This is a genomic window from Lacrimispora algidixylanolytica (assembly GCF_003609635.1).
Lineage (GTDB): Bacteria > Bacillota > Clostridia > Lachnospirales > Lachnospiraceae > Lacrimispora > Lacrimispora algidixylanolytica.
This window is the reverse complement of the sequence record NZ_MCIA01000003.1, coordinates 57672-173014: the sequence shown is the minus strand read 5'-3', so window position 1 is coordinate 173014 and position 115343 is coordinate 57672. Positions and strand designations below refer to the sequence as shown.

Sequence of the window (115343 nt, the reverse complement as noted above, 5' to 3'; positions counted from 1 at the left end):
CTGTATGATTGGGATGATGTTTAGAATGATCAGACCTGCCATGGTAGGCAAAAGAAACAACCACCCCCATAGAAATTCACTTCTCTCCCGTCTGGATCCTTTTATTTTAATGTTCATGAAGCCCCTCCCATCTTTGTTAAAAAGGGGAGGCAATTCCGATTGCCTCCCCTGCATTCCCTATTCGCTTGCAAGCATGGAATTCATTTCTTTCTCAATATCCTTACATACTTCCTCTGTGGTCTTGTTTCCGTTCCAGGCATCGATCAGCTTATCATGGATCATATTGGTCCATACCATGGTTGATTTTGAATATGGACGGATTACAATGTCCTCTTTCATATCAAGATATGCTTTTAAATTAAATGCTGGATAAGCTTTCACCCAGTTATCTGTGGTTCCTTCGTAAGCAGATATTACCACTCCAAGGTCAGACTGTTTTTGCTGCGCTTCCTTAGAACCCATGTATTCAATCAGCTTCCAAGCTTCTTCAGGCATGGAGGTATTGGCAGATGCCGCCCAACCAAGACCATTATAGATAGAAATTCGTTTGCCTGATGCGGCATCCTTTGGAAGAACTGCAATGTCACAATTTGCTTTTACATAATCGTTGTTACAAAGCTCTGGAAGCATCCAAGAACCCTGTGTAATCATCGCTACTTTACCAGCCTCAAACAAAGCCTCATCTGCATTCTCTGCAACAACCTCATATGGAGGTGCGTAACCTTTTTTCATTAAATCCGTAAGGAACGTAAGTCCCTTGATGGTTCCTTCCTGACCAAAACCTGAGGACTTTTTATCATCACTGATAACATAGCCGCCCATATCATAAACAATATTACACCAACCAGCCTGATCATTGGTTGGTTTCACCGTAAATCCATACTGGCTTCCATCAGACTTTGTCAACTTCTTTGCTGCATCTGCAAAGGTATCCCAGGTCCAGGTTGCATCGGGATAAGAGATTCCAGCTTCATCAAACATGGTCTTGTTGTACCACAGAGCAATGGTATCAATGTCTTTTGGTACTGCAAGCTGCTTTTTCCCTTCCCACTTATAAATATCTACAATCTCCTTGGGGAACTTATCCATCTCAAGGGTCTTGCTGTCTTTAATTTTATCGGTTAAATCAAGAAGCATATCATACTGAGCATACTTTGAGATCTCGTTGGAATGCATCCAGAACACATCAGGTAAAGATCCGCCTGTGGCTCCTGCCTCCAGCATGGTCCAGTACTGCTCCCATGGGGTGATTTGAATCTGAGTCTTAATTCCGGTGGCCTTTGTAAAATCACTCATGATTTCTGTTAGTCCAGGTTCCTGATTCTTATCCCAGATGGCAACTGTCAGTGTCTTACCACCTCCAGCATTCTCAGCCGCTTTGGTGGTCTCTTCTGCCTGCTTTGTCTCTTCTTTGCCTGCCGTAGTCGTTTCTTTTCCTGCTTGCTGACTGGAGCAACCCACAAGTGCTGTAGCAGCAATTGCAATCGCTGCTGCTGTAAATCCCCATTTACGTTTCATTTTGCTACCTCCCTGTTTTAACCATTTTATATGTTTTTCAATTCTATTTCCATGGTTTTTTGTGCATTTTTCTTCTGTGTGTAGTCATTATAATATAGAAGTTGCATAAATCATATAGATTTTTGTTATGGGATTATGGCATTTTGTTATATCAACCACCTTAATTTAATATTCCTCTCCGGTATTGTAAGGGGGACAACCCCTCTGCCTGCTGAAAACATCTGCAAAATACGGACGCATCGTGAAACCCGCAGGAGAGGCCAGTTTCTGTCATGGTAAGTTCCGTATCCTCTAACAGCCTTTTTGCCTCCATAATTCGGTAAGCGGTTAGATACTGCTTGGGAGATATTTTTTTATACTTTATAAAAAGCTTATATAGATAAGTCCTGTCAATCCCCACGTGTTTTGCCACATCCTCAATCTGGATGGAGTAGCTGAAGTTATGATGTATGTATGCCTCTGCCTTCGATACATAGCTGGCCTCAAACGCCCCTTCCTCCTTCTTTAAAGGAAGCATGGAAAATAAAAGATAGAGATACCCTGTCATAGCATCTTGTCTGTCCCCGCCAGACAAAAATACATCCACCAGCTTAGATAAACAGTTCTTCCACTCCTCTTCTTCCTTAAATTGATACACATACCCTCTCTCTTCCTGCCTGTGTTCCCGAAGAAGACGTTCTGCCTCCACCCCGGCAAAGGATACCCAGGAGTATTCCCAAGGGTCCTCGGGGTCTGCCTCATAAAAGGTGATTTCCTGAGGCTTTATTAAAAACCCATCCCCTTCCTTTAAAGCGTACTCTACATTTCCTGCCCGGTAGATTCCCTTGCCCTTAAGAACCACGTGCAAAAGATAATGAGTCCTGATGGCAGGACCAAAAAAATGGCCAGGAGCACAGGACTCATGACCACAAAAATAGATGGTAAGTCCTCTTGCTGTCTGATTCATAAAAAAGCACCTCCATGCAACAAATTAACAAAGATATGAAACAATCTTCCTATCTTTTTACCTATGTCAATTATACAATAGCATCATCAGGGTAGCAACGAAAAACAAGGAGGAAATGAAATGATAAAGATCACGTTTATGGGCGCAGGAAGCACCATTTTCGCTCGAAATGTTCTGGGTGACTGCATGTGCACCCCAGTGCTTCAAGATGCAAAAATCGCCCTTTATGACATTGACTCGGAGCGCCTCTCCGATTCAGAGCTGATTCTAAATGCAATCAACAAAAACATCAACCAGGGCCGGTCTGAGATCACCACCTATCTGGGAATTGAGAACAGGAAAGAGGCTCTAAGGGATGCTACGTTTGTCGTAAACGCCATTCAGGTAGGAGGGTACGATCCCTGTACCATCATTGACTTCGATGTCCCGAAGAAATACGGTCTGAAACAGACCATTGCCGATACACTGGGAATTGGGGGGATTATGAGAGGATTAAGAACCATTCCAGTCCTGGAAGAGTTTGCAAGAGACATGGAAGAAGTTTGCCCCAATGCCTATTTTTTAAATTACACCAATCCAATGGCAATATTAACAGGCTATCTACAACGTTATTCCTCCATTAAGACCATTGGCTTGTGTCACAGTGTTCAGGTATGTTCCGAGACCTTATTAAAAGGGCTTGATATGGAGGATCAGCTTGAAGGCCGTACCGAGTTAATTGCAGGAATCAATCACATGGCTTGGCTGTTAAAAATCAAGGACCGGGATGGCAATGACCTTTATCCAAAGATTCGGGAACGAGCGCTCGAAAAAAACAGACGGGAAAAGCATAAAGATATGGTGCGTTATGAATACATACAACATCTGGGCTACTACTGCACCGAATCCAGTGAACATAATGCAGAATACAATCCCCTGTTTATCAAATCAAACTATCCAGATATGATTGAAGAATTCCAGATCCCCCTAGACGAATATCCAAGGCGCTGCATCAAACAAATTAAGGGTTGGGAGGATGAAAAAGCTTCTATAATAAATAAGGGAGAGATTACTCACACCCGTTCCCTTGAATACGCTTCCTATATTATGGAAGCAATCGTAACCAATGTTCCTTACAAAATCGGAGCAAGTGTGTTAAACCACGGTCTAATTGAGAATCTTCCCGCCGATGCTTGTGTCGAGGTTCCCTGTCTCGTAGATGGAAGTGGAATCACCCCTTGTCTGGTGGGTCGCATTCCCACCCAGCTTGCAGCCATGAACATGACGAATATCAATCCCCAACTTCTAACCATAGAGGCAGCCCACGACAGGGATATCTCTAAGATCTACCAAGCAGCCATGCTGGATCCTCATACCAGCGCTGAGCTTAATATAAAGGACATTCGGGCAATGGTTGATGAGCTTATCGATGCTCATGGAGATTATATGAAAATGTACCGTTAAGGACTTTTCATCGTAAAAAATATTTGCATGTCATAATGCCTTCCTGTATAATAGACCCATCAGATACTCGTTTTGACACGCTGTCTGAAGGGTCTTTTTCTATAGGGAGGTGGAATTTCATTCATGGATAAACAAACCACGTACAATAATGTAGCTGGCTTCCGCTGTCTAAGAAACATTCAAAGGCAGACCAATGATTTATATCTTGTTCACTGCGGTATCCAGAAGTGTCCACCTGGCTACACCTACGATCATAAGATACCAAACGAGTATCATCTTCATTTTGTGCTGCAAGGTACTGGTGCTCTCATTATCGGTGATAAGAAGTACGATCTAAAGACCGACGACATCTTTTTAATTCCCAAGGGGATTCCGATCCGCTATCATGCCAACTATGAAAATCCATGGCAATACATGTGGATCACCTTTGACGGGGAGATGGCAAAGGCTTATTTAAGCTATGCCGGCTTATCCGAAGAAACTCCAACCATTCACTCCCAGATCCCAAGTCAGGTTTATCTTCCTCTCATTCAGAAGATTCTGGATCTTAACCAACTTACCTTTTTCAATGAGATCCGGCGGGTGGGATATTTATATGAGATACTCTCCTCTCTCATCGAGATGCAGAGCTCTCTTAAAACTAGCCGCAAAAAGCAGTACGATTATTCCATCGACACCTATGTGGACTATGCGCTGCAATACATAAAGCTCCATTATGAACACATTACGGTACAAGACATTGCGGATTACATTGGAATCAATCGTTCTTATTTAACATCTATTTTTAAAAAACAGCTTCAAGTTTCACCAAAAGAATACCTTATGAGATTTAAGCTTAATATCGCCGCAAAGCAGCTTACTGATACAACCATGTCCATTCAAGAGATTGCCACCGGAATCGGATACGACAATCCCCTTACCTTTTCAAAGATCTTCAAACAAGAATATGGAAACAGCCCGAGACATTACCGGGAAGAGAAAAGAGATGAAAATCATTCGATGCATGTAGATCGGCACACAGAATAAGAGGAGGATAAGTCAGTGAAAATTTCGGTCATTTTAGGACACCCTTACAAAGACAGCTTCAATGCAGCTATTGCAGAAACAGTTGTTACTACATTAAAAGACAACGGACATATGGTTATGTTTCACGATTTAGCACAAGAGAATTTCGATCCAGTAATACCTGCCAGCGAACTGGCTGACGATAGCACGGAAGATCTTCTGGTTCTTACTCACCAAAAAGAGATTAAAACCGCAGATGGCATCATTATTGTTCATCCTAACTGGTGGGGACAGCCTCCTGCGATCTTAAAGGGATGGGTTGACAGAATATTAAGAGAAAACATAGCTTACACCTTCCCAGAGGGAGATGATGGAGGCGGACTTCCTATCGGCCTCTTAAAAGCTAAGACAGGTCTTGTATTTAATACTTCGAACACTCCAAAAGACAGAGAAGACATTGTATTTGGGGATCCGCTGCATCGCATTTGGAAAGATTGTATCTTTGATTTCTGTGGTGTAAAGGAATTTGACAGAACCATGTTTCGTATTATCGCTGGCAGTACCAGTGATGAGAGAAAACAATGGCTGGAGGAAGTTCATAGAATGGTGAATCAATACTTTCCTTTAAAAGAATAGACGGTATTAGTAATTCCAGCAAAAAAATAAGGAGGCAGATCACAACGACCTGCCTCCTTACCTATATTTATCTGTCTGCCAGCACTTCATTAATCTGGGAAACTAAAACGTCACAGTCTAATCCATGAACCATACATGCTTCCTCTAATGATTCACCCTGAGAGGATGGGCAGCCAAGGCAATGCATTCCTGCACGCATTAAAATCGGTGCTACACAATCATCAACCTGAAGCAAGTTACCGATTACCATATTTTTATCGATCTGCATCTCGTATACCTCCTTTTTAAAATGTACATATTGTCTTTATAATATAATACTTTTTCTTATATTAATCAAGATAAAGTTGGTTTTTATCAAGTTATAGAAATTTTTCTCAATAAGACGGTTGCGCTTGACATTGTATACAGTATTCATATATAATGTATTCATACAAGGATTATATGAAATATAATCAAATATAATCGTTGACGGCACTTATCTATTGACATTACTAATAAAGAATTTTGGAGGTACAACAATGAGACCAGAATGGAAAGCCTTTAATGGCGGCGCTTGGGAACGTGAAGTAAACGTCCGGGACTTTATCCAGAAGAACTATACCCCTTACGACGGTGACGACTCTTTCCTTGTTGGAGCGACCGACGCAACGAAAGAGCTTTGGAAACAGGTACTTGAATTATCTAAGAAAGAAAGAGAAGCTGGCGGCGTTCTTGATATGGACACTAAAGTAGTCTCTTCCCTTATTTCTCACGGACCTGGATACTTGAATAAAGATTTAGAGACAATCGTAGGATTTCAGACAGAGAAGCCATTTAAGCGTTCCTTACAGCCTTACGGCGGAATTCGTATGGCAGAGAAGGCTTGTGCAGATAATGGTTACACCCTTGATCCAGAAGTAAAAGAATTTTTCTTAGCACATAGAAAGACACACAACGCAGGTGTTTTTGATGGTTATACACAGGAAATGCGTGATTGCCGTTCCAGCCATATCATTACTGGTCTTCCAGATGCTTACGGCCGTGGCCGTATCATCGGTGACTACCGCCGTGTTGCTCTTTACGGAATTGATTTCCTGATTCTTGATAAAGAAGATCAGAAAGACACGACAAGCACTGTTATGTACGCTGATGTAATCCGCGACCGTGAGGAATTATCCGAGCAGATCCGCGCACTGAAAGATTTAAAGAAGCTTGGCCAGATTTATGGCTGTGATCTTTCCAGACCTGCTGCTAACGTACAGGAAGCAATCCAGTGGACCTATTTATCCTATTTGGCTGCTGTTAAAGATCAAAATGGTGCTGCTATGTCCTTAGGACGTACATCTACCTTTATCGATGTATATGCTCAGAGAGACTTAGAAGCAGGTACCTTTACAGAAGAACAGATCCAGGAATTTGTAGATCACTTCGTTATGAAGCTTCGTCTTGTAAAATTTGCACGTACTCCAGAATACAACGAGTTATTCTCTGGAGATCCTACCTGGGTAACAGAATCCATCGCTGGTGTTGGTATTGACGGACGTCACCTTGTTACAAAGTCTTCCTTCCGTTACCTTCACACATTAAGCACGTTAGGAACCGCTCCAGAGCCAAACTTAACTGTACTCTGGTCTACAAGACTTCCAGAAGGCTTCAAACGCTTCTGTGCTAAGTCTTCTATCGAGTCCTCAGCCATTCAGTATGAAAACGATGACCTGATGAGAGTTACTCACGGTGATGACTATGCCATCGCTTGTTGTGTATCTTCCATGAGAGTTGGTAAAGAGATGCAGTTCTTCGGCGCTCGTGCTAACCTTGCAAAATGTCTTTTATACTCTATCAACGGTGGTGTGGATGAGATTTCTAAAAAGCAGATCGGACCTAAATACCGTCCAATCACTTCTGAATATTTAGAATATGATGAAGTATTAGAATCCTACAAGCAGATGATGAAGTGGCTTGCTTCTGTTTATGTAAACACTTTAAACATCATTCACTACATGCATGACAAATACAGCTATGAGCGCATTCAGATGGCTCTTCATGATAGAGAAGTAACCCGTTGGTTCGCAACAGGTATCGCTGGACTTTCCGTAGTAGCTGACTCCCTTTCTGCTATCAAGTATGCAAAGGTTAAGGCTATCCGCGACGAGAATGGTATTGTTACTGATTATGAAGTTGAAGGTGATTTCCCTAAATTCGGCAACAACGATGACCGTGTTGACTTAATCGCTCACGATCTGGTTCACACATTTATGACCTATATTAAGGAAAACCACACTTACAGAAATGGTATTGCTACAACCTCTATCTTGACAATTACCTCAAACGTAGTATATGGTAAGAACACAGGAGCAACTCCTGATGGACGTAAGAAAGGTGACGCATTTGCACCAGGCGCTAATCCAATGCACCACAGAGATACTCATGGCGCTGTTGCTTCCCTTGCATCCGTTGCAAAGCTTCCATTTAAGGATGCTCAGGATGGTATCTCAAATACCTTCTCCATCATACCAGGTGCTCTTGGTAAGGAAGACCAGATTTTCTCAGGTGATTTAGAGGTAGATTTGGAACTGGAACTTAGCGAAGACCAGAAATAAGGAGTGACTGCTATGGCAGATCCGAAAGACAAACAAATTGATGATATCGTCTCCATGCTTGATGAATTCATGGGTGGAAACGGTGGACACATGAACATCCGTGTTGCCGAGAACGGTACCATAAGCGCCGATAAGACATTGGCAAAAACAATGAATATTACTAGCTCCTCAGACTGTGCAGAAGGCGATATGGCATGTAAAGTGCCAACTCTCTTCTCCGGTCTAGACCAGGAAGACTAACAACACACAATTTAACAACCACATAAGGAGGATAAACACTATGACAAATATCAGCACATCCCAAATTGACAATCTTGTAAATTTATTAGATGGCTATGTAGCAGAAGGCGGTCATCATTTAAACGTTAATGTATTCACTCGTGAAACACTTTTAGACGCTCAGAATCATCCGGAAAATTATCCACAGCTTACTGTTCGTGTTTCCGGTTATGCAGTAAACTTTATCAAACTGACAAAAGATCAGCAGGATGAAGTTATCTCCCGTACATTCCACGACAATATGTAATTCATAGTAAAGAAGGCGAATCAATCATGACAGGAAGTATCCATTCCATTGAAAGCTTCGGTACCGTTGACGGACCAGGCGTACGCATGGTAGTTTTTTTACAAGGTTGCCCTATGCGTTGTCAGTACTGCCACAATCCGGATACCTGGAAGATGGCAGGCGGTACAGAGATGACAGTCGAAGAAATTTTAAAACAGTATGAGTCGTCCCAGAACTTTTACCGGGGCGGCGGCCTAACGGCCACCGGTGGAGAACCGATGATGCAGCTTGAGTTTGTTACAGAACTTTTTGAAGCGGCAAGAGAGAAAGACATTCATACCTGCTTGGATACCTCAGGGGTAACCTTCCGAAGGGATGACAAAGCATTTCTTTCTAAAGTTGAACGGCTTTTAAAATCTACTAGTCTTGTCATGCTTGATCTCAAACACATTGATGACGAAAAGCATAAGCCATTAACCGGACATTCCAATAACAACATTCTGGATTTTGCCCGGTACTTAGATGAGTTAGAGGTTCCCGTTTGGGTTCGGCACGTAGTTGTGCCGGGACTTACGGACCATGAACCTGATCTATATCGGCTGGGACGCTTTATCGGAGAACTGAAAAACGTCAAAGCACTGGACGTTCTCCCTTATCATGACATGGGCAAAGTGAAGTATGAAAGCCTTGGGATGGAATATCCTCTAAAGGATGTTCCCCCCATGTCAAAGGAAGGTGCCGTTGCCGCTAAGAAAATCATCTTAAAGGGCATCAAAGACGCCAGATTAGACAAAGCTAACCGTCCTTGCTCCTAAAATTATACATGAAATGCATAGTTTGCTACTTGATTAATTTTTATTAATAGTATAAAATAATAAAAAATGTATAGAATATATGGAGGTAATTTATTATGGCACGTGTTATTAGTGAAGCTTGTGTTAGTTGCGGAACATGCGAAGGCGAATGCCCAGTAAGCGCTATCAGCCAGGGTGATTCTCTGTTTGTTATTGATGCTGATTCTTGTATCGATTGTGGCGCTTGTGAAGGTGTATGCCCAACTGGAGCTATTTCCGAAGCTTAATTTATGAATACATAAATGCCTCTTCCGAAAGGAAGGGGCATTTTGTTATTTCATTGGTCTCCTTCTATGGTGAGAGAAAGGATGTTTCTTATATGAGAAAGCCCCTGATTGGTCTGACTCCTTATCACGACACAGATAACCATGATATTAAGATGCGCCCTACCTATTTAAGAGCTTTAACGGCCGCAGGAGCCATTCCTGTCGTACTGCCCTTAGAATGCCTTAAAGATGATTTAAAACAGCTTGTAGATGAACTTGACGGCTTCCTGTTTGCTGGAGGTCCAGATGTCCATCCTTTTTTATTTGGAGAGGAAACTAAAGAAGGATGCGGGAATGTTTCTAATGAACGAGATCAGATGGAACTAACACTGCTTCCCATGATATTAGCTTTAGAAAAACCGATTCTTGGAATCTGCAGGGGAATCCAGATTTTAAACATCGGGCTTGGAGGTAATATCTGGCAGGATATCCCTTCCCAGGTAAAGAGGGAGTTTCCCATTGCCCATACGCAACCCTTTTATTACGACATGCCTAGCCATACCGTCACCTTAAAGGAAGGAAGCCTACTCTCCAAGGTAACAGGAGAAACGGTGCTTAAAGTAAACAGCATGCACCATCAGGCAGTAAAGGACGTAGCACCTGGTCTTATTGCAACAGCCTATTCCCCTGACCAACTGGTGGAAGCCATAGAAATGCCTGGTTATCCCTTCTTTTTGGGGGTTCAATGGCATCCGGAATATTTATGGAAAAAAGATAATGCAGCTTTTGGAATCTTTCAGACGTTTGTAAATGCTTGTAGAAAATAAGAATAATATAGAAAAATCCGCAGTCTCACTTTCAGTGGCAGCTGCGGATTTTTGCCTTAACAGGAGTCCCTGTTATTTATCTGAAAGTAGTGTGGTATTACAGTTTTTTACCGTTTCTTCCGAACTTTTTATTGCGGTTGAAAAACGGAATTTTGGAAGCTGCTGCTTCTGCACGGCCTTTGTTGTCTTTTTGATAAATTCTTAAAAGCTCGTCCAATTGCTTGTAACGCTCTTCTTCTTTTTCTTCCTTTAAATTCATGAGATACTGCATTTCCTTAATGACCTTATCATTGACCAGACAGCTCACATCCTGGCTTAGCTGTTCATTATTGACTTCTAATGCTCGTCCTATAATGTGGTTCATGATTTCCTGGAACTGCTCCATCTTTTCTTGTGCGATGGAAACTGGCGCTGTATTATGTATATCCAGGATTGTCCCGCTCTCTTGACCATATAAGCTTCCCTCTTTTAATTCCTGAGTGATCTGGCCATCCAATAAATCATCGGGGATGATGGGATCTTCGCTTCCTTCAATGACCTTATCAAGCGCTGTTTTGATGGCTTTTAACTGGTATCCCTTTTCTTTCAAGTCTTTGATCTGCCTGAACAAACGGATGTGCGATTCGGTGTAATACCGGTGCCCCATCTCATTTCTGGGAATGTCTAATTGTAGCTCGTCCTCCCAGTATCGAAGGACATGGGATTCCACATCGACTTTCCTCGATGCATCCGATATTAAGTAATGTATCTCAGCCATAGCTATATCCTCTCCTTTGGTTCATTAAGTTTAATAACCTTACTATTTATATCATATGCGGGTTTGATACAAATTATGAATGAGAAATAAAAATTTTTTCAGGATGTTGGAAAGTATTTTCAATGAAGACTTAGATTAGAATCGTCTAAAGATTGGCCATGAACTGGCATCAGACATACAGGAATTTCAGCTTTCTTTGCTTGTTTACACTCAGTACATATAACCATCACAATGGGGACATATTAATTTATTATACTTATTGTCTATTTGAAAATTGATCTACCGATACAAAGACAGGAGAATTTGAACATGGCAAGAACAGAGAAAGTCTCAAAAAATGATGGGACTAAAAATGGTAAAAAACGAAACTTATTATTAAAAATAATTGCAGGGATACTTGTTGCATTCATCTTATTTCTTGGCATTACGTATGTTGTGAACGGAATCTGCAATGGGATTGAGAAAAAGAAGATAAAGCCTTACGGTCAGCATGTTGTTGTGGATGGGAAAAACATGAATGTGTCCATACAAGGGAATGGAGAGCAGACCATCGTCCTTCTCCCTGGACAAGGAACCCCTTCGCCTGTACTTGACTTTAAGTTATTAATTGATGAATTGACACCTGATTACAAAGTCGTGGCAATCGAGCCTTTGGGTTATGGATTAAGTGATCGAACCGAGAAGGAAAGAACAACAGAGAATATCGTCAGTGAAATCCACGAAGCCGTACAGCAATTGGGGCTTGACCGTTACATTCTAATGGGACATTCCATTGCAGGTCTTTATGGGGCGACCTATATAAAGAATTATCCTGATGAAGTTACTGCTTTTATAGGCATTGATAGCAGTGTTCCAAACCAGCCTGGCATGGACGCCAAATTGCCTTTAAGTACTATGGAATTCTTTCAAAAATCCGGTTTGATGAGATTGATGAAGAAGGTTTCAGTTGACTCCAATGGGTCCCTTGCATATGATGACCAAACCAAAGAACAGATGAATCTAATCTCCAATCAAGTCTCAAGCAATCCGACCTTGATTGATGAGTTGAAACACCTGGGATCGAACTTTAAAAATGCAGAAAATCTCACTTATCCCAGCGATTTTCCACTGTTACTTTTCGTTCAATCCAATAATGAACAAAATCCTAATTGGATTCCAGTGCACGAAGAGCAGGTAAAGCAATCCTCCATCGGAAAAATGATCCCCATGGAAGGGTCCCATTATCTTCATCATACAAAGTACAAAGAAATAGCTGAGGCGTTTAAAGAATATATGAAGGAAATTGGGAAACCGGCAATTTCTTAAGGTTATTTTCTAACAATTTCTATCTTTTTAGTAGCTCATTCGCGGCATGGGTTTCCGCCAGGTGGATGGGTTACTATAATGAGATAGATGTGAAATCAATAACTTAATCCGTTTCCTCTTTTAATTATATTGATTTGTTACCAACATTATAATTATCTTCTTTATAAGATTTTAGCACATCCAAGAAAGAGTCTGACTTGTCAGACTCTGGCGCTGACGCGCTGTCACTTTAGTGACATCTTCCTCTTAAGCGTCATGTGCATCCTGCACGGAGTGCTTTTTATTTTATAGGGGAGTTCGTAGAACTTTCCTATAAAATAAAAAAGCTTCCGGCAGAGTCGGAAGCTTTTAACACGACTTAGAGAGAGCATTTTTTGCGTGTCTCACTTTTATATTCTTTCACGGTTACCTTCTCATATTTTTTAAATACCTTACTAAAATAGCTGCTTTCATTATATCCAAGTCGAAAGGCTACATCGGCAATGCTGTCCTCGGTAAAATAAAAATAACCTTTTGCCAGATGTATCTTTTTCATATGAATATACTCTGTGACACTTACATTAAGCTGCTCACGGAAAATACGGCTTAGATATCCCTGGCTAATGGCACAGTTTTCTGTAATCGTGTTAAGAGTTATATCTTCTTTGATATGATTTTCTATATAAAGAAATATATTTTCCAACAGGGAATAACGGTTCATGCTGTTTTGCTGAAACAGATAATCCATCACTCTAAAAAGCCAGAGTTCCGATGTCTTCCTTTCAAGAATAAGTGCTTCATTAATAGGAAATAGCTCTCCAATCTGCATATTCTCATCGTAGACCATTCTGGTATCCAAAAGATTCTGTCCGATATAGGTAAATAGTTTAATCAGTCTTACGAAATCCCCTCCTGCCATCTCATAAATACCGTCAATAATCCCGGAAAGACTTTTGTAAAATTCCCCAAAATCTTTTTGCCTCAGAAGCATTGCAAGTGCCTCATGATGATTCATAACGGTATCTTCATGATTGGTCTTGTAGTTCTCTAGTATCTTTTTTACGTGGCCCCATGTAACGGGTTTCTCCAAAACATCTTTTACTTCATCTCTTGCCATACTCCTGACAAAAACATGAGTTGAAAAGGCGGAAAGCATATAAATGGTGATCTCCGGATTCGACTGATGAATGATCCTGCTGGCTTCCAGTCCTGTCATACCGGGCATCATCATATCCATAAATACAATGTCTATGGAACCTTCTTTGCATGCTCTTACTGCGCTCTCTCCATCGCCTACTACCTGGACTATTTGGAATGATTCTTCTCGGGATATTAAAATCTTTAAGGCTTCCTGCATTAAAATATCATCATCTGCAATCAGAACCCTATACATGATTATTCCGTCCTTTCTTCATAATGTCCGGGCCAGATCAGAACGCTTTTACACCCCTTATTCCTAGTGCCCTCTGATATAATTTTATACTCTTCACCAAAAAGCCTTCTCATCTTATCCCTGGCATAATCTTTCCCCAAGCTAATATAATACCCTTCGTGCTTGTCCTTAAATGCCTCATATTTGGCTTCTAATTCCACTTCTGAAAGACTGGGGCCATCGTCGCTGATCTCAAGGGCTAAGTTGTTATTCCTTATGGAGCCGCCTATGGAAATCTTCCCTCCCTGTTTTTTTAATGCGATTCCATTATACAGAGCATCTTGAACAAATGGCAGTAAAATACCGGAAGGCATCTTTCTCATATGCATCTCTCTTGGCACCTGAATGGAATAATTAAGCCGGTCTCCCAGCTTCTTTTTTTGAATCAGCAAATAATTTTCTGCATAATCCAGTTCTTTTGATATAGGGACAAAGGTTCCCTTGTCCATACATTTATATTTGGTATATTCAATAAAAGAACCCAGAAATTCCTGAAATTGTTCTTTATCTTCTATAATAGATAAATTCATGAGGGAAGTCATCACATCCATAGTCTCACAGGGATTGAAATTCATCTTTAGTTCCTGCAACTCCATGTTCTTTTTCGTAATTTCTTTGACTAGAAGCTGATTGGATCCCTGAATTCCTTTTAAGCGCTTCTTTAATGCATCTTCATGAATATGTTTGCTGACTTCATTTTCACTTAGCTGATTGATTACAAGGAAAACCAAATTGGCTATATCCAGAAACTTCTCATAGGGAAAAACAGGAATTTCCTTTCGAAACTCCTCACATTTTTCTCTTACCTCTTTTGATTGGTCCGAACGCATAACAGAAGCCAGGCGGCTTACAGATTCAGGGGCATCCACACACTGGACCTGTCCCCCGATAAAGCCTCCTAGATAGTGCCCTCTGACAATGATGGGGATTGCCATCTCTAAAAGTCCGCAGGGGCAAAAATATACATTGGCCTTTTTTGTTACAGCTGCTTGTATAGAGCCAAAGGCATCAGAAGATTTACAACCTTCTATGGCCTCTTTGCTATTTCGAACCTGATTGCAGAAACCGGAAAAAAACGTTGCATCCGTAATTGGCTCCCCTCTAAAATCCACCGTAACAAATGCTACGCCGGTTGCTTTTGAAAGACTCTTTTGGATATTCTCCAGTTTTTCCTTTCCAAACAAGTGGATAATATCTAGTTTTGTCATGTTGCCGTCTTCATCCATACTGAAATAGTCATCTGTTGAATCTGACTGCATCTCGGCTAAATGAAGCAGTTCTTGATAATCTTCCATCTCTGTGACCTCTCTTTGCTGCTAAGTTATGTTTGTCATCTTCTTGTAAATGATTTATTTCTATATCAGGATAACATAAGAAGACCGGGCTGTCATATAAAACAGCTCGGTCTTATGATATTTTTATCCTTTACTGCCACTCTCCCTGACATCGTAAATATCCAACAGAATTTTCTGTATCCCGGGACCTGCGATTTTAGTAGGAGTGGTGGCAAAACAGGCATCCATAAGAGCATTATCTACCATATTTTTAAGTTGATTTTCATATTCCATTCGGTCAATTCCCAGTTCCATAACAGAAGACGGCATATTCATGCAGCGCATGAGAGCTGTAATCAGTCCTTTGATTGCTTTTACGGCAACCCTGGAATCTTCCTTTGCTTCTGCCAACTGTACTTTTATAGCAAGTGCGGCATACTTATTCATAATCTCCTGGCTTGTACAATTATATTCTATCACATGATTTAACAAAATAGCATTTGCCAGACCATGGGGGATGTGAAAGGTTCCGCCAAGCTGATGGGCTATGCTGTGATTTACACCAAGGCCAGCCGTATTAAATGCGATTCCTGCAAGGGTAGAGGCTTCCTGCATCCTGGTCCTAGCTTTTAAATCATTTCCATCCTTGTAGCAACCCAGCAGAGATTTTAATAAAAGCTCGATTGACTTTTCTGCCATGGCATCAGAGAAAACGTTAGCACCTGTGGCAACATAAGCCTCTAATGCGTGGGTCAGCACATCCATTCCGGTATTAGCAGTAACGACCTGAGGGACTGACAAGGTCAGTGAGGGATCTAAGATAGCTACATCAGGAAGGATTTCATCCGACGAAATCAGATGCTTACTCTTGTTATCAGGATCTGTTATGACAGAAGCTGAAGTAACCTCAGATCCGGTTCCGCTGGTTGTTGGAACTGCAACAAAGAGGGGCTTTTTAACCAGTTCTTTTATCATAGAAAAATAAATGATTCCTTTTGCGGTATCAATGGCAGATCCGCCTCCAAAACCAATGACAATATCCGGTTTTACCTGATACATCATACAAAGTCCCGATCCTACCACCTGGATGGTGGGATCAGGGATTGCTTTGTCAAATAATTCTACAACATTGCTGGAACAAAGAATGTCTGTTAAATACGTAACAGCTCCATTCTCTGAAAGAAACTTATCGCAAACGATCAAAATCCGCTTATTTTTTATGTCTTTTAAATACTCTCTTGCTTGCTTGCCTTCCTGTATCCTGGTTTTCATGTATACATTTGACATATGCGTTTCTCCTTCTTATTCCATGGATATAAGCCAAACCGCTTTACCTTATGCTGAATGCATCGGCGAGAACGCATTTCCGTTTTCTGCAGAAAGATCTCGCTGAGGTAAGGCCTTCTCCGGTAGGTCCTGCAATGGTGAATGTGGTATGGCCTTCTCCGCCTGCACCGATTCCTGCAAACGATGGGGCATTCTTTACAAAGATTGTTGTTTCTAATACCTTTGCCATCTTGCTTAATTTCTCTACGTTCTGAGAGTGCATGATTGCTGTATGGCGGTTTCCCTGCTCTGCTTCATAAGCATATTCAATTGCAGTATCTACGTCAGAAACACGTACAATTGGAAGAATGGGCATCATCATTTCTTCCTGGACAAACAAATCATCCTTTGGTACTTCCATGATAATCACACGAACGGAATCTGGTACCTTCACACCAAACTTATCCATGATATAGACTGCGCTCTTTCCAACGAAAGAAGTCTTTGGACCACCTTTTTCTGTCGTTACAAGAGCTTTTAATTCCTCGATCTGCTGTTTACCTGTCATCAGATAAGCACCATTATCCTTCATATACTGGATGAGGTGATCACAGATGGAGTCTACTGCAAATACTTCTTTCTCTGCAATACAAGGAACGTTATTGTCAAAGCTGCAGCCATCAACAATATCTTTTGCTGCTTTTTTAATATCTGCGGTTTCATCAACAACCACAGGAGGATTCCCTGCGCCTGCTCCGATGGCTTTCTTTCCAGAGGAGAGAACTTTCTTTACGATAGAAGGACCACCGGTAGCAACTAAAAGGCGAACTTTGGGATTGCTTATCATTTTTTCCGTGTTCTCTAAAGATGGCTCTTCTACCATAGCAATCAGGTTAGAAGGAGCACCAGCTTCTATTAAAGCTTTGTTTAACATCTTAACAAGAAGTCTGGAGACCTTTTTTGCTCTTGGATGAGGACTGAAAAGAACTGTGTTTCCACCAGCAATCATGGAAATGGAGTTATTGATAATGGTCTCCGTTGGATTGGTGGTTGGAGTGATGGCTCCAATGACTCCAAAAGGACAATACTCAATCAGAGTAAGACCGTTATCCCCTGTGACTGCCTCGGAAATCAGATCTTCTGTTCCAGGAGTCTTTTCCGCTGCCAGACGGTTTTTAATAAGCTTATGCTCATAACAACCAATCTCTGTCTCTTCCACTGCCAGTTTTGAAATCAGTTCTAAGTTTTCTTTGTTTAAGACCGTTTTTCGGATTACGTCCACATATTTCTGACGGTCAGCCATGCCGGTATAAAGAAGTTTTTTCTGTGCCTTTTCAGACGCTTCTATTGCTTCATCTATTGTTGAGAAAAGACCGTAACCTTCTTTCCTTTGCTCTGTTACATTCACAATCTGTTCTGACTGAATCTCACGTAAAACCTGTTCTACCATTTGTTCAATTGCTTTTAAATCCATATCCAAGCGTCTCTACCTTCTTTCCCTTATTGTGAGTCTGTTTTAGAAATCCTTATCGCTCTTTTCTGATGATTACATGATCCCCGTTGCTTAAGGAAAAGGCATTGGCTTCATCCACGTCTACGTGCATTTCCAAGGCAAACTGATCCGATACACGAACCAGAACCTCTCCTAATACACCACGCCTTTCGCCAAATGTCTCTACTTCTACCATATCTTTGTCCTTCAGACCAAAATCATCTGCCTGAGCAGGTGTCATATGGATATGGCGTAAAGCAACAATCGCACCATTAGAAAGAGAAACAATACCTTTGGGACCGATTAAATCAAGTCCCGGAGTTTCTTTCAAGTCTCCGGATTCCTTTATGAGAGGACGGATTCCAAGACGGAAACTGTCGGTCTTTGATACCTCAACCTGACTTTGTTTTCTCACTGGTCCAAGAATCCGTACCCGTTCAAATTCTCCCTTAGGGCCTCGTATTGTTACTGTCTCATTGCTTGCAAACTGTCCCGGCTGTTTTAAATCGCCTTTCCTGGTCAGTTCATATTCTTTTCCGTAAAGTATGTCTAAATCCTGTCTGGATACATGGACATGCCGGTTCGATACCCCAATGGGAACTTTATGTGTATCATAATCTTTCATTTTCTCGATTACCCGCTTGGTAACAAGCTTGATTAATTCTTCTTTATCCATGCTTCCCTTTTCCTTTTGAACTGTTTTTACGGCTTATTATAATTTAGGTAAAATCTTCTCTACATCTGCATGAGGTCTTGGGATCACATGGTGGGATACCACTTCCCCTACATTTGCTGCTGCAGCTGCACCTGCGTCGACGGATGCTTTTACAGCGCCTACGTCTCCGCGAACCATAATAGTTACAAGACCAGAACCAATCTTCTCGTAACCTATCATTGTAACATTTGCTGCTTTTGTCATTGCGTCTGCTGCTTCAATTGCGCCTACCAAACCTTTTGTTTCCACCATTCCTAATGCTTCATTTGACATTTGTTTTACCTCCTGGTTTATTTGTTATAGGAACCTTTTATTAAAAAGCCAACTGTCTTAATATCCATGCCTTATCTGTTTCTTCCCAGCAAAACCCTTGATTTGTTCTTCCAAAATGCCCATAAGCGGCTGTCTTTTGGTATTGGGGCCTTAGTAGTTTTAATTTGGAAATACAATCGGAAACGCCAAAAGAGAACACATTTTTTACAAGTACTTCCATCTGATGGTCTGAAATGGTTCCGGTTCCAAAGGTATTGACCGTAATTGCCTCCGGTTCGATTCCTCCGATGACATATGCAAGCGCTACTTCACATCGATTTGCCAGACCTGAGGCTACAATGTTCTTTGCCACATAGCGTGCCATATAGGCAGCCGAGCGGTCCACTTTCGTAGGGTCTTTGCCGGAAAAAGCACCTCCACCATGCTTTCCAATGGTACCATAGGTATCCACCATAATCTTTCTTCCGGTGACTCCCGTATCCCCTGCCGGACCTCCAATGACAAACCGTCCCGTAGGATTGATATGAATTCTTGTCTCAGGCGTTATAAAGCAAGAATCTATCACCGGCTCTATAACCATACAGCGAATGAATGCATTCAGTACTTCCCGGCTAACTGCTTCGCTGTGCTGGGCAGATACAACAATGCTGTGAATTCCCACAGGTTCGCCTGCCTGGTTGTAACGCACCGTAACCTGGGTCTTTCCATCCGGATATAAAAAAGAGGCTCCCTGGGTCTTTCTAACAGAATCAAGCCGCTCTGCCAGACGATTTGCCAGATAACAGGGCAGAGGCATCAGGCTCTCTGTCTCATTGACAGCATAGCCGTACATAACACCCTGGTCTCCGCCGCCAAGTACTTCCTTCTCCCCGTCTTTGCCTTTGGTGACACCAAGGGAAATGTCTGGAGACTGATTATGTATATTGGTAAATATCATGCAGGTATCTGCATCAAACCCTTTTCCAAGTTCCACATATCCAATGTCTCTGATAACCTCTCTGGCTATTTCTACCACATCAATCCGGGCCGTTGAGGTGACTTCTCCTGCCAGCATCAAGGTGTTCGTAGAAGCCATAACCTCTACTGCCACTCTGGATGCAGGGTCTTCCTTTAAATAAGCATCTAAAATCCCATCTGCAATCTGGTCACAGACTTTATCCGGATGCCCCTTTGTAACGGATTCGGAGGTCACGAAATAGGTTCTTTCCTCGCACCTTTCAAACATTCCTTCAACCTGCTTTCTCAATGATTAACGGAGGGCGAAGCCGTCGGTCAGTGTACACCTTCTCCTCCGGGTGAAATGCCTTGCAGTGGCAGTTCCCTCTCCGGTAGTCGTTGCAACCGTAAAACTGGCGTGCCCTTCCAGATCAAATCCAACTCCCAGTAAAGACGGGCCGTTTTTTACAAATACAGAGGTCTGCATCTTTTTTGCTGCGCGGCTTAAATGTGAAATACACTGAGAATGAATGGTGGCTGTGTGCTTCAAGCCCTGCTCCACTTCAAGAGCCGTTTCTAATGCTTCATCAAAATCAGAAACCTTAATCAGAGGAACCAAGGGCATTAAAAGTTCAAGAGTCACAAAGGGATGGGTCTTATCCGTTTCTACCACAATCAGCTTTACAGGAGAAGAACAGGAGATACCTGCGCTGGCAAGTATCCTATCAGCACTTTTTCCTTCCAGCTTTTTATTCACCATCAGATCTTCTGTAACAGCAACTTTAAGAAGCTTTTGAATCTCTTCCTCGTTCTTTACATAATAGACCCCATTCTTTAAAAGCTGATAAATAAAAGCGTCGGCTGCCTGCTCTGTCACAATCATACACTTTTCGGAAGTACACATTAAATTGTGATCAAAGGCAGCACCACGGACTATGTCATAAGCTGCCTGCCTGATATTAGCCGTCTCATCTACAATCGCAACCGGGTTTGCCGGTCCTGCCGCAATCACCCGCTTACCGGAAGCCATTGCCTGATTCAAAGAGTCCGCACATCCGGTACACACCACTAGATCTACATCCGGGTGACTCATAATCTCTTTCGTATATCCCATAAGGCTTTCATGGAGCGTTACTACAAGATCCGGAATATTACAGACGCTTAATACGGCATTGCTAATCACCACCGTCACCAGTTGGGATACCCGCAGTGCTCTGGGATGAGGGCAATGTACCACGCTGTTTCCTGCTGCAAGCATACCAATGGTATTATTAATGAGGGTCGCACAAGGGCTGGTGGAGGGCAAAACCGCACACACAACGCCAACAGGAGCAAGCTCATAAAGAGTCATGCCGTGATCACCTGTGTTGATTTCTGAAATAAGATCCTCCACACCTGGAGTTTTTTCTATGGCAAGACGAATTTTCTCCGTCTTATCTGCTTCATTTCCCATACATGTCTCTGCCACAGTCAGTGCCGCCAGTTCTCCTGCCATGGGGCGAAGTGCCGCTCTTACTGCTTCAACAACTTCACGCCGCTGATTTAAAGTCAACTCTGCATATTTTATTGATGCAGTCTTTGCTGCTGATACCGCATCCGTTACACTGGAGTAAATACTGCTAATCATATGAATTCTTACCTCCTTTCCTTTAAAGCTGATAAGGAGAACCTTTTAACCTACGACGGTATCAACGATTCCAATAATCGCCATGTCAATCACAGCTTCACGCTTCTTCTTATCTACGCGGACAGAAGAACCCTGGCCAATTAAAACGATTTCGCCGACTCCTGCCCCTACATAATCTACTGCCACTTCTTCAGAATCTATGAAATTACCTTGGGAATCAATCCTGCGAACGATCATCAGTTTGTAGCCCGTTAAGGTCTCATCTTTCCTGGTCGCTACAACAGTACCTGTAATCTTTGCCAGTCTCACTTACGTTCCCTTTCCTTTCCCGGACACAAAAATTCTCCACGAACTCTGTGTACCGCCTAAATCCTGAGATTAATTTTTGGTTTTATGTTCCGCCGTTTTTTTGGCTCCGGACTGGTTTACAGAAGAAACCTTCTCTGTTCCCGCCTGTGGTTCAGTCTGTAATTCAGCCTGTGGTTCCTGTGCTGTTTTTTCTTCTGCTGCCTGTTCCACTAATGCTGTTTTTTCTTCTAATTTTTCTTCTAGTTGAACTTCTGGTTTAACTGCTAGTTGAACTTCTGGTTTAGTTTCTGGTTTAATTTCTGGTTTAACGGCTGGTTTAACGGCTGGTTCAACTTCTGGTTTAACTTCTAATTCAACTTCTAATTTATTTTCTAATTTAACTTCTGATTTAACTTCTGATTTTTCTTCTACTTCTGGTTTTGCCGTTTCTTTTATGACTTCTTTTACGGATGTCTCTCCTGCAGTCGCATCTTCTTTTTCTGCCTGCATTTGCACCTTAGCAGAATGGGACGGCTGGATGGGCGCATCTGTTTTTGTGTTTTTAGCAGCTCCGAAAATCTGATCCACAGAATCTGCAGGCCGGGCAATGACTTTAAAGGACACCAGCTTCTGGTTTTCCAATCCTGTCTGCTTTCCTACGCTTACAGCCGCATTGACTGCTCCCACATCTCCGACAACCTTAACGGTCATATAGCCTTGACCTTTGGAGTTTTCAATCTCCAGAATTGTAACATTGGCTGCTTTGACCATGGCATCTGCTACCAGCACTGCCGTTGACAATCCCTGGACTTCAACCAATCCTAATGCCTGTTTCATGAAATCACCTCACAACTTATGTTTACTGTAAGACAATGTTTAATAACCTTGCCCTGTCTTTTGCTAAATCTGTAATGATATCCCCTTCTTTTAAAAGAAGTACTCCATCTGATGTATGTTCTTCTACATTGGACGCCGTTATCAGCCTTTTCCCACGGGCTACACAAGCACTGGGCTTTTCCTTTGCAATAACGCTCTTAACGGAATCTGAATGGGAAAGACTTTTGTAGGAACCGATTTCTATTCCATATTCCAAAAGCTTTCTGTAATAAGATAAAATCTGTTCCTGATAGGCTGGTTGTTCTTTTCCGGAAAAAGGAGCAAGCCCAGACTGTAAAAAAAGGATCCGGCTTCCTGCCCGAAAACAGGCTGCCAACCAGGTAGTCTCAAATGTATCGTGAATGCACAGAGCGGTCTTTACCGCCACCTCTGTGGCAATCACCGGAAAAACCGTTACTGCATCTTCTAAATCTTCCGGAATCCCCTGGGAATAATACCGCATTCCTTCACAGGAAGAAAAACTTCTAAAACAGGCTTCCCGTCCCTCCACCTGCCATTCATCGGGAATGACAGGGCAGACACGGTATTCACCTGTTTTCTGTATTTCTTCTAAAAACCCATAATATCTTTCATCCCAGGCTGAGGTACAGACCATATACAAGAGTTTCTTTTCTCTTTTTCCCTCTTCTTCCAGTCTCTTTAAGATTTTTAGCACCAGCTGCTTTAGCTGCTCTTCACTGATTGTCAATTCGTCCACCTCATTTCTGGCAACGGGACTTTAGTCGCCCCACAACCATATTTACTGAAGAGTTGGAAGAACTTTTTCAACATCGGAATGAGGACGTGGAATTACATGAGTAGAAACAAGTTCGCCTACGGATGCTGCTGCGGAAGCACCTGCATCTGTTGCAGCTTTTACTGCACCAACATCTCCTCTTACCATAACAGTTACAAGTCCTGAACCGATTTTCTCATATCCAACTAATGTTACGTTTGCTGATTTTACCATTGCATCTGCTGCTTCAATTGCTCCTATTAAGCCTTTTGTCTCAACCATACCTAATGCATCTGCGCTCATTGTTAAGCCTCCTTATTATTCTTGAATGTTTTCTTTCCTGGTTTCTTAGGGCGTGTCTGAAAACTGCTTCTTTCCAGACACACCCTAGTTAAATGTAAGGTGTCTCAGAGGTTTTTGGTTCATCTCCCAAAGCTCCAAGCATTTTCTTGCCTGCTTCAATTGCAGCTTGCACGGCCTGCCTTACTGCTCCGGAATCTCCGGTAAAGGTGAGGATTACCTCGTTGGAAAAGCTGGTTCCTGATGCTGGGGAACTATAACCTACCACTTCAACATTGGCTGCTTTTACTGCAATATCTGCCAAAACAGTACCAATGGCTGCGGGACCTGCACAGGTCATTCCAAAGGCTTTGCCTACTGGTGCTCCAAGTGCCTTTTCCAGACAATAGCTGGCTCTTGCCGTATACTGGAATTCCAGATGACCTGCATCATTGGAGTAAACATCTCCAAAGTATTTTGGCAGTACCTGAAGTGCGATTTCCACTGCCCTTTTGGCATCGGATACATCTTCTGCACCGATATAGATTAAACTTCCGTGTCCGGCTCCGCCTTTGGTATCTCTTGGAAGCTCTACAGAAATAATCTCTGTATTGGTTGCCTTTACTGCTTCATCTACAGCCCAGATCTGGGGGCCGGCTCCGACTCTGCCTCCAATAATACCAACCGAACGGTACTTACCTAATTTCATAACATCGGCAAGCATTGGGTCAACACTGGCAATTACAAGTCCTATGGTATCGCCAATGGCAGTTCCTACAAATTCAGTCATCCCAATTCCGTTTGCTGCCGGACGTGTTGTTTCTTTCTTGATTCCAAGCTCATCAGATACTTGTTTCATTACTTTTTCAATTAACTGCTGATCCATTCTTTTCCTCCATTCTCAATTCGAATTTATCCACCAATTACACACCGAAAACCATATTCTTCCACAATTGCCTTGCACTCTGTAAGATCTTCCGGATTCAATGGCTTTACATGTTTCAGTTCGTAATCCTTCCCTAACAGTTCATATTTGTTCTCTCCAAATGAATGATAGGGAAGAAGGTGTATGGTTTTAATCCCTGTCAGGGTTTTTGCAAATGCTACTATTTCACGAATTGCCTCTGGGGAATCATTAAAACCTGGAATCACAGGAACCCGAATCACCGTATCTGATATCTTGGTAATACGGGGCGCATTTTTTAATACTACTTCATTGCCTGCCCCCGTAAACCGCTTATGCTGTTCCGGGTCCATATGCTTGATATCCAGAAGAACCGTATCTACATATGGGATAACCTGTTCCACCGCTTCCACGGTTCCGATTCCGGTGGTTTCCATGGCAGTGTTCCAGCCCTGCCCCTTACTGGCTTTTAATATCTCTGATGCAAACTCATATTGCACCAGTGGCTCACCGCCAGAGAGGGTGATTCCCCCTCCGGAACGGCGGTAAGTAGTGGCATCTTTTTTTAATTCCCGTATCACCTGCTGAACGGACATGGTCTTTCCTTTTGAAACAAGGGCTCCTGCCGGACATGCATTGGCGCACTCTCCGCAACTGGTGCACGTTTCTCTGTCTATCCAGTTTTCATTTTCCGGGCTGATGGCTCCCACTTTGCACACATTGATACAGCGTCCGCAATGAATACACTCATCTCTTTTATACATCATGACTGGTTTTATACTCTGGGATTCCGGATTACTACACCACTGGCAGGAGAGAGGACAACCCTTTAGAAATACGATTGTACGGATTCCCGGACCATCGTGCAGGGAAAACCGCTGGATATCAAATACGGTTCCCGTCAGATTATAATTAATTGACTGCATGCCGACTCCCTTCTTTTTCTATGCAGGAACCATTTACAACGTCTGCTCGGTACGGCTTATAATGTCATCCTGCACTTCTTTTGCAAGCACGGTAAACTGTGCACTGTATCCAGCGACTCGGACTACAAGATCCTTATACTGATCCGGATCTTTCTGAGCCGCAAGAAGGGTATCACGGTCAATTACGTTAAACTGCACATGCATGCCCTTGTGATCAAAGTAAGAACGTACAATGGAAGCAAAATGCTTCAGACCATCATCTCCCGCAAGTGCTGCTGGAAGGAATTTCTGGTTATATAAGGTTCCGTTTGAGTAGTTTGCATGATCCAGTTTAGAAACCGACATGGCAGCCGCAGTCGGACCATTGGTATCTTTTCCTTGTCTTGGGGATACGCCATCTGCAAGAGGTGTCTTAGCCAGTCTTCCGTCTGGAAGAGCACCTACATCCTTACCAAATAATACGTTGGCAGATACGGGATAACATCCTGCCTGGAACTGACCTCCTCTTGGGTTTTTGTATTTCTCTACCTCATAGGAATAAATCTGTCCACAGCGTCTTGCAATCATATCCACTTCGTCTTCATCATTACCAAACCATGGTGTATTCTCAAGAATTCTCTTAACTTGTGCATAGTCTTCCTTGTTGCCTGAAACTTCTTTTTGAGGCTTGCTTAACTGTGCCTGCAAATCAGCAAGATTGATGGAACCGTTATTGCTTAAAATTCTCTTCACTGCTTCATAAATTCTATCTTCATCCGTTGATTCCGTTGCAGAACAAGTCTTGTCACAGCAGTCACCAAAGTTATGATCAAGAGCTTCTTTTAACTGCTCCATGGTAATCTCTTTGTTTTCAAAAACGTGCTTCTTGATTGCGCAAAGGGAATCTCCTGCATCAGCAACACCAAACGCCTGAGGTCCAGTGAAGTTATAGAATGCCCCACCTTCCTGAACACTCTTACCACGACCGATACAGTCATCAACCAAAGCAGATAGGAATGGAAGCGGTGCACGTTCTGCATGGGCATAATCCACACAGTTATCTGCCTCAGCAAGATGGTAAACAAAATACTCCATCTGCTTTTTGTAAGCCTCTAAAAGCTGCTCTAAATTGGTAAAGGAAGTAATATCTCCTGTTATAGGACCTAACTGCTTATCCCCGGCCTTTCCGTTATTAAGAGTGATTTCAAGGACCTTTGCAATATTAAAGAATGCTGCATCATGCCAGCCTTCTGTTTTATGAGGACACTGTGGCTCCACACAACCGATGATACAATAATTTCTTGCGTCTGCTAACGATACACCCCTGTTGCAAAGAGCTGGAATAATTACTTCGTCGTTATACATGGCAGGAACACCAAAACCTAAACGGGTTAACTCACAAGCTCGATAAAGGAATTCGTCGGGAGTGTTTTGATGAACACGAATGGAGAATGATGGTGCAGGAAGTTTTACATGTGCAACTGCCTCCATACACATATAAGACATTTCATTTGTTGCATCCAGTCCGTCTTCTGTCTGACCACCTACAATTAAGTTCTGAAATACTGCATATCCAGCAAATGCCTGAGCAGAGACTTCATCTCTGGTCTTATTGATATCATTTAACTTAACCCATACACAGTCTACCAATTCCTGGGCAAACTCATGAGAAATGCCTTTATCGATAGCAAGATAGGGATTCATGTACTGGTCAAAACGTCCTGGTGAGATGGAGTGCCCATTGGCTTCAATCTGAAGGAGGATCTGTACAAACCAGAAGGATTGACATGCCTCATAGAAGTTAGTCGCCCCTTGTTCCGGAACCTTGTCACAGTTTGCTGCAATCTGAAGCAGTTCTGCTTTTCTTGTTGCATCCAGACAAACCGCTGCCATCTCTCTTGCTTTTTCTGCATAACGATGTGCAAACTGAATGGCTGCACTATATGTAATGATGAGAGCTTCATAGAAATTTTTCTTCTTAATATAATCAGGATCACTGGTATCAAGCTTTGCCATCGCTTCCATTACTTGACGGATAATACCGGTAAAGCCGATTTTTAATACTTTGCCGTAATCCACGCACACGTGTCCTACACCACCATAGAAATAGTTTCCTACGGTAAATACACCATTGCTGATGCAGTCCTTTGTCTCCTGGGACATATAAGAATCTGCTAAGGCACTGGTAGTCTTTCCATCCCAGTACTTAAATGCTTCTTTTAACTCCGCTGCAGTCTCCTTTGGAATCCGGAATGGATCTGCAATTCTGGTTGCCATGGTATCAAATTCTTTCTCTACCCATTCATAGGAAAATTCAGGGCAGATTTCGGTGGAACGAAGATTCTTTGTAATTGCACCTACAATCAATTCATTGTCATGAATGGTGATCGGAAGACTTCTAAATATCTTCTCCGCTGCCCTTGCTCTCCTCATAATCGGAGACAGCCCTTCCGTCTCTTTATAAGATTCCGTTACTAAAACGGCTCGTTCTGATTCAACATATGGAACTGCATCCACAATAGCTCTTTTTAGTTTTTGTATACGCTCCGTTGGCTCTGTAAACCCTTTTGCAAGCATAAAATATCCTCCTTCTACATAACAAGTTTTTTGCTAATTCCTCTGTCCACATCATATCCCATCCAGGCGAAAACAATGAAATATTATTAAAACATAAAATTTGTACAATCCAGACTTCTTCTATTCTTGACCGGTTATCCAGGCTTTTTTAGTCCCTCTCAGATCAAGGTTTAAGGTGTTAGATACCTTTTGTCTCGTATGTTCCATCTTACTAGAAATAAGACCTGAGATTCCAGTAATCTACAGACTGATTTCATGTATTATTGAAACCTCCGCTTTTTGCACCATCTGTATTGGATTATCCATTTTTTCGGATTGTACTGTAATTGAAAGCAAAAGACATCCCCTATATAATGGTGTTAAATCCATGAAAGTCCCTATAAGGAGGTATTCTTGTGAGTGATTCCCAAATGGCGGGAGAAATTGCAGCGGCTGTAATTCAAGCTTTAAAAAGTGAACGCATGACTTTAGAAGAGGCCTTACGTATCATCAAAAGAGGGGAAGAGATGGCTTGGTCTCTTCATGTTCCCATGGTCTTTACCGTGGTGGATGACGGAGGAAACATGGTTGCCATGCACCGCATGGATCATTCCCTCCTTGCCGGAATATCGGTATCCCACGCAAAAGCATATACTGCGGCTGCGCTGCGCATCTCAACCGAAGAAGCGGGCAAAACCGTTCTTCCGGGACAGCCTCTTTACGGTCTCCAGCAGACCCACCCGGGGAAATTCTGCGTCTTTGGCGGCGGCATCCCCTTAACATACAACGGCCGCTTCCTTGGCGGACTAGGTGTATCAGGAGGCACAACAGAGCAGGATATTGCCGTAGCCAGACACGCTGTAAGTGGCTGCCCATAACGAAAAATAAGCATGAACCCGCTACGAAGCGGGTCATGCTTATTTTTTATGGACTAGGTCAGGAAAAAACCATTTCCAAATATTATATTTACAAGAAAGGTGAAGATAAAAATGGTACATGCAGGAGGATCCACATGGGTATCACAATGACTGTTAAACGTCCTACTCACAAAATCACCAAACAATGCGGTCAAAATACCAAACAACACTCCCATTAGGGGATTACCAGAAAGCACTGCCGCTAACGCGGAGACCAGGGCGATGTGATGAGAGGAGGGGACAGCAAAACCTGTCTGGGTAAACATCAATGAAAACGCTGCTATCCCAAAGCAAAGGACGGGAAAGTTTCCAATCGCTGCTTCCGATGCACCTCCTGCTGCCATGGTTTGATACACAAATCCAGTGGCGGTTCCAATACCGGCACCAAGCAATATCAGACAGTAAAGCTCTTTTCCTCCTGCTATGTAGGTTCTTTTTTCCCCTTGCTGCACCGTTCCAGTCAGACCAGTACTTCCAAATGCAAAACGTGCGATGAGGGCAGATACAATAACCGTAATTCCCGGAAGATCCGTATTTAACCGAAGGACACTTCCGGCAAGATAATGAATGACAAATCCAAGTACTCCAAACACTCCGCCAACGACCAGGGTCATGGGATCACACACTCCGTAGAGAGGGGATAAAATATCTGTTCCACTTTTTAAAAGCTTCTTCTTTCCTGCGTAAGCTGCAGCCGCAACTCCTCCTGCAAAGGCAATATGAGGACCCAGATAAGAACCAAATGCAACGTAACCTATGGTTGCATCCGCTCCTCCTGCCATTGCCACCGCCGCGCCTGCAATTGCAAGCACTCCAGTTAGGATAAATGCTGGAAGTGCTCCTAAGTAAGCCCCCATGACTCCTCCGCCAAACGCCCCAATGAAAGCAAAAATACTCATTCTTTTCCTTCTCCTTTTGCTTATTTATTAGTATCCATTGATAAATGGATTACTGAACAATAGAAATTGTCTCTCTGGCAATCGCTAATTCTTCATTGGTAGGAATCACCAAGACTGCAACTTTTGAATCAGCGGTAGAGATTAACTGCTCGCTTCCTCTCTTTGAATTTGCCTCTTCATTCACAGCAATTCCTAAAAATGCAAGCTGATTACAGATTTTCTTTCTCATACTTTCATCATTTTCTCCTACGCCTGCGGTGAAAACAATGGCATCGATTCCGCCCATGGCTGCTGCATAAGCCCCAATATATTTTACAACCCGGTATGTAAAGGAATCCAGGGCTGTCTGTGCTCTGTGATTTCCTTCTTCTGCGGCCTTCATAATATCACGAAAATCACTGGATACTCCGGACACACCAAGAACACCCGATTTTCTGTTTAATACGTCAAGCATCTCAGCGATGGTTAAGTCTTCTTTCATCATGAGGAACTGCATGGCACCAGGATCAATGTCTCCGCTTCTAGTTCCCATTAAGAGTCCTTCTAGAGGAGTAAATCCCATGCTTGTATCCACAGATTTTCCATTTTGTACGGCTGAAATACTGGAACCGTTCCCCAGATGACATACAACAATCTTCATGCCCTCATAATTTCGGTTCAAATAGTTAGCCGCCCTCATGGAAACATAGCTGTGGCTGGTTCCGTGAAAACCATATCTTCGAACCTTGTATTTTTCATAATATTCATATGGAATACCATAGAGATAAGACATCTCCGGCATGGTCTGATGGAATGCCGTATCAAATACTGCTACCATGGGGGTCTCTGGCATCAATTCTTTGCACGCACGAATGCCGGTTAGACTGGCCGGATTATGAAGGGGAGCTAATGCACAGCACTCTTCAATGGCTTTTAATGTCTCCTCCGTGATGAGAGCGGAGGATGTGAAAATCTCTCCTCCATGGGCCACTCTGTGTCCCACAGCTCTCACTTCGTTTAACGTCTTTATCATACCCGACTGTTCATCGGTGAGCAATTTCTGCATAATTTTAACTGCTTCTTTGTGTGTGGGCATAGAAGCTTCAGTCACACTCTTTTCTTCGCCCTTTCTCTGGTAAGTGACCTTGCTTCCTTCAATTCCAATCCGTTCGCAAAGTCCAATTGCCATCACTTCCTCTGATTCCGTGTGGATTAACTGGAACTTAAGGGAAGAGCTTCCGCAGTTAATTACCAATGTGTACATAATTGTTCCTCCTGCTTGTTCATCTACCTGATCTTTCAGACAGGAACATTATAACATCATGGCCACTGGCACTAGGTGCATTATACAGACAGGAAACCAGTAAAATACATACCAGTTTCAGTATTACTCCGTCTGGTTTTGGTTTATTCGCCCATAGCGGGCAAACTAGAAAAAGGGACCCTCCAAATATAGGAAGATCCCTTTTACTATTCTTATCATTACCGAGCCATGTTTGCAAACTTGGTGTATTCTGGTCTCCAGACCAGATTCACGGTTCCAATGGGACCGTTTCTTTGCTTTGCAATTATGACTTCAGCAATATTAGGCATATCTGTATCTTTATTATAATAATCATCACGATATAAGAACATAACAACATCGGCATCCTGCTCGATGGCTCCAGACTCACGAAGGTCAGAAAGCATGGGCCTGTGGTCTGGTCTGGTCTCGCAGGCACGGCTAAGCTGGGATAATGCGATAACAGGAGCACTTAATTCTCTTGCAAGGGATTTTAAGGACCTTGAGATCTCTGAGATTTCCTGCTGTCTGTTCTCTCCGCCTTTTCCGCTTCCACTCATAAGCTGCAGGTAATCGATGATGACTACACTAAGACCGTGTTCAAGCTTCATCTTACGGCACTTGGAGCGAAGCTCCATAATGGTGATTCCAGGGGTATCGTCAATAATCAGCTTTGAGTTACCAATGACTCCAATTCCCTCCACGACTGCATCCCAGTCGGTATCGGATAAAGTTCCGGTTCTAAGCTTCTGGGAGTCTACGTTGGATTCCATAGCTAACATACGGTTTACCAACTGCTCCTTTGACATCTCCAGACTAAATACCATACAAGGAAGACCTTTATTAACCGCTACATAGTCTACTAGATTAAGTACGAATGCCGTCTTACCCATAGAAGGACGGGCGGCGATTAAGACGAAATCAGAGGGCTGTAAGCCAGACGTCTTATAATCTAAGTCAATGAAGCCAGTGGGGATTCCAGTAACAGTCCCCTGGTTTTTGGAGGCTTCTTCAATCTTTTCTAATACATTCATAGCTACCTGACGGATTGGAACAAATTCTCCAGAATTTCGGTTCTGTAAGAGATTAAATATGGTCTTTTCCGTATGTGCCATAATGGTTTCAAGAGACTCTTTTCCCGCGTAACAGGAATTGGCGATCTCTTCGTTCACCTTTATCAAACGCCTTAAAACTGCTTTGTCTCTTACGATATTGGCGTAGGACTTAACATTGGCTGAGGTGGGAACTGTGGTTAAGATATCTCGAACAAATTCAAGGCTGGATACTTCAGGCGGCACATCTTTTACCTTTAATCGGTTCTGAAGGGTTACCAGATCCACTGGCAGATTCTCATTAAAAAGCTCCAGCATGGCTTCAAACATGATGCCATACTGGTTCTGATAAAAATCTCCTGCTGTAACGATTTCGGAAGCCGATATGATCGCATCCCGGTCCATTAACATGGAACCAATAACAGACTGTTCTGCCTCTATGCTGTGGGGGAGCACCCGCTTAATCAGGGCGTCATCCATAGTTATGCCTCCTAGCTTTCTACTACCTTAACAATTAATTTTGCAGTTACTTCTTTGTGAAGCTTGATAGGAACTTCATGGGAGCCAAAGGTTTTAAGAGGCTCTGGAAGGACCAGTTTCTTTTTATCAATATCCATGGAAAGCTGACTTTTAATGGCCTGGGAAATCTCCTTACCTGATACAGAACCAAAGGCTCTTCCGCCTTCTCCTGCACGTATGGAAAGAGTAATGGATAATTCTCCAATCTTTGCAGCAAGCTCTTTTGCAGCGTCTAACTGTTCTGCCAAAACCTTAGCCTCGTTTGCTTTTTGAAGCTTTAAGTCATTTAAATTCTTAGTCGTTGCTTCAATTCCAAGCTTTTTGGGGAGAATGAAATTTCTTGCATATCCATCATTCACCTTAACGATCTGTCCCTTTTTCCCTAATGCCTTTACGTCTTCTAATAATACAATATCCATTATGATATGTCTCCCTTCTCTAACATCTCTTTAATAACCGCTTTTAAGCGGGTTTTTGCTTCTTCAATGGTCACGTCTGTAAGCTGAGCGCCTGCAATGGTCCGGTGGCCTCCGCCGCCTAGCTGTTCCATCATCACCTGGACATTCACCTCGTCGATGGAACGGGCGCTTAGATACACCGTGTTGTTGTAATATGACATAACGATGGATGCTTTCATGCCGGCGATATCAAGTAGCTCATTGGCCGCCTGGGCACCTATGACTGTAGGGCTTCCGATTCCTTCTGACGGGCAAACACTGATTGCAAAATACCCTTCAAAAATCTCTGCCTCTCTAACTGCCTCTGCCTTTGCCTTATAATCTTGAAGATTATCCCGAAACAGCTTTCTCACACGGACCACATCGGCTCCGTTTCTCTTTAAGAAGGCCGCTGCCTCAAAGGTTCTGACTCCGGTTTGATTGGTGAAATTATGGGTATCAATTACAATTCCCGCATACAGAGCATCCGCCTCTGCGGACTTAATCTTAATCCCGTCTGCAATATATTGAAGCACCTCTGCAACCATCTCACAGGCTGAGGAGGCGTATGGCTCCACATAGGATAACACGGCATTCTCTATGATCTCACTGCTCTGCCTGTGATGATCTAATACCACGATGGTCTTAACCAGGCGCAACAGCTCAGGTGCATCGGTGATACTTGGGCGATTGACGTCTACCACCACTAAGATGGTATTGGCATCTACCAGTTCCGCTGCCTTCGCTCCGGTTAAAAACAGATCATCCGGATAATCCGGATTACCGATAAACCGATCCTGCATCGGGCGAACTGAGGTTGTTACTTCATTAATAATAATGTGGGCTTTTTTGTTTAAGGCAGTGGCAATACGGTATATACCAACCGCTGCGCCAAAGGAATCTACGTCTGTGAGACGATGTCCCATAATTAAAAGCCGGTCTTTCGTCTCCATAAGCTCCCTTAGGGCATGTGCTTTTACTCTGGCTTTCACGCGTGTGGTCTTTTCTACCTGAGGTGCCTTGCCTCCAAAAAACTGGATCCGCTCCCCGTCCTTGACCACCGCCTGATCACCGCCCCGTCCAAGGGCCATATCAATGGCAATTCTTGCATAATCATAATTGCGGTAATAGGTATCTCCATTTATTCCAAGGCCGATACTTAAAGTTACTGCCATCTCGTTGCCAATATTCACACCTTTTACTTCTTCTAAGATGGAAAAGCGGTTTTCTTTCAGCTCCGCGATATAAGACTGTTTAATGGCTAGGAAATACTTGTCTTTTTCCAGCTTCTTGACAATTCCATTCATATTGGTGATATACTTGGTGATTTTACGGTCTATCAAAGCTGTAAGAAGAGAACGGCGCACCTCTTCCACACTTTCTAAGGCCTCCTCATAATTATCCAGATAAATTAATCCTGCAACCATCTTCTGGTCATCTACCATCTGTTTGTAAGTAAGGATCTCCGTCTCGTCAAAAAGATAGACCGCTACAAGCGTCTCACCGGCGTCGTCTATATCCACAGACTTGCCTAGGCCCAGTGATGTGTCTTCCATCGTCACTGCCTTTAAATGAATCTTATACTTGCGGTCATTTAGCGTGGCATGAAGCTCCTTCTTCCCGTCTTTCAGTTGAAAAGCCTCTTTGGTTATCTCTGGAAAAATGGTCATTATGTTCTTTCTTGTTACCTTAAGAGGTTTTTCCTCACCCAGAACCTCTGAAAATGCTACATTACCCCAAAGGACCCGCCCACTCTCATCTGCGATCCCATAGGGGAGTTCCAGATCGGTAAGAAAATTCTTCTGCATCCAGGAATATTCTGCGGAAAACTCCACAAGACCGCCAAGCAGACGCTTCCTTCTGTAAACATAAAGCCAGACTGCGATCCCAGTATACAAAAGTGTGAACAAGGCCATGATAATGCCTGCCTTTGCGCTGGCTGCCCCCACGACCACGTTAGCGATGATCCACAGTGCGCTCAGATAAAGCGGCCACTGCAAATAGGTTCTCAGCTGCCCCCTTATTTTAAAATTCTCTTTCATATCTTTCTCCTTATGGAAAAAAGGGTCTTTTTTCACTATCTCCATATTATAACATAGGAAAATGGGTTCGTCCATTAAAAGAAAAACCCACCCCAACATGGACAAACCGAGGAAATACGATTATTCTCCAGTGCCATATTCCCCGATATACTGATCCACAATCTTTTTAATCTGAGTCTTTTTATAGGGCTTAATGATAAACCCGTAAGCCCTGATCTTCCACGCCTCCAAAGAAAAACCGGGGATTCCAGAAAGCAAAACCACCTCCGGTGGATTCGCCAGCTCATAAAGCTTGGCTGCAAGGGTAATGCCGCTAATCTCTGGCATGACTACGTCAGAAAACACCAGGTGTACTGGATGTTCCTTTATATACTGCATGGCTGTGACAGCATCGCTGAAACTGCCTAATAGTTCGACCTCTTTCATCTCTTTCAAGATTTTGGTTATTTTATCTAACAATTCCTCCGAATTATCGATTGCTACCACTTTGATGCTCATAACGCCTCCCAGGTTCTTTGTATAAATTTTCTATTAGTAATAGGAATAATATATATTATACATAGTTTCTTCCATTGTATCAATGAAAGTGTTTTTCTTTGTTTCTGGACTTTTATTTTACATTCTTTTATTTTACGTTCAAATGGTTGTTTTTGAGAAATACAATCATGTTGTGGCACAAAAACTATGAAAACACCTTACTAGAAACATAAAAAGCATATGATGAGAAAGGGAAAAGACAGCAACAAATTGATGTCTCATACCCTTTTTACCATATGCTTTTTCCTTATATTATGTAACTAAGTTTTTTCACCAATTCAAAAATCCATTATTTTGTTACAAAAAAGTCCATGATATCCTGCCTCATGCTAAAGGGCATCCGATCCTTGGGAAATCCAGTTCGAAACAACATCTGAATGGTGCCTCCTTCTGGTGCGTATTTTTGCTTGAATTCGGTATATATGCGGTTCATTTCCGGATATTCTTCTAGTACTTGACTGAGCGGCTGCATGGCAAGCCCCATGGTATGTCCTGTGAGCACAAGCTGGCTGTAAATCATTCCGCTCCTGACCTGCGTTGCCCGGTCGTTTTTTTGGGTTACGATCATAACATAGGCTGGATTGTTGTCAACGGATGTCAGAGTCGATTTGATAAAGTTCTGGCTGGCTGACTTTCCTGAATTGAGAGATGGAAAAATCGTAAGCATTCCCTGCAAGACTGGCTTCATAAGGCCACTCGTCCCCTGCCCTTCCACGGAAAAACCGTAACGATACTGATTTTTCTGGTGCTCATTGGGGCGGAATATGGTATTTGTCTCTTCCATCACACGGGGAACTCCTGCTTCTGTCGTGGCACTTTTCATGACGTAAGATGTAATGTAAGAACGATCGGATAACTCCTTGTATACCTTAATTGAAATATCAGAAGTTTCAGAAACTGATTCCAGGCTGGAAATCTCATACGGAGATAGCTCATGGTCCCAGTAAGGCATTCGGTTCGTATCTGGCATGTACATGGCGTTATAAAGTGGGGTATCCTCATGCTGAGCGCTTTTTAAGGTTATTTTTGCTACCGGCAAGGTATCCATACTTTGGAGTAAATTTCCTTCGTCATATTCTCCATTGGGGAACAGCTTAATCTTCACATTCCACCCCTCTTTTTCACCTGCCACTAGTACGTATTCTAAAAAGGTTCCCTGTGATATCATCATCTGGCGATACTCAGGATCCACTTCTTTTGTTATGCGCTCACGGTTGGCATAGAGATAAAATGACATGGAATCTGTTGAGTCAAACCTTAGAGTCCACGGCTGCATGTTATGTCCGCTTGCCGCTAATATCCCTCTGGCAGCCAGACGGATTCTGGGATCACTGTAATTTTCAAAATACTCTTTTGACCACGGATTTAAATATTTCTTCTTCATAAAACCTCCACTGATGGTAAAAAGTGTGATGAATAGAAATATGATTGCCACAGTAAGGAAAAGCAACCCTTTTGCCATGATATCAGAGGATTTATTTCCTTTCATGTTCCACTTCTCCTTTCACGGCAATCAAATGCATCATCATATAGAAGGAATCCGTCATAAATTCCTCGGAAGAGATGTTATGATACGCTTTTAGATAATCTTTTTTTCTCTCTCTTGTATTAAATACTCCCACGGTGAATGCCCATAAAATCAAAGCTGTCTTTTCACTGTCAAGCTCCCCTCGGACACTTCCCTCCTCCTTGCCCCGATCCAATGATTTGGAGAGATAACCAAAAATCCTTTCCCCCAATTGATAACACTCATCAATTGCGGCATCTTCTACACCGGTATATTGGTCACAATCCTTGGTTTCATATTCCATAATGGCTTTAAAGTACGGGGCACACTCCTGGCTGAACTGATAAAAGGATAAGAAAATAGTACGCAACTCATCCATGGCATTCCCCTGCTTTTTTTCTTTAAAATTGGCTTCCAGCATTGTAATTAGCAGACGATACCCTCGTATCATAATTTCAAAATAGATTTGTACCTTGCTGTTAAAATACATATAAATGGTTTTCTTCGTAAATCCAGCTTCTCGTGCAACTTTATCCATAGAAGCATTCTCATATCCGATGGAAAAGAAGACCCGTTCCGCGGCGTCAATGATATAACCTCTTCTCAGTTCTTTTTCCTCCATGCTGTGTTCTTTTCGTCCCATAATACCACCTTATTTTACTGCATTCATTTTAAGTATACTAATAGTTTACTCAAAATGAATATATGCCTTATTCCCTCATTTGTCAACCAATCATGAGAATTTATTTTTCATTTATAAAGTACTTCGAGAGGATTTTATGAAATACTACATTTACAGGTACTGCTTTTATTTCACTATGGTTTTACGAAGCGATCTCTTTATCACTTAATGGAAAAATTATACTCCCATGAAATCCTGCTTGACATATACAGTTCAACTATATATAATAGCTGTATACAGTACAACTATACATTCAAACTGTATTTGAATCTAAAGTCTATTCCTATTAAATCGCTATTGGAGGTCCATTATGAATCGAGACAAAAATTTACCGCTTACAGAGACGGTCTACTATATTCTGTTATCCTTACTCGAACCACTACACGGATATATGATCATGCAGAAGGTGGAGGAGGAAAGCGGCGGGCAAGTCCGTCTAGCGGCCGGTACCCTATATGGTGCCATTGAAAACTTATTAAAATCCAAGTACATTCAACCAATTCCTAGCGATGACAAACGAAGAAAAGTTTATGAAATCACGGAAAAAGGCAGAGAGATATTACTCATGGATATGCGCCGTATGGAACATATGATTGCTGTCACCAAACAGTCTTTTGAAAAAGGAGGAGAAAAACAATGAACGTGATTAAATTCAAATTATTTAAAAGCTACTTACAAGAAGAGCAATGGTTAAACCAGCTTTCTAAAACTGGTTTGGAGCTAGTGAAAAAGGGATTGTTTTATACCTTTAAAAAGGGCTCCAAACAGCCTCTAATATATGCAATTGATTACCGAATCTTTAAAAACAAAGCGGATTATGAGGAGTATCTTGGTCTTTTTCATGACTCTGGTTGGAAACACATGACTGGAAGCATACGGTCCGGGGAACATTACTTTACGGCTTTTCAGGGGCAAGAGAAAGTAGTTTCCATCTTCTCAGATAGGGATTCCTCTGCCATGCGTTACAAGAAAAAAGCGGTTAACAGCTTTCAGGGATTTTTAACACTCCTATGCTATCTCCTCGTAGCCCACAGTTTAAAAATCATTGATCTGAGAATGATGATCCAGCCTGAGCGGGCATTTTTAACACCTGGACTTTGGGAAAGAAGTGGAGAAGTGTTTTGGAAGGCATTTTACTTTGAATTGCCCTTTGCCCTGATTTTTCGTATGATTCCGGTAGTTTTATTTGTCGGTTATCTCATTCTTTTAATGATTTATTGGTTCTGGTCGGTCTATGGCATCAAGCAGGAACAATAACAATCGTTCTATTGGTTTACTTTATTTAGATATTCTTCCAGGCAGATACCTCTTTTGTATATTTGAGCTGCCGCTTCCTTTCCGACATAACGATAATGCCAGGGTTCATTGATTACCCCTGTTATATCCGTCTTGTCGGCAGGGTAGCGAAGAATAACGGCTACCCACGCATCGGCCCTGGTCCTTGCCTCTTCCTGGGAGTGTCCCTTTGCTTTGTATTCAGCGACTTTTTCCTTCATTAAACTCTTTTGCTTCTTTTCAGTTCTATATCCAGACCCTGCAATGGGATAGATATTTTCACTTCTGGCCGCATCAAACATTTCCTGCAATTCAGGATAAATCCGCTTATCTACTAATTGTCCATTTGTTAATTCCATTAGCTCCACTTCATAATCATCTGGAATGGAATTCCACTTATTTACTAAAATCAAGTTCCATGAGGTTTCCTTGGCTATTTGCTTCCTGTTTCATGGTGATTTTCCTTTCTCATTTGGATCTAAACACATATTAAAAGCTCCTGTTTCGTAATTATCTTACCAAACAGGAGCTTTCCTGATTTTAATATTTTATTGTTTAAATCCTAAGAAAAACCTAATACCAAACGGAAAATTAGAAAAGCAAATACCATTATTCCTAAAAACCAAAAAACAATTTAGGCTGAAAATAGTTAGCTTTATACTTACTCTTCAATTTTATATCCTATTCCCCATATGGTTTTAATGTAGTTTGGTTTTTCTACCGTATCGTTCATCTTCTCTCTCAGGTGACGAATATGGACCGTAATGGTGTTGTTACTTTTACTGTAATACTCGTCCTGCCAAATCTTATGAAATAATTCCTCTGCGCTCACCACATTTCCTTTATTTTCTAAAAGAATGCGGAGAATCGAAAATTCCGTGGGAGTCAGGGCAAGGGGTCTTTCATCCAAAGTGCACTCGTGGGTCTTAATGTCCATCAACAAACCGGAATGGGCAATCACAGACTCCTCCGTTTCCGTGGAATGCGATGGATTATATTTTTTATATCTTCGTAACTGCGCTTTTACTCTTGCTACTATCTCAAGGGGGCGAAAAGGCTTTGTAATATAATCATCTGCGCCTAATGTCAAACCTGTTATTTTATCAATCTCTTCATCTTTTGCCGTCAGCATGATAATTGGGTAGGTGTGCTGCTCCCTAATCTTCTGACATAGTTTAAACCCACTCATATCCGGCAGCATGATATCCAATATAGCAAGGTCAAGTTCCGTGGTCTCAATGCAGGCAAGGGTATCTCTTGCTGAATAAAATTTATAAACCGTGTATCCTTCATTGTTTAAATATAATTCCACTAAGTCCGCAATTTCCTGTTCGTCATCTACAATCAGTATTTTTTCCTGCATATCTGCGATACTCCTTTCCATGGTTATGGAGGACAGCTTATTTTATCAGTTTTCCAAACGTTAATTATCATTTTTTTACTGAGATATTATTAAGATTTCCCTAACATTATATACTCTGCCCGAAATATTATCAAGAAACAAGGGATTTGAAGGGACTTGTTTGAATGCTATTAGGTGGCATTTGGTATGTCTGTCTCATAAATTATGACTTTTGCATACTATGCTTTGTATAGCAATGAAAAAAACAGGGGGTATATTATGCAAAATATTGTGACACACCCAATGAGTAAATATCAGACGAAACTCCCTCTCTCTTTTGTGAAAAACAGCGGTCAGGAAGATTCCAGAGCTCACTTTACTACAAGCTATAAAGGACGGCGCTTTTTCTTTTCTTCGGACCGGATCACTTCTGTGGAACTGGAACCTATAGAGGAACCAGTACCGGAGCCAGATGATCCCCGAAATGGTGTAGCCGTTGAACTTTCATTTGTAAATGCAAATCCCAATCTTATTCCAGAGGGAATATTACCGCAGCCAGGATACCACCATTTTTATCGGGGAAATGACTCTTTAAAATGGAAAAATGGAGTTCCTCATTATAAAGAGCTTTTATATTCTGCTGTCTGGGAGGGCGTGGATCTGGAGCTATCGGGCAGTCAAGATGGCATGAAGATGAACTGGATATTAGACGGGTCAAATAGAGTTTCTTCCATTCGTCTTCACTGGGCAGGAGCAGACAGTCTGGAGCTGGATGCCACGGGGAATTTACTGGTCCATCATGCTTTGGGAACATTGACTGATTTAGCTCCCATTGCCTATCAGGAAATAGAGGGGGAAAGAATACCGGTCAGTTGTGTTTATCGGCTATATGGTAGCTTTGAACTTGGATTTGAACTCACAGGCTATTATATGGAAAATATTCCCGTTATCATTGATCCCATCTTAAGATATGCCACCTATTTAGGCGGCAGCTTATCAGACGATGGAAGAGGGATTGCCGTAGATACTAGGGGCTGCGCTTATGTTACGGGAACTACTTCTTCCGTTGATTTTCCTGTAACTCCCGGCGCTTTCCAAACCACCTTAGCAGGTAGCAGAGATGTATTTGTAACCAAGTTTGCCAGCAATGGCGGTTCCCTTATTTATTCCACCTATCTGGGAGGCAGCAACATTGAATCCGACAACTCCATTTCTTTAGATTCACAGGAATGCGCGTATGTGACAGGTCGGACTCTTTCAGCCGATTTTCCCATTACTCCCGGTGCGTTTCAAACTACTCTAGGAAATATATTTGTTACTAAACTTGCGCCAGATGGGGGGAGTTTGATTTATTCAACCTTTTTAGGGGGTACCGGAAATGGAACTGCTTATGGCATTGCAGTCGATCCTCAGGGTCATGCTTATGTGACTGGAAATACTAGCGACCTTAATTTTCCTGTGACTCCAGGTGCATTTCAAACTACAAAAATAGGGTTTGAAAGTGGATTTATTACAAAATTCTCACCTGACGGAGGAAGTCTTATCTATTCCACCTACCTGGAAAGCAGTGGTCAGGATGTAATTAACGACATTGCAGTGGATGTTCAGGGTTACGCCTATGTGACTGGTGTTACCAATTCCCCTGACTTTCCGGTAACTCCTGGCGCTTTTCAAACTACCTCCACAGGGAGTTCCGCAATTATAACAAAGCTCGCCCTTGATGGAAGTGCCCTTATTTATTCCACATTTTTGTCTGGTACTGCCACTACCTCGGCCGGACACAGCATTTCCGTAGATTCCTTGGGTTATGCATATATTACAGGGCGGGTCAATGGAGCTGGATTTCCAGTAACACCTGGTGCGTTCCAAACAACCTATGGAGGCGGGCTTGCAGATACGTTTGTTTCTATTTTATCATCAGGCGGAGACAGCCTTATTGCATCCACTTATTTTGGCGGATCAGTTGCAGATGTTAATTATGGAGGTGCTATTGACATGCAAGGCCGTATTTATGCCACCGGATACACCACCTCACCCAACTTTCCATTAACGCCTGATATAATACCTTCTTTATTAGATGGAAGTGCAAATATATATATCAGTATCTTCTCAGCAGATTTGACTAAGCTTCTTGTTTCTTACTGCCTGGGAAGTGGAAGTGGTTATAGCATTGCCACAGGGCTGGAAGGTGCAGTATATGTGTCAGGAGAGACCATGTCTACTGAATTTCCCGCCACCCCGGGTGCATACCAGACAACTTTAAATGGGTCCCGTAATGCATTCGTGACCAAAACAGGGTTTGCCTTTTACCGTCAGGCGTCGGTAGAAATAGAAGGATTGTTTTAGAGAATTAATGTTAGAATTACCACAACGACTTTTTAGCAAGCATATAAATTTTTCTCATTGCACTCTATAAATAATGAATTATGAGGTGTTATTTATGCAGAATATTGTAACTAATCCTTTTAACTATGAGACGAAACTCCCCCTCACTTTTATTAAAAACAACGGACAGGAAGATTCCAGAGCTCTCTTTACTACAAACCACAAGGACCGGCGACTGTTCTTCTCTTCTGACCGGATCACTTTGGTGGAACTGGAACCTTTGGAGGAATCACGAAAGGAACCAAATGACTTAACAGTGATTCCAACCGAATCAGAAACGCCCCGAAACGGCGTGGCTGTAGAACTTTCATTTGTAAATGCAAATTCCAATTTTACTCCTGAGGGAGTGTTGCCACAGCCAGGATACCACCATTTTTATAAGGGAAATGACTCTACAAGATGGAACAATGGTGTTCCTCATTATAAAGAACTTCGCTATCCTGATGTCTGGGAGGGCGTGGATTTGGAGATATTGGGTAGTCAAGATGGTATGAAGATGAACTGGGTATTAGACAGAGTAGACAGAGCCTCTTCTATACGACTACACTGGGCAGGGGCCGACAGTCTGGAACTAGACACCTCAGGAAACTTACTGGTCCACCATGCTTTGGGAACATTGACTGATTTAGCTCCCATTGCTTATCAGGAAATAGAGGGGGAAAGAAAGCCAGTAGACTGCGTTTATCGGATATATGGAAGTTTTGAACTTGGTTTTGAACTCACAGGTAGTTATTTGGAAAATACTCCGCTTATCATTGATCCGATCCTATCGTACGCCACCTACCTGGGGGGAAGTTTAACAGAATTTGGAAGAGGCATTGCGGTAGATACTCAGGGCTGTGCTTATGTTACGGGAATTACTACTTCTATTGACTTTCCTGTAACACCCGGTGCGTTTCAAACCACCTATGGTGGTGATACAGATGCATTTGTTACCAAGTTTGCAAGCAATGGTACCTCCCTTATTTATTCCACTTATGTGGGAGGCAGTGGCATTGAAGCCGACAACTTCATTTCCTTGGATACAGAAGGGTGTGCTTATATTACAGGTAGAACAACTTCAGCCGATTTCCCCATTACTCCCGGTGCATTTCAAACTACTAGTGGAAGTATATATGTTACTAAGCTTGCGCCAGATGGGGGGAGTTTGATTTATTCTACTTTTTTAGGGTTTACAGGAACTGGAAACGGAATCGCCGTTGATTCTCAGGGCTGTGCTTATGTTGCTGGATATACCAGTGATATTAATTTTCCTGTTACTCCTGGTGCATTTCAAACTACAAAATTGGGGCCACAAAGCGGATTTATTACAAAATTTTCTTCTGATGGAGGAAGCCTTGTCTATTCCACCTACCTGGAAGGCAGCGGTCAGGATATTATCAATGATATTGCGGTGGATGCTCAGGATTACGCCTATGTCACAGGTGTTACCACTTCCACTGACTTTCCTGTAACACCAGGCGCTTTTCAAACTACGACCAATGTAGATTCCGCGTTTATAACAAAGCTCTCCCTTGATGGAAGTGCCCTTATTTATTCCACCTATTTGTCTGGCAGTGCCGTTTCAAGCGGGCAAAGTATTTCTGTGGATTCTTATGGTAATACCTCTGTTACAGGGAACGTTAATGGGCCTGGTTTTCCAGTAACACCTGGAGCATTTCAGACAATCTATCCAGGAGGGTTTATAAATACGTTTATTTCCAAGTTATCTCCTGGCGGAGATAGTCTTATTGCCTCTACTTTTTTAGGAGGTAATAGTTCTGATGTTAACCGGGGAGGAACAATTGACGCGCAAGGCCGTATTTTCGCCACCGGAAACACTACCTCGCCCAACTTTCCTTTAACACCGGAAGTAATACCTTCAATATTTGAGGGAGGTGCAAATATATATATCAGTATCTTTTCCGCAGATTTAACAAAACTACTTGTTTCTTACTGTCTGGGAACTGGAATTGGTTATAGCATTGCTACAGGACCGGAAGGTGCAGTATATGTAACAGGGCAGACTCTTTCTACCGGATTTCCCGCCACGCCGGGTGCATTCCAGACAACTTTAAATGGAACCAGTGATGCGTTTGTGACCAAAACTGGGTTTGCCTTTTACCGTCAGGCATCGGTTGATATAACTGGATATTTATGATGATATGACGTATAGAGAATTGACTTTTTGACCTTTTTACAGGCATGTCTTATAAATAAGTTTTTTTGCATACTATGCTCTATAACATGTTTAAGACAGAGGTGCCTATTATGCAAGATCAATCAAATGATTCTATTCATTTAAATAAACGTAAGCTTCTCAGAGAGCCCACTTTACAACTAATTATAAAGGCCGTCGTTTTTTCTTTTCTTCAGATCGGATTACTTCCGTAGAATTGGAGCCTTTATAGGAAAAAGTCCCAGGCCCCGGCCATTTCCCAAGCGATTTTCTAGACCCGGATCAGCCCAGAAATGGCGTGGCTCTGGAGCTCTCCTTTATAAATGCAAATCCCGATATCACTCCAGGAGGGGTATCTCAACAGGAGGGCTATCACCCCTTCTTCATTAACAGGAACTTTTAATGCATTTATCAGCATTCTCTCAGCAGACTTGACTAACCTTTCTTGTTTCTTACTATTTGGGAGGCAGCAATACTGAATACGGATACGGCATTGCTATTGGGCCAGATGGAGCAATCTATACTACAGGAGTTACTTTCTCTGCTGATTTTCCTACTACAACAGGAGCGTACCAAACAACTCTAATCGGTAGTGGCGATGCCTTTGTTACAAAAACGGCTTTTGCATTCTATAAACAGTTTTCTCTGAGTATAAAAGGATTATTTTAGTAATGTAATATTTATAACATTTTTTAAAAGCTTTCTGTAAGGCTGTCTCACTAACAGAGCATTTTGCATATTATGCTTTATACCGTTTAGAAAGAGGTGTATATTATGCAAAATCATTTAAAAGATTCCATTCATTTAAATAAATGTAAGCTTCCTCTCTCCTTTGTAAAAAACAATGGGCAGGAAGATCAGAGAGCACACTTTACGACAAATTATAAAGGACGCCGTTTTTTCTTTTCTTCAGACCGGATTACTTCCGTGGAGCTGGAGCCTATAGAGGAAGAAGTCCCAGAGCCAGATCAGCCTAGAAATGGTGTGGCTCTGGAGCTCTCTTTTACAAATGCAAATACCAATCTTTTCCTGGAAGGAGTCTCTCAGCAGGAGGGATATCACCATTTTTTCAAAGGAGATGACTCTTTAAAATGGCAAAATGGAGTTTCACATTATAAGGAACTAAAATATAAAGCAGTCTGGCAGGGCGTAGATCTAGAGATTTCCGCCAGTGATGATGGTTTGAAAATGAACTGGTTATTAGATAGTCCAGAACATATTACTTCTATCCAGCTTCATTGGGAAGGGGCTGAAAGTCTGGAAATAGACGAGACAGGAAATCTTCTGGTACACCATGCTCTGGGAACTCTCACCGACTTAGCTCCTATTGCTTATCAGCAGATAAATGGTATTGTCATACCAGTGAACTGCGCCTATCAGCTTTACAATAATTTCGACATTGGCTTTGAATTAGTTGGGAATTATTCTTCAGATTTCCCCCTTGTTATAGACCCTATCCTACAGTATTCCACCTATCTTGGAGGTGCAGATATCCAATACGGTCAATCAATTGCAGTAGATGACCAGGGTCATGCCTATGTGGTTGGATACGTGAATTCAACTGGTTTCCCAGTAACACCAGGTGCTTTTCAGACTACTTTCTCTGGTAATGAGGATGCGTATGTCACAAAGTTTTCCAGCAACGGAGAATCTCTTGTTTATTCTACGTATCTTGGAGGCAATGGCATAGATCGAGGCCTTGGTATCTCCTTGGATGATGAGTATTGTGCCTATGTCACAGGAGAAACCCGCTCTATAAACTTTCCAATAACACCAGGCGCTTTTCAAACCACTCGTGGCTATATGTTTGTTACTAAAATAGCTGCAGACGGTGGGAGCCTTATCTACTCCTCTTTTTTAGGAAACAGCAATACTGATATTAGTTATGATATTGCAGTGGATTCTCAAGGAAGTGCTTATGTGACAGGGCAAACCTCCTCCACTATTTTGCCTTCTACTCCCGGCGCCTTTCAAATGACCTTACCCAATACTACCGGCAGTGGGTTTATTACTAAAGTTTCTCCTGACGGAGCAAGCCTAATTTACTCCACCTACCTTGGCGGTAATTTTTTTGATGGTTGCCTTGGAATTGCATTGGACACTCAGGGGCATGCGTATGTGACTGGTACTACCCGATCTACCAATTTCCCGGTAACACCCGGTGCTTTCCAAACCACTTTTATTGAGCAGGAAGCATTTATTACAAAACTGGCAATCGACGGAAGTTCTCTTGTCTACTCTACCTTTTTGGGTGGAAGCAGTATTGATTACGGTTATGGCATTGCCTTGGATTCCTTGGGTCATGCTTTTGTCACGGGAGAAACCAATTCATTCGATTTTCCGGTAACACCTGGCGCTTTCCAGACAACAAAAGGCCCTGCTAATCTTCAACCATATGTATCCAAGTTATCTCCATCTGGAGAAAGTCTGATTGCATCCACCTATTTGGGGGGAAGCACCGCGAGTTCAGTTAGAGATATCTACACCGATTTACAGGGCCATGCATATATCACAGGATTTACTTCAGCAACCGACTTTCCAATAACACCAAACGTGATCCCCTCAGCTTTGAGAGGATCTAATGATGCATTTATCAGCATTTTATCAACAGATCTAAGTAACCTTCTTGTTTCATACTATCTAGGGGGTAGCAGAGGGGATGATGGTCGCGGCATTAAAATCGGACCGGAAGGTGCAGTATATACAGTAGGGATTACTAGCTCGACTGATTTCCCCGTTACGCCAGGAGCATACCAAACAACTTTAATTGGGAGAGATGATGCTTATGTTAACAAAGCAGCGTTTGCATTTTATAATCAATTATCTTTGAATGTAATAAAATTAGTATAAATATCTCCTTTAAAACAAGGTGTCTTGGTTAATATTAAATGCCGGCAATCTGTCTATGAATGACAGATTGCCGGCATCTATTTTTTTATTCTCCCAGCCTACCTCTTAACAGCCTTATCTACTCGACTCTCAAAGTAATTACATCCCCTGCTGTAAGACTCAGTATAAATGAGTTTGAGAATGTTCCCACCATTATTTCAGTTGGAACGGCGGCAGAACTAACATCTACTCCATTGACTGCTAAGGTAACCGTAGCGTCAATATTATTGCTTATTGAGATACTATAATTGATTTTATATATGCCGGTTTGCTCTATTGTTATAGGTGCAGTACCAGGTGTATGGGTAATCCCCTGCATAATCCCGTTATTACTAAAAATAACATCTCCTGAAAGTAATACTGCTGTTTCAGAATCCTCTGCCAACGGTGTAAATACATTTCCAAAAACAGTTATGCCTGGTCCTGTGTCACCAGTTGGGCCGGTTGGACCCGTCGCTCCCGTTGGACCGGTATCTCCCGTCGGACCAGTATCCCCAGTTGGGCCGGTCGCTCCTGTGGGGCCAAGACCAGTGGGACCGGTTACTCCTGTCGGACCGGTATCTCCCGTTGGGCCGGTCGCTCCCGTTGGGCCGGTTACTCCTGTCGGGCCGGTGGCTCCTGTCGGACCGGCATCTCCCGTTGGACCAGTCGCTCCCGTTGGACCAGTCAATCCAGTTGGACCAGTCAATCCAGTTGGGCCAGTCAATCCGGTTGGACCAGTCGCTCCGGTTGGACCAATCGCTCCCGTTGGGCCGGTATCTCCGGTTGGACCGGTAACTCCGGTTGGACCCGTCGCTCCCGTTGGACCGGTTAATCCAGTTGGGCCAGTCAATCCAGTTGGGCCAGTCAATCCGGTTGGACCAATAACTCCCGTTGGACCGGTATCCCCGGTTGGGCCGGTAGCTCCCGTCGGGCCTGTATCTCCCGTTGGGCCAGTCGAGCCCGTAGCTCCAGTTGGACCTGTCGCTCCAGTTGGGCCAGTGGCCCCAGTTGGGCCGGTAGCTCCAGTTGGACCTGTCGCTCCCGTTGGACCGGCTCCGGTTGGGCCTGTAACTCCCGTTGGGCCAGTAGTTCCCGTTGGGCCGGTATTTCCCGTTGGACCCGTAATTCCAGTTGGTCCTGTAACTCCCGATGGACCGGTCGCTCCCGTTGGACCGGTATCCCCGGTTGGACCCGTGGCTCCCGTTGGACCCGTGGCTCCCATTGGACCCGTAGCTCCCGTCGGGCCGGTAACTCCCGTTGGACCTGTAGTTCCCGATGGTCCTGCCGCTCCCGTTGGACCCGTGGCTCCCGTCGGGCCGGCATCTCCCGTTGGACCCGTAATTCCCGATAGACCTGTCGCTCCCGTTGGACCCGTGGCTCCCATCGGGCCTGTATCCCCTGTTGGACCCGTGGTTCCCGATAGACCAGTGGTTCCTGTAGCTCCCGTTGGACCGGTTATCCCCATTGGACCGGTGGCTCCCGTTGGACCCGTGGCTCCTGTTGGGCCAGTTTCCCCGGTTGGACCTATTTCTCCCGTCGGGCCCACTGCTCCGGTAGAACCTGTGGCTCCCGTTGCGCCGGTTTCACCTGCCGCTCCTGTTGGGCCAATGGCTCCTGTCTCACCAGTTGATCCAGTCGGCCCGGTGACTCCCGTTTCCCCTAATGGACCTGTTGCCCCAGTTGGACCGGTGGCTCCGATGGCTCCACTGTCCCCGGTCGGGCCGGTAAATCCAGTCGGACCAATACCTCCGGTTGGACCAGTATCCCCCTCCGGTCCGGTCGCTCCCGTTGGACCATCACTTCCGGTCGGGCCAGTTAACCCCGTCGGGCCGGTCGCTCCCGTTGGACCAGTTGCCCCCGTTGGACCCGTTGCTCCCGTTGGACCTGTATCTCCCGTTGGACCAGTTGCTCCCGTTGGACCGGAGGCTCCTGTTGGTCCGGTCGTTCCCGTTGAACCTGTGGCTCCTGTTGGACCGATATCTCCCGTTGGACCAGTTGCCCCCGTGGAGCCAATATCTCCGGTTGGACCTGTTGCACCAGAAGGACCACTCTCACCCGTGGGGCCTGTTGCCCCTGTCGGACCGGTGGCTCCGTTTAACTTATGTAACATACTTCTATTCTTCTGGGAAAGGGTTTTTGAAATTATAGTTGTCTACCTAGATAAATTCCTTTAATAAATCTCCATATATTCGTACCTCATCATCAAACAGCATACCATTGAATAGTCTAAATTTATTTTATGCATAATATTTGTTTACTTTAGAGATATTTAGAAAGATTATTATAATATTTCTTTTGATTTTTACCATAAGTTTAACGGAGCAGTTGCTCCAGTGGGGCCAGTTCCACCTGAGCCTTCGTCCCCAATTACAACAAGTGTTGCTTTGACCGGAACTATGGTGGGATAATATACTGTTGCAGTACTGTTATTTCTAAGCTCTACCGTTACAGGTGCTTCTTTGACCACAAGTATTCCCACACCTACAACCTCACCTGTCTTAATAGGAGAGTTGCCTACAAGAAGGTCACCCTGAGATGATACAAGCGTGAAACCTACACCATTTGAGGAGGCAGAAGATTGGGTATCTACCCACCAGTCAAATTCATATCTACCCGGCTGAAGCAAAGTTATGGTTCCGGTAGCACTGTTATAGGTGACTGAATCAGATATAACTACAATGGAATCAAAAATAACATTTTGATTCACGTCTACGGTTCCGGCGGCTAACCGCTCTATCTGTAATACTGTGTTGCTCATGATATCCTTCTCCTTTACTAAAAATAAATTTTGTCGAACAATAACTGCAAAAGGGCTCCTTAATTATCTATTTTTATCTAGTACTTTTGCAGCTATTATACTTATAATAATATGTCAAGCCGATTTGCTGAGTGTATATTTGTGACTACTTTATCTTGCTAAAATCTGGTATTATCACAGTAAATATCCCCTGGCAAAAATTAGCGTATGCAAAGCCTCTTACAGGTTTAAAATTATAAATAATAACAATATACTTTGTTTGACACTAGAAAAGATTGTCTAAAAAGTTCATTTAAAAGCTTGACTTTCTAGAATACTAATACGTACAAAGAGAGTGCAGATATATAATCCTAAAAAAACAGGCAGTCTTTATCTTCAAGGCTACCTGTTTTTTTAAACTAGATTATAAGGAGGCTTATATTATTATAATATTCTGAACTTATAAAGGTAACATTGGACACATATTCAGTAATGACACGCACCTCATAAGTGGAGGTGGTGGTGGTAGGTGCCGTATCTACATAAGTTTGTGATATAATATAGGAAATATTTGAACCGCCGGACCGGTTGCTCCGTTCAACTTATGTCTATTAATTATTCCTTTTGAAATGGACTTTTAAAATTATAACTGATAAATACATTCCTCTCTTTGTCTATTTCAATCTTCTCAATTAGTTGTGTCAGTATCGCTTTATCCGGTGTTCTAAATTGAATAATATCCGTAAGACATTTTTTATAATCCTCACTCCCAATTTGAGAAGCTTTCAGCTCTAGCTGCAAATTTTTTATATGCTGGTATTGTGTGTTTATCATTTCTTTTTCTTTGCTATAATCATTAAGCAGGCTGATAAAGGTATCGTTTGCAATAATATTTTTCACTCTATCCTCGTATAACCTTTTTATATAGGTCTGTATCTCCCCACATCGCTTCTCTAACTGAAAGATTTCCCCACCGTACATATCTAATTTTTCCTTTTTCACCAAAGACCCAAATTGGGCCTCATAATCCAGGGGTAACACTTTATCAGCAATGTTTATAAGTTCCTTCACAACAAAATCATTTAAAGTTTCTTCATCAATATAATGACTACAACAATAATCTTTTCCGTGCTTTAAATACATGATACAGTTCATTTTATGTTGCCCATTCACCTTTTTATAAGTGAGCTTTGCCCCACACTCCTTACAGTATACCAAACCATTAAGCAGATGCTTTGCTCCATCCTTTCTTGAGTAAAGAACGGCCTTTTTAACAATCATCTCCTGTACCAGATTGTATTGATCTTGCTCTATAATAGGTTCATGGGTATTCTCAACGATAATCCATTCTGATTGTTTGTAATTTTTCATCTTCTTTGATTTATAGTTGACTCGTTCTGATCTCCTTTGTGCCATATGGCCTAGATATGTGGGATTGGTGCATACGTTTTTTATCATTCCCTGATTCCATAATCTCCGATCCGTCCTTCTGTTCTTATAGTTGCAGAAGGTCTCCTTGTAAGCAATGGGAGAAGGTACTTTTTCTTCATTTAAAATCTTAGCTATGGCTCCCATGCTGTTATCGTTGAGGATTAGTTTGTATATGCGTACTACAATGGAGGAGGCATATGGGTCGATTATCAACTTATTTTTGTTATTGGTATCTTTTAAATACCCATAAGGAGCAAATGCACCAATGAATTGGCCTCTTTTCCTCTTTTGATCAAATACAAAACGAATTTTCTTGGAAATATCCTTTGCGTACATATCATTTAAAAGAGATTTAAAAGGACCCATATCATTAAAGCTGTCCGTCGTACTGGTATCGATACCGTCGCTTAAGGCAATGTAACGTATATTTTTTTCTGGAAAATACCGTTCCAGGTAGTAACCGGTTGCGATATAGTCTCGCCCTAACCGAGACAAATCTTTTGTTATCACTAAATTTATTTTCTTTTTTTCAATATCACTTAGTAACTGTCTAAATCCAGGACGGTCAAAACGAAGACCAGAGTACCCGTCATCTATATATACCTTGTGACAGACCCACCCCTGTAAACGTACATATTCCATAAGTATATTTCTTTGGTTTTCTATGCTGGTTGATTGACCGATTGTTTCATCTTCCTTTGATAGCCTCAGATAAACAGCAACTTTATATTCATTTACGAATTGTTTAAGTTCTGAACTGGTATGGTTATCATTAACAATCATTCTTGCGCTCCCTTTCGTCTTCTATTTGCTCGCTGCCTACCGAACGACTTTTTATTGCTTTGGAATCCTTAATGATATAATCATTGGATCCCAAAAAAGTTAAAATTGAACTAGTGAATCGCTCATTGAAGTCACTTCCCTTTTCCTTAAAAATAGAAACCGCTTTGAGATTACCCCTATTCATGAAACCAGCCTTTTTGCTCTTTATAAACCATATGCAGGCAAGGTCGTCTTTTTAATCGAATATATTATAATTTTATAGTAATATTTTATCTTGAAAATATAGGACCTGGCATAATAAATAATCTGAATATGTAATATTTATACTGAAAAAACATTTGCTTGGGAATAGAAAAAGAAATATCTAGAAGATTGAATCAATTACTTACATAAGTGTATGGGAGCAGTTGCTCCCGTGGGGCCAGTTTCGCCTGCACCTTCTCCTCCGATCACTACAAGGGATGATTTGACCGGGACTATGGTGGGATAATATACGCTTTCTGTGCTGTTATTTCTAAGTTCCACAGTAACAGGTGCCTCCGTGACCACAATGATTCCTATTCCAACTACCTCACCTGTTTTAATCGATGAATTGCCTACGAGGATATCTCCTTGAGACGATACCAGCGCGAAGCCTACACCATTTACAGATCTAGAAGATTGGGTCGCTACCCACCAATCAAACTCATATCTACCTGGCTGAAGCAAAGTTATAATTCCGGTTGCACTATCATAACTGATAAAATCTGATATAACGACAATTGAATCATAGAGAACATTTGCATTTACATCACTGCTTCCGTCGGCAAGCTGCTTTCCTGAGTGTATAATTATGGCTACTTTATGTTACTGGTATCCAGTATGACCACATGAGTAAATACCTGGTAAGCTGGATTTACGTTTCTGTGCTCCATGTTTAGTTTAATAATGTTATTTTTAAACATAGGAGCATTTGTTTTTATGTTGACAAAATTTTTGAAAGCTGATATTATCGTAGACAAACAAAGTCTTTAATATCTTTAAGGAGAATGAAAATGAAATATACGAAAGCAACAAATTATGCTTTACACACCGTATTATACATGATTGAACAGAATCAAGGCGAAAAGTTTAGTGTACACGTACTAGCAAAGCAATTTCAAGTATCTGTTACTTATTTATCTAAAATTTTGACTCAACTTGTTAAGGCAGGGTTGGTTGAATCTGTATCTGGAGCCAGTGGGGGGTATACATTACGAAAGTCTATTGAAACCATTAGCTTTATGGATATAATACAAGCAATTGAGGGAAATGGTCTGCTTTTTGAGTGTGGAATACAACAAGAAAAGGGATGCCCGATACAAAAGGTAATGAATGATGCAGAAATTATTATGGAAAAGTATTTACAAGAAAAAAAGCTTTTTGAATTAAGTTCTATAAAAAGAAATCAGAAATAATAACACTTTATTAAAAATATAAGTGTTATTATTATTTATCGAAATAAAGGACTATATATATCTATAATATCTCTAAAAGGAGAAACGAAATGAACAGAAATAAAACAGAAATTATTGATGATCTGGAGCAAAAACCAATTTGGAAATTACTAGCGCAGTATTCTATTCCTACTGCGCTTGGTTTAATTGTAAATTCTTTATATCAGGTGGTTAATCGAATTTTTATCGGTCATATTAAAGAGGGCGGTACATTAGCTTTAAGCGGTATAGGCTATACGATGCCAATAACAACAATTATTTTGGCAATATCAGCCTTGATCGCCATTGGCGCCAGTGCAAACATATCTATGCGACTTGGAGAAAAGCAAAAGGAAAGAGCGGAAAAAACAGCAGGAAACGCCTTTACTTATGTTACCATCGTCAGTTTGGCGATCACAATTCTATTTTTTGTTTTTAAGCAACAAATTTTGGGGTTGCTTGGTATCACCGGCCAATCCGCATCTTATGCTGACAGCTATATATCAATTATAATTTTAGGAACTATTTTTAATATGTTCAGCTTTACATTGCCTGTCATTATAAGAGCAGATGGACGACCAACGTTATCTGCTGTAATTACACTAGTTGGATGTATTCTCAATATCATTTTAGATACAATTTTAATATTGGGTTTACACATGGGAACTACCGGTGCGGCAATTGCTACCGTCATATCTCAGAGTATTGTCACCGCAATTGGCTTTGGGTATTTTATAAGCAGACACTCCTATTTAAGACTGTCAAAAGCCATGTTTCTCCCAGCTCTACCAATACTCAAATCAATTTTAAAAATCGGGATTGTTCCTTTTACTAACCAGCTTTCAATAAGCATTACACAACTTGTGGGAAATTACTCATTGGCATTGCATGGAGGAGAATCTTCCGTAGGAGTGATGACTGCAATAAATTCAATTTTATTAATATTTTTAATGCCTATACATGGTATTGGTCAGGGCTTACAACCTATTGCAGGATATAACTATGCCAAGAAAAATTATAAAAGAGCTTTTGCCGTATTCAAATTGGCACTATTATGGAATACCGTAATCTTATTGATTGGACTTATTCTTATTCAAGTCTTCCCTGCGTTTTGGGTCTCCCTTTTTATTAATGACCCATCTTTAGTGCCATTGACTTTAGATGGCTTACGTAAATTTACTTTTTTGTTACCATTAGCTACTGTTGTTCCAACTAGCCTGAGTTTCATGATGCTGACTGGTAAAGAGAAAAGCTCCTCATTTCTAAGTGTTTTTTATCAAATAGGTTTATTTGCTTTTATGATATATGCACTACCACTAATTTGGGGTATGGACGGACTTTGGTATTCGCGGCCTATATCGGATATCATTGGAAGCGCTGTAACATTATTCTTCTTTATACGTGGATACAGCTCCATTATTAAAGAGATGAGAAAGGAACCGGTAAAATAAGACATTCATTTTTTAATATGGATTAACCATAGGATAATACCCGCTAAACAAAAAAAATGAGTTTGGCGGGAGTTTTTTCATGCTTAAACAACATTAACTTCTGAACTCATGGGTTAGAAGGGTACTTGTATGTTCCAATATGATTTTCGATATTACAAAAAAAGCAGTGTCTGGTAACAACTCCAGTCCACTGCTCTATTATATATAGAAGAAACTACTTAATTGCGTCTTCCCCGCGCTCTCCGGTACGAATGCGAACCGCATCCTGAATATCCGATATAAAGATCTTCCCATCCCCATATTCTCCGGTATAAGCTTTTTGAGTAATTCTGCTGATGACTGTTTCCACCTGATCGTCAGCCACTACCATTTCTAACTTAATTTTAGTGAGGAAATTATAATCAACTTCAGCACCGCGGACGTATTCTGTCCAGCCCTTCTGATTTCCACAGCCCATAACCTGGCTGATGCTTAAGCCGTTTAACTTCTGCTCTTCCATAATATCTTTAATATCCTCCAGCTTTTCTGGCCGGATAAATGCTTCTATTTTCTTCATGTGATCGTCCCCCTTCTCTTAATCCATACCATTAAATGCCGGATAAGCAGTTTCCCCATGCTCTGATACATCAAGGCCAATCATCTCATCCTTATTGGATACTTTAATGCCCTTAGTGATCAGGGAAGCGACTTTTGCTGCTATTAAAGTCCCTACGATGGCAATAATAATGGTTATTACAATGGCTGCAATCTGACGGACCAATAAGGTGGCATCTCCGTATACAAGACCATTAAAAGGTGCTGATGCGTTAATTTTTGTGTTTGCGAAGATACCGGTAGCAATGCCACCCCAGATTCCACCGATTCCGTGGCATCCAAATACGTCAAGTGCATCATCATATCCAAACTTAGGTTTGATTACATTAATAAAGTAATAGCAGATTGGACTAACCAATGCTCCGATGATGATAGCCGCCCAAATCGGTACAAATCCTGCACCAGGAGTAATGGCAACCAGGCCGATAACAAGGCCAGTAGAAGTTCCTACCAGGGTAGGTTTTCCGTTTTTAATCACTTCTATAAGAATCCAGGAAAGAAGTGCGGAAGCTGCTGCTGTATTGGTTGTCATGAATGCGTGAGCTGCCAGTTCATTGGCTGCCAGCGCGCTGCCTCCGTTAAAACCAAACCAACCAAACCATAGTAGTGCTGCTCCCAGGAATACAAAAGGAACATTATGAGGGTGATACGGTGCTTTCCCTAAGTGTCTTCGTTTTCCAAGAAGGAAGGACAGAACCAGTGCACTCACTCCAGAACTGATATGAACTACGTTTCCTCCTGCGAAATCAACGGAACCGATCTGGAACAAGAACCCACCGCCCCAAACCATGTGTGCAAGGGGATAATACACGATAATGGACCACAATGCCACAAAAATTACCAGTGATGTAAACTTCATTCGCTCTGCCACTGCTCCGGTAATTAGGGCTGGTGCAATGATTGCGAACATCATCTGAAAGATTGCAAATACCAGCGTATTGGGATAAGGGTGAGTGGTATCGGCAAACGTATCGAAGTTAAGACCGAACCAGTTAAGATTCCCGATGACACCTCCAATATCTCCACTAAAGGAGAGGGAAAATCCGATCAAAACCCAAAGAATTGATCCAACTCCCATCATAATGGCTGATGACATAATGGTATTTACTACATTTTTTCGTTTTACCAGACCTCCGTAAAAAAATGCCAGCCCCGGGGTCATGATAAATACGAGAGCAGAACAAATAAGCATCCATGAAATATCTCCGTGATCCATAAAAAGCACCTCTTTCTTAATTTTGGGTAAAAAAATTAAGCCATAACCTTGTGCGACGCTGCACATAGTTATGGCTTCTTTGCCTTGAAAATGATTGTTAACTTCGTTTTGTAAAGTATATAGCTAGACTAAAGCATCAATGCTTTTTTGTCAAGTAAAATTTTTAAAGCCAAAGTGGTATATTTTTGTTATTTTGGTGCGGACAGCCATTTACGTAGGAAGGACCATGCTCCCCTTTTTTTGAATCTCAACCACAGGGTGCTTTCTAAGATAATCCAGGGCAAGCTCAGGTACTTCCGCCCCCAAACGCTTTAATACTGGGCAGGTTTTGTACACTTCATAACCCCCTGTTCCGCTGGCTCTATAATCGCTCATGCAAAGGCTTAAGCTGCGGCCATTTAATGGCTTACCCTCAAAGCGAATCTCCTTTACCCGATTTCCTACAGGTTCTCTTACATCTACTTCATAGGTGATCCCTGCGAAATAATCGTAGTTATAATGCTCCACCTTAGGGTTTAAGAACACCTCAGAAATCTCTATGATTCCATCCTTTACTGTAAAGTATTCAGCGCAGCGCTCCAGGGCTTTTTTCAGAGCCGCTTCATCAACAGAAATCACCACAAGGGTATTTGTAAAGGGATATACTCTTACCAGATCCCTCATAGTCACGTGCTCCGGTAGACTCATGGGAGTATTGCCAAGGCCTACACAAGAAATATCAGCCCCTGTATATTCAAGCTGTATCTGGTTGAAGAAATCTGCAATTTCAGAGCCATACATGGCCATATCAAGTTTACTCTTTTCTAACACTGGCTCCTTGAATCTTCCGATGCTCACATCAAGCCACTTTTGTACCTCTCCCTCCAAGGGAAGAAGGGTAGCATATGGTTTCACCTCATGGTGATCCCCTGCCGGGCAAATCATAGATTCCACCAAGGGTTTCCCCTCTGAGGCTGTGATATCAATCTTTGCATACTGTACCGCATTGGGCATCACCTGCAAGGTATGGGTTCCAAAAAGATCCCTTCCTGAGACAGGCATATGCTGATGAGCCGTAAGTAGGATATCGTAATCCAGCTCTTTTAAGATGCGGTAGCCTACATTTTCACCGCTGGTGCTTAAAACTTCACCGGTTATCAGATCGCATTCATAACCACCATGATAGATGCAGACCGTTACATCGCACTGATCCTTTAGGAGAGACAGTTCTTTCTTTGCCGCCTGAAAAGCCTCTGTAATCTGAATATCCTTAATATGCTCCGGATTTTCCCAAACGTTCACATAATCCGTAACAACACCTGTTACTCCGATACGCAGCCCATTTCCCAGAGTAAAGACCTGGCTGTTTGTAAGCTTTAGCTCATTCTTTGGATCTTCCACATTGGCGCAAAGACAGACTCCTTTAAGGGCATTGTAATAATGGGACAGACGTTCATAACCAAAGTTAAAGTCATGATTTCCCGGAACCACAGCATCATACCCTGCTTTATTATATACAAGAGCAAGGGGTTCTGACTCAAGGAGTTCTCCTCCTTGTACTGTGATGTAGGATGCCATGGGGGAACCTTGCAACGTATCGCCCCCATCGAAGATTAAGGTATTGCTATCTTTTTTAAAGTTGGAAACACAGTTTAGAAGTCCCATGGCCTTTACTTCTTTATCTCCATAAGAGGTTGGAAATAAAAATCCATGGACATCTGAGGTATAATAAATGGTTGCATGTCTTTTCATAAATTTACCCCCTAGCCAGCTTTACGCGGATTTTTGTGGAGATATATTCCACCAAAAGAACTAAGATCACAAGTCCCACTAAGATGGATCCCGCCTCATTCCACCGATAAGCATTCATGGCAAAGATCAAAGGCGCACCAATACCACCCGCTCCTACCAATCCAAGTACCGTAGCATCTCGTAAATTAATGTCAAACCGGTAAATAACCGTGGAAGCAAAATTTGGAATAAGCTGAGGAAGAATGCCGTAGCGAATCTTCTGTAATGTATTGCATCCGCAAGCATCTAAGGACTCTAAGATCCTGGTATCTAAATCCTCAATGGCTTCTATGTACATCTTCGATACCATTCCGATGGAGCAAACAGACATGGTCAAAAGTCCTGTAAATGCGCCTGGTCCACTAACACGGATAAACATTAGACCATACACAAAAGCAGGTATGGTACGAATGGCCATAATGATCAATCTACCTATGAAAGCAATTGGCCCAGGCATCAGATTGGAAGCGGATAAAAAGGAAAGTGGAATGGCTAAAACCGAGCCAACCAACGTTCCTAAAAATGCAATGCAAACAGTTTCAAGAAGGAGATACGGAACTCCCTGTATGGTTAAATTAAATAATAGCTTAGGTTCTGGGTGAAGTATCCCATTTAAGATATTTCCTGCGATCTGAAGGCCGGAAAATCCTCCCTTTGATATCTCAACTGCAGAGCCAGACCATAAGATACACGCCAGAACAATGACAGACACGGTTATCTGATAGACCGTATTCTTTGGTCGGTCGGCGTATGCTTTTTCTATTTGTTTGTTCATTTTAACGCCCTCCTATACCAGTTTTTTGCGGCAATAACGACTTACCGTCTCAATGAGAAATACGGTTACAAATAGCATGATTAAGATCATGCCAACGCTGGGATACTCTCTCCAGCCAAGCTTTTCATTTAAAATTAAGCCAAGACCACCTGCTCCCACGTAACCTAAGATGGCAGCATAACGGACATTTCCTTCAAAGCAGAACAATCCATTTGAGATATAAGACGGAAGAACCTGAGGAATAATGGCACTAACAAAGGCTCTTACCTTTGTGGCTCCAATGGCCTCCATGGCTTCAAACGCTCCCATATCCACAGTTTCTATCTCTTCATAGAGGATTTTCCCCATATAGGCAAAGGTAAACACACCAATTGCAGTGGTTCCTGCCAGTGTTCCAAGACCAAATACATAGGTAGCAATCAGAGCCGTTACTAGAGTAGGAAGGGTTCTTACAATGCTCAAGAACAGTCTTACCACACCAACTAAGATTGGATTTCGAATCACATTAGTAGAAGCAGCCATGGCAAATGGTATGACAGTAACAGCTCCCACTACGGTACCCAGAAGGGACATCTTAAGGGTATCAAAGAGGGGCTCCCATACCTGAGAACTGTAGGAAAATGCTGGTGGAATCATCATTCCAAGGATGACAAAAAACTGGTGTCCTCTTTCTTTTAAAACTCCCAGGTCAAAACCAGTGATTTTCACAGAAAGTGCTGTAAAGAGCAGAACAATCAGCGCAACAAGAGGAAGTCTGGACGCAGGCTTAAAGACAGTTTTCCCATTGGACAATTCCATTTTCGTGGGAGGAAATATCTTGTCATATACACTCATCCTTCGACCTCCTTTTGCTTTCCTTCATAGATCTCATTTAAGATTTCCTCTGTTACCTCAGTAGTGGGACCATCGTATACGATTTCTCCTGATCTTATGCCTACCACACGACTAGCGTACTGGAGTGCTAAGTCAACGTGATGAATGTTCAGTAAAATGGTAATATTCATGTCCTTATTGATTCTATGGAAATCTCCCATGACCTGTTTTGCGGTTACAGGATCAAGAGAGGCCACTGGCTCATCAGCCAGAATGATCTGAGGGTTTTGAGCGAGGGTTCTTGCAAGAGCTACTCTTTGCTGCTGACCGCCAGAAAGCTGATCTGCACGGACGAATGCCTTATCAAGAATTCCAACCTTATCAAGTGCCTCCAGGGCTTCCAATTTGTCTTCTTTCGGATAAGCGCCAAACAAGGCCCTAGGGAAAGAAAGATCAGGCACCTTTGACATGAGGACGTTATTAATGACTCTGGTTCTAGTTACCAGGTTAAAGGACTGGAAGATCATACCGATCTTTCTTCGAAATTTGCGAAGCTGCCCACCCCTTAACTGCATGACATCCGTGCCGTCTACCGTAAGACTTCCTTCTGTAATGTCATGCATACGGTTAATGGTACGTAAAAGGGTAGACTTTCCCGCACCGGATAAACCGATGATCGCCACGAATTCTCCCTGCTCAATGGTTAAGTTTATATCTTTTAAAGCCTCAAACCCGTTGGGATATTTTTTGCTTACGTGATTAAATTCAATCATACTTTTCCTCATTTCCATGCACAAAGAGCGAGGGCGCCGCAATTGTTACCCCTTACGACGCCCCCGCAGCCTGTATGTTTTATTTATTTTGCGTTTAATTCCTTAATCATCTTCTGTGCTTTGCGCTCGTTATCATAATCAGCGCTCTTTGCTTCCTGATATCCCTTATGGCTGTAGATAGCGATAACCTTCTGGCCATCTTCTGTCTTGCCAATGTTAATGAATGCATTGGAAACTGCCTTCTTAAAATCATCATCCATGATCTTTGAAGTCTTGCTTACACTGACTGTATCATTAAAGATTGGAGGGGTCACACCAAGGACACTGGTCTCTTCCCAGATGGATCCGCTTCTGTTATACTCTGCTTTCCATTTCTCCTCGTAATCTCTACGTGCATCGGCGTAGGTACAAAGAACATCTATCTGTCCGGAAGCAAGTCTTGCAAATGCACTACCGTAAGAATCAGACTGAACTGCATGAGAGAGATTTAAAATATTCTTCTGGAAATTTTCCTGAAGCCATAAGGAAGGGTAAATGTATCCTGCTGGGGAGGAGGAAGACATAACGCTCCAGTTTGCTCCATCTAAATCTTCAAAAGTAAGAGCTTCGCCACTGTTGATCTTTTTCGCAAGTGCCTGTCCTTTTTCAGAAGGACCTGTAATGATGAGAGAACGGTAAGAAGTTGCCTGCTCTTTGGTAGCCTCAGTTGCTTTTCCATCATTCCAGTCTTTTGCCACGTCGGAGTTCTTGCTTAAACCATCTCTGGTTGCAGTCAGAATCACATCTGCGCCATCATCGTAAAGGACATAGGTTCCTCCAGGGATAAGACCAATATCTGCAGTTCCTGCGGAAAGAGCTTCTCCTACTGCTTCGTAGCTGGTACCAACCGTGATTACTACTTCACCAATATCATAACCTTCTTTTGAAAGCTCTGTCTTAAGCATGTCTTTTAACGGCTCTGTTGCGGTTACGATTTCCTGAGGCTCTCTGGAAGGTACAAAGTATACGTTTAACTTGTCTACTTTTTTGTTCTCAGCCTTAGTTGTCTCACCTGTATTTGCGGAACTTTCTGCTCCCTTAGAAGCTGCTGCAGTGGTTGCACCTGCCTGTTTGCTGCTACCGGAACATCCTCCGATCATTGTTGCACAGAGTGCTGCTGCCATTAATACAGAAACTGTTTTTTTCATACTGCTCTCCTTTTTCGTGTGGTTCATCGGTTCTCTTGTTTTACGCCTTACGCACTGTCTCCGACCTCCAGCTTGGTCGGAAGAAAAATCGTCATATTGTCCTTTCGCCCTTCCCGAATCTGCTCAAGCAAAAGCTTAATGGCTGTTTGCCAGACAATATCTGGGAACATACGAACCTTTGAAAAGGTGGGCCATTTGGATTCTAAGGTCTCAATATCCTTATAGATTACCACTGCAATATCCTTTGGGATGCGAAGCCCGGCATCGTAAAAAGCCTCTAGGGCTCCTTCTGCCACTTCCTCGCTTCCTAAAAGCACCGCTTCTGGTAAGTTTCCGGATTCCACCGCTTTCTTTGCAAGCTCATAACCGCTTTCCTTACTGATATCTCCCAGGAAGAAATACTGATCTTCATACAATCCCCTCTGGGTAAAAGCTGCTTTGATGCCCTCAAGTCTGCGGTAACCGATCTTTACCTGACCTTCGTCATAAAGACCTCCTATGTAGCCGACATTTAAGTATTTCTTCTGATCCACAAGATAAGATAACATTTCATGGATTCCTTTGTTAAAATCCATTACGATACTGTCATATTCATAATCCTTTGGATCGGAATTGATAAATACGATGGCATAGCTTTGCATCCGAAGAGACTCCATCTCTTGTTCAGAAAACACACCAAATGCCATGATCCCGTCGTACTGTCCAGGCGTTCCCTTATCCATGCGTTCAAACCTTACCTCACTGTTTCCTGTCATGGACTTTACGATTAAGTCCAGAGAGGAAAGCCTGATGTTTGTCCGATCCTTACGAATAATGTGCCAGTCAGCCACGCCTATGACAATCTCTCTTTTTTTCTGCGTATGACGCATCCTGGGTGGGACATATTTTAATTCGTGGGCAATTTTAAATATCCTTTTTTTCACTTCCGGGCTGACCACGATGGTTTCATCTTGATTCAGCACCCTAGATACGGTTGTAATGGAAACCTCCGCAAGTTGTGAAATTTCTTTAATTGTGGCCATAACCTATATCCTCACCTTTCAGTTTTCATTATAATTGGACTAACTTCTACCGTCAATAAGCAAAGTAAAATTTTACTAAAGTTTTACCTAGTCATTGATTAGGAAGGTAAAAAAAGGAAAAACCAGGAAGAATCCGTCTGTTCTTCCCGGTTTTTTAAGGATTCCTAATCCTCTTTCCCCAAATTAAGCTTTGCAAATGCATCAGCAAATGGATTATTAATAGCTTCCTTTGCTTCCTTGCTCTGCTTATTGATGTAGCTTGCCACATCCTTTTTGGATACTCCGGCCCCTTCTTTGGTCCGACGCTCCTTAAAGGCAGAAAGCTTCTCTTTATATCCGCATAAGCAGACAAAGATCTGTCCATCTCCATTTCCCCGAAGAGAAAGCTTCTTATGACAGACCGGGCATCTGGCGTTGCTGGTTCTTTGTGTCACTTCCCGGTGGCCACATTCTCTGTCCTGACAGACTAACATCTCACTATTTTTGCCCTTGACTGACAACATACGTTTTCCGCAGACCGGACACTTTGTATTGGTTAAGTTATCGTGGGCAAAACGGCCCTCTCCTGCCTTAATTTCATGGATCAGTTCCTCGGAATACTGTCTGATATCCTTCATGAAAGAAGCACGTTTTCTAGTTCCTTTTGCGATCTCAGACAGCTTCATCTCCCAGTCAGCGGTGAGTTCTGGCTTCTTTAAATCCTCAGGCACCAGAGTCAAAAGCTGCTTTGCTTTAGAGGTGATATGGATGTCTTTTCCCTTTTTCTCCAAGAGAAAGCTTGAAAATAACTTTTCTATCACATCAGCTCTAGTCGCAACCGTACCAAGTCCACCCGTTTCTCCAAGAGCCTTAGCCATATCTTTATCCTTTGTCTCCATATAAGACACGGGATTTTCCATCGCAGTAAGTAAGGTCGCCTCGTTAAATGGAGCTGGAGGTTTTGTCTTTCCTTCCGTCAAGAGAAGAGTAAGTGATAAAAGGTGGTCTCCTTTTTTCACCTGGGGAAGATCCTGTTCTTTTAATTCCGTTTCATCCTCTTCCTCGGCCTGATCTTCATAGACTTCTCTCCAACCAGAGGTTTTCACGGTTTTTCCACGGGCAACTAGATTTTCTCCACCTAAATCCACAAGAATCTCTGTTTGTTCGTACTCAAAGGGTGGATAAAGGACGGCAAGGAATCTTCGCACGACTAGATCGTAGATCTTTCTCTCATCTATGGTCATATGATCCATCTGTACAAACTGTTCTGTTGGAATGATGGCATGGTGGTCAGTTACCTTCTTATCATCTACAAATGACGGCTTTGCCTCAATTTTTTTATTGATCAGTCTTCCTGCAAGCTTCCGGTAAGGTCCGACGCTACAAGCTTCCAGCCTTTCTTTAATGGAAGGCACGATATCCGAGCTTAAATATCTGGAATCTGTTCTTGGATAAGTGAGGACCTTATGGTTTTCATAAAGTCTCTGCATGATATTTAATGTTTCCTTGGCAGAGTAGTTAAAGCGACGGTTGGCATCTCTTTGAAGCTCTGTCAGGTCATAAAGCTGGGGAGAATAAGTCTTCTTTGGCACACTTTTTACGTCTGTAACCAGACCTTCCTTTTCTTCCTTCATCTTTGCAAGAAGAGCTTCTACCCGGCTTTTATCAAAGGAACGGTAGCTTTTTGATCCTTCCTCTCTCCAGGTAAAGGTTAGGGATGGATTCTGGCACTTTGCAGTGATTCCGTAGTAAGGTTTTGGCAGGAAATTTTTGATTTCTTCTTCCCGCTTTGCGATGATGGCCACGGTGGGAGTCTGTACCCTGCCGCAGCTTAGCTGGGCGTTGTATTTGCAGGTAAGGGCACGGGTTGCATTAATTCCAACCAGCCAGTCGGCTTCCGCCCTACACATGGCGGCATCGTATAAATTATCGTATTGGCGCCCGTCCTTTAGGTTCGCAAACCCTTCTTTTATGGCTTTATCTGTAACAGAGGAAATCCAGAGCCGTTTGGTTGGCTTTTTGCTTCCCGCTTTTTCAAGGATAAGTCTGGCTACCAGCTCTCCCTCTCTACCAGCATCGGTAGCAATGATGATCTCATTTACATCGTTTCTGTGAATCTGAGTTTTTACCACACGGTACTGCTTTCCAGTCTGCTTAATGACCTCCAGCTTAAATTTGTCCGGCATCATTGGAAGGTTATCCATCTTCCATTCTTTATATTTGGGATCGTAGTCCTCTGGATCTGCAAGGGTAACCAGATGGCCAAGCCCCCAGGTCACAATATAGTTATCTCCCTCAATCGCCCCATCCTGACTCCTGGTACAACGAAGCACCCGGGCAATGTCTCTGGCTACGGAAGGTTTTTCTGCTATAATTAAAGATTTCATGTAATTCCTCCAAATTTGCATTTCTCCCTTAATTATAGACCATTGCTCCTTTTATTACAACCGGATCACTTTTCCCTCGGCTCTACAATCTAAACTTCTTTAAGTAAGAATGCCACCTCCAACACTATTTACTTGCGAATCATTTATGTTTCTAAATATCCTTCCGCTTGAATGTGAAATAATTTAAAATATTCACCTTGGATATTCACTAATTCATTATGCGTACCACTTTCAACAATTGTACCTAATTTGAGAACATATATTTTATCAGCTAGCCTGACTGTCGAAAATCTATGGGCTATCAAAAGACAGGTTTTATCTTTCATTAAAGCTTTTATATTCCCGCTTATTTCACGCTCTGCCATGGGGTCCAAAGAAGCCGTTGGTTCATCTAAAATCATGATTGGTGCATCTTTAAAAAAAGCTCTGCTTATGGCTAATTTTTGCCATTGACCGAGTGACATCTCTGTGGATCCCGTCCACTCCTTTTGCAATTTTGTATCTAACCCATCTGGTAAAGTTTTGATATATGGTAAAATACCGCTCTTTTTCGCTGCCTGCAAAATATCAGTTTCATTCTCCAGATTACTTATATTTCCTAATCCAATATTATGTTTTATAGTTAATGGATATTTAATGAAATCTTGAAAAACAGCAGCTACATATTTATAATAATCATTTATTTCTATGTCATTTATGTTATGATCATCGATATATATATTACCTTTTTGAGGAACATACAAACGCAGAATTAACTTTAAAATTGTTGTCTTCCCTGAACCGTTCAAGCCAACAATTGCATATGTTTTTCCTCTTTCAATTTCAATGTTCAGATTTTCCAGAATAAACCCTTCTGAATTTGGATAATGGAACCATACATTCTCAAACCGTATTGTTTGAAAGCAGCTATTAAATTTAACAGTAGATTTATCAGTATCTTCCGTCTGCATATTAATTAATTCAAAAAAGTTATTAACATATAATCCATCTTCAAAGATAGAAGTTATCACGTATAATATATTGCTTACGGCATTCCTGAAATTATCAATAGCACCAATATATAAGGTTAAATCTCCTATTGTCATTTTATTTATTATGACTATCATGCATATAAAAGCTTTCATCATATATATAATAATACTTTCTACAAATGATGCTCCTATTTTTTGTACTGAGAACCGCTTTCTAATTGCCTTATCTTCATCAATATAAGTTTTATAGGATGTATCAAGGAAACTCATAAAATATTCTGTCACTCCATATACCTTGACTTCTTTAATATTTTCATGTTTTGTCAATAAAGTTTTTGTATAATCCATAAATCTTATATTTTCAAATCTTTTATTATAAATTTCATATTGCCTGGAAGCAATTTTCATGCCAATAAATAATATAGGTATGTTAATTACAAGACATATAATCATAATAGACACGTTAAAATTCACTAAGATAAATGCCGTAGAGACCGCTACACTCAAACCTTTTATAAAAAGTCCTGTAGAATATAATAAATTCATACTTCTCCCAGTAGACTCCTCATTAGCCTTCTTTAATTTATTATGTATATCTGCATTATCATATTTCTCCATACTTATATTTTTAGTTTTTTCCAAGATCAATTTTGTTATATATTTGTTTGTGCTACTAGATAAAACTATTTTATAATATTGACACATTTCTTCCATGACATTTCGGAAGATCTCTAAGAACATGTATGCCACAAGCCAATATAGGGCTATCTTTAAACTCCCAGTCTCAAAAGCCGCCTGAACCGCATTAATAATATTTTTCCAAAATATCATTTCCGCAGATAATAATATACCTGCAAATATATTGGCAAAAAAAAGACCGCAAAAAGATAATTTTGAACTATTCCATAGCAGTTTTAAAACATACAGCAATGTGCTTTTCATGATTTTTACACTTTTTATCATACAATACCTCTCTAAAGATTCACTTATTTCTATTACAATCTATTACTTTATAAAGGTAAAAGTCCGCATCGTTATTTATCATTCTATTAAATCTTGAAGTTATTTCATTTATTTTAATAAGTTCCAATTCCAAATTTACCATTTTAATAATTTCTTTATTTCCTAACATAAATCCATCATATATTAAATTTCGGATACATCGTTTTGTTTCGTCTATTAAATTGATTTTATATCCAAACCTGCAAGAATCATTATATTCTTTTTTAAATTTTAAAAAAAAGGCTCGAATATGTGAAGCATCAACTCGCTCAACGATCTGATGAAGAACTCTTTTTAGCTCTATTTTATTGCTAATACAGCAATTTTTCAAATGAATACCAATAAATTCATCCGAACTTGAAAAAATGATTTTGTTCAAACTTGCTTTCGTTCCTTCGTACATCTCCGAAACAACGGTTTCAAATAAAGAAAAACAAATTTCGTCAAGAATATTTTCTTTTATGTATTGACTCTTATTAAGTTTTTTCCTCTTCCTATAAAAATAAACGCTCATTCCCACCTTGTCCGCTACATTTAACCACTTAAATTCATTTTGAGGAAAGGAATGAAATATATTTTTTCTTTTGGCTCCCGATACTAGCTGTGCATATTCAGTATGCCGTTTTAGTTTATTTTCTGCTATCCCGTTTCCCATAACAATAATATTTATATTTGCTTCCTTATAATTTTTTTTGTGAAAATCTTGTAATTTATAAAATCCACATGTTTGAATCACCTCCAAATCACCAATCGCCAGATGTTCCATATACTCAGTATCTTCCAATAAGCGTGCAAACTCTTTCGTTTGGATGCAATTAATGGTATCTTCATATTCCTTAATTACATCTTTTTTTATGTCATCAAATGTGTTTTTCTCAAAATATTTGCCTGATATAATTTTTTCAATTCTATCCAGACATTCCTCTAAAAGCTGCACTTCTATAACAAACATAAAATATGTATAATAAAAATCTGTAAATCCTGAGCATTTTATTCTTTGATCCGGATTAAACTTATCAAACCCTAATGATATATGTTCTAAAAAATGACTTAATCCTTTCTCATCATGGTTCTCTGACATGGAACCACGTTCAATTAACAGGACGGCAACTGCCTGTTCCTCAGCTTCTTCCATATTATAAAAAAAGTATCTTCTCTCGCCTTTTGTATAAAATGAATTTATCTCTTTCAACATTTCACTCCATTTTTAAACATTATTAAAATACCATAATTTGTGATAACAACAGGATGCCATCTTATTAAGATACACTAAGATGGCATCCTGTTTTCTGCAGAGACTACCTTTTTTACTAATTATATGCCTGTTCCATGTTGGCATTGCGATTATCAATACCGTGTTCACAATAGCCTACGCACATTGTTGGCCCCTGATAATGCGCATTTTTAGCTTCTATAGAGCCAGAGCATATACAGCCACTTTGTGGAGAAATTCCAGAATAATTCGCACCAGTATCAAACGTTTCAGCCTGTCTTCCCATAGGATTAACTAGTTTCATATTTTTCACCCCCATTCTTATACATCCATTAGATGTTAAAATATTTATTTAAACACAAATGCGTTTAAACCATTATTATACAATTGGAATGTCTTTTATTTTTTTAATCTCCTCTGGTCTATCTTCTAAAAGCTGATAATATGCAGACAGTTCACCCTTAGATTGCTTTTTCTGATATTCACAGGCATTATTTTTTATGTTGACATCTAAACCGTCTTTATTGAAACATGTTGCATAGCAGATTCCGCACATGTTTACCGCCCAGCAGTTACTGCATATTTCAATTGATTTTTTATCGTATTCTTCCAGATAGATTTTTTTAACACTGTTCCGATCTATGCCGGTATACACATTTCCAATACTTGGAGAATCTCCAATTTTTTCACATGCCAGGAATTCTCCATTTACCTGAACATAAATTCTACGATTACCAGGAACGCAGCACCCATTCCTTCCTAACCTTGAAATTGGTTTGTCCATTAAAACACGATTATGTACTTTAATAAGGTTACCCTTATTAATGCCTGCAGAATATTTTTTTCTATCACTATTATTTAGCATATTATCCAATGCCCATGATCTGATAGAGTCCAACTTGTTATTCTGATACTTTTCGTCCTTATTCTTACCTTTTAAAAAATGTACTGCTATATCTTCATCACGAAGCGTTCCACCTTCTACAAAATCACACTTTTTATCTAATTCTTTTGGGAGCCACTCCAAATTATCAAAGAAATCCTGTATCATATCCAATTTTTCTTTAGAATATGGCGGGCAAACCACAGTATTAATAATAATACGATTCTTTGCCGAATCTCCCATCGCCTCAACCAGATACCTCAACCCCCGCATGACTTGTTCAAAGGTTCCTGTGCCATCACCTTTGATTCTATATGAATCATGTATTACCTGCGGCCCATCCAAGCTGCATAATACGCTGCAATTTTTTACTGAAGCAATATATGCTGCAATATCCGGATTCATTAATGTTAAATTTGTTGAAAATGAAAAAGACAATTCTTTATCGCCCATGATATCCTGACTATATTCAATACATTTTTTCATTAATTCAAATTTAACCAATGGTTCCCCGCCATAAAATGTAACTGCAACTTTTTTTCCACTGTGGATACAAGTATATTCAATTGCTCTTTTGGCTGTATCCCAATCCATATCCCGGCTTTCAAAATTTCGATATTCTGGATTATATTCATTATAAATACAATATTTGCATCTAAGATTACACTGTTCCGTCAATTCCAGAATTACCTGTTGTAGTTCCTGATCTAGTAAAATTGTTAGACTTTCATCTGATAATTTAGTGAATTTCTTATATAGAGGTGCCTGAAGAATATGTTGGTTCTTTATAATATCGAATATCTGATCATATGTATCGCATACCTCAGATTCAGATTCCTCACTTTCATTTCCAAAATAAAGTGTATTATATTCAACCATGAATTTCAGAATTTTATATTCCACTTCACCACATTGAAATACTTTTCCTGTTCCTGTGTCAAAAAAATATTTATTATTGATGGTTTCAAATGTTGTTCCTAAACGAGCATAATTAGAATCCGGAACTAACCCCTGAACCCTTTTTACAATAAGATCTCTTCTGGTTTCCTGCATCATCTTATTCCCTTCCTCATTTGATAATACTAATTATATAATATAATTTTTCATTATTTTTATAATGTAATTTATACGATTTTACATGTCATTATCACCTTATTCTTTTTGCATATATTACCATAAAGGCGTAAGCTTAAGTGTCGCGTTTTTGATTCTGAAAAATTTTATAGGTTGAACCATAGAGATACCTGGTGATATCATATGATATGACAAAATTATATATTAAAAGGAGGTTCCTAAATGTGTACAAGTTTTGCAGTATTCGGTCAAGAAAAAACTATTTACGGTATGAATTTCGATACTGATGAAATTGATTTAAAACTAAAAGTAAATACTTATAATGATATGAACATATTTTATTTTTCAGCCTTACTCGATAATAAATACAGGGATATTGCTGGTTTTAATAGTGAGGGTCTTTTTATCTGTACTCAAGCAGTAAAATATAGTCCAGGTTTTAAATCAAGTTGTGACGAAAATGATTGGTTTGCTTTTGATGTTTTTGATGAAGCGCTAAAGGAAACAAAAAAAGCATCTGAATTTTTTGAAATTCTTAATAAAAGAGTACTCTCGTATCCTAGAAATCCATTATTCCCGGATTTAGGGCTACATACTATTATCGCTGATAAAACTGGTGATGCATTTATTCTGGAAGAAGGAAATGATACAAATATCGTAAGTCCTATTCATAATGATTTTATTGTTATGACTAATTTTCCAAATGGGGATTTTAAGGAAGCAAATTACAATGAAGTACATGGTATCGGCGCTGATAGATATATTTGTGCTCATGAATATATTGATAATAATATACATAGCTTTGGAATCAATGAAGCCTTTGAAGTTTTAAGTAAAACTAGTCAGAAGAATACTCTGTGTTCCATCGTATATGATCCATTAAAAAATGAAATTTATATTAGTTTTAAAACAGATTTGAGCAAAAAATGGAAAATTTCAATTATTGATAAAACAATCCAATCAATGGATGGATTCTTAAGCAATAATAAATTTCAATTTACAAATGAAGAAATACTTGTGAAGGATCTTATTCGCTTATATAAGTAAAAAATGGCGCAAAAAAAGCCGCTCTGTCATGCGGTAACAGTACGGCTCTCTCGCAGGAGTCATGATCCTTCATGGGTCAAATGAAGGATTCAATCAGAGGGTTAATCTGATTTAGAATATTCACACGCAGTTAGGCGAAACTAACTATCATTATAATATCATAATCCGTCCTAAAAATCAAGAACCATAGAAGTAAAGAATTATCATTTATACGGGTAACATCCACTGAAGAACCTTCTGGATATAAGCCTCCCAGAAATACCAGTCGTGCTGGCCAGGGCCCTCTACGTAGACTGCCTTTGAGCCTCTCTCTTCTAATTGAGTCCTGATGCTGGTATTCATATCATACACAAAATCTTCCGTCCCACAGGCAAAGTAAAGCTCTGGGAGATTCCCCACTTTTTCGCACCGGTCATAAAGAGTCATCAGGTCTGCATCGCTACCTTTGATGGCCGTTGGATCCTGAAAGATCCGATCCCAGTGAAACGGTGCGCCGTCATCGCTTCCCTTTGTCTGTTCATAAGCCATCTCCAGGTCAAGGGCACCAGATAAGCTGGCTGCCTTTGCATACTGTTCCGGTTTTGAAAGTCCAAGAAACCAGGCGCCGTATCCTCCCATAGAAAGACCTGCCACAAAGGTGTCCTCTCTCCTTTTAGAAACTGGGAAAATGCTTTGTACAAATGCAGGCAGTTCCTCGGTAAAGAAGGTATAATATTTATTTCCACAATACATGTCCTGATAAAAGCTGTTATCCGCTGAAGCCATTACCACTGCCACGCAATGCTTTTGTGCATACCGTTCAATATTAGAAAACCGCATCCAGGAGCTGTGATCCCCATAGGCACCGTGAAGTAGATATAGAACTGGAAGTCCGGCTTCATAAGGATATGCTTTTTGTGTTTCTTCGCTTGTAATCTGCTCGTTTCCTTCCGGAGTTGGAATGATTATATTAATATCCACGTTGTGTTTTAAAGAAAAGCTGTAATAATTACAATTCATGCTGGCCATGAGCTGGTCCTCCTCATCTTTTATATGTTACCATTATACCGTTTAAAAAAAGGGAATGCTAGACGGAAATTGCACTGATGGAGTCCATATAAAACCTATTCTGCCCTCTTTGTCACGGGATCTACTCATATTTCCCGAAGAAAAAGCGCAAGATATGTATAGTTTTACCCAGCAGACTGCAATTTCCGTCTAGCATTCATCCCGGGTTTTCTTTATGATTATATCAGAAACCTTATGTTACATTTAAAAAAGGAGCACATGCCATATGAAGCTTTGTACTAGTGTAAAAGAAGTAATACAGTCCGATTCCTATTTTCGGATTCTCACCAATTCCATTGAGATCCGTCTTATGTTTCTTACTGACTCCATCATCCGCATTCGGGCAGGCTTTGACGGGGACTTTGCAGAAGAATCCTATAGCCTTGTAACCACTGCATGGGAAGATCGTATGGACGGTTTCCTTGGCGATATGAGAAAGAAAATTGTACCTGCCAACGCAACCATAACAGACAAGGAAGGCGCTGTTACCTTACAAGGAGCGCTCTTAAAGGTTGTCATTGAAAAAGAGCCGTTCCGCATCTGTGTTTACGATAACGAAGGCACCTGCATCCATTCTGACATTGTAGACCTTGGCTATATGGAAGACAGCAACCACAGACGCATCCATACCAGCGAGATTTCACCAAGCGACTGCTTCTACGGCTTTGGCGAAAAGAGTGGGGAATTAAATAAAGCACAGAAGTTCCTTTCCATGAGTCCAAAAGATGCCATGGGCTATAACCCAAAGGAAACAGACTCCTTATATAAGCACATTCCATTTTACATTAAGCTAAATAAAGATACCAAAAAGGCAGTGGGCTACTTCTATCACAATACCTATGAATGTGATTTTGACATGGGAAGAGAAAAGAGCAATTACTGGAAGCCTCACAGCCGTTACCGTTCTGACGGCGGTGACATCGACTTATTCTTAATCGCAGGGCCAAAGGTACGAAGTGTGGTGGAACAGTATACGGATTTAACTGGGAAATCAGCGCTTCTTCCTCGTTATGCCCTAGGCTACCTTGGTTCCTCCATGTACTATCCAGAGCTTCCAAAAGATTGTGACGATGCTATCTTAGAATTTATCGATACCACAAAGGAAGAGGACATTCCAGCAGACGGCTTCCAGCTTTCCTCCGGCTACACCTCCATTGAAACAAGAGAAGGCATCAAACGTTGCGTCTTCACCTGGAACAAAGACCGGTTTAAAGATCCAAAGAAATTCTTCTCTGAGATGAAAAAACGTGGCATTACCGTATCACCTAACGTAAAGCCAGGCATTCTTCTTACTCATCCAGACCTTGAAAAGATGAAGGCAGAGGATATCTTTGTAAAGGACAGTGAAAAAGACGAGCCAGGAGTTGGTACCTGGTGGGGCGGCAAGGGCGTTTTTGCAGACTTTACAAAGCAAAAGACCAGAACAGTATGGAAAAAGCTATTAAAAGAAAATGTTCTTATGATGGGCACCAATTCTATCTGGAATGACAACTGCGAATACGACAGCATGGTGGACAAGGACTGTAGGTGTGACTTTGAAGGCAAAGGCGGAACCATCGGACAACTTAAATCCGTGATGAGCAACTTAATGTGCCACATCACTGAGGAAGCGGTACATGAGACCTTTGAAAATACAAGACCATTTATTGTCTGTCGTTCCGGTCACAGTGGAATTCAGCGCTACGCACAGACCTGGGCTGGGGACAACTTAACTTGCTGGGATTCCTTAAAATATAACATCGCAACCATCTTAGGAATGAGCCTTAGCGGAGTTGCCAACCAAGGCTGCGACATTGGCGGTTTTTATGGGACTTCTCCTGAGGCAGAATTAATGGTCCGCTGGGTGCAAAACGGCATCTTCCAGCCTCGTTTTTCCGTACACTCTGTCAATACCGACAACACCGTAACAGAGCCATGGATGTATGGGAACTGTACCGGTTATATCCGGGAGGCCATGAAGTTTCGCTACCGCATGATTCCTTACTTTTACTCTCTTATGGAACGGGCTCATGAAACAGGACTTCCCATTATGGAACCTATGTGCAGTGCCTTCCAACATGACCCAAACTGCTACGAAGAAGGCATTGATTTTATGACAGGAGATTCTCTTTTAGTTGCCAATGTAGTGGAAAAGGGAGCCACTCACCGAAGTGTTTATCTTCCAAAAGGAGAGGTTTTCTACGATTTCTACACAAGAGAACGATACGAAGGCGGTCAGACCATTACAATTCCTGTTACCATTGAAAGCATTCCTTTGTTTGTCCGTGGAGGTTCCATTATTCCAATGGCATTAAACCAGATTAACAACGTGACCACAGAAACCATCACAGGTCTTCATCTTCTCATCGCAGCGGACAAGGATCATACCTTTACTTTATATGAAGATGACGGTTGTTCCATGGATTATGAAAAGGGAGTATATTTAAAAACCTCCATCACCATGACGGCTGGCGAGCAGACCATATTAGACTTTAAACAAGAAGGCAGCTTTGAAACAACGGCAGAAACCATGTATCTGGATGTAATTCAAAGAGACAAGGCACCATTCTTCGTCACACTTGACGGCGAGCTTCTGCCTCACCACCTTCACAGGAAAAAATTCGAAAAAGCGGAATCTGGTTGGTATTACAGCCAAACCTTAAAATCCGTTCAAATTAAATACCCCAATCCGAAAAAAGATTCCAGGCTGTTAATCTCCTTTGAACAGTTTGATATGATCGGAATGTAAATATCAAAAAGGCCGTCCCTGTCATGCGGTAACAGGGAGGGCCTTTTTGTAGGAGTCATGATCCTTCACGGGTCAATGAAGGAGAATCTCAGAGGGTTAGTCTGATGTTTAGAATATTCACACATAGTTAGTGTCGGCTAACTAATCATATATTATCACAGTGATTTTAAAAAATCAAGAGGGTTTATTGATTTCATTTCTCATATAGCCATATTTTCCCCATAGATTGCCAAAAAAGAAGAAAAAAGCTATAATGTCCCTATCATAAAAACCGAAAGGAGGAGTGCACCTTTGATCGATTCTGCAGGCTTTTTAATGGCCGGGGGACAATCGGTTGCCAGCGAACGCATACAGGGCGTTGATGACAATATGGAACGATCCCATTATCATGAATATTATGAGCTTTACTATCTGGAATACGGAAACCGCTATCACATGATAAACGAGCATATCTATTCCATTCAATCTGGAGAATTTATCTTGTTTCCGCCTTATGTGATGCATCACTCCTACGGAGACAGCGGCGTAGCCTTCAAACGGCTTTTGGTTTATTTTACTCCAGATACCATTCTGGTTCCGGAGATTAAGTTGGCCTTAGAAAACGCTCCAGGCGTTTATAGGCCAGAGAAAAAGGACAGCTTAATCATTCATCAGCTCCTAAAGGAAATTCTTAAGGAACAAGAAAATGGGGATTGTTATTCAAAAGAAACCATGCAAATGCTTTTAAATCAGCTTTTAATTAAACTGGCAAGGCAGTCTGGAGAACCAATTAAACCAGAACAGTCCAGCCGCATCAGCCAGATCCTTCATTACCTTCACTTAAATTACAATGATAATATTACCTTAAATGACTTAGCCGCTAGATTTTATATCAGTCCCTACTATCTTTGCCGGGAATTCAAACGCTATACCAACAGCACCATCATTCATTATGTGAATAACCTTCGTATCATACAGGCACAAAGACTGTTTCAGGAAACAGACAAGACCATTACAGACATCAGCCGGGAAGTAGGGTTTTCAAATGTAACCCATTTTAACCGGATTTTTAAGTCTCTTCTTGGCATGTCTCCTTCCCAAAGCAGAAAGCAGGGCAGACCTAATCTTCTCCCAACACGATATTCTGAATCCACACGCCCTTCTTTACCAGAACAAAACCAATAAGGCATTTGATTAAATCAACCATCTGGCACATGAAGTAAAGTTGAACGATTGGTATGTTGGTGTGCCGGCTTAAGGTATAAGCCACAGGAATGCTCACCACCCACATGAACACACTGTCAAAAAGGAAGGTGACAATGGTCTTTCCACCAGAGCGAAGGGTAAAATAAGAAACATTCATAAAAGCATTGATTGGCATACACAATGCCAGGATGCGGATAAACTGTACCGCAAGACCCTTTACCTCATCAGAAGTGTTATAAATCATAGGAAAGAGCGGAGCCAGAATCATTAAGATTCCACCAATTACCACGCCAGAGCCAACGGAAAACGCGATTAGTTTGGTATCCGTATCTCTGGCTTCTTCATGCTTTCCTGCACCCAAAAGCTGCCCTACGATAATAGAAACCGCACTTCCCATCGCCAGATAAACCACGTTGAAGACATTACCAATGGTACCAGATATATTAAGTCCTGCAACGGCTACCAGCCCTCGTATGGAATAACACTGCATCAGGGCCGCCATTCCACCAGCCCACAAGGCCTCATTTACCATCAGTGGCGTTCCCTTAATGAGAATTTTCTTTACAAGGTTTGCTGGAATGTAAAAGTTTTTATAAGCTCCCACGATAAATGGATTCTTTTTCTTATGGCTATGGGTCCAGGAGACGATAATGGTTGCCTCAACAAATCGAGCCACAGCCGTCGCTGTACCTGCTCCCATAACTCCCATCTCCGGAGCGCCAAACCTTCCAAATATAAGAATAAAATTCAAGGTCACATTGACTAATACTGCAACAATACCAGCCTTCATGGGAAGAACCGTTTCCCCACACTCCCTAAGAGTACTGGTATAAGCTTGCTCAATTCCAAAGGGCAGCATACCGATTAACATAATTAACATATACTGTCTTCCATACCCAAGAACCAGCGCTCGCTCCGCTTCATTGCCTTCCCCTTGCAGATACATGGAAATAAGGTCTTTTCCACAAAAATAAAACAATGCGACGGCGAAAGCTGTAAGAATCAAGCAGCAGATGATCTTAAATCGAAAGGTATGCCTTACGCCATCGTGCCTTTGACTTCCATAAAACTGAGCGCCGAAAATCCCAGCTCCCGATATGATTCCAAAGATGGTGATATTAAATACAAACATCAACTGATTGACAATGGCAACTCCTGTCATCTGCTCGGTCCCCACCGTGCCCACCATAATGTTATTTAAAAGGCTGACGAAATTCGTTATGCCGTTTTGTATCATAATTGGTATGGCGATTGAAAGCACCATCTGATAAAACCTTTTATTTCCAATAAACTTATTCATTGTACTGTACAGAAAAAATCAAGCATTTTTTCTGTATTACCTCCCTTATTCCTCTTTTACTTACAGCCTAATTTAAAGTAATCTTATTGATTATAATCAATTACACAACAATGCGCAAGCATAACCTAGGGCACGTAAAAAGGCCATCACTCCTGTACCCGGGAATGATGGCCAACTTGTTTTTCTATGTTTCATTTTCTTCTAATTTAACTCTTGTTTCTTTTCCATCGTAAGAAAAGAAGACCTCCCTGCCGCCAGAAGTACGAAGCACGCAGTCTCTCCCCCAAATGGACTGGGGAAAGGAATACTTGCTCTCACCAATGCATAACTCTTTTTTCCTGTCATCCCATGAAATCAGGATGTAATTGTAGATACCGGCTTCATAATCGTATCCATCTCCAGAATCCTCATACAAATGAAAGCTTCCATCTTTCCCCTCATATACATGGAATTCAAACGGAGTATGAACCACCTCACCAGCATAGTCAAGTCCCGCTTCCATGGGAATAATGGCTCCTTCCCGAACAAATACAGGGATTTTCTCAATGGGTGCTTGGGCGGTAACCCACTGTCCTCCCTCATAATGATCTCCAGTAAAGTAATCATACCAGCTACTTCCGTCAGGAAGATAACATCTCCACGTTCTCTCTCGGTCCAAAAACTTGTTCTCCGCTTCATAATACATAGGCTCAATGACTGGACAGACCAACAAGGAATCTCCATACATAAACTGGGAGGAAATTTCACTGGCTATTTCATCCTCTGCGAAGTCAAAAAGAAGGCTCCGAAACATGGTGTAATCATGAAGCATGACCCTGCCTGCCAGGGAATAGGTGTAGGGCATCAATTGATATCTGAGGCGAATGCACTGCTCTATGCTGTCATAAAACGGGCTGCCAGGCTCTCCAAAGTTCCAGATCTCTCTCGGTGTATCGGTTCCATGGGAACGGAACATGGGGAGAAAAAGGGAGAATTGAAGCCATCTCACATAAAGTTCACGATAGGCCGCATCGTCCACACCAAGCTCATAACCTCCCTGCCAGAACCACTTAGGCTCTGGGTCATTGCTTGAGCTACATCCACGTTTTTTCCAATTGTCCTTTACGACAAAGAATCCACCCGCATCAAGGGTCCAGTAGGGGTGGCCGCTCATGCATAGATTAAGTCCCTCCCGAATCTGTACCTTAAGAGTTTCCCAGGTAGCCGTAATATCCCCGGACCACAAGACGGTCCCATAGGCCCCAGAGCCTGCATAACCAGATCTGGTCAGGTTGAGCACACGTTTATCCTGGCATACCTCTCTCTGGTTTTCATAGATTCCTTTTGCATGAACTTCCGCATACAGATTGGCTTTTGTGGGATCAAGATATTTCTTATGCTCTTCTCCTACCAGTAAAAATCGTTCCCAAGGCTCTTTTTTCAAGCTTCCCTTCCAGTCAGGACCGCTAAATGGCTCCGTAGAATCGCACCACCAAGCGTCCACACCTGCGGAGAACAATTCCTCTTCTAACTGTTTAAAATAGACCTTTCTTCCTTCTGGGTCAAAGGCATCATACGTGGATAAATCATTTAAAAGCAATCCCTTCTCCAGAAACTCCTTATAATTTTCCGTACTGGAATCCATGTTTGGCCAAACAGATACCATCACATGGACGTTGTCTTCATGAATCGATTTTATCGCTTTGGGAAAATTAGGATACCGGGACTTATCAAGAAGTTTATTTCCCCATTTCCCCTCTTCCCAGGTGTTCCAGTCCTGTACGATTCCATCTATGGGAACATTCCTCTTTCGATACTCTCTTACCACGTCTATAAGCTCTTGTTGAGTATGGTACGCCTCCTTTGACTGAATATAACCAAAAGACCATTTGGGAAGCATGGGCACTCTTCCAGTCAGCCCTCGAAAACCCTTAATAATCTCATCAAAATCAGGACCATAGATAACGTAATAGCTTAGCTGATCAACTGTATCAAAGTATAGATAAGAACCTCTTGCATCGTCATTAAAGGTCATGATTGACCCGCAGTCAAACAAGATTCCATACCCCCGGTCAGAGATGAGAAAGGGAATGGGTATCCTCATGTTGTGCTGATAGAGATACTGAGTGCTTCCCCTGTAATTATAGATTCCTTCCTCTCCCTGCCCCAACCCGTGAAGCTTCTCATCCTTTTGCCAGGCAAATGACAGCTTCCCCCGGTAGGCAGTCCGCACCGTTTCACATACCAGATTACTGATGAAATTCCGCTCTCCATCTACGGTTTTTACCCGCTTAATTTCAGGGGCTTCCCCTTTAGTTGTATGCTCATAAACAGGAATCTCAGTTAATTCCCTATCTGTTTCCTCAAAAAGCAGTTTTCCTGACTTTTCGTGACTCCAGTAAGTCTTTCCTGATTTTCTGTCAATCTCCACCTTAAGGGCGTCGCTTGTAACTACGTGACAGGAGTCCGTGATCACATGCTCCAAAGTACCAGAAACAAGTGGTTCTATCCCAAGGGGAGAAGGAGATGCTTTGCTCCCTGCCACAGCGCAGGTACAGTGAAGGATGCCAGAAGCAATTCTTTCATACGTAAGCGTTTTGTCTGCTGATTCTATCACGACCTTATTTTGTTGATTCAATGAGATTACCTATCCTTTCACGGCTCCGGCTGTCATACCAGATACGATATATTTTTGTCCCAGGAGATAAACCAGGATTACTGGCAGGCTGGTCAGGAAAATATCGGCGCAAACCAGATTCCAGTCCTTAAAATACATTCCAAAAAAGTTATAAACCGACAATGTCATGGGCCACTTTGTGGAGCTGCTTAAAAAGTAAAGGGGGGATACAAACTCATTCCAAGTATTTAAAAAGGTGAGTACCACCACCGTTGCAATAGCAGGCTTTAAAAGAGGCAGGATAACAGAAACAAATAATCGCATCGGGCTGCATCCGTCAATGACTGCAGCTTCATCAAGCTCCACGGGCAGCTTTGCCACAAAACCATGGATCAGGAAAATGGAAAATGGCAACTGCATGGCCGTATACAAAAGCACAATACCAAGTCTTGAATTGTTTAGATGAAAGAGCATCATGACCTTGGTCAGTGCCACATAATTGACCGGCATGGTGATTCCCAGCACCATATAAAGATATAAGATACGGTTTATCTTGGACCGGTTTCTTGAAAACACATAAGAAGCCATAGAGGCAAATACTGTACAAAGAAAAACACTTGCCACCGAATAGATACAGCTATTAAAGAAAGAAGTAAGGAGCTTCCCTTTTTCCACCACTACCAGGAAATTTGTTAATTGGAGTGGAAGTCCCGGAAGCTTAAGATTCATTTCAGAGGCCCCTAAACTGTCCTTAAAGGAGTTTAGTAAAATAAGCAGAAATGGAACAAGTGAAATTGCTGTAATCAGCCACGCCCCAGCATTGGCGGCAATGGATGCCGCCTGTTTTTTCGCCTTCATCACTCCTGCACCTCGTCTTTCGTCATCATGCGGATCATAAAGAATCCAATTACTACCATAAATACAAACATGACAGAAGATAAAGCTGTACCTATGGCATATTGACCTGTCCCGAACTTTTTAAATACAGCGGTATATAAAACCTCTGTGGTCGCCTTACCCGGACCTCCATTTGTCAGGGCATAGATCATATCAAAGACCTTAAGCCCATAGATTACATTCAAAACGGTTGTGGTAGCAAGGGTAGGAAGAAGCAGGGGCAGTGTAATAAACCGAAACTTCTGCCAGGATGAGGCTCCGTCAATACTGCAAGCCTCATAATAATCCTGAGAGATGGATAGGATACCGGCAATTAAGATTGTCATGATGTATCCGGTTCCTCTCCAGATGTCCACTGCCATTACGGACTTAAAGGCGTAGTGGGGGCTGGTAAGCCAGGGCTTTGCAAGCCCCCCCAGCCCAATTTCCCGTAAGAACGTATTCAATAATCCGGAAGATGGATTTAGTATGGAAGTAAAAATCATACCAAGGATCAAGGTGGACAGCACTGAGGGCAAAAACATGACTCCCCGGTGAAAATTAAGTAACCGGATGGATTTCGTCAGCAGCACTGCCAGTGCCAGTCCCAAGATATTTTTAATAATTGTTGTCCCAAGAGTGAATACCAGGGTATTCTTAATAATCTTTAGGTAGTTCTCATCTGCAGAAAAGACGGTTTTAAAGTTCTCAAGTCCAACGAAATGAAGCTGGTTTGAATAAGAGGACCAGTCCGTAAAGGAATATCCGATTCCAATGAGACCAGGAAGGACAAATAAAACCGAGTAGATCAGCAGTGCCAATACGGCAAACCACATAGGGTATATCTTATTTTTATTCATTGTATTCACTCACCTTAAAGAGAATTCCAGGTTGTCATTTCCACGCAGGGTCCCCTGCTGCCTTTGCTTGCTGTGCTCTTACTTCATCAATGGATTTTAATACTTCAGCTGGTTTCATCTCGCCTACGATCATGGCCGAAAGATTTGCTCCCATCTCACTCCACTGAGGATTCACGTATTTTACAGCGGTTTGAACTACAGTTCCTTTGTTGGGGTAACGGTCGTAAAACTCCTGAACGGTTTCTGTGTACCTGCTTTTTGCATTCTTAAAAGGAAGCTTATTGAATTTACCAACATTCTCAGTTAAGTATGTCAGGTTCTCTTCTTTTGCAAGGAATTCCAGGTACTGCTCAGCCTCTGCCTTATGCTTGGTACCACTGAATACAAATCTTGCCGGTCCTGCCGGGTTGACATTTAAGGTCTGGTTGTCAGCAAGTGGAATTACGAAATAACCAATATCATCTACAGCAATCTCAGCATTAATCTTATTGACTTCTACACCAAATCCCTGGTTTGCAATTGTCATGGCAAACGTTCCTGAGGCAATATTCTTTGCAGAATCTGCATAGGTATTTGACATGTAATCCTCTCCCCAGTAGCCTTTGGATACCATTTCATTGATCTGGTTTAAGATTGTGGTCAGGGTTGTATCCCCTTCAAACGTTGCCTTGTTCTCATTCCATTTCTCTACGATTCCAGGCTCTTTACTCTCTGCCTGAACACCTGCCTCTGGAAGCCACAGGGTGTGATGCCAGCCATCGGAAACACATTCGTATACTGGAGTGATTCCTGCTGCCGCAATGGCATCACAAACCTTTGTAAAGCTTTGATAATCCTTTGGGATTTCCAGATTTAATTTCTGAAAGATCTGCTTATTATAAGCAATAGCCCATACAGAGGAGACATCCTGAATTGGCTGACCATATAGTTTATGGTCTACCGAAAGCTCGTCGGCTACCAGTGGCTCCACCTGACCGCCCCAGGATGTTCCACTTAAATCCATGGCATTCTTCTCCACGTTGATCTGAGCTTTTATATCAAACTTTCCACTCTGAGCTCCAAAGATATCGGTACATTCCCCGGTATTAAGTTTCGTCATCAAAAGGTTGACGTACTGGTCAGAAGGAATGATCTGATAATCCACTTTAATTCCAGTCTCCTCAGTGAATTTCTTTGACAGTTCGATTTCTGCATCCTGAATCCAGTCCTGGCTGGCCATAAAAGATATGGTCACATTGTCTTTCCCCTGTGCAGATGAGGCTTTTGTCTCTTCTAACGAACTCCCACCTGCAGCATTGCTTCCTGCTGTCCCGCTCTCCACCTTAGAGCATCCGGAAAAGACAAGTGCGGCTGCCATTGTAAGGCTTAATACAGCTAACTTTCTAAGCTTCATAAAAATACCTCCCCAAAATTTTATATTGACTTTTTATTTGTTATCTGTATTATATAGTGTAATATAGACATTTTTGAATGAACATTTCGATCCTTTTTCATGTATATTTTTAACCAACAGAAAAAAACCGGGGAAGGAGAGCCCAAAAAGGCAGCAATTATAATGAAAAATCAAAAAAAACAAAGCATAATGCAGACGCTTTTCCTCCCTTATACTGCTTTATTTATCGTTGTAATCTTTTCATTTACCATTCACACCATTGCAACCGAAACGACGAAGCTAAAAACCAGTGCATTTTCCACGCTTCAAAACAATGCCGCCATCATTATGGACAACTTTGAATCGGTCATTCACGATTTGGATACTGTATCCCAGAATATCATATATTCCAACCTCATAAAAGAAAAGTTCGGAACCTATCTCAATTATCAGGACAGCACCTTAAGCTCCAATGAGATCTATGAAAACATCAATAATACGAAAATCCTTTACGATCTGATTATTGCAATGATCGGACCAAACTCTCCTGCGGATCAGACTTATCTCTATTCCCTAGACAGCGGGAAATTCGGCGTGGGCCTTGACAATACCACCTCTAAAGAAAGCGCCTCCAGCCGGGACTGGTATGACCAAGTTACACAATTACAAGGTAAAAAGTATATTTATTGTGAAAAAGATGACAAGTTGGGCCACTACTATTCCTATCCCGGAGACAACAACTTCATTTCCCTCTGTCGGGTATTTTACAGCCCTCTCAATATTCCTCAGGGCATTGTGGAGGTTAAGAAATCCTTTAAAAGCGTAGCCAATGCAATTACCGCCTTTGCAAGTCCCTATGACGAGGAGGTTTATCTCTACAGTCCCAATGGAAATACCGTCTATTCTACTGGGGGGATCAAAAATCAAGAACTATACTTCAACCTCATAACAGAACAATTAAACAACCCATCAAAGGATTTAAGCAAGACACCTATTTATTTAAAGTCAGAGAATAAATACATTATATATACCACCTCTGATTATACCGGTTTTATCACCGCACTGATCATTGATAACCAGATGCTGATGCATCCCATCTACCAATATGTTTCTGCCAGCTTAATGCTTTTGTTTTTCGTCATGGTAGTAACGGTTATGGTCTCCTATATGATATCCAAAAGAATCGCCACCCCGCTCTATAAGATATACAATCAGGTAAGGGCCTTTCAGCTTACAGGAGAAGAGAAAGGCACGGCGTTTGAAGAAATGGAGCTTGGCATCACGGAATTAAACATTTTATATCAGGCCCTTTTAAAAATGCAAAAGCAGGCCAGAACCTCCATGGAAAGGGAACTGCAGCTTCAAAACAGTGACATGCAGTCCAAGATGCTGGCACTCCAGGCCCAGATGAATCCCCATTTTCTATACAATTCCCTGGCGACCATACAGGCCATGGCCGATGAAAATATGAATCACGAAATCATCATGATGTGCCAGACCATTTCACGAATCCTAAGATACATTTCCTCTGACGAGGAACAGCTTGTTTCACTAAAGGATGAGCTGTCCCACACCCAAGATTATCTGGAATGTATGAAAATCAGATACCATGAAAACCTTCAATTTGAATTTGATATTCCAGAAGCAATGCTTCAGGTTCGTCTTCCTAAACTTTGTCTTCAATTGATCGTGGAGAATGCCATTAAGTATTCCACGAAATCAAGCCCCCCATGGAATGTGAAGATTTTAGGAATTCTTACAAACACTTATTGGGAGATTCAGATTAAGGATAATGGGCCAGGATTTACGAAAGAAGATCTTGATGATCTCCAGGAAAAGATTGCTCTTATTGAGAAAAATAGCGCACTTCCCAACCTGGAAATAGACGGAATGGGACTGATGAACATATACATCCGTTTCAAGATTTTATATCAGGGCAAGCACATCTTTAAATTAAGCAACAACGTGCCCCACGGAGCAATTGTAGTCATAGGAGGTATCATTCCATGAGATATTCAGTGCTAGTAGTCGAAGATGAATCCTTAATTGCCAAAAACATTGCCAAAAAAATCGAACAACTAAACCCCTCCTTTGAAGTGGTTGGGATTGCTTCCAACGGACTGGAGGGCCTTAAGTTTGCAGAAGAACATCTGCCCAATGTCATTGTTACGGATATCCGAATGCCGGAGATGGATGGGCTTGCACTGGCGAAACAAGTTCACGAAAAATATCCCTTTATTCTCTTTGTCATCATAAGCGGTTATAATGACTTTGGATATGCAAAAGAAGCCATGCGGTATGAAGTCAGCAACTATTTACTAAAACCTGTTAATTATGACGAGCTGGCCATCACCTTATCTGCCCTAGAGACCAAGCTTCTCGCAACCAGAGATCAGTTTGACGCCGCCACTCTGCTTCACTCTCCAAACAGGGCAAAGGAGATTGTAGAACTGGTAAAAGAATACATCCATAAGAATTATCAAAACCAGATTGATTTTAGCTCACTGGCCTCGGAATTTGGATTTTCAGTACCCTACTTAAGTAAGATCTTTTTAAAGTATTCTGGAATCACCCAATCCAAATATTTAAGAAACCACAGACTAAGCATCTCAAAACAGCTCCTTCGCAATCCAGAGCTATCCGTTGCAGATATCAGCCAGCTTACGGGTTACCTTGATCCGTTTCATTTTAGCAAGACTTTTAAGCATGTCTACGGTATCAGCCCCAGCGAATACAGGAATGAACCATAATACTACCATTCTCATAAAAAGTATTCACAGCATAAATCTGCTATGGCAGTTTATAAATGAGATCACATGGAAACGAAAAAATACGCCTTGATACTGACTTTTATAAGCCAACCAAGACGTATTTTTTATACTATTTTTTCCCGCAAGACTTTTTTGTGACAGTCTCTTATCGTTTTTCCTTTGCCTTTGCAAACAGACTTTGAAGAATAATAAAGAATGCCAATAACGCAGCAATGGTAATTTTAGTCCACCAGGAAGAAAGTGTTCCCTGGAAGGTGATGAAGGTCTCGATGGTACCTTTAATTAGTACTCCGAACAAACTTCCAAATACATTGCCTACACCTCCAGTCAGCAAGGTACCACCAATAACGGCTGATGCAATGGCTTCCATCTCAAAGCCCTTTGCCTGCTCTACGAATCCGGCACAGGTATTTAAGCAGAAGAGAAATCCTCCAAGGGCACATAAAAATCCATTGATCACGTATACGTAAAGCTTGGTACGTCTCACATTAATTCCCATCATAAGAGCCGACTGTTCACTGCCACCGATGGCATAGACGGTCCGACCAAATTTTGTATACTTTAAAACCACAAACACTAGAACCAAAATCACGAGGGCAATGATTACACTAGGATAAATAAAAGGATAATTTACCACACCCTTTTTATTGACTGCCCCACCAAGAAAGGGTAAGTTGATTTTACTTTTCGCCCATTGTAAGAACAGTTCATTCTTTATACTGATCATATCCTGACTGATGATGGCTGTCATACCTCTGGCAAAGAACATACCTGCCAAGGTGACAATAAAGGGTTGAAGCTTTAGATATGCAATCAGATATCCCTGAATCAAACCAAATACCAAACCCATAATTAATACGATAATCAGAGCTGGAACTGCACCCATGCCCTTAATCTCCATCATCCAAGCTAGCATCATGCAGGCAAGTGCTACCACAGATCCAACGGAGATATCAATACCTCCTGTTATCATGACCATGGTCATTCCAGCCGCAATTACGATAAGACCGGCATTGGATATGAACAGATTTAAAAATACCTGAGGTTTTGCAAAGCCCTTGCTATTGAAAATGATGATACCGGCCAGATACATGGCTACGAAAAGAACGATCGTAATGATGAGAAGGAATACTTTTCCGTCTAATTTACCCATTTTCTTCATCTAGGCCACCTTCTTTCCTGCTACACGTTCTGTTTGCAGCCGTTTCACCATTCTCTTAAGTTCTGTGGATTGTAGGGCAACGATTATAACTACCACGGCTGCCTTATAAACTGGAATCTGGTCAGGAGATACTCCCATGGCATAAAGAGTGGTGCTTAAGGCCTGAATGGTATAGGCACCAATTACGCTTCCAAGAAGAGAGAATTTACCGCCTCCTAAACTATTTCCACCTAAAGCTACCGCAAGGATTGCATCTAGTTCCAGGTTAAGTCCAATGTTATTGGCATCTGCCGAATAGATTCTTGAAGAAGCCACAAGACCAGAGATTCCGGCGCAAAGTCCACAAAATACATAGGATAAGAAGATGATCATGGTTGAATTAATTCCCATAAGTCTGGACGCCTTTGAATTGATTCCTACGGTCTGTATGTACACACCTAATGTAGTCTTCTTTAACAGCACATAAGTGAGAAGTACCACAATAAGAGCCACAAATACAGGAGTAGGAATTGGAATCCCCGGAATGCTGGAACCTAACTTCTTATAAGATTCCACACGTATGTAAGTAATCTGACCTTTTGTAATAAGCTGTGCAATTCCTCGGCCAGCCGTAAATAAGATTAAGGTGGCTACCATGGGCTGAATCTTCATCTTTGCCACTAAAAATCCATTAAAGCTGCCACATAAAATACCAGCAATAATCGCTGCCATCACCCCTAAAAGATAAGGATTTTGAAATTCATTCACAGTCTGTTGTCCACCTGATAAGATAAAGCAGCAAACGGCTCCTGCTACTGACATTACAGCTCCTACGGAGATATCCGTACCTCCAGAAGCAGCCACTACCAGTGTCATTCCAACCGCCAGAATTACCAAATCACTCGCTCGGTTGATAACGTCTATGATGTAGCCGTATAAAACCCCATTTTTAAGGCTGACTTCAAAAAATCCAGGTGTCTTTATCAGGTTTGACAACAATACGAGAAAGAGGCAGAATATAGGTAGAAAAAGCCGTGTTCCCGTCAGCTTCTTTACAAATGCCATACACTTATTCATCTCCTCCACCTCCTGCTATCGCCTTCATAATCTGGTTTTGGTCAAGCTCATGTTCTTCTAGCTCGCCAACCTTTTCCCCGTCCCGAAGCACTGCCATACGGTTACAGGTACGAAGCATTTCCTCTACTTCCGATGAAATAAACATTACGGATTTCCCCTCCTCCGCAAGTTTCACCACAAGCTTTTGTATCTCTGTTTTCGTGCCTACGTCTATTCCTCTTGTAGGTTCATCTAAAATCAGAAAATCTGGATTGGTCAGCAGCCAGCGCCCTAAGATGACCTTCTGCTGATTTCCTCCGCTCAGGCTTTTAATCGGAGTATCAAGACTGGCAGTTTTAACCTGGAGTAACTTTACATATTCCTGTGCAAGCTCCTCCTGTTCCTTTTTACCAATGAGGTGGAACATGCCCTTTTTCGCCTGAAGAGCCAGGATTAAGTTATCCCTAACGGACAGATCCGCAACGATTCCTTCTTCCTTTCGGTTCTCTGGTAGGTATGCCATTCCAGCCATCATGGCATCCAGCGGCTTATTGACGGTTACTGCTTTTCCGTTTACTTTAAGCTCCCCGCTGTCTGGCTTATCAGCCCCATAAAGACTTCTGGCAAGCTCAGAACGACCAGAACCCAAAAGACCAGTCAGACCCACAACTTCACCTTTATGTATCTTTAGATCGTAAGGCTTAATGGAACCTTGATGTCCGATTCCATGTGCGTCAATGACCACATCCTCACGGACTCTCCCTTCCTCTTTTTCCTTCTTAATGGAAGCCAGATCATCAAAATCCTTTCCCATCATCTTTGCTACAAGCTGAACCCTTGGAAGCTTTTCTATTTCATACTCTCCCACAAGGCCACCATTTCTTAACACCGTAATTCGGTCACAGACTTCATAGACCTGCTCTAAGAAATGTGTTACAAATATAATTCCAACCCCTTCGGATTTCAGGCGCTTCATAAGTGTGAACAGCTTCTCCACTTCGTTGTCATCTAAGGAAGAGGTTGGTTCATCAAGAATCAAAACCTTAGCAGACATATCCACGGCTCTTGCAATGGCAATCATCTGCTGAAGGGCTATGGAATAATTATCAATGGATTTGGTCACATCAATCTCAATTTTAAGGCTCTTTAAAAGCTCCTTCGCCTTTCGATTCATGGTCTTCCAGTCAATCATGCCAGCTCGTTTTGGCTCTCTGCCAATATAGAGATTTTCCGCCACGGAAAGATTGGGACAGAGATTGACCTCCTGGTATACGGTACTAATACCCCGCTCCTGTGCCTCCTGAGGAGAATGATTGATAATAGCGCTCTTTTCTCCTACTAAAGTAATCTCTCCCGTTTCAAACTCCTCGACTCCTGTAAGAACCTTTATGAGGGTGGATTTTCCTGCTCCATTTTCTCCCATCAGTGCATGAATCTCACCACTTCTAAGGGTAAAATTCACATGGGACAGAGCCTGAACCCCTGGAAACGTTTTTGTTATGTTGCGCATGGCCAATACGTGTTCACCTGGCATAATTGATCCTTCCTTTCCTTTGCTGTACTGCCGTATGGGCATTTTTAAGGATAAAAAAAGGTGTGGAGCGGAGGACTAAAATATCCAGTCCTCCGTGACCCAACACCTGTTTATCCAGCCTATGCCTGCATCCGGCATCGCCGGTCCTTATTCATTAATACTGTCTCTTTGGTTTTTCTGCGGCTGCTGTATCTGCAGGATATACGCCCTCTTTTACATAAGCGATCTTTTCTACAGTCTCGCCCTTTTCAAGTTTCCCAATGATTTCAGAAACTCTAGGTCCGTGAAGAGGATTACACTCTACGGATACGTTCATATCGCCAGCAATCATAGAATCAAAAGCGGCTGCAACAGCATCAAAGGAAATGACTGTGATATCACCCTTAGGTCCACAGGTTTTTCCTGCTGCCTTGATCGCATCAATTGCTCCAAAAGCCATGTTATCATTTTCTGCAATTACAACATCAATATTATTATAAGTCTTTAAGAAGGATTCCATAACCTCCTGACCCTTTGCCTGTGTGAATTCACCAGTCTGACGCTCTAACATTTTCCATTTTGCATGATCTTTCATCTTCTCTTCCACGCCATTGGTACGACCAATCTGTGCAGAAGAACCGATGGTTCCCTGAATGGTTACGATATTGATATCTTTGTCGGCGCGGTCAGTCTTCTTTAAGTACTCATCAAGCCAGCCCACTGCATCGTAACCTTCCTGAAGGAAGTTAGAACCAACCCATGCGGTATATAAGGAATCATCTGATACATTAATCATACGGTCAACGATGATAACCGGAATCCCTGCATCTTTTGCTTCCTGTAAAACAGTATCCCAGCCGGTCTCTGTAACCGGTGCGATTACGATATAATCTACATCCTGCTGAATAAAGTTACGAACTGCCTTTAACTGATTCTCCTGTTTCTGCTGAGCATCGTCAAAGATTAACTTATATCCGTTTTTCTCTGTAAATGTGGATTTCATGGATTCCGTATTGGCGGTTCTCCAGTCAGACTCTGCTCCTACCTGAGAAAATCCTACTACGATTTCTTTCTTATCCCCTGCTTTCGCCTCTGTTTTGGACTCTGCCTTGGCTGCCTCTGTAGTTGCTGCATCAGACTTACTTTCCGTTGCTGCAGGTGCTGCTGTGGTTGCCGCGGTCTGTGTTCCGCTACATCCTGTTAAAATCGTAGCTGCGGCCATAACTGCAACTGTTAATACACTTAAAAATCGTTTCTTCATAACTTTCCCTCCATTTAAACTATCATTTTCGCTACCGTTTGTATCTATCCGTATCATAATCTTCCCCCACGTTTTTCTCAATGCAAAATCTTTTGAAAACAGTTAAGATTCTTACGCATTTCATTTTATTCCAACCATAGGTTGGATTTTTTCGGAAAAAAGTTGATTATTTTACTAATGTTTTAAAACTGCTGGTATTCGCACCGTCACCGACGTTCCTTGTCCATATTCGCTTTCGATAGAAATCCCATAAGCTTCACCAAAATTCAACCGGATACGCTCCGCAACGTTGGCAATGCCAAATCCTTCTCGCTGGTCCAGATCTTCTCCTCTTCTGGCTGCAAGTTTTTGCATTTTTAAAAGCTCGTCTGGTTTCATTCCAATCCCATTGTCCTCTACCTTTAAAAAGATATCATCTCTTTTAATCCAGCCACTGATCTTTAAAGCTCCCTTTTTTCTGCAATTTTTAATACCATGGTACAATGCATTTTCCACGATGGGTTGTAAGGTAAGCTTTAAGATGGAATAATCCTTTATCTCCTCCTCAATCTCTATCTCATAATCCATGATGTCCTCGTAACGGAAATGTTGAATCTGGAGATAGCTTTTGATATGTTCTTCCTCTCCTCGTATGGTGATAAAATCCCGTCCATTGTTAAGACCTGTACGAAAGAAGAGGGAAAGGGCTGTAATCATGTCCACCACTTCCTCAGAACGTTTCCCCTCCGCCAACCAAACGATGGTATCTAAAGTGTTATAAAGAAAATGAGGGTTGATCTGTGCCTGCAACAACTTAAGCTCTGTCTTCCGCTTAAGCTCCTGCTCCTCCCTGACATGCTCAATCAATTCCCCAATCCTCACCACCATGTGATCGTATTGATCGCTCAAGGTCTGGATTTCACTAATCTTGCTTTTCGGTGCACTGACCTTTAAGTTTCCGTTAGCCAGCTTCATGGTATAGCTGCACAACTCCTCAATCGGCCCCGTAATCTTCTTCCCAAAGGCAGAAAAAGATGCAATGAGAAATACCATAATATAGGCACAAACCACAATACAAAGAGCAATAGTCTGTTTAATCTGGTCATCCAAATCTTGTCGCATGGTTTCTAGCGTCTTTGTCTCGTTATAAATGTAATTTGACATGGATTCCTTTATAAGATCCGTTACAACATAAATGTCCTTTTCCAGCCGTTCCATGTTCTCATCGTAATCACCAAAGATACTACTTCCCCTGATGTCATCAATTCTCTTTTCTAAAATCCCAATGAGTTGAAGAAGGCCGTCTAACCCCTTTTTGCTGGTCTCTTGGGGCGTAGAGGCCTTAAGCTGCTCAAAGATCTTTCTGGAATTTTCCAGATCTTCATAAGGATCTAATGTATCAAATGAGTCCGCCCCAATTACAATCCGGTACATCTTATAATCAATGTTTGATTTAAAGTCAAAGTTAAACTCCGTTGCCATGGTCAAATTCCGTATGCTTTGTCGGTACTGCCAGTTCTGCCAGGCCATCATATATAGAATGATTCCTATCATTATAATAACCGGAATAAACACCACAGCCTGCATTAGATGGATCTGGGACTTAATGGAATTATGCTTCCACTTCATGCTCCCCTCCTGACCGGAATGCCTTAGGTGTAATCCCATGGATTTTTTTAAACAGATAGCTAAAATAATGGGGATCCTTATACCCTACCTGATAACCGATTTCAGAAGTCCGATAATCCGTCTTTAAAAGAAGCTCTCTGGCCGCCTCCATCCTTACCTTTGTTAGATATTCCACAAACGTAATTCCTATTTCCTGACTAAATATAGTGCTGAAATGGTTGGGACTGACGTTCACACAGGAAGCCACCACGTTGAGGGATATATTCTCATCCTTATAATGACCTAAGATATATTCTTTGGCTTTATCAAGAACTTGTCGATACTTTTTCTGAGAACAAGCAGTTCTTAAGACAATGGCCTTTTTCAAGAGATCTCTGGCATAAGAAGCCGCGGCCTCCTCTGATCCTGTACAAGGTTGCATGGCCTTTGCATCCCCTAATTCTTTCACCACCTGCTCTTGGTCGATATCAAGCTGATTTAAAAATTCATTGACCGCCAGATACACGTCCATCAATATGTATTGCCGAAAAAGGAGGGATTCAAAATTGTTCCCACAAGCCTCTATATACTCCTCTACAAAATACCTTACCTCTGGAACAGAACCATTTCGAAGGAAATTGGGGACAATGTCTCTGCTTAATTTGGTCATATCTATACCAGCCAGACTGATATTACCGGAATCCTCATGAATGCCTATGACCTCATCTGCCCTTAAGATCTGATTGTACTCCAGCATATAACGGCCAGCATAAGCCTTGCTTGCGGCCTTAAAGCTGCTTCTGATCTCGCTGAGTCTGCACACAGGCGTTCCCACACCTCCAAAGTATTCCATATCTTTAAAACTTCCAACAAGAGATACTAGTTTACCTAAATGAGATTTGATTTTTTCTTCCAGCTCCAAAGGGTCATTTCCCATCATTAAAAAGGCATACCCTTCGCTAAGACGGTTAAATAATACCACATCTAAAACTCCCTCAAATTCCCTCTTAAGTTTTTCATCAAAGATAACTCCCATGTCTGAATACTGCTCCTGATTATCCGACACCCGAGTCTGAAACAGGATGAGATTATACATGGACGCACTTAATTGCAGACTGTGCTCCTGGCCCTTTGAAAGCATCTCTGAAAGACTTAACTTGCCAGATACGATGGTATCAAACAGCCTGTCCCTCTCCATTCGCTTTCTCTCTTCCTGCTGTTCACAAAAAGCAATCTTATACCCCTTATCACTTTTCTTTTGCATAATAGCCTTACTCATTCGATCTAAAGCCTCTAAAAGCTGACTGCTGCTCACTGGCTTTAAGAGATAATCCGCTGCGCCAATCTTTAAAGCTCTCTTAGCATACTCGAAATCATCATACCCGCTAAAAAACATGATATGAAGATCCGGAAGCTCCTTTTTCACCATCTCAGCAAGCTCCAGGCCATCCATAAATGGCATTCGAATATCCGTAAGAAGGATATCAGGTTTTGTCTTAAGAATCAGGGGATATGCCAGTTCTCCATCTGGCGCCTCACCTGAAAACTCAAACCCGTATTTCTCCCATGGTATCCCATTTTTAATTCCTTCCCGGACGATTTTCTCATCCTCGGCAAGAAAAATTTTAACCATACTGTACCCCCTCCATTCTACGTACTTTTATGATTTCATTTATCTAACACCTCTTTATACTACCACAAAAAAAGAGCGTCTGAAACTCCCAGATAAAAAGAGTTTCAGACGCGTGGTCTTGTGAATTATTCTACATCTGCCCAAAGGCTTTTATTTTGATATGTCTCATCTAAAACGGTGCTAAACCAACGGCCGTTTAATACGTTTTTCACCATCTTATCCTTTATTTCCTGGGAAACGGTGGTGTCTGCCTTCATTGCCTTTATGATGTCTTCGTAGGTAGTGCTCACATCTTTTTGTTTAATTATTTCTTTTGATTCATCCCCATCAAATACCATGGAAACCTTCTGATCTTTCGACCATTTGCTCCAAGAAGTCAGACCATCACCGTTTGGATCTCCAGAAGCTAAGAAATTAGCCAGATACCGGTTATATTCCTTCGCCATAGCTGCGTAGCCAGGCTTTTCAAATGCTCCCTTGAAAACTTCTGTATAATTATTCTTAGAGGAAAGCATAGGAACAAAGATTCCGTGAAACGCTCCGTACTCTCCCAAATCCTTTACAGACGAAACATCACTTCCATAATCCACCTGACAGAGATAGATGTCAGACTTATAATGATCGTACATGGTTTCTGCACTGGTCTGCGCATTGAAGATACGGTACATATCACTTCCATACTTGCTGGCAAATGTTTTGGCACGCTTTAACTCATCTTCTGAATATCCCTTCATATCATCACTTTTAAAATAAGGATCATTGAGGCAGAATAAGGAAAATTCTGAGCTTCCCGTAAGCATCATCAAAGGAACGCTGTTATAGGACTGAGATTCAAAACCTTCTTTTGGAATCACCTTTCCATCTTCATAAAGATGGGGGAATACGCTCATACGAATCATGGCATTCCCCATAAGAGGGACTAGGCGCTCCGGTGATATGGAATATAAGTATTCCTTCACATCCTCTCCATCGGTCATCAGCCATTTCGCTGCTTCCCCTTCTTCGGACGCTTTTTTATCTTCTACAACCAGAGGAGCCAGGGCTTTTGCAATCTTTTTCCCACTTAATTCTTCCTCTGCGGTAGTCATGCCGCCGCTAAATGCAACAGCCTTTTGAAATTTACCTTCAAACACCGGACTTATGAGCATCGCCATCACATCACGGCCTCCGGCAGAAAAACCAGATATAGTCACATTTTCAGGATCACCGCCAAATTCCTTAATGTTATCCTTCACCCAGTCAAGAGCGGATGCAATATCTAACATTCCAAAATTTCCGGTTCCTCCGTCCTTTGTAAGAGCCGGAAGGCAGTTAAAGCCTAAAAGTCCCAGACGATAATCCACAGAGACATACACACAATCAGCGTTTTTCACCAAATCCATCCCTGGAATCTCTCCTGCATTACCGGTCTGGTTATTTCCACCGTGAATGAATACCATAACAGGAAGCTTCTCACTTCCTTCTTTTGCATAAACAGTAAGGCGCAAACTGTCTTCACTGCCAGTTACCTCAGTTCCTGTAAGTTGAAGGGCTGGTTTGGAGGGCGAGATGCACTCCAAAGGCTCCTTCCAGGATTCTGGTTTCACTGGAGCTTTAAAGCGAAGCTCTCCTGATGGTTCCTTTCCATATGGAATTCCGTACCAGGTTAAGATCTCCCCTTCTTTCAACCCTTTTACCGGACCATATGCCGTAGAAACTATGGTCCCATCAGAATCTGTATCTTGTATGGTAGATTCAACCGCTTCATTCACAGTCTCCTCTGCCTTTGTGGTGGCAGGAGCCGTATCTTTTTTCCCGGCTCCTGCGCAACCTGCTGCCATCACTGTTGCAAGAAAAACAATTCCTACAATCAGACCTTGTTTTTTCATAGATGAAAACTCCCCGTAATGCTTAATCCAATACTTCTCCATTGGTTTCAATTACTTTTTTATACCAGTCAAATGACTTTTTCTTTCTTCTAGATAAATCACCACTTCCGTCATCGTATTTCTCCACGTAGATGAAGCCATACCGCTTTGCCATCTCTCCAGTGGATGCGCTGACCAAATCGATGCAGCCCCATGGAGTGTAACCCATTAGCTCAACACCATCTTCAATGGCTTCCCCCATCTGAACGATATGCTTTTTCAGGTAGTCGATGCGGTAATCATCCTTTATGGTTCCGTCATCCTGAGTGGTATCGTAAGCTCCCAGGCCATTTTCCACCACCATAAGAGGAATCTGATAACGTCCGTAAATCTCGTTTAAGGTATAGCGCAGTCACTTCGGATCAATCTGCCAGCCCCAGTCACTTGATTCCAGGTAAGGATTCTTTGCTCCTCCCATAATGTTTCCAGAGGACTCTGTTACATCTTTAGAAGCGGTCGCACAGTTTGACATATAGTAACTGAAGGTATAGAAATCCACACAGCCCTCTTTTAAAATATCACCATCTCCCGGTTCCATAGCTACCTCGATATTTTGCTCCTTAAAGTAGCGCTTCATAAAGTGAGGATACTCCCCTCGAACCTGAACATCACCGCATAATAAATTGGCAATCTGGTTCTGTTTCTGCGCCTCTAAAATATCATCAGGATTGCAGGTTAATGGATAGGTGGTCATGTGAGCAATCATACAGCCAATCTTTGTCTGGGGATCAATCTCATGACCTGCCTTCACTGCCAGGGCACTGGCAACAAACTGATGATGGAGTCCCTGGAAACGAAGGTTTGGAACATCAACCTGATTGGTAAAATCCGTTGTTCCTTCATTTAAGATTCCAAGGGAGAGGAAACTGCCCATTGACATGGTCCCTGCATTAATTTCATTAAAGGTCAGCCAGTATTTCACCTTTCCTTTATAACGGCTAAATAAAGTCTTTGCATACCTTACGTATAGATCAATACACTCTCTAGAAGACCAGCCGTTGTATTTTTCTGTAAGCGCAAATGGCATCTCATAGTGTGATATTGTGATAAGTGGTTCGATATTCTTGCTTAAACACTCATCAATCACACGGTCATAAAATTCAAGTCCTGCTTCATTTGGCTCCGCTTCCATTCCGGTTGGGAAAATTCTGGTCCATGCAATGGAAAAGCGGAATACCTTAAAGCCCATTTCGGCAAACATTGCAATATCTTCTTTGTAGTGATGATAAAAATCAATGGCTTCCTGACTTGGATAAAAGGTATCAGATTCTATGGTTCTGGTGATTCGTTTGGATTTCGCATGAGAACCTCCGGTACAAACATCAGAAGTAGAAATTCCCTTTCCATCTACATTCCAAGCGCCTTCGCACTGATTGGCAGCAACTGCGCCTCCCCATAAAAAGTTTTCAGTAAATACAGACATATCACACCTCTTTCAGAATTAGACAATGGTTATGAGTGTTTCTCCAGCCTTCACCTGCTTTTTCTCGATGGCTTTCAAGCTGACAAATTGATTCATATTAGAGACAAGTACAGGAGTTGTTAAAGGAAATCCAGCTTCTTTGATCTTTTGCATATCAAATTCTAAAAGAAGAGCACCTCTTTTTACCTTATCTCCGGTTTTGCAGTGAAGAACAAAACCTTCGCCACCTAACTGTACCGTATCAAGTCCTACGTGTATTAAAATTTCTACTCCATCATCGCTAGTCATTCCTACCGCATGCTTTGTATCGGTGATCGCGCTAATGGTTCCATCAACTGGGGCAAACACCTTTCCTTCTTCCGGAATTAATGCAACTCCCTCTCCAAGAATTCCACCAGAAAATACCGCATCCTCAACCTGTGACAGAGGAATGATAGTTCCTGTAAGAGGACTGGACAGCTCAATGGTTTCTACCAAAGGTTTTTTCTCTTCCACTGGCTCTAAAACTGCTGGGGAATCTTCTTCCACTACCTCAGGTTTATAAAGAATCATTGTCATTACAAAGGTAACTATAAGAGATATGAAAAGAGTAATAATACCATTGGTCATATTTTTAAAGCTGTCTCCGCCGATCATCTGAATTATGGATAAAGACGATGGAGAACCACCCATGGAATATGCTACCACATGAGTGATACCTGCATAAAGTCCAGCAACTCCCGCACCGATTACACTGGCGATCATTGGAGTTTTATACTTAAGTGTCACACCATACATAGCTGGCTCTGTTACTCCGGCTACGATAGCGGAGATACCAGCTGCCGATGCGGCTGATTTTACATCTTTATCTTTATTTTTTATTGCAACAGCGATGGAAGCTGCTCCCTGTGCTAAGTTGGAACAAAACATGGTGATAATTAAAATTGCATCAAATCCTAAACTAGCAATGCCGATAGTAGCAATCGGAAGAAGCGCATAGTGCATACCCGTCATAACGATAAAAGGCATTGCAGCAGAGAGGAGCATGATAGCGAGCCACCCTACGTTACTATATAACAGACTGATTCCCGAAGCCAGATAATTACCAAGAATACTGCCAAGTGGCCCTACTACTACAAGTGCAACTGGAATTGTAACAAATATAACAATTAACGGCTTTAAGAATACTTTTACAAGGCTAGGGCAAATCTTATCTGCAAATCGCTCAATGTATCCCATCAGCGGTACCATAAGAAGTACCGGCAATACAGAAGATGCATAGTTTGCTGAGGTTACAGGAAGCCCAAAATATGTGGTGCTGCCCTCTGCCAAAAGAGCTCCTAATTTTGGATGAAGCAGGAAAGCAGCCATAACCATAGCAAGATAAATATTGGAGCCAAGGCGTTTCGCAGTTGTCATAGCCAGTAAAATAGGCATGAAGTAGAAGAAGGCATCACCAGCCGCTTCTAAAGCAATATAGGTACTGCTAGCGGAATCCACCAAATTAAATGTGGTAAGAAGAGTTAACACCACCTTAATCATACCACAACCAAGCATGGCAGGAAGAAGAGGTGTCATACAACCGGCAATGAAACCAGAAAGGCGTGAGAATAAATTTTCCTTGGGCCCATCGCCATTAGAACCAGTGGTCTCTTCAAATTTCCCAAGCTTTAACAGCTCATTATAAACATTGGAAACTTCATTTCCAATAACAACCTGATACTGTCCACCCTGACGGATTACCCTTATAACACCAGGTATCTTTTCAATTTCTGCATCCTTTGGAATATTACCATCCTTTAAAACAAATCTTAAACGTGTCATACAGTGGGTAAGTCCTATTACATTTTTCTCGCCGCCTACTTTTTCTAGAACAGTTTCTGCGGTCTTTGCAAAATTAAATGCCATAATTTATTCCTCCTTCAAACAAGGTTGATTTATGATAGTCTATCTGAAAAGACATCTGCCCATTCATAGGCTGTCTTTGCATTCATTGAACAAAGAGTCTGGCTTGCTAGACTCTAGCGCTGACACGCTGACACGATAGTGGCAATCTTCCTTATGCGTGTCATGTGCAACCCGCCCGGTAGGGCTTTTTATGTAATAGGACGCCATTTCCTATTACATAAAAAGGACCCTGCATCAAGTAGCCTGCGATATTACTTGCAGCCTACTAATTATGCAGGGTCCTGCCCAGACAATATTTCGTCTGGTAACAATCCCAACTCTCAGTTTTAATTTACATCTCTTGTTACTTTCTCTATATGAATCATCAAATACATCATCTCTTCCCGGTCCACTTCATAGTAATACCGGTCATGAACGTAATTAGCTATTTTTACAATGCAGTTATAGGAATTGGGGTACTTTTCCTTTAACAGATGAAACCAATCCTCATCGGTAGTCTCATACTGCTTATTCTGCAGCAAACGCTGTGCGAAAAATCGAATGTGTGTTACGAACCGTCTGTAGTCCCAGGATTCTGCATTAAGCTTAATCTGAAAAGAAGTCTCCACAATCTCAATGATATCCCGTATGATCTTGGTGATTAATTCAAGGTTTTCCGGCTCTTTTTTATTTAACTGGCCATAGACGAAGTGAAACGCCAAAAACATGGCCTCATCCTCTTCCATTGAGATATCCAGCCTTTTTTTAATCAGATCAACCGTATATAGTCCAACCTTAAACTCATTGGGATAAAATCGCTTTCCTTCCCAAACCATGGCATTGCGAAGTATAATTCCATCCCGGTAACGGTCAACTGCACCTGCAATGTGATCGCATATGGTAAGAATGGTTCGCTCGTTAAGCTGTATGCCAAATTCACTTTTTGCATAATCAACGGTCTGCTCACTAATATCCCAGTATTCTTGGGGAAGCTTTGCAAAGTATTCTTCAAAGTGTCTGGCATCCTTTTTATCATTCTGAACAAAGATACGTTCTACCAGTTTACGATCCACTTCATCGCCTTTTTTTCTACCAAAGCCAATGGATTTTCCTTTTAGAATTGCTTCTTTTCCCTCAGTATTAAACGTTAATACCATGTTGTTATTCAGTACTTTTTCAATCTTCATAATCCCCTTCAAATAGAACAAAAAAAAGACAAGCACAGAGCACCACCGTATAATACTGATACGTGATTACAACCCTGTAGACCTTGCCTGCCTGACCAGTCACAAACTACACTTCTATTTTCTAAACGTAGTATAACACGAATAATTTTAGAAATCTATATGCAAACTCATTCAATTTCCTGTCACTTTTTTGTGCAATATGCACTAAATCAATTCTGTATTTCTATCCGCACTCTTATCAAAATCATATCATAATGAAAATTATAAGTCTAGTATTTTTCAAAATTTTCGGTATACTGATTATGCCGGCAATCAATGATGAAAGGAAATAATAATGATAGCAAAAAAATCAGATTGGTACAAACATAGTTGGAGTCTTGATATAAAACATCAATCCTGGGTGGAGGATACGGAGAGACAGGTGAATTTTATCATCGATCACCTGAAACTAAAGGGAAATGAACGGATTCTTGACCTGGCATGTGGCTTTGGACGGCACTCCCTTTCCTTTGCCAGTAAGGGCTTTGATGTAGTCGGGGTTGATCTAACAAAAGAATACATAGAAGATGCCAAAAAGACAGCAGAAGAAAAAGGATTACCTGTTACGTTCCTCTTAAGTGATCTTAGGGACGTGAGGTTTAAAAACGAATTTGACGTGGTGTTAAATCTGGCAGATGGAGCCATTGGATACCTGGAAAACGACATGGAAAACTTAAAGATCTTTGATGTGATTTCAAGTGCTCTAAAACCAGGGGGAAAGCATTTCATGGATATTTGCAATGCAGAACATGCAGAGCATTGCTTCCCCAAAAACGCCTGGGAAGCAGGAGAGACCTCCATTGCCCTATCTATGTTTGAATGGGATTCGAAAAAAAGAATCATGCTATATGGAGGTTGGGATATTCCATACGGAGAACCAGCATGCAAACCTGAAATCATCTATGGTGACCCAACCCGTCTTTTTTCATTAGAAGAAATCAAAACCATTCTTGCGGAAAGAAATATGGTAGTCCAGGATTCTTTTTCTGATTATTATGGAAGAGCTTCTTCCTATAAGAACATACAACTTATGGTATCTTCTGTAAAACGAGCTTGACAAACCTTATTAAGAGGATTAATCTAATTAAGTATAGTCTTAATCAGATTAATCCTCTTTATTCTAAATAAAGAACAGAAAGGAACCCTTATGGACCCAATAACCATCCTCCATCTCATCACAGATCCCACCAGATACCGCATATTAGAGCTTCTGATGGAACGACACTACTGCGTCAGAGCCGTATCGAAAAAACTGGGTATCAGCGAACCTGCGGTGTCCCAGCAGATGAACCTATTAAAAAAAGCTGGTGTCATAACAGGGACGAAAATGGGTTACCATATGCATTATCTGGTAAACATTGATCTGGTGAAAGAAACAATCAACCAATTCGCACAAGAATTTGCTGTAAAGAGCAACATAGAGGCAGAAGCAACAGAACGCATCTGCGAATACGAATGCGACAAAAAGCATTAAAAATATAACTTAGGAGTATGGAATGGACAAAGAATACTTAATTCATGATAAGCCTGCCAAAGCCCTGGCTGCTTTTACCGTGCCGATGATTATCGGCAACTTCTTCCAACAATTTTATACCATGGCCGATTCTGTGATTGTAGGCCGATTTGTCAGCGAAGATGCCCTGGCCGCCATAGGCGCTTCCTATTCCTTTACCAATGTATTTATCTGCGTTGCCATTGGAGGTGGCGTTGGAGCTGCGGTCATCACAGGTCACTATCTGGGTTCCAGAAATTATCAGAAGATGGTGCAGTCTGCCACCACGGCACTCTTATCCTTTCTTTGCCTCAGCGTTTTATTATCTGCCATTGGCCTGATCTTTGGCAGAAGCTTTATGACTTATTTAAACACCCCTGAGAATATTTTAGATATGGCCACGGACTACCTTAACATTTATTTCTGGGGCCTTCCCTTTTTATTTATGTATAATGTGATCTCTGCCATATTTAATGCCATAGGAAAATCAAGGATTCCTTTGTATCTCCTTATTTTTTCTTCCTTGCTTAACATCCTTTTGGCCATCTTTATGGTTTATCACTTGGGACTTGGTGTCCCCGGTGCTGCCTGGGCTACCTTTATTGCACAGGGTGTTTCGGTATTACTTTCTGCCTTACTCCTCTTTAGAGAGTTTAAAAAATACGCCTCTTATCTTCAGAAACCATTCGACCCTTTGGCTCTTTCGGAGATGTCCAAGGTTGCGCTTCCTTCCATTCTCCAACAGTCTACAGTAGCCATTGGCATGCTTCTGGTTCAGTCCGTGGTCAACAGTTTTGGAAGCGAAGTGTTAGCAGGCTTTTCCTCTGCCATGCGGGTTGAAAGCCTTTGCGTTGTTCCAATGGCTGCCATTGGAAATGCCATGTCTTCCTACACCGCCCAGAACCTGGGTGCTGGGAAAGCAGAACGGGTAAGGAAAGGTTATCACGCCGCCAATCTATTTGTTTTCCTGTTTGCTATATCTTCTTGTATTATTTTAGAACTATTTCACACTCCCATTGTTCGGTTGTTCTTGGGAGGTGGCGGAACTCAGCTTGCCTATGAAACTGGAACTGGGTATTTAAGATTTATGGGCTTCTTCTTTGTTCTCATCGGGCTTAAGATGAGCACGGACGGGCTGCTTCGAGGTGCGGCTGATATGAAGATGTTTACCATTGCTAATTTCACCAATCTGACCATACGAGTAGTTATGGCAGTGACTCTTGCGCCTCGATTTGGCATTGCCATGGTTTGGTTCGCAGTTCCTATTGGGTGGCTGGTAAACTATATTATCTCTTATTTTCAGTACCGGACTGGGAAATGGAAGACAATCTTACATTAAAAGAATGTGGGACAGCTACCCTATATATTTATAATAAAACAGCCATAGGACAATTTAGAATTGAACCTATGGCTGTTTTATTATTTAGGTATTTAATTGCTTCCAATGTGTTTAGTTCCTGGGCAATGCTTGATATGAGTAAGTGTATACAGACCATGCAATGGCTGCCGTTAATAATGCGGAAGAGATTAAAGCGGTAAGGATACTATACGTTTGCCAAATAAGTATGATTGACCGATTAGATACAATCAGCATTGAGAATAAGCATAAAATGATTGTAGCAATGATTAAGATAGTGGTTATGATTATTCTCTTTTTTGTCATTGGACGTCTCTCAAATGTCTTAGTTCTTCGTCTCCCTAAGAAAGCCAACAAGACCGCCAGTGGGCAAAATATAAATGTAAGAGATGACAAGATAATATCCAAAAGTTGAGAGCTGCTTATTGTATATGACTGGGTTAGATTGCCGTCTAATATATCATTAACGTTTTTCACCAGGCTGATATTGGTATTAGCGCCGTTGGTCAGCAAGCAGATGGCTGTCCTTTCCTTTGGCAGTATGGACACCTGTGTACTGAAATTGGGATTGCCCCCTGAGTGCTCTATTATGGTTTGATCGGCGTTTACCAACCAACCTGCCCCATAATACATGTCATTGACTGCCGAAACTGACTTATCACCCTGATGTGATTTCTCAATCACCGTCTGGTATATTTCAGGTATATCTTTTACAGTCCCCATCTGTATGCCCATCCAATGAGCCATATCTTTTGTACAGGAAATGATGTAGCCTGCAGGTTTATTCCCAGCGTAATCCGGTGCATGATATGGGGTTGTTGTAAAAAAGGAAGAACGATAGCCTTGCGCCAAATATCCGGTAACCCTAGCCTCCTCTTTATATACATACGTCTGATGAAGACCTAGCGGCTGAAATATCTGTTCCTTCATAAAGTCTTCATAGCTTTGTCCCGTGACCTTCTCTATCACCAGGCCCAATACGTCATAATTAACGGTTCCATAGTCATACTGTTCTCCGGGTGGAAATGAAAGTTCAGCATCTACCAGCTTTTTTACAGTCTTTTGAAGCATATCTGGTGTATTGCCTTGTGGAATATCTTTCGTATGCCACCTGTTTGTTAGTCCGCTGGTATGGTGAAGAAAGTTATTCAGTGTAACACTTTGCATATCAACAGGTTTTCCTTGGTACTTTAACGTAAAACAAGGTAAATATGTTTGGATTGTATCCGTGGTTGACAGCAGCCCTTTCTCTTCCAGCAAAAGAATGCCCAAGCCGGTAAATGCTTTACTAACAGAGGCCAACTCATACAATGTATCTTCACTTGCTGACTCTCCTTTTTCACGATTCGCATAGCCAGAAGAAAAGTAGAACACTTCATCGTTATCAAGTATGGAGACCGACATTCCCGGTACACCTGATTTACGGCAGGCCTCATCTAAGAACCCTTGTATTGCCTCACCTTGTGAATCTGACATCGCATACGTTTGCGTTGCAAATGTTGAGAATATTAGAAATATGGTTAATGCAAAAACAATGAACTTTTTCATAAACACTCCATTATATAAAGATTATTATGCTTCACTATACACATAAGTACCAGTATACTCCGTACTGATCCACTACCTCTGCACAGCAGGGGCTCCACGAAAGAGATCCCAGGGACAAGAGTATGGTTCCATTCTTACTCAACTTATCAAAGGCTTTTTTTACTTCCTCGTCGCTTTCAAAGCTTATCCCAAAACACATGGTAGGGCGGGCATCTTTTAAGTCTGAGGCCAGCATGAAATTTACCAAAGTATCATTCCTGGATTCACTGACAGCAAATACTTCTTTCCCGTCTTTATGCAGTTCCGCGTGCATAAAAGTTCCATCTGGATACACTTCATGATATCCCAAGGTAAGACCAAATGCCTCCTGATAAAATCCCACTGCTTCAACTGTATTCTTAATATATAGCGTAGCCCCCAATTTCATATTACACCTCATCTCTAAGAATTGCCTTTCAAGGTATCAAACCGTAATCTCTATCTGATTGTTTTCCAGCCCAATGATACAGCTTTCATAATATCCATCTCCTGTGGTTCTTGGTCCGCTAATTACCGGATAGCCATCTTCCTTTAGACGAGTCGTCAGCGCATCTACCCCTTCTTTGCTTCCTCCACTTAATGCAATATGAATCAATCCAGTCCTGGTCAGAGTCTTAGGCTCATCCTCCATGACAGGCTTATTCATAAGCTCCAATCTGGGTCCTTCTTCAAATGTCAGAAAGTAAGGCCGGAATCCGGTGAAGGTGTATCTTTATGTCATTAATCGATTATCTTATGTAGCATCAGGATTGTAACTCTATTTAACCCATCAATGGTCAACACTGAACATCAATCACGCCACTCCACAACCTGCTCCATCCCTTTTCTAGGCCTTGCATCAGGCGCCTGGTCTGCATACCCAAATGAAATGGCAGCAAAAAGTTCACCTTCTGTATTTAAATAATTCTGCAGTTCATCGTAGGCAAAATAAGTATCGCAAATCCACAAGCTACCCAAGCCAAGTTCGGTGGCTGTAAGTATCATATTTTCAATTGCTGCACCAACCGACTGAGCATTACAGATTTCACTGATATGCTCTTCCTTTGTCAATGAGGCATGGACGTCAATCCCCACTGGATTGATTACAAAAATGGTCACTGGTGCCTGTTCCATGATATGAAAGGTATTTACTGCCCCAGTAATATAATGAGTCACACTTGGTAAGAGAGGCTGCACCTTCTCCCGTTCCAATCCACTTTCCATGGCTGCCAACATGTCTTTCTTTGCATCTCCTGTAACTACTACAAATTTCCAGGGCTGACCGTTTTTTGATGACGGCGCAAGAATTCCTGATTGCAGTATTTCTTCTATCATGTGTTTTGACACTTCATCCGGTTTAAATTTCCGTATGCTGCGTCTGTTTTTAATTGCTTCTAACATTATATTTACGCCCTTTCTTTTGGTAGTGCTTTTAGTGGTACCTTTTACATAGTTCTGAGGAACTGCTTTCGTTTTTCGTCTTTTCCATTCTGCATGATATAATTATATACAGGATCATAGGTTAAAGCGGTTTTGACAAAAGTCTGATCCAATTCCGGTATGATTTCAATCAGGCTTTTCTTACTTAAGGCGTTGATTTTTTTTAGCAACAATGTATCTTCCATTTTCCGCTGTGCATCTTCAACCGGATAACCAATTCCAAGTGGCTCTTCAAACAAGGCCTTCATAGTATTTTGCAAATTAATCTCTCCTGCCCACCCAAAGTTCAGCCCCAAAGGGTAAGAAGCAACATTTCCATGATTAATTCTTCCAAATAAATACGCATCCGTTGGATTTTCAATATAGCCACATAGAATTCCCGGCAGACTGTTACAGGCAAGCATCATACCTTGTCCAGAAGAACAGCCAGTTACCACAAAATCGACTGCTTTACTCTCTATGAGCATACTGATACATAATGCAACTTGAACGTAAGAATAATTCATTTTTTCATTGCCAAATACACCAAAGTTGATCACCTCGTGATCTTGATTGGCTACTGCCACCTTGACACTCTTTTCTAATATCTTATTTTTGTCACTTTGGGAACTAGCCTGTATCACACCTATTGTCATTTAGAAACTCCTATCCTATGTAGTAAAACGGTATTTACAATTGCTTTGATAAATCTCACGATAGAGGTCAAAGAATCTTTTTTACTAAATCTATAATAACATTACTTAATAGCAACTAATGTGAATTCTCCTATGGTGTACCTTCTACAAAGACACCTTGGCATCTGCTTCCTTATTTCCTCATCATAAAATCTTGCATGAGCCATCTCGCCTTCAAACACATCCTCAGAAAAATAATTCATAACCGGTTGTTCCAGATTTAGTGTATCTGATATCTTTGTGAATGGGTGAAAATCACTACAAATCATTTTCCCACCACTCTTTAACAAGGAAAACATAACATTCATAAAGTAATAGCCTGCGTTTCGGTGGCGAGCCTATCTTTAATGGTTGATACGTTATTACATAGGCGATTTTTACATACTCATCTATCGAACAGCACCATTTTGGAAATTATCAAACCACGTCTCCATCTCTTCCTCTGTATCGACCTTTAAAATCTTAAAGATTTCATAGGCAAATTCAACGGCAGCCGTTTCATTAGCCGTGATAAAACCACCATCAGAAACGACTTGAGCTGGTATGTAAAATTCTTCACCTCTATACCCTTTTACGCCTTGAAACAGTTTCAAAGAATCGCCGGTATGTTTTATATTGTTTAAAAATCCTTGCTTACACAGAAAATACGTTGCTCCACATATAGCTGCAACCGGAATATTATAGTTCCTGGCTTTCCTAACAAACTGCGCTATTTCATCATAGTCATTTTCTTCCCAAGATAGCCCCCCGGGAATAATAAGCATTGCAACTTGGTCGTAATGGTCATAGCTGTTAATGCTATAATCCACTGCGGCTTTTATACCACCCATAGATACCAAATTAGTGGAGTTGATTCCAATCGTCTTTACCCTATAATCTGAAAATGAGTTAATAACAGCAACCGCATAACTTGCCTCCCAATCGCACCAGCGGTCTGTTAAAAGAAGAAGTACTTCATTTTTATTCATAACGGCGTCTCCTATTGGTATTTGCTTTTATTAATTGGTTGCGTAATATCGCCTTCTTCACTTATCAATTATAGTCTTCACAACCAAATCATTCAGTTTTACTTTTTCTGATTCCATTTCCGCCTTACTAGTACTAGATATGGTTTTCAAATGATACAAAACACTTATCATCTGATCTTTGGTATCTTTCACCTTAGCCTGAGATTGATTGATTTTATCTAACACAGCCCAATCTGCAAATAATCCATCAAAAAAGTAGTCTGCGAAATATAAAAATCCATCGATACTAACCTGTATATCGGCATCAATCGTCACATCAGTCAACTCCGTCTTAAAACGGCGCAGTTGCACCTGCAGATCTTCAACCAGCTTCTGAGCTTCATCAAGATGGCTATGTTTTGCCATTCCAGATATCAGCCCTCCGCCCATTAGATCCCAAGTTCCCCAACCCTCTGCACTATCAAGATTAGAAAGAACATGATCAATAATACTAAGTGCTTTCTCTCCAGCCGCAAGAGCCTCATTTATCTCTTTTAGTTGATTTTCAATATATGCAATACGTTCCTCTGCTTGAAATATCTCTTCTGCTTCATCAGATCCCCTAAATTTGATCTCTTCTACCTTATCCCTTAACATTCTCTCATATTGTTGTTCAGAGCCCTTTCGTCGATTCAATTCTGCCTCACTTCGCAAAATATCTTCCTCAACGGAAGAAAGCTCACGAGCCGAAACGTCATACTTTACCTTAGCGGCATATGCTTCCTCTCGCTCCTTATCCAAACGTTCTTCCTTCTTACCAATCACGGCATAAAAGAATGCCGCCAGGCTATGGCCCTCTAATTGATCAACATCTGCCTGTTGATCGAGCTTATTTTTTTGAAACTCAGATACTCGGGCGCTTAACACCTCACGCTGTTTATTTAATTCTTTAAGCTTAGACTCCTCACGCCTTTTTTGGGCGATCTGTTGTTGTAGAAGCTGTAATTGCTCGTCATAATATGCCATATTAAAACTCCTCTCATTCTTTTCTATTCGATTCACTTAATTTGTGAAATGATGTCTATCAAACGATTTTAAATATAACGTCTTACTTTATTCATATAACTGATGTACTCTTGCCCAAATTCCTTCCTACACCATCTTTCTTCCGAAAGAATAATCCAATGTGCGGATATCTGAAATACGATTAGGATTGCAAACAGTATCCATGACTGAGTAAGTACCGTACAACCTAAGAAATAGATAAAATATGCTACATACATAGGATTACGGGAAACCTGATAAAGCCCATTTAGATTAATACCATTTTCCGCAGGTTTTGCAAAATCTAATACAGAGACAAGACACAATAATATTCCCAATACATAGATCGCCAAACCTGCATAAAACCAGTATGATCCAGTCTTAATTTTAAGAAAGAAGGGATACAGAAAGATAAAAATATTTGATACCTGGTAAAACCAAAGTGCCACCTTCTCCTTGCCAATCATTGGAGTGAAAAAAGCCGCACGTTTTAACGCATTCTTATTAAGTATATTTAATACTCCAAATCTTATAAGTATAAGGGGTAATAAAGACAGAAATCCATTCATAATATCCTCACCTCATGCGCTTTATTTTTACTACCATTTTAACATTTTCCTATATATAATCAACCTTCTAGAAAAAATAATCTAATCCGAGAAAATGCTCTTACAAAGAAAACGGTGTATCGTTTTCTAAAATCATTGAAATCAAAGAAATATATTGATCAATAAAATCATTTCCTTCGAAGTACAAAACGAATAAGAAAAAAGCTTTACACTTATCTTTTTTTTCCATTTTGTCCCATTAGCTAAAGTATTTTATTATTGATAAACAATTTCATTTTTATATGAAATTGTGTTTTTAATTTTAACTATTAAAAATAATCTATCAATAAGGCTTGTTTTTCTTAAAATTGTATAAATTATACTTTACAAATTTAGATAAGTACTATACCATATAGGCGTGATATGTTTATCTTTGAAGCACTATGAAAAGACAGTGATTGATATGAGGTAAATCTTCGCCATATCATTAAAATATTACATACATTACAATAAGGGAGACATACTTGTGAACAAGCAATGGACTAAAAATACTTTTATTATTATGACAGCAGCTACACTAACCATAAATACTGTTATGGTATCAAAAGCAGATGGCTGGACAGAGACAGAAAACGGCTGGCATTACGAAGAGAATGGCAGGTATACAACATCAGCTTGGAAAAAAGGACAAAGCGGTCTTTATTACCTAGGTGATAATGGTAAGTTAATGACTGCCTCCTGGATTACCGATGGAGACAAAACATACTATGTCAATTCCGAAGGACTTCGAGTTAAAAATTCATGGGTTTATAACAAGCCCTGGAATGATTCCACGGAAAAAAATCAATATTGGTATTATTTTGATCAAAACGGTGAAATGATGACCGGAAAGCAGCAAATCGGGGATAAAAAATACTTTTTCTCCAGTACCGGCGAGATGATGACCGGTTGGATTACGTACTCAGATAATGAAGCCGAGTATTTAACAGACGAGGTCAGCAGTGATGATACCTATTACTGCCTTGAGGACGGAAGCAGAGCAAGCGGCTGGCTTAAGCTGGAATCTCCTGACAGTGAAGACAGTTCAGAAAAAGAGTACTGGTATAATTTTAAAAGTAGCGGAATGATTCGGAGAAACACAAAAACCTCCATTGGAGATCATGATTTCTGCTTTGATGAACAAGGCCGGATGATTGACGGTTGGGCTTATAAAACAGTGGATGATACATACATAAAGGTTGATGAGAATACCGATAAAGCGCTTTTAGATACCTATAGTAATGACGTAAGCAGGTATTACTATTGCGGCGAGGAAGATCTGGGAGTCCTACAAAAAGAGATCTGGCTATCCATCGTACCACCTGGATTAAATGGTGATCCTGATGAAGACACCTCCTGGTATTACTTTGATAAAAGGGGAAAGATAATGACCGCAGCAAAGGCTACCTCCTCTGAAGCTACACCATCGAATGCAAGTCGTATGACAGAAGTAAGAGGGGTCGATACTAAAGGCAAATATGATTTAGCTGGGGGTGACGATGATTTAATTCACGCTCGCCTTGAAAAAATCAATAATATTTATTATCTTTTTAACTCCAAGGGAGAAATTATTGATGGCTTGCTTTACATCTATAATAAAGATGGTTCCTTCCAATTAAAAGAAGGCTATTATTATTTCGGCTCCAAATCTTCAAGATCCACAGGAAAAGTAAAATTAGAAAATGACGCGACAGAATACGATTACTATTTCTCCAAAAAGAGAGAAAAGGGCTATTCCGAAGGTCAGGGAGTCACTGGAGTATATGACGGAAAGTTATATTATAAGGGACTTGCAGTAACAGCAGATGAAGATACAAAATATAAGTTAATTTATATTCCCGAGTTAGTCAAAACTAACAATACAGGTTTATATATCGTAGATGAAGCTGGAAAAGTAAAAACCGGCGGCCTGACTTCTGAAATGTATGACGGATCTAAATATAGAATCAAAAAACTTGGATCTGGCTATCAAATTTTCCATGTAGATGGGGATACAAAAGAAGAGACAGAACTCCATGAGGATGACGCTGATCTTACCCTGGATTTTATGGAGCCTGGTCTTATTTAATTCGTTTAAAGACATTGTCGTAAAGGAAAATCTTACATAATAATAATTGGGCTGGAAGCTCCTAACAGGAGTATTCAGCCCTTTATTATGGGGATTAAGGCAATCCTGTTTGAGTTGCATTGCCTCGCTCTACGTTAATGCGCCTGAATCAGCTTTTCAATTTCTTCCTTGAGCTCTCTTTTCATACATATTAATTCATCTTCACTAAGGCGATTGGAATCGCTATACATTTCCTCCATAGGCAACCGCCACACTGGTCCTATTGTTGGCGTATCTCCCGTAACTCTTGGAAAGATATGCCAATGCAAATGGGTATCCCCATTACCTAACAATTCGTAATTTAATTTTTCAGGTTTAAATACATGATAAACAGCCTCAGCCACGATAGACATCTCTTTTAAATATTTTAATTTGTACTCTTCCTGTAAATGATGCAGTTCTATGGCATGTTCTTTACACAAGAATAAGGCATAGCCCTTAAAATGTTGGTGATCACCCATGACAACATAACCAGTTTCTAGTTCCATAACGAAATAAGGATTGGTTCCATTCTTTATCGTTTCAATTCGTTCACACACTAGACACCCCATATTTATCCCCCAGCTTCTCTAACGTTTATTATTGATAATCAACTTCTAAATACTTCCATAACGCTGATATCTTGAGATATAAAATACGAAATTAAAATATTAACGACTTTTTATTTCCTAGCAATCCTTATAATTTCCTAGCTTTGATTACAAATGTGACTGGTAGCATTTGGGCTTTTTTAGAAAAATCATTATTTTCATATACTTGAAGAATTTCCTCGTCAGATTTCTCAACCATCTCCTCAATGGTAAACCCTGCTTTTGATAATGCATTGATATAAGTTGATAACTTACGATCCGATAAGGAGATTTCACCTCCCCCAAGAGATACGGTATACCACGATTCATCAAAATAAGGTTTTTTAATAATCAGAGAATCATTTTCAATTGTAACGCATTTATGCATTGGGTGAGACCAACTGAAAATAAAAACACCATCTTTCTTTGCATAGGAAGCAATCTTATGAAACGTACGATCAAGATCAGTCGCCCAGCCCACGCCATATATTGAATAAACATAATCAAAATAATCTTTTGGTATTCCGCACTCTTCTTCCATAGGTGAGCAGATTAATGTTGCTGAAAAACCGCAAGAGGATAAACACTCCTTCGTTTTTTCTATCTGCTTTTCAGAGATATCCAGTCCCCACAGCTCAGACGCCCCACGCTCTCCATGATATTTTAGGGAAATTCCAGTTCCGCACCCTATCTCTAATAACTTTTTCCCAGATACATCACCAAAAAGACGGATCTTTTCCTCTGTAATAAATGCACCATACTTAGGGAGTGCCGTTGTTCCTATAACCTCATTTCCTTTCGTATCCCAAAAAGAGCTGTTGACGTTATGAATATTTTTTTTATCCAAATCCACCAATGTGGCTAAACCAACTTCACCAGCCCCTATAATATTAACTCTCTGACCAGAATCCTTTTTCATAACGTTCCTCCATTGATATATGTTCTTACGTTAGGCGCGGGACAACAAAGGAAATATTACCTTATTGTCTCTGAAAATATTTTCCTTCCCAATTCGCACAAACAAGTGATTATCTTCTTCTTTGGATTCCTCAATTATGTATCCATCTTTTGATATTGGTGTGAAGCCAAGGCAGATAGTATCGGTATCCTCATATGCCATAATACTTAGTATATCATCCATTTGAATCTTACCATCTGCAAACACATCATAACAAATAAGCTGATTATTATCATACTTAGTCACGACAACAGCATCATACTGTTCCACGTAGTAAATATCCTGCGTAACAAATTGTATGCTATGAAATACGAACTGGCATAAATTATCTACTTTAAGTTCGGAGAATGGATTTCCTAGCTTATATTTTCTCATAATTAAATCCCAATCCCGAGGAACCTCTATATCAAGCTTTCTATAAGCACCATTTACTTTGGATATAGATTTACTATATTGAAACTCCTTAAATTCCTCAAAACCAAACTTAGGATAAAAATCTACGACAGAATCATTTGACAATAAATAAATCGCATCGCATTTATCCCTCCATTCACTTACAACGGTTTCCATTAAGTAACGATTAAGTCCTTTGTTTCTATATTCAGGCAAGGTCATAACGGTACTGATTTGTACATAGCGCTTTTGTTGCCCCTGCCAGTATATATCATTAATACAAACCGCCACACTTG

The 115343-nt window shown here is 41.3% G+C and carries 100 protein-coding genes and 2 pseudogenes (2 of these 102 cut by a window edge); 27 read left to right on the top strand and 75 right to left on the bottom strand.

The features are described from left to right. The 3 genes from BET01_RS04210 to BET01_RS04200 form a co-directional block, all read right to left on the bottom strand. Window positions 1–117, bottom strand: partial view of a carbohydrate ABC transporter permease gene (locus tag BET01_RS04210; RefSeq protein WP_120195512.1) — the 5' end (the start) only. Its footprint begins 789 nt before the window's first position; the window shows 117 of its 906 coding nt (coding positions 1–117); the start codon lies at window positions 115–117; the stop codon falls past the left edge of the window. A 60-nt stretch (window positions 118–177) separates the two neighbouring features. Further along, entirely contained in the window at window positions 178–1518 is a 1341-nt protein-coding gene (locus tag BET01_RS04205; protein ID WP_120195511.1) for an ABC transporter substrate-binding protein, read from the bottom strand. Between the two features lie 160 nt (window positions 1519–1678). Next, complete coding sequence (locus BET01_RS04200; RefSeq protein ID WP_120195510.1) at window positions 1679–2464, bottom strand: AraC family transcriptional regulator; 786 nt, start codon at window positions 2462–2464, stop codon at window positions 1679–1681. Between the two features lie 120 nt (window positions 2465–2584). Here BET01_RS04200 and melA point away from each other — a divergent pair, with 120 nt between their 5' ends. The 3 genes from melA (at window position 2585) to BET01_RS04185 (ending at window position 5548) form a co-directional block, all read left to right on the top strand. Next, window positions 2585–3907, top strand: coding sequence for an alpha-glucosidase/alpha-galactosidase (gene melA / locus BET01_RS04195; RefSeq protein WP_120195509.1), 1323 nt, complete (start codon window positions 2585–2587; stop codon window positions 3905–3907). 123 nt (window positions 3908–4030) lie between these two features. Next, window positions 4031–4933 (top strand): AraC family transcriptional regulator, encoded by a 903-nt coding sequence (locus tag BET01_RS04190; RefSeq protein WP_120195508.1) that lies wholly within the window; start codon window positions 4031–4033, stop codon window positions 4931–4933. Window positions 4934–4948: 15 nt separating this feature from the next. Next, complete coding sequence (locus tag BET01_RS04185) at window positions 4949–5548, top strand: NAD(P)H-dependent oxidoreductase (RefSeq protein WP_120195507.1); 600 nt, start codon at window positions 4949–4951, stop codon at window positions 5546–5548. Between the two features lie 67 nt (window positions 5549–5615). Here the strand turns inward: BET01_RS04185 and BET01_RS04180 are convergent, their stop codons facing one another. Next, window positions 5616–5816 carry a DUF1858 domain-containing protein gene (locus tag BET01_RS04180; protein WP_120195506.1) on the bottom strand — a complete coding sequence of 67 codons (201 nt, stop codon included), beginning with the start codon at window positions 5814–5816 and terminating at the stop codon, window positions 5616–5618. A 250-nt stretch (window positions 5817–6066) separates the two neighbouring features. Between BET01_RS04180 and pflB the strand changes: the two genes are divergently transcribed. The 6 genes from pflB to BET01_RS04150 all read left to right on the top strand — a co-directional run bounded on the left by pflB (window position 6067) and on the right by BET01_RS04150 (window position 10519). Continuing rightward, window positions 6067–8127, top strand: coding sequence for a formate C-acetyltransferase (pflB, locus tag BET01_RS04175; protein WP_120195505.1), 2061 nt, complete (start codon window positions 6067–6069; stop codon window positions 8125–8127). A 12-nt stretch (window positions 8128–8139) separates the two neighbouring features. Further along, window positions 8140–8367 (top strand): hypothetical protein, encoded by a 228-nt coding sequence (locus BET01_RS04170; RefSeq protein ID WP_120195504.1) that lies wholly within the window; start codon window positions 8140–8142, stop codon window positions 8365–8367. Between the two features lie 40 nt (window positions 8368–8407). After that, window positions 8408–8653, top strand: coding sequence for an autonomous glycyl radical cofactor GrcA3 (gene grcA3 / locus BET01_RS04165; protein WP_120195503.1), 246 nt, complete (start codon window positions 8408–8410; stop codon window positions 8651–8653). 26 nt (window positions 8654–8679) lie between these two features. Further along, complete coding sequence (pflA, locus tag BET01_RS04160) at window positions 8680–9447, top strand: pyruvate formate-lyase-activating protein (protein ID WP_207667561.1); 768 nt, start codon at window positions 8680–8682, stop codon at window positions 9445–9447. A gap of 95 nt (window positions 9448–9542) precedes the next feature. Continuing rightward, complete coding sequence (locus tag BET01_RS04155) at window positions 9543–9713, top strand: DUF362 domain-containing protein (RefSeq protein ID WP_120195501.1); 171 nt, start codon at window positions 9543–9545, stop codon at window positions 9711–9713. 92 nt (window positions 9714–9805) lie between these two features. Beyond that, a complete protein-coding gene (locus tag BET01_RS04150; RefSeq protein WP_120195500.1) occupies window positions 9806–10519 on the top strand; it encodes a gamma-glutamyl-gamma-aminobutyrate hydrolase family protein in 714 nt (237 codons plus the stop codon). Window positions 10520–10616: 97 nt separating this feature from the next. Here the strand turns inward: BET01_RS04150 and BET01_RS04145 are convergent, their stop codons facing one another. Further along, on the bottom strand, window positions 10617–11276 hold the full coding sequence (locus BET01_RS04145) for a helix-turn-helix domain-containing protein (protein ID WP_120195499.1): 660 nt from the start codon (window positions 11274–11276) through the stop codon (window positions 10617–10619). A gap of 309 nt (window positions 11277–11585) precedes the next feature. Here BET01_RS04145 and BET01_RS04140 point away from each other — a divergent pair, with 309 nt between their 5' ends. Beyond that, the gene (locus BET01_RS04140; RefSeq protein WP_120195498.1) at window positions 11586–12581 is read left to right on the top strand and encodes an alpha/beta fold hydrolase; all 996 of its coding nucleotides are present in this window, start codon (window positions 11586–11588) and stop codon (window positions 12579–12581) included. Window positions 12582–12939: 358 nt separating this feature from the next. Here BET01_RS04140 and BET01_RS04135 read toward each other — a convergent pair whose 3' ends face one another. The 15 genes from BET01_RS04135 to BET01_RS04065 form a co-directional block, all read right to left on the bottom strand. Further along, window positions 12940–13953 (bottom strand): response regulator, encoded by a 1014-nt coding sequence (locus BET01_RS04135; RefSeq protein WP_120195497.1) that lies wholly within the window; start codon window positions 13951–13953, stop codon window positions 12940–12942. 2 nt (window positions 13954–13955) lie between these two features. Continuing rightward, window positions 13956–15287, bottom strand: coding sequence for a PocR ligand-binding domain-containing protein (locus BET01_RS04130; RefSeq protein WP_120195496.1), 1332 nt, complete (start codon window positions 15285–15287; stop codon window positions 13956–13958). 123 nt (window positions 15288–15410) lie between these two features. Continuing rightward, on the bottom strand, window positions 15411–16553 hold the full coding sequence (locus BET01_RS04125) for a 1-propanol dehydrogenase PduQ (protein ID WP_120195495.1): 1143 nt from the start codon (window positions 16551–16553) through the stop codon (window positions 15411–15413). Window positions 16554–16596: 43 nt separating this feature from the next. After that, window positions 16597–18012, bottom strand: coding sequence for an aldehyde dehydrogenase family protein (locus BET01_RS04120; protein ID WP_207667560.1), 1416 nt, complete (start codon window positions 18010–18012; stop codon window positions 16597–16599). 46 nt (window positions 18013–18058) lie between these two features. After that, window positions 18059–18700, bottom strand: a complete 642-nt coding sequence (locus BET01_RS04115; RefSeq protein WP_120195494.1) for a phosphate propanoyltransferase — start codon at window positions 18698–18700, stop codon at window positions 18059–18061. Window positions 18701–18736: 36 nt separating this feature from the next. Continuing rightward, window positions 18737–19012, bottom strand: coding sequence for a propanediol utilization microcompartment protein PduA (pduA, locus tag BET01_RS04110; RefSeq protein ID WP_120195493.1), 276 nt, complete (start codon window positions 19010–19012; stop codon window positions 18737–18739). Window positions 19013–19052: 40 nt separating this feature from the next. Continuing rightward, window positions 19053–20237, bottom strand: coding sequence for a methionine adenosyltransferase (metK, locus tag BET01_RS04105; protein ID WP_120195492.1), 1185 nt, complete (start codon window positions 20235–20237; stop codon window positions 19053–19055). Window positions 20238–20261: 24 nt separating this feature from the next. Further along, a complete protein-coding gene (locus tag BET01_RS04100; RefSeq protein ID WP_120195491.1) occupies window positions 20262–21575 on the bottom strand; it encodes an aldehyde dehydrogenase in 1314 nt (437 codons plus the stop codon). 45 nt (window positions 21576–21620) lie between these two features. Beyond that, window positions 21621–21884: a EutN/CcmL family microcompartment protein gene (locus BET01_RS04095; RefSeq protein WP_024837724.1), complete on the bottom strand. Its 264-nt coding sequence runs from the start codon at window positions 21882–21884 to the stop codon at window positions 21621–21623. Between the two features lie 69 nt (window positions 21885–21953). Next, on the bottom strand, window positions 21954–22700 hold the full coding sequence (locus BET01_RS21805) for a BMC domain-containing protein (protein WP_207667559.1): 747 nt from the start codon (window positions 22698–22700) through the stop codon (window positions 21954–21956). Window positions 22701–22722: 22 nt separating this feature from the next. Then, window positions 22723–23448, bottom strand: a complete 726-nt coding sequence (locus tag BET01_RS04085) for a hypothetical protein (RefSeq protein WP_120195490.1) — start codon at window positions 23446–23448, stop codon at window positions 22723–22725. A gap of 51 nt (window positions 23449–23499) precedes the next feature. After that, window positions 23500–23778 (bottom strand): propanediol utilization microcompartment protein PduA, encoded by a 279-nt coding sequence (gene pduA / locus BET01_RS04080; protein WP_120195489.1) that lies wholly within the window; start codon window positions 23776–23778, stop codon window positions 23500–23502. Window positions 23779–23866: 88 nt separating this feature from the next. After that, complete coding sequence (gene pduB / locus BET01_RS04075) at window positions 23867–24640, bottom strand: propanediol utilization microcompartment protein PduB (protein ID WP_120195488.1); 774 nt, start codon at window positions 24638–24640, stop codon at window positions 23867–23869. Window positions 24641–24666: 26 nt separating this feature from the next. Then, entirely contained in the window at window positions 24667–25584 is a 918-nt protein-coding gene (locus tag BET01_RS04070; protein ID WP_120195487.1) for a glycyl-radical enzyme activating protein, read from the bottom strand. Window positions 25585–25617: 33 nt separating this feature from the next. Next, window positions 25618–28140, bottom strand: coding sequence for a glycyl radical protein (locus BET01_RS04065; RefSeq protein ID WP_120195486.1), 2523 nt, complete (start codon window positions 28138–28140; stop codon window positions 25618–25620). A 395-nt stretch (window positions 28141–28535) separates the two neighbouring features. On the opposite strand from BET01_RS04065, the gene BET01_RS04060 reads away from it, so the two are divergent. Beyond that, complete coding sequence (locus BET01_RS04060; protein ID WP_120195485.1) at window positions 28536–28997, top strand: GlcG/HbpS family heme-binding protein; 462 nt, start codon at window positions 28536–28538, stop codon at window positions 28995–28997. 53 nt (window positions 28998–29050) lie between these two features. Here BET01_RS04060 and BET01_RS04055 read toward each other — a convergent pair whose 3' ends face one another. The 8 genes from BET01_RS04055 to BET01_RS04020 form a co-directional block, all read right to left on the bottom strand. Then, a complete protein-coding gene (locus tag BET01_RS04055) occupies window positions 29051–29935 on the bottom strand; it encodes a hypothetical protein (protein WP_120195484.1) in 885 nt (294 codons plus the stop codon). Window positions 29936–29984: 49 nt separating this feature from the next. Beyond that, the gene (locus BET01_RS04050; RefSeq protein ID WP_120195483.1) at window positions 29985–31178 is read right to left on the bottom strand and encodes an acetate/propionate family kinase; all 1194 of its coding nucleotides are present in this window, start codon (window positions 31176–31178) and stop codon (window positions 29985–29987) included. 218 nt (window positions 31179–31396) lie between these two features. After that, the gene (gene dnaB, locus BET01_RS04045; protein ID WP_120195482.1) at window positions 31397–32728 is read right to left on the bottom strand and encodes a replicative DNA helicase; all 1332 of its coding nucleotides are present in this window, start codon (window positions 32726–32728) and stop codon (window positions 31397–31399) included. Between the two features lie 11 nt (window positions 32729–32739). Beyond that, on the bottom strand, window positions 32740–33186 hold the full coding sequence (rplI, locus tag BET01_RS04040; protein ID WP_120195481.1) for a 50S ribosomal protein L9: 447 nt from the start codon (window positions 33184–33186) through the stop codon (window positions 32740–32742). After that, the gene (locus tag BET01_RS04035; RefSeq protein ID WP_120195534.1) at window positions 33186–35246 is read right to left on the bottom strand and encodes a DHH family phosphoesterase; all 2061 of its coding nucleotides are present in this window, start codon (window positions 35244–35246) and stop codon (window positions 33186–33188) included. The genes rplI and BET01_RS04035 overlap by 1 nt, the downstream gene beginning before the upstream one ends. A 120-nt stretch (window positions 35247–35366) precedes the next feature. Next, the gene (locus BET01_RS04030) at window positions 35367–35744 is read right to left on the bottom strand and encodes a LytR/AlgR family response regulator transcription factor (RefSeq protein WP_120195480.1); all 378 of its coding nucleotides are present in this window, start codon (window positions 35742–35744) and stop codon (window positions 35367–35369) included. Between the two features lie 328 nt (window positions 35745–36072). Continuing rightward, on the bottom strand, window positions 36073–37272 hold the full coding sequence (locus BET01_RS04025; protein WP_120195479.1) for an Acg family FMN-binding oxidoreductase: 1200 nt from the start codon (window positions 37270–37272) through the stop codon (window positions 36073–36075). Then, window positions 37259–37933 (bottom strand): TetR/AcrR family transcriptional regulator, encoded by a 675-nt coding sequence (locus BET01_RS04020; protein WP_120195478.1) that lies wholly within the window; start codon window positions 37931–37933, stop codon window positions 37259–37261. The genes BET01_RS04025 and BET01_RS04020 overlap by 14 nt, the downstream gene beginning before the upstream one ends. 349 nt (window positions 37934–38282) lie before the next feature. On the opposite strand from BET01_RS04020, the gene BET01_RS04015 reads away from it, so the two are divergent. Then, complete coding sequence (locus tag BET01_RS04015; RefSeq protein WP_120195477.1) at window positions 38283–38612, top strand: PadR family transcriptional regulator; 330 nt, start codon at window positions 38283–38285, stop codon at window positions 38610–38612. Further along, entirely contained in the window at window positions 38609–39229 is a 621-nt protein-coding gene (locus tag BET01_RS04010) for a DUF2812 domain-containing protein (protein ID WP_120195476.1), read from the top strand. The genes BET01_RS04015 and BET01_RS04010 overlap by 4 nt, the downstream gene beginning before the upstream one ends. An 8-nt stretch (window positions 39230–39237) precedes the next feature. Here BET01_RS04010 and BET01_RS04005 read toward each other — a convergent pair whose 3' ends face one another. Then, a complete protein-coding gene (locus tag BET01_RS04005; RefSeq protein ID WP_408610145.1) occupies window positions 39238–39660 on the bottom strand; it encodes a M15 family metallopeptidase in 423 nt (140 codons plus the stop codon). A 248-nt stretch (window positions 39661–39908) separates the two neighbouring features. Further along, on the bottom strand, window positions 39909–40610 hold the full coding sequence (gene vanR / locus BET01_RS04000; RefSeq protein ID WP_120195475.1) for a VanR-ABDEGLN family response regulator transcription factor: 702 nt from the start codon (window positions 40608–40610) through the stop codon (window positions 39909–39911). Between the two features lie 258 nt (window positions 40611–40868). Here vanR and BET01_RS03995 point away from each other — a divergent pair, with 258 nt between their 5' ends. From BET01_RS03995 to BET01_RS03980, 3 genes are all read left to right on the top strand, one after another. Beyond that, window positions 40869–42935, top strand: coding sequence for a DUF7948 domain-containing protein (locus BET01_RS03995; protein ID WP_158584980.1), 2067 nt, complete (start codon window positions 40869–40871; stop codon window positions 42933–42935). Between the two features lie 94 nt (window positions 42936–43029). Further along, entirely contained in the window at window positions 43030–45114 is a 2085-nt protein-coding gene (locus tag BET01_RS03990; RefSeq protein ID WP_158584979.1) for a DUF7948 domain-containing protein, read from the top strand. Window positions 45115–45906: 792 nt separating this feature from the next. Then, window positions 45907–47982, top strand: a complete 2076-nt coding sequence (locus BET01_RS03980) for a DUF7948 domain-containing protein (RefSeq protein WP_120195471.1) — start codon at window positions 45907–45909, stop codon at window positions 47980–47982. Window positions 47983–48100: 118 nt separating this feature from the next. Here BET01_RS03980 and BET01_RS21425 read toward each other — a convergent pair whose 3' ends face one another. The 4 genes from BET01_RS21425 to BET01_RS03950 form a co-directional block, all read right to left on the bottom strand. Then, window positions 48101–50113 (bottom strand): BclA C-terminal domain-containing protein, encoded by a 2013-nt coding sequence (locus tag BET01_RS21425; protein ID WP_147422791.1) that lies wholly within the window; start codon window positions 50111–50113, stop codon window positions 48101–48103. A gap of 192 nt (window positions 50114–50305) precedes the next feature. After that, the gene (locus BET01_RS03965) at window positions 50306–50761 is read right to left on the bottom strand and encodes a hypothetical protein (RefSeq protein WP_120195470.1); all 456 of its coding nucleotides are present in this window, start codon (window positions 50759–50761) and stop codon (window positions 50306–50308) included. 594 nt (window positions 50762–51355) lie between these two features. Next, on the bottom strand, window positions 51356–52954 hold the full coding sequence (locus BET01_RS03960) for a recombinase family protein (protein WP_120195469.1): 1599 nt from the start codon (window positions 52952–52954) through the stop codon (window positions 51356–51358). Window positions 52955–53335: 381 nt separating this feature from the next. After that, window positions 53336–53662 (bottom strand): hypothetical protein, encoded by a 327-nt coding sequence (locus BET01_RS03950; RefSeq protein WP_120195467.1) that lies wholly within the window; start codon window positions 53660–53662, stop codon window positions 53336–53338. Between the two features lie 326 nt (window positions 53663–53988). Between BET01_RS03950 and BET01_RS03945 the strand changes: the two genes are divergently transcribed. Both BET01_RS03945 and BET01_RS03940 read left to right on the top strand, forming a co-directional pair. Beyond that, on the top strand, window positions 53989–54390 hold the full coding sequence (locus BET01_RS03945) for an RrF2 family transcriptional regulator (RefSeq protein ID WP_120195466.1): 402 nt from the start codon (window positions 53989–53991) through the stop codon (window positions 54388–54390). An 89-nt stretch (window positions 54391–54479) separates the two neighbouring features. Continuing rightward, window positions 54480–55859, top strand: a complete 1380-nt coding sequence (locus BET01_RS03940) for an MATE family efflux transporter (RefSeq protein WP_120195465.1) — start codon at window positions 54480–54482, stop codon at window positions 55857–55859. Window positions 55860–56073: 214 nt separating this feature from the next. On the opposite strand, the gene BET01_RS03935 is transcribed toward BET01_RS03940, so the two are convergent. From BET01_RS03935 to BET01_RS03875, 13 genes are all read right to left on the bottom strand, one after another. Then, window positions 56074–56415, bottom strand: coding sequence for a P-II family nitrogen regulator (locus tag BET01_RS03935; RefSeq protein WP_120195464.1), 342 nt, complete (start codon window positions 56413–56415; stop codon window positions 56074–56076). An 18-nt stretch (window positions 56416–56433) separates the two neighbouring features. Beyond that, complete coding sequence (locus tag BET01_RS03930; protein ID WP_120195532.1) at window positions 56434–57669, bottom strand: ammonium transporter; 1236 nt, start codon at window positions 57667–57669, stop codon at window positions 56434–56436. Between the two features lie 210 nt (window positions 57670–57879). Continuing rightward, entirely contained in the window at window positions 57880–59400 is a 1521-nt protein-coding gene (locus BET01_RS03925; RefSeq protein WP_120195463.1) for a bifunctional metallophosphatase/5'-nucleotidase, read from the bottom strand. Between the two features lie 4 nt (window positions 59401–59404). Further along, window positions 59405–60214 (bottom strand): phosphonate ABC transporter, permease protein PhnE, encoded by an 810-nt coding sequence (phnE, locus tag BET01_RS03920; RefSeq protein WP_120195462.1) that lies wholly within the window; start codon window positions 60212–60214, stop codon window positions 59405–59407. A gap of 12 nt (window positions 60215–60226) precedes the next feature. Further along, window positions 60227–61048, bottom strand: a complete 822-nt coding sequence (phnE, locus tag BET01_RS03915; protein WP_120195461.1) for a phosphonate ABC transporter, permease protein PhnE — start codon at window positions 61046–61048, stop codon at window positions 60227–60229. Beyond that, window positions 61045–61800, bottom strand: coding sequence for a phosphonate ABC transporter ATP-binding protein (phnC, locus tag BET01_RS03910; protein WP_120195460.1), 756 nt, complete (start codon window positions 61798–61800; stop codon window positions 61045–61047). The genes phnE (BET01_RS03915) and phnC overlap by 4 nt, the downstream gene beginning before the upstream one ends. Before the next feature lie 83 nt (window positions 61801–61883). Next, window positions 61884–62987 (bottom strand): phosphate/phosphite/phosphonate ABC transporter substrate-binding protein, encoded by a 1104-nt coding sequence (locus tag BET01_RS03905; protein WP_120195459.1) that lies wholly within the window; start codon window positions 62985–62987, stop codon window positions 61884–61886. A 47-nt stretch (window positions 62988–63034) separates the two neighbouring features. Then, a complete protein-coding gene (locus BET01_RS03900) occupies window positions 63035–64009 on the bottom strand; it encodes a LacI family DNA-binding transcriptional regulator (protein ID WP_120195458.1) in 975 nt (324 codons plus the stop codon). A gap of 164 nt (window positions 64010–64173) precedes the next feature. Beyond that, window positions 64174–66375: a DNA topoisomerase III gene (locus BET01_RS03895; RefSeq protein WP_120195457.1), complete on the bottom strand. Its 2202-nt coding sequence runs from the start codon at window positions 66373–66375 to the stop codon at window positions 64174–64176. A gap of 143 nt (window positions 66376–66518) precedes the next feature. Then, entirely contained in the window at window positions 66519–68309 is a 1791-nt protein-coding gene (locus BET01_RS03890) for an ABC transporter ATP-binding protein (RefSeq protein WP_120195456.1), read from the bottom strand. Between the two features lie 19 nt (window positions 68310–68328). Continuing rightward, a complete protein-coding gene (locus tag BET01_RS03885) occupies window positions 68329–69543 on the bottom strand; it encodes an insulinase family protein (protein ID WP_120195455.1) in 1215 nt (404 codons plus the stop codon). Window positions 69544–69658: 115 nt separating this feature from the next. Continuing rightward, window positions 69659–69865 (bottom strand): RumC family sactipeptide, encoded by a 207-nt coding sequence (locus BET01_RS03880; protein ID WP_120195454.1) that lies wholly within the window; start codon window positions 69863–69865, stop codon window positions 69659–69661. A 75-nt stretch (window positions 69866–69940) separates the two neighbouring features. Beyond that, the gene (locus BET01_RS03875; protein WP_243117115.1) at window positions 69941–71500 is read right to left on the bottom strand and encodes a RumMC family radical SAM sactipeptide maturase; all 1560 of its coding nucleotides are present in this window, start codon (window positions 71498–71500) and stop codon (window positions 69941–69943) included. A gap of 240 nt (window positions 71501–71740) precedes the next feature. Here BET01_RS03875 and BET01_RS03870 point away from each other — a divergent pair, with 240 nt between their 5' ends. Next, entirely contained in the window at window positions 71741–72565 is an 825-nt protein-coding gene (locus tag BET01_RS03870) for a linear amide C-N hydrolase (RefSeq protein WP_120195453.1), read from the top strand. Between the two features lie 207 nt (window positions 72566–72772). On the opposite strand, the gene BET01_RS03865 is transcribed toward BET01_RS03870, so the two are convergent. Beyond that, the gene (locus BET01_RS03865; RefSeq protein WP_120195452.1) at window positions 72773–73573 is read right to left on the bottom strand and encodes an alpha/beta hydrolase; all 801 of its coding nucleotides are present in this window, start codon (window positions 73571–73573) and stop codon (window positions 72773–72775) included. Window positions 73574–73838: 265 nt separating this feature from the next. On the opposite strand from BET01_RS03865, the gene BET01_RS03860 reads away from it, so the two are divergent. Further along, a complete protein-coding gene (locus tag BET01_RS03860) occupies window positions 73839–76340 on the top strand; it encodes a glycoside hydrolase family 31 protein (RefSeq protein ID WP_120195451.1) in 2502 nt (833 codons plus the stop codon). A 291-nt stretch (window positions 76341–76631) separates the two neighbouring features. Then, window positions 76632–77504, top strand: a complete 873-nt coding sequence (locus BET01_RS03855) for a helix-turn-helix domain-containing protein (RefSeq protein ID WP_120195450.1) — start codon at window positions 76632–76634, stop codon at window positions 77502–77504. Here BET01_RS03855 and BET01_RS03850 read toward each other — a convergent pair. The 5 genes from BET01_RS03850 to BET01_RS03830 form a co-directional block, all read right to left on the bottom strand. After that, entirely contained in the window at window positions 77440–78825 is a 1386-nt protein-coding gene (locus BET01_RS03850; protein ID WP_120195449.1) for an MATE family efflux transporter, read from the bottom strand. The genes BET01_RS03855 and BET01_RS03850 overlap by 65 nt on opposite strands. A 184-nt stretch (window positions 78826–79009) precedes the next feature. Then, window positions 79010–81442 carry a glycoside hydrolase family 31 protein gene (locus BET01_RS03845; protein WP_243117114.1) on the bottom strand — a complete coding sequence of 811 codons (2433 nt, stop codon included), beginning with the start codon at window positions 81440–81442 and terminating at the stop codon, window positions 79010–79012. 9 nt (window positions 81443–81451) lie between these two features. After that, on the bottom strand, window positions 81452–82279 hold the full coding sequence (locus BET01_RS03840; protein WP_120195447.1) for a carbohydrate ABC transporter permease: 828 nt from the start codon (window positions 82277–82279) through the stop codon (window positions 81452–81454). Beyond that, window positions 82279–83157, bottom strand: coding sequence for a carbohydrate ABC transporter permease (locus BET01_RS03835; RefSeq protein WP_120195446.1), 879 nt, complete (start codon window positions 83155–83157; stop codon window positions 82279–82281). Before BET01_RS03835 ends, BET01_RS03840 begins: the two co-directional genes overlap by 1 nt. 34 nt (window positions 83158–83191) lie before the next feature. Beyond that, complete coding sequence (locus BET01_RS03830; RefSeq protein WP_120195445.1) at window positions 83192–84550, bottom strand: ABC transporter substrate-binding protein; 1359 nt, start codon at window positions 84548–84550, stop codon at window positions 83192–83194. 162 nt (window positions 84551–84712) lie between these two features. Here BET01_RS03830 and BET01_RS03825 point away from each other — a divergent pair, with 162 nt between their 5' ends. Further along, complete coding sequence (locus tag BET01_RS03825) at window positions 84713–86539, top strand: sensor histidine kinase (protein WP_120195530.1); 1827 nt, start codon at window positions 84713–84715, stop codon at window positions 86537–86539. Further along, on the top strand, window positions 86536–87279 hold the full coding sequence (locus BET01_RS03820) for a response regulator transcription factor (protein ID WP_120195444.1): 744 nt from the start codon (window positions 86536–86538) through the stop codon (window positions 87277–87279). The genes BET01_RS03825 and BET01_RS03820 overlap by 4 nt, the downstream gene beginning before the upstream one ends. Window positions 87280–87445: 166 nt before the next feature. Here BET01_RS03820 and BET01_RS03815 read toward each other — a convergent pair whose 3' ends face one another. From BET01_RS03815 to licT, 10 genes and pseudogenes are all read right to left on the bottom strand, one after another. Then, window positions 87446–88462 (bottom strand): ABC transporter permease subunit, encoded by a 1017-nt coding sequence (locus BET01_RS03815; protein ID WP_120195443.1) that lies wholly within the window; start codon window positions 88460–88462, stop codon window positions 87446–87448. Further along, entirely contained in the window at window positions 88463–89518 is a 1056-nt protein-coding gene (locus BET01_RS03810) for an ABC transporter permease (protein ID WP_207667558.1), read from the bottom strand. Then, window positions 89511–91031, bottom strand: coding sequence for a sugar ABC transporter ATP-binding protein (locus BET01_RS03805; protein WP_120195442.1), 1521 nt, complete (start codon window positions 91029–91031; stop codon window positions 89511–89513). The genes BET01_RS03810 and BET01_RS03805 overlap by 8 nt, the downstream gene beginning before the upstream one ends. Window positions 91032–91185: 154 nt before the next feature. Next, window positions 91186–92271 carry an ABC transporter substrate-binding protein gene (locus BET01_RS03800; protein WP_120195528.1) on the bottom strand — a complete coding sequence of 362 codons (1086 nt, stop codon included), beginning with the start codon at window positions 92269–92271 and terminating at the stop codon, window positions 91186–91188. Between the two features lie 174 nt (window positions 92272–92445). Next, on the bottom strand, window positions 92446–93879 hold the full coding sequence (locus tag BET01_RS03795; protein ID WP_158584978.1) for a sensor histidine kinase: 1434 nt from the start codon (window positions 93877–93879) through the stop codon (window positions 92446–92448). Then, a complete protein-coding gene (locus tag BET01_RS03790; RefSeq protein ID WP_120195440.1) occupies window positions 93863–95491 on the bottom strand; it encodes a response regulator transcription factor in 1629 nt (542 codons plus the stop codon). The genes BET01_RS03795 and BET01_RS03790 overlap by 17 nt, the downstream gene beginning before the upstream one ends. A 125-nt stretch (window positions 95492–95616) precedes the next feature. After that, a complete protein-coding gene (locus tag BET01_RS03785; RefSeq protein WP_120195439.1) occupies window positions 95617–97359 on the bottom strand; it encodes a carboxylesterase family protein in 1743 nt (580 codons plus the stop codon). 22 nt (window positions 97360–97381) lie between these two features. After that, window positions 97382–98821, bottom strand: a pseudogene (locus BET01_RS03780) (glycoside hydrolase family 1 protein). Window positions 98822–98839: 18 nt separating this feature from the next. Then, window positions 98840–100708: a beta-glucoside-specific PTS transporter subunit IIABC gene (locus tag BET01_RS03775; RefSeq protein ID WP_120195438.1), complete on the bottom strand. Its 1869-nt coding sequence runs from the start codon at window positions 100706–100708 to the stop codon at window positions 98840–98842. Between the two features lie 326 nt (window positions 100709–101034). Further along, window positions 101035–101874: a BglG family transcription antiterminator LicT gene (gene licT / locus BET01_RS03770; RefSeq protein WP_120195437.1), complete on the bottom strand. Its 840-nt coding sequence runs from the start codon at window positions 101872–101874 to the stop codon at window positions 101035–101037. A gap of 334 nt (window positions 101875–102208) precedes the next feature. On the opposite strand from licT, the gene BET01_RS03765 reads away from it, so the two are divergent. The 3 genes from BET01_RS03765 to BET01_RS03755 all read left to right on the top strand — a co-directional run bounded on the left by BET01_RS03765 (window position 102209) and on the right by BET01_RS03755 (window position 104744). Further along, window positions 102209–102970: an SAM-dependent methyltransferase gene (locus BET01_RS03765; RefSeq protein WP_120195436.1), complete on the top strand. Its 762-nt coding sequence runs from the start codon at window positions 102209–102211 to the stop codon at window positions 102968–102970. Window positions 102971–103060: 90 nt separating this feature from the next. Next, the gene (locus BET01_RS03760) at window positions 103061–103387 is read left to right on the top strand and encodes an ArsR/SmtB family transcription factor (protein ID WP_120195435.1); all 327 of its coding nucleotides are present in this window, start codon (window positions 103061–103063) and stop codon (window positions 103385–103387) included. A 22-nt stretch (window positions 103388–103409) separates the two neighbouring features. Beyond that, complete coding sequence (locus BET01_RS03755) at window positions 103410–104744, top strand: MATE family efflux transporter (protein WP_120195434.1); 1335 nt, start codon at window positions 103410–103412, stop codon at window positions 104742–104744. A 111-nt stretch (window positions 104745–104855) separates the two neighbouring features. Here the strand turns inward: BET01_RS03755 and BET01_RS03750 are convergent, their stop codons facing one another. The 9 genes and pseudogenes from BET01_RS03750 to BET01_RS03710 form a co-directional block, all read right to left on the bottom strand. Further along, a complete protein-coding gene (locus tag BET01_RS03750; protein WP_120195433.1) occupies window positions 104856–106310 on the bottom strand; it encodes a serine hydrolase domain-containing protein in 1455 nt (484 codons plus the stop codon). 34 nt (window positions 106311–106344) lie between these two features. Next, window positions 106345–106737, bottom strand: a complete 393-nt coding sequence (locus BET01_RS03745) for a VOC family protein (RefSeq protein ID WP_120195432.1) — start codon at window positions 106735–106737, stop codon at window positions 106345–106347. 36 nt (window positions 106738–106773) lie between these two features. Further along, a pseudogene (locus BET01_RS03740) lies at window positions 106774–107049 on the bottom strand (VOC family protein); the annotation flags it as partial. Between the two features lie 89 nt (window positions 107050–107138). Further along, the gene (locus BET01_RS03735) at window positions 107139–107729 is read right to left on the bottom strand and encodes a nitroreductase family protein (RefSeq protein WP_120195431.1); all 591 of its coding nucleotides are present in this window, start codon (window positions 107727–107729) and stop codon (window positions 107139–107141) included. Window positions 107730–107773: 44 nt separating this feature from the next. Then, the gene (locus tag BET01_RS03730; protein WP_120195430.1) at window positions 107774–108403 is read right to left on the bottom strand and encodes an RpiB/LacA/LacB family sugar-phosphate isomerase; all 630 of its coding nucleotides are present in this window, start codon (window positions 108401–108403) and stop codon (window positions 107774–107776) included. 101 nt (window positions 108404–108504) lie between these two features. Further along, entirely contained in the window at window positions 108505–108750 is a 246-nt protein-coding gene (locus tag BET01_RS03725) for a hypothetical protein (RefSeq protein WP_243117113.1), read from the bottom strand. An 81-nt stretch (window positions 108751–108831) separates the two neighbouring features. Continuing rightward, the gene (locus BET01_RS03720) at window positions 108832–109410 is read right to left on the bottom strand and encodes a type 1 glutamine amidotransferase family protein (protein WP_120195429.1); all 579 of its coding nucleotides are present in this window, start codon (window positions 109408–109410) and stop codon (window positions 108832–108834) included. A 57-nt stretch (window positions 109411–109467) separates the two neighbouring features. Next, complete coding sequence (locus BET01_RS03715) at window positions 109468–110415, bottom strand: hypothetical protein (protein ID WP_120195428.1); 948 nt, start codon at window positions 110413–110415, stop codon at window positions 109468–109470. A gap of 68 nt (window positions 110416–110483) precedes the next feature. Continuing rightward, on the bottom strand, window positions 110484–111002 hold the full coding sequence (locus BET01_RS03710; protein ID WP_120195427.1) for a methyltransferase family protein: 519 nt from the start codon (window positions 111000–111002) through the stop codon (window positions 110484–110486). 505 nt (window positions 111003–111507) lie between these two features. Here BET01_RS03710 and BET01_RS03705 point away from each other — a divergent pair. After that, complete coding sequence (locus tag BET01_RS03705; RefSeq protein WP_120195426.1) at window positions 111508–113088, top strand: N-acetylmuramoyl-L-alanine amidase family protein; 1581 nt, start codon at window positions 111508–111510, stop codon at window positions 113086–113088. A gap of 134 nt (window positions 113089–113222) precedes the next feature. Here BET01_RS03705 and BET01_RS03700 read toward each other — a convergent pair whose 3' ends face one another. The 3 genes from BET01_RS03700 to BET01_RS03690 form a co-directional block, all read right to left on the bottom strand. Then, window positions 113223–113678 (bottom strand): HIT family protein, encoded by a 456-nt coding sequence (locus BET01_RS03700; protein ID WP_120195425.1) that lies wholly within the window; start codon window positions 113676–113678, stop codon window positions 113223–113225. 127 nt (window positions 113679–113805) lie between these two features. Next, a complete protein-coding gene (locus BET01_RS03695; RefSeq protein ID WP_120195424.1) occupies window positions 113806–114615 on the bottom strand; it encodes a class I SAM-dependent methyltransferase in 810 nt (269 codons plus the stop codon). A 30-nt stretch (window positions 114616–114645) separates the two neighbouring features. Continuing rightward, window positions 114646–115343 carry the 3' portion of a GNAT family N-acetyltransferase gene (locus tag BET01_RS03690; RefSeq protein ID WP_120195423.1) on the bottom strand. It continues 190 nt past the right edge of the window, so only the last 698 of its 888 coding nucleotides appear in the window; its start codon lies off the right edge, out of view; its stop codon occupies window positions 114646–114648.

Bases quoted from the DNA above. Each gene is read 5' to 3' on its own strand.
- BET01_RS03895 (WP_120195457.1), bottom strand. From the start codon at position 66,375: ATGAAATCTTTAATTATAGCAGAAAAACCTTCCGTAGCCAGAGACATT.
- BET01_RS03695 (WP_120195424.1), bottom strand. From the start codon at position 114,615: ATGAAAAAGGATTCTGGTCAGAGAGTTAATATTATAGGGGCTGGTGAA.
- BET01_RS04025 (WP_120195479.1), bottom strand. From the start codon at position 37,272: ATGAAAGGAAATAAATCCTCTGATATCATGGCAAAAGGGTTGCTTTTC.
- BET01_RS03715 (WP_120195428.1), bottom strand. From the start codon at position 110,415: ATGGCATATTATGACGAGCAATTACAGCTTCTACAACAACAGATCGCC.
- BET01_RS03730 (WP_120195430.1), bottom strand. From the start codon at position 108,403: ATGACAATAGGTGTGATACAGGCTAGTTCCCAAAGTGACAAAAATAAG.
- BET01_RS03830 (WP_120195445.1), bottom strand. From the start codon at position 84,550: ATGAAGCTTAGAAAGTTAGCTGTATTAAGCCTTACAATGGCAGCCGCA.
- BET01_RS04020 (WP_120195478.1), bottom strand. From the start codon at position 37,933: ATGGGACGAAAAGAACACAGCATGGAGGAAAAAGAACTGAGAAGAGGT.
- BET01_RS03785 (WP_120195439.1), bottom strand. From the start codon at position 97,359: ATGAAAAAACAAGGTCTGATTGTAGGAATTGTTTTTCTTGCAACAGTG.
- BET01_RS04145 (WP_120195499.1), bottom strand. From the start codon at position 11,276: ATGGCTGAGATACATTACTTAATATCGGATGCATCGAGGAAAGTCGAT.
- BET01_RS03930 (WP_120195532.1), bottom strand. From the start codon at position 57,669: ATGGATCACGGAGATATTTCATGGATGCTTATTTGTTCTGCTCTCGTA.
- BET01_RS04200 (WP_120195510.1), bottom strand. From the start codon at position 2,464: ATGAATCAGACAGCAAGAGGACTTACCATCTATTTTTGTGGTCATGAG.
- metK (WP_120195492.1), bottom strand. From the start codon at position 20,237: ATGTTTGAAAGGTGCGAGGAAAGAACCTATTTCGTGACCTCCGAATCC.
- BET01_RS03745 (WP_120195432.1), bottom strand. From the start codon at position 106,737: ATGAAATTGGGGGCTACGCTATATATTAAGAATACAGTTGAAGCAGTG.
- BET01_RS04190 (WP_120195508.1), top strand. From the start codon at position 4,031: ATGGATAAACAAACCACGTACAATAATGTAGCTGGCTTCCGCTGTCTA.
- BET01_RS03880 (WP_120195454.1), bottom strand. From the start codon at position 69,865: ATGAAACTAGTTAATCCTATGGGAAGACAGGCTGAAACGTTTGATACT.
- BET01_RS04070 (WP_120195487.1), bottom strand. From the start codon at position 25,584: ATGCAGTCAATTAATTATAATCTGACGGGAACCGTATTTGATATCCAG.
- BET01_RS04050 (WP_120195483.1), bottom strand. From the start codon at position 31,178: ATGTACACATTGGTAATTAACTGCGGAAGCTCTTCCCTTAAGTTCCAG.
- BET01_RS03765 (WP_120195436.1), top strand. From the start codon at position 102,209: ATGATAGCAAAAAAATCAGATTGGTACAAACATAGTTGGAGTCTTGAT.
- BET01_RS03725 (WP_243117113.1), bottom strand. From the start codon at position 108,750: ATGAATGTTATGTTTTCCTTGTTAAAGAGTGGTGGGAAAATGATTTGT.
- BET01_RS04015 (WP_120195477.1), top strand. From the start codon at position 38,283: ATGAATCGAGACAAAAATTTACCGCTTACAGAGACGGTCTACTATATT.
- BET01_RS03710 (WP_120195427.1), bottom strand. From the start codon at position 111,002: ATGAATGGATTTCTGTCTTTATTACCCCTTATACTTATAAGATTTGGA.
- BET01_RS04140 (WP_120195498.1), top strand. From the start codon at position 11,586: ATGGCAAGAACAGAGAAAGTCTCAAAAAATGATGGGACTAAAAATGGT.
- BET01_RS03750 (WP_120195433.1), bottom strand. From the start codon at position 106,310: ATGAAAAAGTTCATTGTTTTTGCATTAACCATATTTCTAATATTCTCA.
- BET01_RS03990 (WP_158584979.1), top strand. From the start codon at position 43,030: ATGCAGAATATTGTAACTAATCCTTTTAACTATGAGACGAAACTCCCC.
- pduA (WP_120195493.1), bottom strand. From the start codon at position 19,012: ATGTCAAATGAAGCATTAGGAATGGTGGAAACAAAAGGTTTGGTAGGC.
- BET01_RS04030 (WP_120195480.1), bottom strand. From the start codon at position 35,744: ATGAGCATCAAAGTGGTAGCAATCGATAATTCGGAGGAATTGTTAGAT.
- BET01_RS03735 (WP_120195431.1), bottom strand. From the start codon at position 107,729: ATGTTAGAAGCAATTAAAAACAGACGCAGCATACGGAAATTTAAACCG.
- BET01_RS04155 (WP_120195501.1), top strand. From the start codon at position 9,543: ATGGCACGTGTTATTAGTGAAGCTTGTGTTAGTTGCGGAACATGCGAA.
- pduA (WP_120195489.1), bottom strand. From the start codon at position 23,778: ATGAGCGCAGATGCATTAGGTATGGTTGAGACAAAAGGCTTAATAGGA.
- phnE (WP_120195462.1), bottom strand. From the start codon at position 60,214: ATGAACAAACAAATAGAAAAAGCATACGCCGACCGACCAAAGAATACG.
- vanR (WP_120195475.1), bottom strand. From the start codon at position 40,610: ATGCAGGAAAAAATACTGATTGTAGATGACGAACAGGAAATTGCGGAC.
- BET01_RS03885 (WP_120195455.1), bottom strand. From the start codon at position 69,543: ATGTTGAAAGAGATAAATTCATTTTATACAAAAGGCGAGAGAAGATAC.
- BET01_RS03825 (WP_120195530.1), top strand. From the start codon at position 84,713: ATGAAAAATCAAAAAAAACAAAGCATAATGCAGACGCTTTTCCTCCCT.
- BET01_RS03700 (WP_120195425.1), bottom strand. From the start codon at position 113,678: ATGGGGTGTCTAGTGTGTGAACGAATTGAAACGATAAAGAATGGAACC.
- dnaB (WP_120195482.1), bottom strand. From the start codon at position 32,728: ATGGATGACGCCCTGATTAAGCGGGTGCTCCCCCACAGCATAGAGGCA.
- BET01_RS04055 (WP_120195484.1), bottom strand. From the start codon at position 29,935: ATGAGTATTTTTGCTTTCATTGGGGCGTTTGGCGGAGGAGTCATGGGG.
- BET01_RS04130 (WP_120195496.1), bottom strand. From the start codon at position 15,287: ATGGAAGATTATCAAGAACTGCTTCATTTAGCCGAGATGCAGTCAGAT.
- BET01_RS03890 (WP_120195456.1), bottom strand. From the start codon at position 68,309: ATGATAAAAAGTGTAAAAATCATGAAAAGCACATTGCTGTATGTTTTA.
- BET01_RS03940 (WP_120195465.1), top strand. From the start codon at position 54,480: ATGAACAGAAATAAAACAGAAATTATTGATGATCTGGAGCAAAAACCA.
- BET01_RS03840 (WP_120195447.1), bottom strand. From the start codon at position 82,279: ATGAAGGCGAAAAAACAGGCGGCATCCATTGCCGCCAATGCTGGGGCG.
- pflA (WP_207667561.1), top strand. From the start codon at position 8,680: ATGACAGGAAGTATCCATTCCATTGAAAGCTTCGGTACCGTTGACGGA.
- BET01_RS03860 (WP_120195451.1), top strand. From the start codon at position 73,839: ATGAAGCTTTGTACTAGTGTAAAAGAAGTAATACAGTCCGATTCCTAT.
- BET01_RS04100 (WP_120195491.1), bottom strand. From the start codon at position 21,575: ATGATTAGCAGTATTTACTCCAGTGTAACGGATGCGGTATCAGCAGCA.
- pflB (WP_120195505.1), top strand. From the start codon at position 6,067: ATGAGACCAGAATGGAAAGCCTTTAATGGCGGCGCTTGGGAACGTGAA.
- phnC (WP_120195460.1), bottom strand. From the start codon at position 61,800: ATGATTGAATTTAATCACGTAAGCAAAAAATATCCCAACGGGTTTGAG.
- BET01_RS03865 (WP_120195452.1), bottom strand. From the start codon at position 73,573: ATGGCCAGCATGAATTGTAATTATTACAGCTTTTCTTTAAAACACAAC.
- BET01_RS03805 (WP_120195442.1), bottom strand. From the start codon at position 91,031: ATGCCAGGTGAACACGTATTGGCCATGCGCAACATAACAAAAACGTTT.
- BET01_RS21425 (WP_147422791.1), bottom strand. From the start codon at position 50,113: ATGTTACATAAGTTAAACGGAGCCACCGGTCCGACAGGGGCAACAGGC.
- BET01_RS03815 (WP_120195443.1), bottom strand. From the start codon at position 88,462: ATGAAGAAAATGGGTAAATTAGACGGAAAAGTATTCCTTCTCATCATT.
- BET01_RS03795 (WP_158584978.1), bottom strand. From the start codon at position 93,879: ATGAAGTGGAAGCATAATTCCATTAAGTCCCAGATCCATCTAATGCAG.
- melA (WP_120195509.1), top strand. From the start codon at position 2,585: ATGATAAAGATCACGTTTATGGGCGCAGGAAGCACCATTTTCGCTCGA.
- BET01_RS04180 (WP_120195506.1), bottom strand. From the start codon at position 5,816: ATGCAGATCGATAAAAATATGGTAATCGGTAACTTGCTTCAGGTTGAT.
- BET01_RS04205 (WP_120195511.1), bottom strand. From the start codon at position 1,518: ATGAAACGTAAATGGGGATTTACAGCAGCAGCGATTGCAATTGCTGCT.
- BET01_RS03925 (WP_120195463.1), bottom strand. From the start codon at position 59,400: ATGAAAAGACATGCAACCATTTATTATACCTCAGATGTCCATGGATTT.
- BET01_RS03755 (WP_120195434.1), top strand. From the start codon at position 103,410: ATGGACAAAGAATACTTAATTCATGATAAGCCTGCCAAAGCCCTGGCT.
- phnE (WP_120195461.1), bottom strand. From the start codon at position 61,048: ATGAGTGTATATGACAAGATATTTCCTCCCACGAAAATGGAATTGTCC.
- BET01_RS03835 (WP_120195446.1), bottom strand. From the start codon at position 83,157: ATGAATAAAAATAAGATATACCCTATGTGGTTTGCCGTATTGGCACTG.
- pduB (WP_120195488.1), bottom strand. From the start codon at position 24,640: ATGGATCAGCAGTTAATTGAAAAAGTAATGAAACAAGTATCTGATGAG.
- BET01_RS04115 (WP_120195494.1), bottom strand. From the start codon at position 18,700: ATGGATAAAGAAGAATTAATCAAGCTTGTTACCAAGCGGGTAATCGAG.
- BET01_RS04170 (WP_120195504.1), top strand. From the start codon at position 8,140: ATGGCAGATCCGAAAGACAAACAAATTGATGATATCGTCTCCATGCTT.
- BET01_RS04065 (WP_120195486.1), bottom strand. From the start codon at position 28,140: ATGCTTGCAAAAGGGTTTACAGAGCCAACGGAGCGTATACAAAAACTA.
- grcA3 (WP_120195503.1), top strand. From the start codon at position 8,408: ATGACAAATATCAGCACATCCCAAATTGACAATCTTGTAAATTTATTA.
- BET01_RS03995 (WP_158584980.1), top strand. From the start codon at position 40,869: ATGCAAAATATTGTGACACACCCAATGAGTAAATATCAGACGAAACTC.
- BET01_RS03775 (WP_120195438.1), bottom strand. From the start codon at position 100,708: ATGGCATTTAATTTTGCAAAGACCGCAGAAACTGTTCTAGAAAAAGTA.
- BET01_RS03960 (WP_120195469.1), bottom strand. From the start codon at position 52,954: ATGATTGTTAATGATAACCATACCAGTTCAGAACTTAAACAATTCGTA.
- BET01_RS03980 (WP_120195471.1), top strand. From the start codon at position 45,907: ATGCAAAATCATTTAAAAGATTCCATTCATTTAAATAAATGTAAGCTT.
- BET01_RS03720 (WP_120195429.1), bottom strand. From the start codon at position 109,410: ATGAATAAAAATGAAGTACTTCTTCTTTTAACAGACCGCTGGTGCGAT.
- BET01_RS04150 (WP_120195500.1), top strand. From the start codon at position 9,806: ATGAGAAAGCCCCTGATTGGTCTGACTCCTTATCACGACACAGATAAC.
- BET01_RS04135 (WP_120195497.1), bottom strand. From the start codon at position 13,953: ATGTATAGGGTTCTGATTGCAGATGATGATATTTTAATGCAGGAAGCC.
- BET01_RS04010 (WP_120195476.1), top strand. From the start codon at position 38,609: ATGAACGTGATTAAATTCAAATTATTTAAAAGCTACTTACAAGAAGAG.
- BET01_RS03800 (WP_120195528.1), bottom strand. From the start codon at position 92,271: ATGAAGAAACGATTTTTAAGTGTATTAACAGTTGCAGTTATGGCCGCA.
- BET01_RS03945 (WP_120195466.1), top strand. From the start codon at position 53,989: ATGAAATATACGAAAGCAACAAATTATGCTTTACACACCGTATTATAC.
- BET01_RS03790 (WP_120195440.1), bottom strand. From the start codon at position 95,491: ATGGTTAAAATTTTTCTTGCCGAGGATGAGAAAATCGTCCGGGAAGGA.
- BET01_RS03820 (WP_120195444.1), top strand. From the start codon at position 86,536: ATGAGATATTCAGTGCTAGTAGTCGAAGATGAATCCTTAATTGCCAAA.
- BET01_RS03905 (WP_120195459.1), bottom strand. From the start codon at position 62,987: ATGAAAAAAACAGTTTCTGTATTAATGGCAGCAGCACTCTGTGCAACA.
- BET01_RS04035 (WP_120195534.1), bottom strand. From the start codon at position 35,246: ATGAAAGAGAATTTTAAAATAAGGGGGCAGCTGAGAACCTATTTGCAG.
- BET01_RS21805 (WP_207667559.1), bottom strand. From the start codon at position 22,700: ATGAAACAGGCATTAGGATTGGTTGAAGTCCAGGGATTGTCAACGGCA.
- BET01_RS03965 (WP_120195470.1), bottom strand. From the start codon at position 50,761: ATGAGCAACACAGTATTACAGATAGAGCGGTTAGCCGCCGGAACCGTA.
- licT (WP_120195437.1), bottom strand. From the start codon at position 101,874: ATGAAGATTGAAAAAGTACTGAATAACAACATGGTATTAACGTTTAAT.
- BET01_RS03850 (WP_120195449.1), bottom strand. From the start codon at position 78,825: ATGAATAAGTTTATTGGAAATAAAAGGTTTTATCAGATGGTGCTTTCA.
- rplI (WP_120195481.1), bottom strand. From the start codon at position 33,186: ATGGATATTGTATTATTAGAAGACGTAAAGGCATTAGGGAAAAAGGGA.
- BET01_RS04125 (WP_120195495.1), bottom strand. From the start codon at position 16,553: ATGTCAAATGTATACATGAAAACCAGGATACAGGAAGGCAAGCAAGCA.
- BET01_RS03900 (WP_120195458.1), bottom strand. From the start codon at position 64,009: ATGGCCACAATTAAAGAAATTTCACAACTTGCGGAGGTTTCCATTACA.
- BET01_RS03935 (WP_120195464.1), bottom strand. From the start codon at position 56,415: ATGAAGAAAATAGAAGCATTTATCCGGCCAGAAAAGCTGGAGGATATT.
- BET01_RS03760 (WP_120195435.1), top strand. From the start codon at position 103,061: ATGGACCCAATAACCATCCTCCATCTCATCACAGATCCCACCAGATAC.
- BET01_RS03810 (WP_207667558.1), bottom strand. From the start codon at position 89,518: ATGAATAAGTGTATGGCATTTGTAAAGAAGCTGACGGGAACACGGCTT.
- BET01_RS03870 (WP_120195453.1), top strand. From the start codon at position 71,741: ATGTGTACAAGTTTTGCAGTATTCGGTCAAGAAAAAACTATTTACGGT.
- BET01_RS03875 (WP_243117115.1), bottom strand. From the start codon at position 71,500: ATGATGCAGGAAACCAGAAGAGATCTTATTGTAAAAAGGGTTCAGGGG.